This is a genomic window from Selenomonas sp., from assembly GCF_057272215.1.
The window spans coordinates 1-95867 of the sequence record NZ_DBHIUY010000011.1 but is presented as its reverse complement, the minus strand read 5'-3'; the positions used below and the strand labels follow the sequence as shown (position 1 = coordinate 95867).

Here is a 95867-nt window from a genome sequence, read left to right as displayed (position 1 = left end):
ATCTGACGATGACGGCGACGAATAAGCTGACGACGGCAGACGAACTTTCGGCAGGGCAGAATATGACGCTGACGGGCGGCGATGTCACGACGCAGAAGAAGGTCAAGGCTGAAAAAGATCTGACGATGACGGCGACGAATAAGCTGACGACGGCAGACGAACTTTCGGCAGGGCAGAATATGACGCTGACGGGCGGCGATGTCACGACGCAGAAGAAGGCTGCGGCTGGAAGCAATCTGACGATGACGGCGCAGAATAAGCTGACGACGGCAGACGAACTTTCGGCAGGGCAGAATATGACGCTGACGGGCGGCGACGTCACGACGCAGAAGAAGGCTGCGGCTGGAAGCAATCTGACGATGACGGCGCAGAATAAGCTGACGACGGCAGATGAACTCTCGGCAGGGCAGAATATGACGCTGACGGGCGGCGATGTCACGACGCAGAAGAAGGTCACGGCTGGAAATAATTTGACGCTGACGGCAGCAAACAATCTGACGGCGAAGGAAACGCTGAAAGCGGGCGGTTGGCTCAGAGCTTTGCAGACCGGCGGCAGCGGCAACATAACGCTGCGTGACATCAAAGCGGGCAGTTTCCAAGCCTTGCATAGAGGCAAGGGAGATATTCGAGCGGATAACGTGTACGCGCAGCACTACGGGTTTGTGCATCATGCCGGCGTTGGCGACATTCATCTGGATACGATGCAGGTGGGAAATACCGCCCGCGTTCGTCATACAGGCTGGGGAGATATCTTTACCCGTCAGTTGACCGCCGGACAAGCAGCACATTTCCTGAATCGTCATGGCGGCATGGAACTTGGGGTTATAGACGGCGGTCGTCGGCTGACGATCTTGGATCTCTCAAGGCAGGCGAAGGTACGTGCAAACGTACTTAGAGCCAGCGAGCTGATCACCATCTTCTCACTGCATCAGGAAATCGACCATTTTGAGGCTCCGACGATCCTCGACCTTCTGCTCGCAGGAGATCAGACGCGGCGAGCTGTTGGCTGGCTGGGAGCCGCTGAAGTTGGCAGCTTGTTTGAAACGTATTGGCGTCGCTATGATTCTCCGGATGCAGGGTCGTTCATTGATCTGCGTCCGTGGGAGCTAACATTTGCGGAGATTATTCAGGCAAAAGGAGCGGGGAAAAAGGCGGTCGCTATAGACGAAGACGCGTGATTGTTAAAATGGCGGAGCTGTCGCACATGAATCTTGTGCGACAGCTCTTCGATTTATCAGCGCTTCCTATCATGGATTTTTTTCTGTGAATCTTGAATGTCTTGAATAAATGTTTGTATTCTTTGGTACTTTTTGCTACAATATGTTGTAAAGACTGTAAATTGGCAGGTGCGCTCATTTTCTGCATCTGTGCGTCTTGTTGCAAAGAATTGTAAAGGAGTATGGTCATGGCTAAAATAACGATGGAGGATCTGAGAAAAAGATTGCAGGAACGCCAGCATAAGATGACGCCGCAGCGTCAGATCGTTCTGCAGGTTTTCATGGATCGTCCCGGCCAGCATATCAGTGCGGAGGATGTGCATGGAATCCTGCGCGCTAATCATTCGGAGATTGGCTTGGCGACCGTGTATCGCAGTTTGGAACTTCTCGTTGAGCTGGGGCTTCTCCAGAAGATGGAGTTCGGAGACGGCTGCAGCCGCTACGAGATTTCCGACTTGAATCCCGGTGAGCATCAGCATCATCACTTGATTTGCCTGAAGTGCGGCAAGGTCACGGAATTTTCTGAGGATCTGTTGGAAAATCTTGAAGAAAAGGTCGCCGCCCAATGTGATTTTGAGATCGAAGATCACCAAGTCAAGATGTTCGGCTATTGCAAGGAGTGCCGCAAGCATTGATCGTTCGACGTTTCTTGCTCGACCGCAGGGAAGAGGTTATCGTAAAACTCGTACGCGAACTCTTGGAGCTTTTCAAGATCCGGGTGTTGGAAAATGAGGAAGGAACAGGCGGTGAGCGAGCGGATTTCGCCGTGCTTTCCGTGCGGCATGAGATCGTCATGGAGCCTGTACCGACGGTTCATACGGAGCTTTTTGCTGAGGAGGAGACGGGGGAGGAGCGGCGCTTTTCGTTAAGCGGCGTCGCAAGGCAGGACGAGAAGGCGATGGCGGCAGTCCATCGTCTCGTCAAGCTCAACCTCTACCGTCTTTTTCGCGTCCATTTTGCGATGCCTGCGGCAGCATGGGGAATCCTGCATGGCGTTCGTCCGACGAAGATCGTACATCGCTTCATTGAAGCGGGGTTTACGCAAGAGGAGATAGTCGCGCGGCTCTTAGAGGACTACGAAGTTTCGTTGGAAAAGGCTTCGTACATGACGGCGATGGCGTTTCGTCAGCGTCCGTTTCTCAAGACGTCGGACGAGCGGACGATCAGCGTTTACATCGGCATACCTTTCTGTCGTTCACGTTGTCTTTACTGCTCATTTCCTGCCTATATTCTGCCGAATGACGAGCAGCTTGCCGCATTTTTTGCCGCTTGGGATAAGGATCTTGCGGCAGCGAAGCGGGAAATCGAGCGCCATCGACTGAAGGTGCAGAGCATCTATATCGGCGGCGGCACGCCTACGAGTCTCAGCAACGCCGATTTTGCGCGTATGCTTTCGCTCGTGGAGGATGCGTTTTATGGCGAGCATACGGGCGAATTTACCGTGGAGGCGGGACGCCCCGATACGATGACGCCGGATAAGGCGCTCGCAATGAAGAGGCACCGTGTGAGCCGCGTCAGCGTGAACCCGCAGACGATGCAGCAGCGTACGCTTCGGCGCATCGGCAGGGCGCATACGCCCGAAGACATCGTCCGGATGTTTTGCCTGCTGCGCGAAACGGGGGAGTTCTCCATCAATATGGATGTCATCTTGGGCTTGCCGGGGGAAACGCGAGCCGATGTCGCCGATACGATGACGAAGGTTCTCGCACTCCGTCCCGACGATGTGACGCTTCATTCACTCGCTTTAAAACGTGGTTCAAAGCTCAAGATGCACTTGGAGGAATATGAGCTTCCCGACGATGCCGAAGTGCAGGCGATGTTTCAAACGGCGATGGAGCGCGTAGCGGGTGCAGGATTTTTGCCGTATTATCTCTATCGGCAGGGCTATATGAGCGGGCAGCTTGAAAACGTCGGCTGTGCACGTCCGGGTGCTGAGAGCATGTATAATATCCAGATCATGGACGAGAATCAGACGATCTTGGGCATCGGCTGCGCCGCGACGAGCAAGATCATGAATTTCCGCACGAAGAGGCTCAAGGCGTCGTTCAACGCCAAGGATTTTCATACTTATGTACGCGATATAGACGCCTACATAGCGAAGCGGGCGGCTCTTTTACAAGAGGCGTATGGAGATGGGGAGGATGAAGCAACGTGTTGATCAACGGACCGCGCGGCACGAAGGATATTTTGCCCGATACGGTCGCACAATGGACGCATGTGGAGCAGGTGATTCGCGAATTATGCGCACGCTACGGCTATCGCGAGATCAGAACGCCGATCTTCGAGCATACGGAGCTTTTCCTGCGCGGCATCGGAGAAACGACCGATGTCGTGGAAAAGGAGATGTATACGTTCACCGATCGCGGCGACCGAAGTCTTACGCTGCGACCGGAGAATACGGCATCGGTCGTGCGATCCTATCTGCAAAACAAACTCTATGTTGGCGATGCGCTCGCGAAGCTCTTCTACATCGGTTCGATGTTTCGCTATGATCGGCCGCAGGCGGGGCGTTACCGTGAGTTTCATCAATTCGGCGTCGAGGCTTTGGGCGAAGAGAATCCCGCTGTCGATGCTGAGATCGTACTGCTCGCCGTCGAATTTCTGCGTGCGCTCGGCTTGCAGGAACTCAAGCTGCATCTCAACTCCGTGGGCTGCCCAAAGTGCCGCCCCGTCTATCGCGAGAAGCTGCAGGAGTTCTTCCGTCCGCATCTCGGCGAGCTTTGCGGGGATTGTCAGTCGCGCTTCGAGCGCAATCCGCTGCGCCTTTTGGATTGCAAGCATGAGCATTGTCATGCGCTCTCTGAAGGTGCGCCGCGTATCACGGACTGCCTTTGCGACGAGTGCCGCACGCATTTCGCTGAGGTGCAGTCGTATCTTGCGGCGGCGGGCGTTTCCTTCGAGCTGGACGCGAATCTTGTGCGCGGCTTGGACTACTACACCAAGACGGCGTTCGAGGTCAAGTACACGCCGCTCGGAGCGCAGAGCGCCGTTGCGGGCGGCGGGCGCTACGACGGGCTGGTTGAGGAAGTCGGCGGACCGCCGACGCCGGGCATCGGCTTCGCTGTGGGACTTGAGCGCGTATTGCTTGCGCTTGAGAAGCAGGGGCTTTTGCACGAAGCGCCGGAAAGCGTGGATGTATTCGTCGTCGCCTTGGGCGAGGCTGCGAAATTGCCTGCGTTTAAGATCCTGCAGGATCTTCGTGCGGCAAAGCTCACCGCCGGCATGGATTTCGCGGGGCGCAGTATGAAGGCGCAGATGAAGCAGGCGAACAAGAAAAATGCCCGCTTCGTGGCGATCTTGGGTGAAGACGAGGTCAAAGAGGCGTCTGCCCTCTTGAAGGATATGAATACGAGCGAGCAGAAAAAAGTCGCTTTGTGCGATCTGGTTTCTGCAATATGTGTTGAGGTGAAGAATTGATGGAAACATTGGCAGGTATGAAGAGGACGCGCCACTGTGGTGAATTGCGCGAGGGCGACGTCGGTGCGGAGATTGTACTCTCGGGCTGGGTGTCGCGGAGAAGAGATCACGGCGGGCTGATTTTCGTCGATATGCGGGATCGCTCCGGCTTCGTGCAGGTCGTCTATGATGAGGCGGCGATGGGAAAAGATGCGTTCCACAAGGCGGAGACTTTGCGCAGCGAGTTTGTCATCGGTGTGCGCGGCAAGGTGCGTGCGCGCTCTGCGGATACGGTCAATCCGAATATTGAGACGGGTAAGATCGAAGTCGTCTGCGAGGAACTGCGCATTTTGAACACGGCAAAGACGCCGCCTTTCTATATTCAAGACGATATTGACGTCGATGAGATGCTGCGCCTCAAGTATCGCTATCTTGACCTGCGCCGCCCCGAGATGCAGGCGAATCTCATGCTGCGCCATCGCGTGACGAAGATCATGCGCGACTTCCTTGACCGTCACGAATTCATTGAAATCGAAACGCCTATGCTCTGCAAGAGCACGCCCGAGGGCGCACGCGACTTCCTCGTACCAAGCCGCTTGAATCCCGGCAAGTTCTATGCGCTGCCGCAGTCGCCGCAGATCTTCAAGCAGATCCTCATGGTTGCAGGCTTCGAGAAGTATTTCCAGATCGTGCGCTGCTTCCGCGACGAAGATCTGCGTGCGGATCGTCAGCCGGAGTTCACGCAGCTGGATATCGAAACATCCTTCCTCGATGAGGACGATATTTTGGAGTTGATGGAAGGTCTCGTCGCAGAGCTTTTCGATAAGACTTTGGGCGTCAAGCTCAAAACGCCGTTCCTGCGGATGAAGTGGGACGAGGCGATGGAGCGTTTCGGCTCGGATAAGCCTGATCTTCGCTTCGGCATGGAGCTAATGGACATCTCGGAGTACGTCAAGGGTTCGGACTTCAAGGTATTCGCATCCGTTCTTGAAAACGGCGGACAGGTCAAGGTCATCAACGTCGAGGACTATGCGAACATCCCGCGCCGCGAGCTGGACGGTCTCGTGCAGTATGTGCAGGGCTACGGCGCGAAGGGTCTCGCATGGATTCAGTACACGGACGAGGGCGTGAAGTCGCCGTTCAAGAAGTTCTATGCCGACGAGGTTTTCGAGAAGATCAAGGCAGCCTGCCATGCCAAGACGGGTGATCTCCTGCTCGTCATCGCGGACAAGCCGCTCGTCGTCGCGCAGGCGCTCGGCGAACTGCGTCTTGAGATGGCGCGCCGCAGAAATCTCATTGACGCCGATGCGCTGAATTTCCTCTGGGTCACGGACTTCCCGATGTTCGAATACAACGAGGAAGAAAAGCGCTGGAAAGCGATGCACCATCCGTTCACCGCGCCGCGCCGCGAGGATGTTGAATACTTGACATCCGATCCCGGCAGGGTCAAGGCGAATGCCTACGACATGGTTCTGAACGGCGTCGAAATCGGCGGCGGCAGCCTGCGCATCTATCAGGGAGATTTGCAGGAAAAGGTCTTTGAAGCCATCGGCTTGACAGAAGAAGAGGCGCGTCAGAAGTTCGGCTTCATGATGGACGCTTTTGCATACGGCACGCCGCCGCACGGCGGCATCGCCTTCGGTCTTGATCGCCTCGTCATGCTTATGGCAAAGCGCCGCTCGATCCGCGACGTCATCGCGTTCCCCAAGACGCAGAGCGCCTCGGATGTGATGTCGCAGGCGCCGTCCGAAGTCGATGCCAAGCAGCTCCGAGAGCTTTCCGTGCGCTCGACGGCAGTCAAGAAGGAAGAGAAGAAGTAAGCGGTCGATGCGCCGCCGAACATAAAAAATCCCCATGCTTCTGCATGGGGATTTTTTATGTTCGGCTTATTTCTTGAGCGCTTCCTTCAAGATCGCCGTGCAAGCCTGCTGCGCAACGCGCAGAACATCGGTGTAGACCTTGTTGTAGAGCTCGCCGCCATCGACGACGCCGCGGCCGTTCTGCGTGATGAAGAACTTCTTCGGACGATCCTCGAAAGCCTTGTCCGCTTCAGCAAATTTCGCCTCGACCAGCTTCTCCAATTCTTGCTCTGTCAAAATAAGTCACCTCTTTCTAAAGGAAGCGCGGATAAAACGAAGTCGCTCAGCTTGTGTAGATGAGGGGTTGAATTTATCAGCGATTCCATAATTATACCTTATATTATACATCATTTTGATTGATTGTAAAGGAAGCGCGGATAAAATGAAGTCTTTCAAATCGGCGTGGATTTTTCGTCCCGTCAAGGAAAAGAAAAGTCGGATGCGGCTAGGGCGGAAAAGATGCGCCAAGATGGCAGGGCTGAATTTATCAGCGATTCTTAAGGCAGACTATTTCGCGGCAAAATGATAGGTGCGACCGTCCTCCGTCACGATGCGCTGATTCGATTTGGAAAGGAAGCCTGCGAATAATTCATTGCGCAGCGTGTAATAATGCGCAGGATCGCCGCCGACTTCCTTCCAGAAAGCGCGGTGTACGTCAAGGCGCAGCTCCCATGTGAAATGTTCGTCGGAAGAATCCGTCACGACACAGGCGCCGTCGCAGGGCATACCGTCAAGTCGGATTTGATCCATAGCGCTGAATAAGGCGCTGGGGCGCGATTCTGCCACGGCGTTTTCGCTGCCAAAGGCGAACGCAGCCTTCTTCACGTCGTCCATGCGTGCCGCATCCGCCGCCAAGATCTTGGTCACGAGATCGGCGTAGCGGGATTCTGCATCTTCGATTTGTCCGAGAAGCCAAGCGTGGATGTTCGACAAATCAATGATTTCTTCGAGCGGACGGGATTCTTCCTTGACGTGGGCGGCTGCTTCGTCTTTACTCAGCCAGCCTTTTTCAGCGGCGAGTTCGGCAATCGCTTTCGTCAGAGCTTCCTGTGATTGGATCTTCTGATACATGCGGAAATGAATCGGCCCTAAAAATGCGCTCATATCTCATACCTCCGTAAAAAAAGTGAACAGTACCATTATACTACATTCTTCGCAGAAAAAATGTCGTACCATTTCTTACAAAAGGGAAAAATTCTGCACTTGGTTTCTGTAAAGGATTTGCTGTGCGGCAGTGAAAAAGGAGAGCGGTTGTGCTATAATGAAAACATCTTTGTAAAAGAGATTTTGGAGAAAAGGACGATGTAATGATGTTCAAGCAAGTTACAGCTTTTTTTGTCTGTCTTTCGTTGTTTGGCGGGCTGTCCGGCTGGGGGCAGGCGGCAGAGAAGGAACAGGGCTCGCCTTACGGTGCGTGGATCAAGGATGTGTCCGAGAAGAACGCGGCGCAGGCGGAAGGACAGCCGCAGAGTGTTCAGGCAAAGTCCTCTGCGGACGCCGCTTCTAATGCAGCGTCGGTCAAAGCCGAAGATCCGTATAAGATCGTCATCAATATAGCTGCACGCTCCTTGAGTCTTTATAAAAATAACGAAAAGATTCGCCTGTATCCCGTAGCCTTGGGGAAACTTTCCACGCCGACGCCCGTCGGTTATTTTTCCGTTTTAACGAAGGAAGAAAATCCTACATGGGTCGATCCGGGAGATTCTAAAAACACGATCCCTTCAGGAGAATACAATCCTCTGGGGTATCGCTGGATGCAGGTCTGGGGCAATTACGGCATCCACGGGACGAATCATCCTGAATCGATCGGCAGCTTTGTTTCGAACGGCTGCATACGCATGAGAGAAGCTGATGTCGAGGAAGTTTATGACTATGTGAATGTCGGTACGCCGGTGGAGATTATGTATCAGCGCATCGTGATTGACAAGATCAAGGATAATATGATCGTGTACTACATCTATCCGGATGGCTACGGTTATCAGCCGCTTGATGTAGAAACGGTGACGAGGTGGCTTGCCGGCTACGGCGTGGAGAGTTTTGAATCGGACGAGGATATAGAGAAAAAAATTCAGTTGTCCGACGGACAGCCTACGTATGTCGCGAGAGCATATAACTTATCTGTCAACGGGAAATTCATGAAGGATAAGGCTCTCATCAAAGATGATATCGTGTATCTTCCGGCGGGAAAGATTGCAGAGCAGATGAAGGTGCTCGTGACGTGGGATTCTAAATCAGCTACGTTGGGAACGAAGTACGGCAAGGCGATCGGCTATGAAAAGAAAGGGACAATCTTCTTCAATGCGGAGGATGTCGGTGTGCTCTTCCGGCTGCAGGGCGGATTGAGCAGACGCGGCGTCTACGAGTTGACATCGTTGGAAGAAGCGACTGCCGAGCCGCCGAAAGCAGCAGAGACTTCTGCGACAAATCCTGTCGATGCGGATGGCGTGAAATCCGGCAAAGAGGCGGGCGTGAACGACAAGGTGCAGGAGCGGCGTCCCGTCGCAGCAGCCACGACGCGCATCTATCGCGAAGGACAGACGACAGCCTCAAATCCGACGACAAGCGGAAGCGCGGGGGTGAATCCGTAATTTTTGAGGAAACTGCACGCACAGAAGCCCAGCCAATCGGTCTGCGCCCTTCGGGCTTGACGCATGGATGGTCAAAGTAAATTCATATCGCTGGATGATGAGGTGAATCTGGTTGAGCAAACGATTGATTCTTGTTGATGGCAGCAGCCTTTTATACCGTGCGTTTTACGCGCTGCCGCTGCTGCAGGCGGCGGACGGGTCGTATACGAATGCCGTCTACGGTTTTGCGACCATGCTGCAGAAATTGCTGCAGGAGTATGCGCCGGACTATCTTGTCGTGGCGTTTGATAAAGGGAAAAAGACCTTTCGCAACGAAATGTTCGCGGAATACAAAGGCACGCGCAAGCCTACGCCGCCTGAGCTTTCGAGCCAAATTCCCCTGCTGCATGAGTTTCTTGCCGCTTTGGGCGTGCCTTTGATTGAGCAGCAGGGATATGAGGCGGACGATATATTGGGGACGCTTTCGGTAAGGGCGGCTGAGGAAGGCATGGACATCTTCGTTGTGACGGGCGACCGCGACGCTCTGCAGCTCGTGCAGCAGAACGTGCGCGTGCTCTTCACGCGCAAGGGCATGACGGATCTTTTGGTTTACGATGAAAAGTTGTTCGCAGAAGAATACGGTTTTCCGCCGAAGCGGCTCATTGATATGAAGGGGTTGATGGGCGATGTTTCGGACAATATTCCGGGCGTGCCGGGCGTCGGTCCGAAAACGGCAAAGAAGCTCCTCATAGATTACGGTTCCTTAGAGGGCGTCTATGAGCATACAGCGGAGATTACGGGCAAGAAGCTCAGGGAAAACCTCTTGGCGAATCGGGAGAAAGCGTTCCTGTCCAAAACATTGGCGACGATTTGCTGCGATATGCCTTTGCCGTTCGAACCGCAGTCTTACGAGGTGCAGCCAAAGAGAGAGGCTTTGCAGGCATTTTTCCATAAATACAATATGAAGTCGCTGTCCGAGGCGTTTGCTTCCTTCGGTGCGGGGCATACGGCGGAGGCGTCGGCGGCGAAGGATATTGCTCTGCACACGATGGACGATGAAGCGGCGAAGGAGACGTTCATCGAACAGGCGCAGGAGCAAGGCTTTTTTTCTGTTTCTGCCTGTTTTGCGGGAAAGGCGCCGGACATGAAAGCGGCGCATTTCGTTTTGTGCGCCGGCGGGATCACATTGCTTGCAGAGGCGCAGGATCTCTCGGCTTTTTCAGCGCTTTTTAAGAATGAGAAGATCCGAAAGGTCGTTCATGAATCTAAGCCGTTTCTTCATTGCGGCATGAATTTCGGCGCTGCCTGCTTCGATGCGTCGCTTGCATCGTATCTTTTGATGCCCGCCGCTGCATCATACGATATGACGAGTCTTGTCGGCACATATCTTTCCGCTGCCAATGCTTCCGATGCGCAGCGAGAAGGAGCGGAGGGCGCGGCATGGCGCAGTGTGTTTTTGGAAAAGCTCTATCCTGTGTTGAAAAAGCGGTTGGAAGAATATGCGCTTGCCGCTCTCTATGAAACGATGGAACTGCCGCTCGTGGAAGTGCTTGCAGCGATGGAGCAGGCGGGCATCCATGTCAATCGCGCTTCTTTGCATGAAAAATCCGAGGAGATTGCGCAGCATCTTGCCGCTTTGACCGAGGAAATTTACGATTTGGCGAAGGGTGCGTTCAATATCAACTCGCCCAAACAGCTTTCATCTGTGCTTTTCGAACGGCTCTCCTTATCGCCGCCGCCGGGGACGAAAAAGACGAAGACGGGCTACTCCACGAACGCCGAAGTCCTTGAAGCCATGCGTTTTGACCATCCGATTCTTGAAAAGATTCTTTCGTACCGCTTTTGGATGAAGCTGCAGTCGACGTACCTGGAGAGTATGGAGGCGTTGATTTCTCCTAAGACGCAGCGCGTTCATACGAGGTTCAATCAGATGGTCACGGCGACGGGGCGCTTGAGCAGTTCGGAGCCGAACCTGCAAAACATCCCCGTGCGCACGGAAGAGGGACGGCAGATTCGGGCGCTTTTCGAACCGAGCGACGGCTACGACGCGCTGTTATCTGTCGATTATTCGCAGATTGAGCTGCGCATTTTGGCGCATTTGTCACAGGATAGGAATTTTCTTGAGGCATTTTTGCACGACCAGGATATTCATGCAAGGACAGCGTCGGAGGTATTCGGCGTACCGCTCGATGATGTTACGCCCGATCTGCGCCGCAAGGCAAAAGCGGTGAACTTCGGCATCGTCTACGGCATCAGCGACTATGGGCTTGCCAAGGATCTTCATATTTCGCGGCAGGAAGCCGCCGATTATATCACAAGCTATTTTGAAAAATGCAGCGGCGTGAAAAAATTTATTGATGAAACCGTGGAGAAAGCGCACCGCGACGGCTTCGTTACGACGATTTTCGGCAGGCGGCGCGATCTGCCTGCCATCAAAAGCAGCAATTACAACCAACGGACTTTGGCGGAGCGCATGGCGATGAATACGCCGATTCAAGGCTCTGCCGCCGACATCATCAAGCTCGCGATGATCAAGACGTATCACGCGCTCAAGGAGCAAGGGCTAAAGAGCCGCATCTTGCTGCAGGTGCACGATGAGCTGGTGCTGGAAATCATGAAGGACGAAGAGACGCAGGTCGCGGCGCTTGTGCGCGGCGCTATGGAAAACGTCGTGCAGTTATCGGTGCCGCTTCTCGTCGATGTTCATACGGGCAAGAATTGGGCGGCAGCCAAATAGGGGGATGAGAAGAATGCCGGAGCTTCCGGAAGTTGAAACCATACGGCGTTCTCTGGGAAAATATGCGGTGGGGCGAAAAATCGCAGATGTTGAGGTGCTTTTGCCGCGCACGATAAAGCATCTTCTTGTGCCGGAGTTTTGTTCCCGCGTGCGTGGGCAGGAGATTTTGCGCTTAGATCGGCGCGGCAAGTATCTGATGCTGCTCTTGGCGAGCGGCGATACGCTTTTGCTGCACCTTCGCATGACGGGACGCTTCTATTGGCGCAGGTTTCGCACGCCGTACGGCAAACATGTGCGAACCATCTTTCAACTCGACGATGGCGGCTGGCTCTTTTTTGAAGATGTGCGGACATTCGGGGAGATTCATCTGCTGAGTGCAAAGGAGCGGGAGCGTTTTCCAGCCCTTTTGCGCATGGGGCCGGAGCCTTTGACGGAAGGTTTTCGGACGCTCTATTTGCGCACAGCTTTGCAGAAATGCGGACAGCGCATCAAGGGCTTTCTGCTCGATCAGGAGAAAGTGGCGGGTCTTGGCAATATCTATGTCGATGAGGCATTGTTTTTTGCGGGGATCCATCCGCTGCGCGAAGCTCGCAGTTTGAACCGCGATGAGATATTCCGCCTGCATCGGGCGGTCAATCAAGTGATCGCCGAGGGCATTGCAGACGGCGGCACGACATTTCGCGACTATGTGAACGGCGAAGGCAGGGAAGGCTTCCATCAACAGAAGCTGCGCGTCTATCATCGCGAGGGGGAGCCGTGTCTCGTCTGCGGTACGGCGATTGAAAAAATCCGTGTCGTCGGGCGCGGCACGCGCTTTTGTCCGCATTGTCAACCGCTGCATGACGGCAAGGCGATGCTCGTCGGTCTGACCGGCGGCATCGCGAGCGGCAAGAGCACGGTCAGTCGCCGATTGCTCAAACTCGGCGCCAAGGTCATAGATACCGATAAGATCGCACATGCTTTGGCAAAGCCGCATCAGCCTCTTTGGAAAATTTATTTGGAGCATTTCGGCAAAACGATATTGGATGAGAACGGCTGCCTTTGCCGCGAGAAAATTGCAGCCTGCGTGTTTTCCGATCCGGAGGAAAGGCGTTGGATTGATGGTGCGGCGCACCCTCTGATCGCTGAAGCTGTGAAAAAGAAAATCGCCGCCTTTGAAAAAAAAGGAGAGCGCATCCTCTTTCTTGATGTGCCGCTGCTTTTTGAAGCGGAATGGAATCGCATGGTGGATAGGATCTGGCTCGTCTATGTATCCGAGGACGTTCAGATTGCCCGCTTGATGAAGCGCAACGGCTATACAAAAGAGGCGGCAAAGGCGAGGATACGTTCGCAGTTCCCGCTGCGTGAGAAGCGGCGACGCGCTGACTGCATCATTGAAAATGACGGGACGTTAAAAGAAATGGCGGCACAGGTGACGGAGGCTTGGGAAGAGCTGCAGTCGCTTTGACTTGTGCCGCAGAATGTGAGACGGGAGGTGCGATGTTGCACGAGCGGACGGGTGATGATTTTCACAGGCGCGTCAGGCAGAAGCGACAGGAAACGAATCGTCGCTTTGCTGCGTTTTTTCTTGGCGTTGTCATTTTGTGTATGGCATTTTCCTTTTTTTTCGCCATGCAGTTGGAGTCCATGCAGCGGCAGTATCTCTATCCTTATCCGTATCGGTCCGTCGTTGAGCATTACGCTGAGAAGTATCATGTGGACAGCGCTCTTATAGCAGGTATGATCCTTTCGGAAAGCAAGTTTCAGAATGAAGCGAAGTCGCATCGCGGGGCTGTCGGCTTGATGCAGCTGATGCCGGAAACGGCGATGTGGATTTCTGAGCAGATCAACGACAAGGAGTATAACTTAGGAGAGCTTCACGAGCCGCAGAAGAACATCGAGTACGGCACATGGTACATCGCATCGCTGGAAGAAGAGTTCGGCGGCAACGAGGTGCTGGCGTTGGCGGCGTACAACGCCGGACGCGGCAACGTGCACGAGTGGATGGATGAAAAGCATTGGGGCATGGATTTTCACGAGGTTTCTGCCATCCCATACGAAGAAACGCGCGTCTATGTATCGAGCGTTTTGAAGAACCGCCGAAAGTACTTGGAGCTTTACGGCGAGGGAGCAGAGTAAGCGAGGCGTATGATGCAGAAGAAGTTGTGTATTGTTCCGGAAAAACGAAATATCCTGCGCGAACTGACGCAAGGCATCGAGCTTACGCAAGCGGAGCAGAAAATATTTTTTGCCGCCGTCGTCAAGCATGTGGAAGTCTCTCTGGAAGGAAATTCTTGGGAGATCCTGCTCCAAACGCAGGAAGTTATACGAACGAGCCTTTTAGAGCGCGTGGGCGAATATATCAAGAAACAGGCGCATATTGAGCACCTTGTTTTTTATCAAGATATTTTGGATCTCGAAGCCTCGATTGAGCGCGCATGGAAGGAACTTTGCCTCGTTGCTGCGAACGGCAATCCTTCGGTGCTTCATCTGCTCAAAACGGCGAAGCGCATCTTCGATGGCGCCAATCTGCGCATCGAGGTCAAGGGCGAGCTTTCGGGCGAAATCCTGCGTGCGCACGATGTGCCGAATCTCTTGCAGAAAGCCATCGAGAAAATGCTGACGATTCGCTGCGCTGTTTCTTACAAAGCGGTCGATGAAGAGTACATCATCCCCGAAGAGGATCGAGAGCTTGCGCAGGATCGCGCCTATGAGGAAAATCTGCGGCAGAAGAAAGAAGCGCCCGCCGCTTCGCCTGCGGCGCAGCCGAAAAAAACGGCTGCCGCTTCTGCGCATCGCTTAGCGTCTGTGCCGCGGGCGATGGGACATGGCGCAGACTTGATCTTTGGCAAGAAGTTTACGGGAGAAGCGATTGCCATTGACGACACCGACGGTGAAATGAAGAGCGTCATCCTGACAGGTACGATCGGGCGCGTCAGCTCACGGGAGTTCAAGACGAACACGAAGCTCCTGCTCTTCGATCTGGCGGACGCGACGAATGGCATCAGCTGCAAAAAATTCTTCAAGGAGAAGGAGCAGGAAGCGTACGATAAGGCGCTGGCTTCCGTCAAAGAAGGAATGCTCGTGCGCGTCAAGGGCGCGATTCGCTTTGATACGTTCCAGAACGAGTTCATGCTCTTCGTCGATTCGATGCAGAAGGTGGAAAAGCCGAAGCGCGAGGATAAGGCGGAGGTCAAGCGCATCGAGCTTCATGCGCATACGCGCATGAGCAGCATGGATGCGGTCGTTTCGGCAGAAACTTTGATCAAGACGGCGGCATCGTGGGGCTGGCCTGCCATCGCCATCACCGATCATGGCGTCGTACAGGCGTTTCCTGATGCGGCGAAGACCGCCGCAAAGCTCGACATCAAGATCATCTATGGGATGGAAGGGTATCTCGTCCAAGAGGATTTTGAGCAGAAGCACGCGAACCATATTATTTTTCTCGCGAAGAATCTGAACGGCTTGCGCAATCTTTACCAAATGGTATCGCTTTCGCATTTGAAATACTTGCATCGGCAGCCGCGTCTTCCCAAGGAGATCGTCGAAGAATATCGTGAGGATGTCATCGTAGGTTCTGCCTGTGAAGCAGGCGAGCTGATCCGCGCCATCGTCGATCAAAAGCCGGAGGAAGAGCTTTTGGAGATAGCGCGTTTCTATGACTATCTGGAGATTCAGCCGATCGGCAACAATGAATTTCTCGTGTGCAGCGATAAGTTCCCGCATATCAAAGATGATGAGGACTTGCGCCGCATCAACATGAAGGTGGCGGATCTCGCCAAAAAGCTTGGAAAAATGCTCATCGCTACATGCGACGTCCATTTCCTCAATCCCGAGGACTCCATCTATCGCGCCATCTTGATGAAAGGCAAAGGCTTCGAGGATGCAGAGATGCAGCCGCCGCTTTTTTTGCGCACGACGGAGGAGATGCTTGCCGAGTTCGATTATCTGGGCGAAGAAGCGGCATACGAAGCGGTCGTGACAAATCCGCGTAAGATCAGCGATATGATTGAACGGTTCAAGCCGATTCCTGACGACCTCTATTCGCCGATGATCCCGGGCGCGGCGGAGGAAATCCGCGATATGTCGTACCGCAAGGCGCGCGCCCTCTACGGCGAAAATTTGCCTGAAGTCGTCGAGGCGCGCTTGAAGCAGGAGCTTACGCCGATCATCGGGCATGGTTTTTCCGTGCTTTATCTCATTGCGCAGCGCCTTGTCAAGAAGTCGAACGACGACGGCTATCTCGTCGGTTCGCGCGGCTCAGTCGGCTCTTCCTTCGTGGCGACGATGACAGACATCACGGAGGTCAACCCTCTGCCGCCGCACTGGCGCTGCCCGCACTGCAAGTACAGCAAGTTCGTCGAGGACGGCTCAGTCGGTTGCGGCTACGATCTGCCGAGCCGCAAATGCCCCGTCTGCGGCACCGAGCTTCTAAAAGACGGTCACGATATACCGTTTGCCGTCTTTCTCGGTTTCGACGGCGACAAGGTTCCCGATATTGATTTGAACTTTTCCGGTGAATATCAGCCCGTGGCGCATAAGTATACGGAAGAGCTTTTCGGCAAGGACAACGTCTACCGCGCGGGCACGATCGCCACGGTTGCGGACAAGACGGCGTTCGGCTATGTGAAGAAGTTCTTTGAAGAGAAGGGCGTCAAGAAGCACAATGCCTACATCGCGAGTCTCGCCGCCGGCTGCATGGGCGTAAAGCGCACGACAGGACAGCACCCGGCGGGCATCATGGTCGTGCCGCGCAACATGGACGTACATTTTTTCACACCGATCCAGCGTCCCGCCGACGATAAGAATACGACGACGATCACGACCCATTTCGACTATCACTCGATCAGCAGCCGCCTCGTCAAGCTCGACATTCTCGGGCACGACGATCCGACGGTCATCAAGATGCTCGAAGACCTTACGCACCGCGATCCCAAGACGATCCCGTTCGACGATCCGGCGACCTTGAGCATCTTTTCTTCGACGAAGGCTCTGGGGCTTGATCCCAAAGAGCTTGGGGCGAATTCCGGCACCTTCGGCATCCCTGAGTTTCGCACGGGCTTCACGCGCCAGATGATCGACGACACGCATCCGTCGTGCTTCAGCGACCTTGTGCGCATCTCGGGCTTTTCGCATGGTACGGACGTTTGGCTAGGCAACGCGCAGGATCTCATCCGCAGCGGTCAATGCACCCTGCGCGAGGCCATATCGGCGCGTGACGACATCATGATGTACTTGATCCACAGCGGCATCGACCCGCTTCTTTCCTTTCAGACGATGGAATCGGTCAGAAAGGGCAAGGGGATTAAGGAAGACGTCGTGAAAGTTCTGCGCGAGGGCGGCATTCCCGAGTGGTACATCGAAGCGTGTCAGAAGATCAAGTACATGTTCCCGCGCGCTCATGCGACCGCCTACGTCATGATGGCATGGCGCATCGCTTACTGCAAGGTGCATTATCCGCTCGCCTTTTATGCGGCGTATTTCTCGATTCGCGCGGCGGAATTTGATGCCGATGTCGTGGCGCGCGGCAAGGATTATGTGAAGAAGCAGCTCGACGCATTGGAAGCGAAGGAGGCGCCGGACATCAAGGAGAAGGCGACGATCATCGTTTTGCAGCTCGCTTGGGAGATGTACCTTAGAGGCTTCTTTATGGAGCGCGTCGATCTCTACGCTTCCGAAGCGGAGCGCTTCGTCCTGCATGAGAAGTCGCTTCTGCCGCCGCTCGCTTCCTTGAACGGCGTCGGCGCTTCCGCTGCGCGCAGCATCGTCGAGGCGCGAAAGGATGGGCTCTTCACTTCCATCGAGGACATCAAGAAGCGCACGGGCATATCAAAAACGTGCATTGAGATATTGCAGGCGCACGGCTGCCTTGCCGATATGGATGAGAGCGACCAGATGGAACTTTTCATGTAGTTGGGCGATTTCTCAACGTCTAATAATATGACATTTTGAGAAAAATACTATATAATGATACGCAAGTTTTGATGGATGTAAGGAGTACGGCGATTTTTCATGGAGAATGGTATTTTGCAGAAGAGGAAAGCGTTTATCGGCGTCTATGGCTGCCAGATGAATCTTTCCGATGCGGAACGTATGGAAGGGCAGCTTGGGACGCTCGGCTATGAGCGTACGGACGATATGACCGGAGCCGATCTCATCCTGCTGAATACCTGCTGCGTACGCGAGACGGCGGAAGATAAAGTCTATGGGAAGATCGGCGAGATCAAGCACATCAAGCGCAGGAATCCCGCGCTCATTTTTGGCGTCACAGGCTGTATGGCGCAGAAGGAAGGGGAAGCCTTGCTTCGCCGTGCGCCGCATATCGACTTCGTACTCGGCACAAACAAGGTGCATGAGCTGAAAGCGGTGGTTGAGGAACTTGCGTCGAAAAGACGCAGGCGCATTGTCGATGTATTTTTAGGCGATGCGCCTTTGCCGGAAGATGTACCGATTGAGCGCACCGGTCGTTTGTCGGCGTGGGTGCCGATCATGTACGGCTGCAATAATTTCTGTACCTACTGCATCGTACCGTATGTGCGCGGCCGCGAGCACAGCCGCTTGCCCGAAGACGTCGTGCGCGAGGTGGAAGAGGCAGCTGCGCAGGGGTTCAAAGAAATCACGCTCTTGGGGCAAAATGTCAACTCCTACGGCAAGGATCACAGGTGTGCGAGCTTCGCGGAGCTTCTGCGGATGGTCGATGAAGTGAAGGGCATTGAACGCGTGCGCTATATGACGTCGCATCCTAAGGATCTCAGCGATGATGTCATTGCCGCGGTCAAGAACGGCAGGCATATCTGTCCCCATTTCCATTTGCCCGTGCAGCATGGCTCTGACAGGGTTTTGAAAGCGATGAACCGCGTCTATCGAAAGGAGCCCTATCGTGCGCTTATCGAACGCATCCGTGCCGCCGTGCCCGAAGCCAGCCTTACGACCGATCTCATCGTCGGCTTTCCGGGAGAGACGGAGGAAGATTTCTCGGAACTTCTCGATTTTCTGCGAGAGATTCGCTACGACGCCGCTTATACGTTCCTCTACTCGAAGCGCTCGGGCACGCCGGCGGCGACGATGGCGGGGCAGGTGGCGGACGCGGTCAAGAAGGAGCGTTTGCATCGCTTGATGAAAGTGCAGAATGAAATCAGCTTGGCGAAGAATGAAGCGCTTCTGGGTACGGTGCAGGAAGTTCTCGCAGAAGGACCGAGCCGTACCGATGACTCCGTCTGGACGGGCAGGACAGGCACGAACAAGATCGTGCTGTGGCAAAAGCAGGGAAATGAGACCGAGGGTGACGTCGTGCGCGTGCGCATCACGCAGCCGCAGACGTGGGTGCTCAAAGGTGAATTGCAGTAGGGTGGGGGCGGCATAAGCTGCCCTTTTCTCGTTCAAAAGCGCTTTTAGGAGGTTTTATGGAGCTCACACCGATGATGCAGCAGTATTTGGAAACGAAGAATCATCATCCCGATGAGATACTGTTCTTTCGCCTTGGCGATTTTTATGAAATGTTTTTTGATGATGCTAAACTCGTTTCGCGAGAATTGGGGCTGACTTTGACGAGCCGTATCGGCAACAAGGAAAAGATGCCGATGTGCGGTGTGCCATATCATGCGGCAGAGAGCTACATCGCGAAGCTCATCAACAAGGGGTACAAGGTCGCCATTGCCGAGCAGATCGGCGATCCGAAAGCGAAGGGGCTGACGAAGCGTGAAGTCATAAAGATTGTCACGCCCGGTACGGTGCTGTCCGAATCCTCTCTGCACGATGCGCAGAACAACTATATCGCATTGATCTTAGAGGAAGGGGAGGCTATCGCACTTGCCGGCGCCGACGTATCGACGGGCGAGTGTTTCTACGGCGTCTATGAGGGCAAAGCGGCGCGGCAGATGCTCTTTGATGAGCTGTATCGCCTGCTGATGCCCGAGCTGATTCTCGTGGGGACGCTGTCGTTTGGCGAAGCGCTCGATGAGTTTCTTGCGCTTCGTATGCCGCAGTGCGCTTTGACGCGGCGCACGGAGAATGCGGTCGATTGGAAACTGCGCCTGCGGCAGCATTTCGATAAAGATTCGCTGCCCAAGCGTGAGTTTGCACAAAAGGCGGTCGCGGTTCTCTTAGAGTATTTGCATGAAACGGTCAAGACGGATCTTTCGCATATCAATCGCTTGACATATCTCGATGCAAGTGAAAATCTCGTCCTTGACACCTATACGCTTCGCAACTTGGAAATTATCCGCAACCTGCGTGACGGCGGCAAGAAGGATACCTTGCTCGACGTTCTCGATTTTACAAAAACGGCGATGGGCAGCCGTCTTTTGCGCAAATGGCTTGAGTATCCGCTGCTTGCGCCGGAAAAGATCGAACGCCGCTTGGACGGTGTGGCGGAATTTGCCGCCGATTTTTCTTTGCGCGAGGACGTGCAGGCGCATTGCAAGGAGATCTTTGATTTCGAGCGTCTTTTGACGCGCATCGAAGTCGGCACGGCGAATGCGCGGGATCTCGTTGCGCTGAAGCTGTCGCTGCGTGCGCTGCCGCCGCTAAAGGCGCGGCTTTCCTCTGCAGTCGCCCCGCTTTTGCAGGAAGCGGAGAGCGGCGTTGAACTCTTTGAGGAAATCGTGGCTCTTTTGGAGCGTGCGATTGTGGAAGAACCGGGCATTTCTCTGCGCGAAGGCGGCATCATCAAGGAAAGGTACAACGAAGAGCTTGACGAGTATCGCCGCATTTCGCAGGACAGCAAGAAGATGCTGCAGCAGATGGAAGAGCGTGAAAAGGATCGGACGGGCATCAAGACGCTCAAGATCGGTTATAATAAGGTGTTCGGCTACTACATCGAAGTGCGCCATAGCGGCGCCGATCTCGTGCCCGATCGCTATATCCGAAAACAGACGCTGGCGAATGCCGAGCGCTATATCACGGAAGAGCTTAAAGAGTTTGAAACGAAGATTCTCGGTGCGCAGGAGAAGATCGTTCAAATCGAGTACCATTTATTCACAGAAATTCGCGAAATCATCCAGAAAGATCTTGGACGAATCCAACAGACAGCGCAGCATATCGCTCTTCTCGATGTGCTCGCAAGTCTCGCTGAAGCTGCGAGTAATTACAACTATGTGCGTCCTAAGCTCGTCGTCGGCGGCGGGATCGTCATTCAAGACGGCAGGCATCCGCTCGTCGAGCGGATCCTGACGAACGATCTCTTTGTGCCGAATGATACCGAACTGAACCATAAAGACTGTGAAATCATGCTGATCACGGGGCCGAATATGGCGGGCAAGTCGACCTACATGCGCCAAGTCGCTCTGTTGACGCTCATGGCGCAGGTCGGCAGCTTCGTGCCTGCGAAGGAGATGACGCTGTCGCCCGTCGATCGCATCTTCACGCGCATCGGCGCGAGCGATGATCTCGTCAGCGGACAGAGCACCTTCATGGTGGAGATGAACGAAGTCGCGCAGATCTTGAAGTATGCCACGAAGGACAGCCTTGTGATCTTGGATGAAATCGGCAGGGGAACGAGCACCTTTGACGGCATGAGCATCGCGCGCGCCGTCGTCGAGCATATACGCGGCAAGATCCATGCAAAGACGCTGTTTGCTACGCATTATCACGAATTGACGGATATGGAAGATGCGCTGATAAAGAACTGCTGCATCGCGGTCAAGGAGCGCGGTGCGAAGGTCGTTTTTCTGCGCCGCATCATCCGGGGCAGCGCGGATAAGTCGTACGGCATTCATGTGGCGCGTTTGGCAGGGCTGCCGAAGAGCGTCACACAGAGGGCGCAGGAGATCTTGGACGATATGGAGAGGGGCGCGGGCATTCCTTTGTCGCAGAAGCCTGTGAAAGGGCCGGAGTTGGCGGCGGATGCTTCTTTGATGGGATCGCTTTTCTCCTCATCTTTGAGCGATGCGATTTTGTCGCTCGATGTCATGGCGATGACGCCTTTGGAAGCATTGAATGAATTGTACCGTCTGCAGCAGCAGGCGAAGGGAGAGGAGGGGAAGCGATGAGTTTGATTCATGTGCTCGACGACAATACGATCAACAAGATCGCCGCAGGCGAAGTCGTAGAGCGTCCGGCGTCTGTCGTCAAGGAGCTTGTTGAAAACTCGATTGATGCAGGCGCGACGAAGATCGAAGTGGAAATCATGGCAGGCGGCACGAGCCTCATGCGCGTGACGGACAACGGCTGCGGCATGAGCATGGAGGATGCGAAGCTTGCGATTGAACGTCATGCGACGAGCAAGATCCGAGAGGTCGGCGATCTCTATTCGCTGGGGACGCTTGGCTTTCGCGGCGAAGCGCTGCCGACGATCGCCGCCGTTTCCCGCTTTCGTATGCGAACGCGCAAGGAGGGTGCAGAGCTTGGCACAGAGGTGCGTATCGTTGGCGGCGTTCGGCAGGAAATCGGCGAGACGGGATGCAGCTTGGGAACGACGATACAGGTTGAGGATCTTTTCTTCAATACGCCCGCACGCAAAAAGTTCCTCAAGACGACGCATACGGAGGGCGGGCGCATCAGCGACTTCATTACAAAACTGGCGCTTTCTTGCCCCGACATAGCGTTTCGTCTGATCAACAACAATAAAGCTGCAGCGATGACGCCGGGAAATGGTTCGCTTTTTGACGCCATTCGCAGCATTTACGGCTCGCAGGCGGCGGACGCCCTTTTGGCTCTTTCGTTTGAAGATGAGGACATAAAGATCACGGGCTACATCACGAAGCCCTCGATGCTCAAGAGCAGCCGCGCTTGGCAGACATTCATCGTGAATGGCCGCATCATCTCGAACAAGGCGATTGCCAAGGCGATTGACAATGCCTACCACTCACTTTTGCCGAAAGCGGGTTTCCCCCTGGTCGTTTTGAATATCACCGTGCCGCAGCGCTCTGTTGATGTCAACGTCCATCCGCAGAAGAGCGAGATGAAGTTCGAAGATGAAGGCCGTATCTTCAAAGCCGTATACAAGGCGGTCGTCGACGCTATACGTCCTGTGGGGCAGACGCTTGAGCATGTGGCGGGATCTGTGCAGCACGCCGAGCGTCATTGTGTCATGGAGCCGATGCAGTTCGTTGCGCCGAGAGTTTCGGCGGACGGGAACGGTTCTTCGAGGAATGGTTTTGGTTCTCCGTTTGGGATCATGGATGCAGGAGAGCTTTATCATACAGCATCTGAGCCGGCGATGCGTTTTGCCGAAGCGCAGGCTGTGCTCCAAGGGGAGCGTGCGGCGTATGGCGGAGAACTGACGGCTGCTGCCGACACGAGCGTTGTGTGTGAGGCGAGAGATGCGGTCTATGGCGCAGCTGGCGATTCTTTACGGGAAGCGGCGCCCGATGCGGCGAATATCGGTATGTATCAAGACAGCATCATGCCGATCGGACAGGTTGATCGCTGTTACATCATTGCGCAGGACAAAGACGGTCTTTATATCGTTGATCAGCACGCGGCGCACGAACGAATCCTTTACGATAAGTTTTCCGCTATGGCGGAGCGTATTCCTTCGCAGCAGCTTCTTGTCCATCCGATTTTATCGTTCGATGCGCGGGAAGCCGCGCTCGTTTTGGAAAATCAGGAATTGTTCCGCCGCTTGGGCTTCGATATGGAAGCGTGCGGTGCGCACGATTTTCGTTTGAAGGAAGTTCCGGCAGATGTTCCCGTATCGGAAGCGGAAGATATGGTCCGTGAGATCCTAGCCAAACTCTATGATATGCACGAAACGACGGCGCAGGAGATTCGTCATGCGTGCCTTGCAACGATGGCGTGCCGTGCTGCGATCAAGTCGGGCGATGAACTGAACTTTCGGCAAATGCGCATCGTTTTGGAAGAGCTTTCCCGGACGGCGCGTCCCTATACATGCCCGCATGGACGGCCGACGATTTTGAAGTTCAGCAGCGAGGAATTGGCGAAGATGTTCAAGCGAACGTGAGGTGCGCGATGGAAGAAAAGAGCCTTACGATCGCCACGACGGGCTACAAGAGCCGTCCCGCCGATTGTCAGCTTGCCGAACAGACCGCACGGCGGCTGGGCATTCGCTGTGTCAAGCGTGCGCATACATCGTATGCGGACTTGCGCGTACAGTACGGTGCAACGCATCTGCTCGTGGTGAAGAAAGGCGGTCTGCGTCTGGAAACGCCCGAGGGCGAGTTGTTTTTCCACCCCAATATGGCGCATGTGCGCGTCCGCGAGCTGGGGCGCGGGCAAAAGGATCGTATGATAGAAGCGATGGGGCTTGGCGAAGGGGACAGCGTGCTCGACTGTACGCTCGGGCTTGGCGCGGATGCCGTTACCGCGAGCTTTGTCGCGGGTGAGCGCGGCAAGGTGACGGCGCTTGAGAAAAGCCCGCTGATCTATGAGATCGTGCGTCACGGTCTGGCGCATTTTCCGGCGGGAAATTACGATCTGCACGCTGCGATGCGTCGGGTCGAAGCAAGACAAGCGGATTATGAGGATTTTTTGCGGACGCTTCCCGATGATTCTTACGATGTCGTTTACTTCGACCCGATGTTTCGCCACCCGCTGAAGGACAGCGTGCAGCTTGCGCCGCTGCGTCCCTTGGCGGAGTCCGCGCCCGTATCCCTTTTTGCCGTCGCCGAAGCATGCCGCGTGGCGAAGCGGCGCGTCGTCCTGAAGGAAAACAGCCGCAGTCTGGAATTTGCCCGACTGGGATTTTCAAAGATTGCCGGAGGGAAATACAGTCCCGTTCATTATGGTGTGATTGATGTTTGCCGTTCGTAAATCTGCCGTGGCACTTCCGTTTCTTTTCTTCTCGCGATTCTTGTGCTATGATAGGGGGGAGCTTTCAGAAGTATGGAAAGTTCCCGCAGTACGAAGCTCGACTGCTTGCGAGAGCGGATGGTATCAGAAAATAACATTTGGAGGAAATAAGGCATGTCGTTGTTGGAGATAAAGAAAGCGGGAGCGCCGGTTTTGAAGGAAATTTGCGCTCCTGTGGAGCGTGTCGATGCGAAGCTCAGAAAGCTGCTCGACGATATGGCGGAGACGATGTACGAAGCGAACGGCATCGGCATCGCTGCGCCGCAGGTGGGCGAATCGCTGCGCATGGTCGTCATTGATATAGGCGATGGACTCATCGAGCTTGTCAATCCTAAGATTACTTTTCGAGAGGGAATCGAGACGGATTCGGAAGGCTGCTTGAGCGTGCCGGGGATTTTCGGTGAAGTGGAACGTGCGGCGAAAGTCAAGGTCGAGTTCCTTGACCGACGCGGCAAGCGTAAGCATATCACGGCGAAGGGGCTTCTGGCGCGCTGCATTCAGCATGAACTCGATCATTTGGAAGGCGTGCTGTTCATCGACGTAGCGACGAGCCTGCGTAAAGAAGAGGAAGAAAAATCATGAAAAAAGCTCGCGTGATCTTCATGGGAACTCCGGACTTCGCCGTACCCTGCCTCGCGCGTCTCGCGGAGATCGCCGACGTCATCGCTGTCGTGACGCAGCCGGATAAGCCCAAAGGGCGCGGACAAAAGCTATTGTCGCCGCCCGTCAAACAGTTTGCCCAGGCGCATGGCATCGCCGTCTATCAGCCGATGCGCGTCAAAGCGCCGGAGTTTGTTGATGTATTGCGGGAGCTTTCCCCCGAACTCATCGTTGTCGTCGCTTTCGGACAAATTCTGTCGAAAGATATTCTGCAGCTGCCGCCTTTGGGCTGCATCAATGTCCACGCGTCGCTTCTGCCGCGTTATCGCGGCGCAGCGCCGATGCAGTGGGCGATCGTGCGCGGTGAAAAGGAAACGGGCGTCACGACGATGTTCATGGACGAGGGACTTGATACAGGTGATATGCTTTTGACGGCAAGCCTGCCGATCACAGAGACGATGACGGCGGCTGAACTGCATGATGAGATGATGCTGCTCGGCGCCGATGTCTTGGAAAAGACGCTTTGTGCGCTTTTTCAAGGGACGCTCAAGCGCGTACCGCAGGCGGATGCGCTCTCTACCTACGCGCCGCTTCTTGCTAAGGAAATGGGGCGCATCGACTGGCAAAAATCCGCGCGTGAGATCCATGATCTCGTGCGCGGTCTGAATTCATGGCCGGGCGCTTATAGTATGCTGGCTGGACAGAAGTTCAAGATCTGGCGCACGCGCGTAGCGGAGGGCACGGCAAATCCCGGAGAGATCATTTCCGTGACGAAAAAAGGGCTGCTCGTCGGTACGGGCGAAGGACTGTTGGAAATCTTGGAGCTGCAGGCGCCGAGCAAGAAGAAGATGGCGGCAGGCGACTATATGCGCGGTCACGGGCTTCTTTTGCCTGTATGCTTCGAGCTATGATGTCTGGATCGTCTGGGAAAGGAGGGGGTGTTTTGACAAATGCGATACCGGGGCTTGAGCGCCCGCACAAGAGGCTTTTCATGGCGCTTTTGTCCCTGAGTTTCCTTTGCATGACCTTCCTCGCCTATGCGGTTTGGCGCGTGAGCTACCTTGGTCTGCTTGAAATCAATGCTTACCTGCCTCTCGTGTTGGGTGTTTTTTTTGCAAGCGTCGTCTTTCTTACGGGTTTTGGTATATTGAGCATGGTTGGAGCGATTCTCGGTCTGCCGTTTCTTCATATTTTTCAGAAGCAGTCGTACACCTTGATCAATTTGCTTTTTCCTGTCGCCATCATGATCGGCAAAGTGTTTGGCTTCAACCGTCGGCGCATCGAGCGCTCTTTTATCGAGGTCAGCAACCAGATCATCCACCATCGCGGTATCAAGGTACATGCGCATGAACTGCTCGTCGTCACGCCGCATTGTTTGCAGCTGGCGACATGTCCGCACAAGATCACGCGCGACCCGCACAACTGCAAGCGATGCGGCGGCTGTGACGTCGGCGCTCTCGTGAATCTTGCCGATGAGATGGGCTTTCACTTCTTCATCGTGACGGGCGGCACGCTCGCGCGCCAGACGGTCAAGAAGATTCGCCCGAAAGCGGTCATGGCGATCGCCTGTGAGCGCGATCTGACGAGCGGCATTCAAGACGTCTATCCGCTGCCGGCGGTCGGTGTGCTGAATATTCGCCCCAACGGTCCGTGCTTCAATACGCATGTCGATATAGAGAAGGTGCGCGAGGAGATCGAGAAATTCTTGCTTGACGACGATGCAGAGAAGAAGGAGAAGGATGTGCCTGAAGACGAAGGGGATAGGCAAAAATGAGGAGGAGCTATGGACAAGGCGCGGGAGACGGCGCTCAAGGCGCTTCATGAAGTGAATGAAAAGGGCGCTTATGCCAATGTGGCATTGGCGCGGTCTTTGCGTGCCGTGAAACTCTCTGAAGTGGACCGCCGCTTTGCAACGGAATTGGTCTACGGCGCGGTGAAGGCGGGCGGTACGCTCGATTGGATGCTGCGGCGCTACTTGAACCGTCCGCTTTCCAAGATCCCGCCTATGGTGCGGGATATTTTGCGTTTGGGCATATACCAGCTTTTCTTCCTTGCGCGCGTGCCTGCCTCCGCCGCCTGCAATACGGCGGTGGAGATGACGAAGCGCTGCAGCCATGCGGGTACGGTGAAGTTTGTCAACGCCGTTCTGCGCACGGCGGCTCGTGAACCCGAGAAGGCGGCATTCCCGATGGGCAAGGCGCATGAAGCGGAAAATCTCGCCCTGTCCCTGCAGCATCCCGAGTGGCTCGTACGGCGTTGGATCGAGCAGTTCGGCTATGAAGAGGCAAGGGCGCTCTGTGCATTTGATAATGCACAGGCGGTTCTTTCGCTTCGCACGAACACCTTAAAGATTACACGGGATAAGCTCATCGAACGGCTCTCGCAAGAGGGCGTGGAGGCGGAGGCTTCCGCTTGGGCGCCGGAAGGCGTCTTGTGCCGCCGTCACGGTGCGCTCGATGATTTGCCGTCTCTGCAGCAGGGGCTTTTTCAAGTGCAGGATGAAAGTTCCATGCTCGTTGCGCATGTTCTCGCGCCCGAGCCAGGCGAATTTGTCCTCGATGTTTGCAGTGCGCCGGGCGGCAAGACGACGCATATCGCCACCCTCATGGAAGATCAGGGGCGCATCGTCGCGCTCGACGTTCACGCGCATAAGATCGAGCGCATCGCGGAAAACTGTGAGCGGCTCGGCATAACATCGGTGCAGCCGCTGCTCTTAGATGCGCGGGAAGCGGGCGCACGCTTTTCCTGCCAAGCTGACCGCGTGCTTGTTGATGCGCCATGCTCCGGTCTCGGTGTGCTGCGGCGCAGACCCGACGCACGCTGGCGAAAGACGCCCGAAGAGATCGCCGCTCTCGTGCCGCTGCAGCGCGATATTCTCAGGTCTGCCGCTGCGGCTGTAAAGCGCGGCGGCGTGCTTGTCTACAGCACATGTACGATCGAGTGTGAGGAAAATGAAGCCGTCATCGAAGACTTCCTTTCGCAGCATGAGGACTTCATTTTGGAAAACACCGGCGATTTCCTGCCTTTGCAAAAACGCACACAGAAGATGATTCAGCTCTATCCGCAGCGCGACGGTACGGATGGCTTCTTCATCGCGCGTCTTTTAAGAAGGTGAGCGCATGAAGAGTATTTTTGGCATGACGCTTGAGGAGATGCAGGCGGAATTTTCTGCCCAAAATCTCGAAAAATATCGTGCGAAGCAGGTGGCAGAGTGGCTCTATAAGAAGTTTGCGAAGAGCTTTTCGGATATGACGAATCTGCCGAAAGACCTGCGTGCTGCTCTCGGCGCGAAGTATCGAATCGAAATGCCGACGCTGCGCACACGTCTTGACAGTGCAGACGGCAGGACGAGCAAATTCCTGCTGGTCTTTCCCGATGGGGCTTCGGTAGAATCTGTACTCATGCGCCAACCGTACGGCAACAGTATATGTATCTCGACACAAGCGGGCTGCAATATGGGATGCGCTTTCTGCGCCTCTGCGCTGCACGGGCTGGCGCGCAACTTGACGGTGGGGGAAATGCTCGCCGAAGTGCTCTTCATAGAGGAAATGCTGTCAAAAGAAGGCGAAAAGGTCGATACTATGGTCTTGATGGGATCGGGCGAACCTTTGATGAACTATGATAATGTCGTATGCTTTCTTCGGCTTTTGCATGAGAAATACGTACTGAACATGGGCTATCGCAATATCACGCTGTCCACATCGGGCATCGTTCCTGCGATCGACGATCTTGCGGAAGAAGGTATGCCCATCACGCTGTCCATCTCGCTTCATGCGCCGCGCGAAGAGCTTCGCACCGATCTCATGCCGATCAATCGCAAGTATCCGTTGGCGGACGTTGTGGCGGCAGGTCGGCGTTATGCAGAGAAAACGGGACGGCGCGTCACATACGAGTACATTTTGATCCGTGATCTCAATGACGGCGAGCGTGAGGCGAGGGAATTGGCGAAGCTGCTCAAGGGACAGACCGCAAGCGTCAACCTCATTCCTGTCAATCCTGTGCCTGAACGCGGCTTTGAGCGACCGACAGACGAGAGCGTGGCGTCATTTTGCAGCATCCTTGCGCATCATCGCATCACCGCTACGGTTCGCCGCGAAATGGGAAGCGATATACAGGCGGCATGTGGGCAGCTGCGCAGCCGCCACATGTCCGCCGAGGAAAAGCTGCAATAGATTGTGAGGTGTTTCATGGCTTTTACAAAATGGGAAGCGTTTTTGGAGAATCATATCGAAGGATTCTTTAACAAGAAATTCGGCAGCGCCCTCGAACCTGTCGAGGTGGAGAAAAAACTTGAAAAAGAAATGGCAAATGCAAAGAAGCGCGACAAGAAGAGCAGGCAGGAATGGATTTTGCCAAATCAATATACAATTTTGATGAATGAAGAAGATTGTCACCATCTTTCCTCACAGCGCTTTCTCGATGAGCTTCATGTGCTGGCTGAAAAAAAAGTCATTTTGCTTGACTGCTTTATGGATGGCGGACTGACGATTGCCCTTGAGAAAGATACGTCGCTCTCCCTTGGTCTATGCCGTGTGAAATCTGTCTTTTCCGATATGGTGCAGCGCGTGGCGCAGGCGGTGGAAGAGCAGCATACGATCGTACTGCAGCGGCCGTCGTTTCAGCCGCCGCTCAATTTGCCGACGGAGTATCAGATTGCTTCACTCACGGTTTCAGAAGGTGCGGACAAGGATTCCTACCTTGTATTCGGCGAGAAAAAAATCTTTCTCGGCAGACGTGATCGCAGCGATTTTATACTGACGGATCCCAATGCCTCGCGCGTTCATGCGTCCATTCGCTATGAGCGTCATCGTCATTTTTTGCAGGATGAACAGAGCACGAACGGCACGCTTCTCAATGGGCGTCCTGTGATGGAGGCATGGCTGCGGCATGGCGATGAAATCCAAATCGGGAGTTCCGTTTTGCGTTACGAGGTGATATGATTGCCGGGGTCAGATTTTTTGCTGCGCGTTTTGAGCGTAGTTTTTCAATACGGCATTTTGCTGCTGCTTTTTCGTTTCATTGCACATCTTGCACAAGCGATGTTTCGAGATGCCAAGGATTTGCGCGAAGAAATGAAACCGCGTGAGATTCTGCCCGGTGAAGCTGTGCTGCATGTCGTGGAAGCGGGCGATGAAAGTCTTTCGGGCAAGCGATTTGCTTTTACCGAGGGGATAACCATCGGGCGCAGCGCCGAGAGCGATATTTGTATACCCGATTCGTTTGTGTCGCATCGTCATGCCGTCGTACATCTTGTGAACAATCAATATGTCATCGAAGACATGGGCAGCATGAACCATACATATCTGAACGATACTGTCTTGCAGGGAAAGGCATACTTGAAGCCGGGAGATCTCATACGCATCGGCTTCGTTACACTGAGGTTTGAGAGGTGATTTTTTTGAAAGTCTCAAGAGCGACTGACCGAGGCAGGGTGCGAGAGATCAATGAGGACGCGTGCGCTTTCATACCGCCCGATACATACGTCGTAGCCGACGGCATGGGCGGCTATGCGGCAGGCGAGGTGGCGAGCGCGATGCTCATTGATTCTTTTCGAGAGAGTTTTTCCGATGCAGGACGGGAACGCAGTGAAGAATCCCTGCGTCATGTCGTACAGGCGGCGAATCGCAGGATCTTGCGGGAGGCGGCGGCGAATGCGGCGCAAAACGGCATGGGGACGACGGTTGTAGCCCTGCAGTGTGCCGATGGTACGGCATACTGGGCGCATGTGGGAGACAGCCGCCTGTATCTCCTGCGTGCGGGGGAGCTCAAGTGTCTTACGCACGACCATTCCTTCGTGCAGGATCTTCTGGATCAAGGCTCCATTACGAAAGAAGAAGCGGAACGTCATCCGAAAAAAAATCTTTTGACGCGTGCAGTCGGTGTGGAGGAAAATCTTACAGTTGATACGGGAAGGTTTATCATCGAAGCAGGCGATGTGTTTCTCCTCTGCTCGGACGGATTGACGAATATGGTCAAAGAAGCGGCTATATGTGAGACTTTGCAGGGAGAGTCCGCAGACAAGGCGCGCCGACTCGTTGAGCTGGCACTTTCGGCGGGTGGTTTTGACAATATCACGGCGATTGTTGTGGAATGCGATGAAAGAGCATAGCGGGTATTTGCTTCTGGCTCCGCTCGGCATCCTGCTGCTGGGTGTGGGCGTGCTGCTTTTGCAGCGCATCGTGCCGCTGAGTGATTCCCTGCTCTTGTGGGGCGGCGCCGTTATCGTAAGTACGATTTTGGTATACGTCGCTTTGAGCAGACGCCATGCGGGGACGGATCGAACGCTTTTTCCGGCGGCAATGCTGCTTGCGAGTCTTGGCGTCGTCATGATTGGACGCTTGAAGCCTGCGCTCTTTTTGACGCAGATGCGCTGGCTGCTCCTCGGCGTCCTTGTCTATCTTGCCGTCGTATTCTGCGGCAGGAGGATTCTGCGTCTGCTTTCTTATCCCTATATGCTCGGTATTTTCTGTTTGCTGCTCCTTTGCTCGGCGCTCTTTTTCGGCACGGAGATCGGCGGCAGCCGCAATTGGATCGTATTCGGCTCGTTTGCCGTACAGCCATCGGAATTCGGTAAAATCGTCATCATTATGTTTCTTGCCGCCTATCTGACAGAGCATCGAGAAGTCTTGATATTGCCGCGTCATAAGGTGCTTTGGCTGAAGCTGCCTGTACTTCGCTTTATTGCGCCGCTCCTCTGTATATGGGGCGTCGCCGTTTTGATGTTTGTGGTGCAGCGCGACCTCGGTTCCGCCTTGCTCTTTTTTGGCATAGCGGTGCTCATGACATATATGGCTACGGGGAGAAAGTCGTATGTTGTCCTTGCCTTTGCCGTTTTTTTCGGGGCGGCTGTAATCAGTTATTTCATGTTTTCGCATGTGCGCGTGCGGTTCCATATTTGGCTTGATCCGTGGGCGGATCCTTCGGGCAGCGCATATCAAGTCGTGCAGTCGCTCTTTGCGTTTGGCTCGGGCGGCGTTTGGGGCGCGGGCTTTGCGCACGGACATCCGACATTGATCCCCGAGGTGCATACGGATTTTATTTTTGCGGCGATTGCGGAAGAACTGGGGCTTTTGGGGGCCATTGGCGTCATGCTTGTTTTTGCGCTGTTTTTTTACCGCAGCATACGCATCGCTCTCGCCTGCCGCGAGGGACAAAATATGCTGCTTGCCGCTGGTATTGCCGTCGTGTTTTTCCTGCAAGCCTTCATCATCATCGCGGGCGTGACGAAGTTCTTGCCGCTGACGGGCATAACTTTGCCTTTTGTGAGTTACGGAGGCAGTTCCATGATATCGAGCTTTATCTTACTCGGTATTTTGACTGTGCTTTCTAAAAAGGAGAATCGCTATGGTTGAGCGAAATAATACGAAGTATATCCTGCGCTCCGCTGTATTTCTCCTGTTGCTGTTTTCCGGCTTGGCTCTTTACGTCGTTTATTTACAGGTCTGGAAAGCGGATTGGCTTTCGGAGCATCCGCTGAACCGCCGTGCGGCAGTCGCTGAGGATAGCGTGCAGCGCGGCAGTATCCTGGATCGAAAAGGCGAAGCCTTGGCGCTCAGTCCGACAGCGGGGGAACGGCGTTATCCCTACGGGAAAATCATGGCTCCTGTCACGGGCTATCTTGATGATACGATTGGCAGCACAGGCATCGAAGCCTATAAGGGGGCGGAGCTTTCTGGCAGCAGCCGTCTCTTGGGGCGCTTAGGGCCGATTGCGCAGCTTTTTTCTTCTGCGCACGGCGATGACGTCTATCTTACGATTGACGCCGAGCTGCAGGAAACGGCATACGAGGCGCTCGGGGAGCGACGCGGCGCCGTCGTCATGCTCGATGCGAAGAGCGGTGCAGTGCTTGTACTCGTATCGCGTCCTTCCTTCGATCCGACAGATGTGCAGGCGAGATGGAGCAGTCTGCGTCAGGATGAGGCAAGTCCTCTGCTGAATCGCGCCTTGCAGGGACTCTACCCGCCGGGTTCGACGATCAAGCCGTTGATCCTCGATGCGGCGTTGGAAAATGAAGTTACAGACTTGAAGGAAATATTTACCTGCACCGGAGCGCTCGAAGTGGGCGATTCGGTCATTCATGAAAGCCACGGCGCGGTGCATGGCAGACTCGATGTGGAGCACGCTTTGATCGAATCGTGCAATACGACGTTTGGTACGCTCGCTTTGCGCCTTGGCGGCAAGCGCTTGGCAGATGCTTTTCGGCGATTTGGTTTTGAAGAAACCGTACAGGGTGATTTGGAAGAAGCGGCGGCGCATCTTCCAAACTTTGACGCTCTCGGTCAAGGCGATACGGCGCAGGTTGGCATCGGACAGAGCACTCTTCTCGTCACGCCGCTGCACATGGCGCTGCTTGCCGCAGCGTTTGTCAACGACGGCGTCGTCATGAAGCCGTATCTGGTGGAGCGCGTTGTGACACCCGGCGGCATTACGCTGGAAAAGCATACGAGTGAAAAATGGTTCGAGGCTACGACAGCCGCCCGTGCATCCTTGATTCATGGTTTTATGGAAGAGGTTGTTCGAGAGGGCACGGGAAGGGCGGCGGAGACAATAGGCGCTCGTGTGGCGGGGAAAACAGGTACAGCGGAAAATGCGGGCAAAGATCATGCGTGGTTCATTGGCTCGGCAGAAGTAAACGGCCGCAAGGTGGCGTATGCCATCATCGTAGAAAACAGCGGGGGAGGCGGTGCGGAAGCCGCACCGATCGCAGGAAAGCTGATTAAGAGATTGCAGGATGATTAGGAGGAAGCGCCATGAAACAACGCATTTTGGGCAATCGCTATGAGCTTGTGGAACTCGTCGGAAGCGGCGGCATGGCAGATGTATATAAAGCGCATGATAAACTTTTGGACCGCACGGTAGCGGTCAAGGTGCTTCACGCACAGTTTGCGAGCGATGCGGAATTTGTGGCGCGTTTTCAGCGCGAAGCACAGGGCGCGGCGAAAATGTCGCATCCCAATATCGTCAATATCTATGATGTCGGACAAGAAGGAAAGTACCATTACATTGTTATGGAGTATATTTCCGGACAGACATTGAAAGAAGAACTGGATGCGGGCGGACGCTTGCCGGTCGCTACGGCGCTTGCCATCGCGCGGCAAATCGCTGAGGCGCTCTTTCATGCGCATAAAAATGGTCTTGTTCATTGTGATGTCAAGCCGCATAACATCCTTGTGATGGAGGATGGACGCATCAAGGTAGCTGACTTTGGCATTGCGCGCGCTGTGAGTTCTGTTACGGCGACATATACAGGAAATATCGTCGGCTCCGTTCACTATTTTTCGCCGGAGCAGGCGAAGGGGTCTTCGATCACGCCGAAATCCGACGTCTATTCACTCGGCGTCGTGCTCTATGAAATGCTCACCAGCGAGCTTCCTTTCACGGGGGAGACGCCGGTTGGCATCGCCTTGAAACATTTGCAGGAAGCGCCGCCGGCTGTTTCCGACGTCGATGCTTCCATCCCGCCCTTTGTCGAAGCGCTCGTTTCTGAGCTTATGGCAAAAGATCCGAATCGACGTCCCGACAGTGGAACGGTCGTGCGGCAAATCGCGCAGGATGAAGCGATGCTTGGCGGATCTGCGACTTTGATGCTCGATCCCTATGCGACGCAGGTGCTGCCGCGTGTGCGTGAGGCGGAGGTTGACCCGTCGCTCTTGCCGCATCCGAACGATTGGCAGTCAGAACAGAGGTCGATGTCAGAGCCGAAGAAAAGCACAAAAAAAGCATATCGCTCCAAGACCTTTCTCTTCGTACTCTTTCTTGTGCTTTTCTTTGGATTCTTCACGGGGGCATTCCTCTCTTACGGCAAGTTTTGGAGTACGGAAGAAGTCGTTGTCCCTGATGTGACGGGGCAGACGCTCGCCGTTGCCAAACAGAAACTTGAGGACAAGAGACTGCGCGTGGACATCGCGGAGATGTACGATTCCAATGTGCCGGCAGGGCAGGTTGTCAAGCAGGATCCCGAAGGCGGTTCGAAGGTCAAAGAAGAGCGCCTTGTCACCATCTATGTAAGCAAGGGCGGCGAAGAAGTCAGTATGCTTGAGCTGAAGGGGATGCAAAAGTCCACAGCAGAAACAAAACTTTCAAGCGTCGGTTTGAAACTTGGCGTTGTGACAGAGGAATATTCCTCGCAGCCGATTGGGCAGGTGATCGGACAAGACCCGCGCGCCGGGACGAAGATCAGCAAGGGGCAAGTCGTCGACCTCGTCATCAGCAAGGGAGAGCGGCCGCGCAAGGTCGCCGTGCCGAGTCTTGTCGGCGGCGCGGAAGCATCTGCCAAGGAAGCGATCAAGAATCGCGGTCTGACGGTTGGCTCGGTTACGAAAGAAGAAAGTTCGCAGGCGGCGGGTACGGTTGTGCGCCAAAGTCCGGCGGCGGGCAGTGAGGTCGAAGAAGGAACGAGCGTTGATCTTGTACTTGCGGTCGAGAAGGTGAAAAATACCTCGAAGCCGAAGGACAGTACATCGGACAGCGCAGCCGCCAAGACGCCGGGCAAGGACGCGGAAAGCGGCAAGACAAACCGCTAGACGGATGTGAGGAGGATGGATTGTTGCAGGGGAAAGTGCTCAAAGCACAGAACAGCTTTTTCTATGTCGATACTGGAGAAAGGCTTGTGGAAGCAAAGCTGCGCGGGCGTCTGAAAAAGAATCGCATCTCGATTGTACCCGGTGATGAAGTGGAGCTTGAACTTATCGAAGGCGGCACGGGCGTCATCGAGCGGCGTCGTGAGCGAAGGAGCCTTTTGCGCCGCCCTTTGGTCGCCAATATCGATCAGGTCGTCCTCGTATTCGCCGCGCGTGAGCCGGATATCAATCCCGTGCTTATCGACCGTTTTCTCGTGCTTGCCGAGTGGTCGAAGATCGAACGCATCATCCTCTGCATCAACAAGATGGATTTGTTGGAGGACGATGAGGCGGAAATTCCTGCGCTCGCCGCGCTCTATCGCGAAATCGGCTATCCCGTCTGCCTGCTGTCCGCCGTTACGGGGAGAGGCGTGGCAGACATGCAGTCTCTTGTCGAGGGGAAGACGAGCGTGTTTGCCGGTTCATCGGGGGTGGGAAAGTCCTCTCTTCTGAACTGCATCGCGCCGGGCATCGCCCTTTCTACGGGCGCTGTCAGCGAGAAGATCAAGCGCGGCAGGCATACGACGCGAACGGCACAGCTTCTGCCGTTCGCGGGAGGATTTCTCGTCGATACGCCGGGATTCAGCGCTACGGAGCTTGCCGAGATAGAGCCTTGTGCGCTCCCGGGGCTTTTCCCCGAATTTCGTTCCTTTTTCGGCGCTTGCCGATTTCAGCCCTGCACGCACAGCCACGAGCCGGACTGCGCCGTCAAAGAAGCCGTGCAGACGGGAAGCATTGAAGACTCGCGCTACGCTTCCTATTTGGAAATGCTGCAGCAGAGTGTACAGAGAAAGAAGGTATATCGATGATCCGAGTGGCGCCGTCGATTCTCTCGGCGGATTTCGCGCATCTTGCCGATGAGGTGCAGCGCATTGAAACTGCCGGGGCGGAGTACGTCCATATCGATGTCATGGACGGCGCTTTTGTGCCGAACATCACGTTGGGTTCGCCCGTTGTAAAATCGCTGCGACAGTGCTCTCGTGCTGTTTTTGATGTGCATTTGATGGTCGAGCACCCCGAGGCGCAGATCGCCGCTTTTGCCGAAGCCGGCGCGGATGTCATCACCTTCCATATCGAGGCGGTGCGTCATGCGCATCGCCTCGTGCAGGAGATCAAGGCGCTCGGCTGCAGGGCGGGCGTCGCGCTCAATCCTGCGACGCCGCTCGTCATGATCGAAGAGCTTATGGCAGATATCGACATGGCGCTCATCATGACGGTCAATCCGGGGTTCGGCGGACAGAAGTTCATCCCGTCTATGCTCGAAAAGATTGCGCTTCTGCGCCGTACGGTGGAAGAAAATGATTTCGATCTCGACATCGAGGTAGATGGCGGCGTCAATGCTGAGACTGCGCCGCTCGTAAGAGAAGCGGGAGCGAATATCCTCGTTGCAGGATCTGCCGTCTATGGTGCGAGCGATATAGAAAAAGCGATTCGGGCAATTCGCGGCTGAGGAAGGAGAAGATGCGAATGGAAAAGGCGGTAGTGCTGCTTTCGGGCGGACTCGATTCGACGACTTGCATGGCGGTGGCGAAGGAAGCGGGCAGGGAGCTTTATCCTATCAGCTTCAATTATCATCAGCGGCACAGCATTGAGCTTGAAGGGGCGAAAGAGGTCGCAGCTTTTTATCGGGTGAAGAAGCATCTGATCATTGAAACGAATATGGAACTGATCGGCGGCTCGGCGTTGACGGATCGTGCTATTGCCGTGCCGGAGGGCGATGTTTCCCGCACATCTGTCCCTGTGACGTATGTACCGGCGCGGAATCTGATTTTTTTGAGTTATGCAGTAGGTTACGCTGAGACGATAGGTGCGCGCTATGTCTATATCGGTGTCAACAGCGTCGATTATTCGGGATATCCGGATTGCCGACCGGAGTTCATTCAGCGTTTTCAAGCCGCGGCGGATTATGCGACGGAAGCTGCATCTGCGGGGAAGCGCATCGAGATCGTTGCGCCCTTGCAGAACTTGTCGAAGGCGGAAATCGTGCGCTTGGCGGCGCGTCTTGCCGTACCCTTGGAGCTTACGCACAGCTGCTACAACGGCGGCGAAAAGGCATGCGGCGTTTGCGACAGCTGCAAGCTGCGCCGGCAGGGCTTCGCTCTGGCAGGCATAGAGGATCCCATTGAGTATGAGAAACGATGAAGAGTGATGAAAAAATCATGCTGAAGGATATACAAAAAAGTGCAGATGAGCGCGGCATCGACATTCAGCACGTTGGCATCAAGGATGCGTGTCTGCCGTTTCGCATCAAGACAAAGGCGGGGGACTTCCAGCAAGTTGTGGCGCATGTCCTGTTTACCGTTTCTTTGCCCAAGGAGTATAAGGGCACGCACATGAGCCGCTTCCTGGAAATCTTACAGCGATGGTGCGATAAGCCTGTCGCGGAAGAAGAGATGGAAGCCATGCTGCAGGATGCGCTTAGCCGCTTGGAGGCGGAGACTGCGAAGCTGCGCCTCTCTTTCAAATATTTCGTGGAAAAAGAAGCGCCGAAGAGCAAGCGGACGTCTGTGCTCGATCTCGACTGCTTCTTTGAAGGGGAAAAGCGCATCGGAACCCCGATGGCATTTCGCCTTGGCGTCACGGTTCCGGCAACCTCTCTTTGTCCATGCAGCAAGGCGATCGCAAATTATGGCGCACACAATCAGCGGAGCCTTTTGCAGACTGTCGTCGAGTTCCGACCGTCCGCTCCCTGTATTTTTATCGAGGATCTTGCCGCTCTCATGGAAGCGCAGGCATCATGCCCGATCTATCCGCTCTTGAAGCGTGAAGATGAAAAGTATGTAACGGAAAAAGCATACGAGCAGCCGAAATTTGTTGAGGACATCCTACGCGATGTCGTGCTTGCATTGCGGTCGCTGCCCGAGATTTTTTGGTTCTCCATCGCCTGTGAAAATTTTGAATCCATTCATAACCACAGCGCCTACGCCAGTCATGAGGAATATGTGGGGGATGCGATGCAGATCTCCTGCAAAACACAAAAGATCTGAAGCTGCTGCGGCGAGATTCCTGAGAGGAGGTGTCCGGTGAAAGTGTTCTTCAAGCGTTTTGTCATACCGCTGCTGCTTGTTTTTATCATCTCGGGCGCCGTCATCTACTCGACGGTCGATATTCATACGCTGACAAATCTTACCGCGTTTCAGCCGTGGTCCATCGTCCTTGCGCTTTTTTGTGTGAGTTTGGGACTCACGCTTGACGGCACGCGCCTCATGCACCTCGTGAAAATTTCGGGTGAACATATCACTCTGGGGCAGGCGGTGCAGGTGGTGTTCGGCAACTATTTCCTTGCGCTTTTGACGCCGGGGGCGACGGGCGGCGCCGTGGCGCAGCTCATGTTTCTGCGCCATGCAGGCGTGCCGGCGGGAAAGGCGACAGTTCTCGTCATCGTGCGAACCTTGGTGTCGATCCTCTTTCTCATCTGTTGTATGCCGCTGATCTTTCTGCATGATGCGGGAATCTTGCCCGGCGTGGACAATCATACGCTCATGCTGATCTCCGTCACTGCCTTCGTCGTCATCGTGCTCATCGTGCTTGCTTTCCGCGCAAATGCGCTCGACTACATCGTTTTGCGTCTGACAAAGCGTATGCGCGCAAAGCGGGGCAAGAAGCTCTTGGCATTTTACCGCGATCTCAAGACAGGCGTGCATCTCCTCGCTTCATCACCAAAAAGTATGGTGCGCATCTTCTTTGAGTCGGGGCTGAGTCTTATGTTCATCTATGCCATCGTTCCGTGTCTGCTCTTGGGTCTTGGCGTGACAGAGGCGGATTGGTACACGGTCATGGGGCGTATGATCTTCCTCAACATGCTGCTTTATTTCACGCCGACGCCGGGCGGTTCCGGCGTAGCAGAGGGCGGCTTCGTCTTGCTTTTCGCCGATTCTGTGCCCGCAGGCACCGTCGGCGTCCTCGCTGTTTGCTGGCGGCTGATCGCCGAATATATTCCGTTTTTCATCGGTTTTTATTATACGATCAAGGTCTTTGGCAAGAATTTCCTGCACCGCCAGATAGATGATTCAGTCGAGGGGTAGGGGGATTGGTCTATATTTACACATGAGGAAATATTTCCCTTATATAAGACCGTCCCTTTATGCTTGCTATATTAGGGGTTTTGTTATATAATCATTAGTAGAAGTTGTCTGTTAAAATTTCATACATACGTCATAAGTGTCGCCGATTTATATTGGCGAGCGATGAGAGGAAAATGGGTGAGATGCCCATGCTGTCCCGCAGCTGTAATCGGGGAATTTGTTTCCAAGGGAAACGTTGAAATCGCTGTTTCTTATGAAAGTGCTGAATGATCAGCGCTTCCTGAAATGTCACTGGGAGAAATCCTGGGAAGACGGAAACAAACGATGATCCGAGAGCCAGAAAGCCTGCTTATGATAAGATTCATTGTTTGACTTACGAGAGATAGGGAGATGAATGCCGAGGTGTGTTTCCTATGTGGAGATATGCCGCTGGTATTCTACGCTTTGCAAGAAGTACCGCACGTCTTGTCGTCAGTTGACAGACGTGCGGTTTTCTTATGGAAACGCCGCAAGATCTGCGTTTCTGAATAAAAATCCTTCGCTGAGATTTCGGGAGGATTTTGCAGGAGTAATTTTTGATTTTGTAAGGAGATGAGGTATTGCATTGAAAGGAAAAGAATTGATACGCCGCCTGTGTCAGATGCTCATCACGCTCTTCGGCGTGAGCTTTCTGACATTCAGCCTGACGTATCTCTCGCCGGGCGATCCTGCGGAAATGCTCTTGGAGGTCGGCGATTCCGTCGTGTCACAGGAAACGATTGACGCGACGCGAAAGGAACTCGGCTTGGATCAGCCGTTTCTCGTGCAGTATGGGAGATGGCTGGGCGGCGTGCTGCACGGCGACATGGGACGCTCATATTCGGCGAAGATCCCCGTGTTCGACAAGCTCATGCAGTGCCTGCCGGGCACGCTGGCGCTCGCCGTAGCTGCGACTGCCATGACGGTCTTGATCTCCCTGCCGTTGGGCATCGTCGCAGCCCTTTACCGCAACCGCTGGATTGACTATGTGATCCGCGTGCTGTCGTTCTTCGGCGTCTCGATGCCGGGCTTTTGGATTGGGCTTGTGCTGCTTTACATCTTTGGACTGAAGCTGCACATCTTTCCGATTGCGGGCGGCGATGTTACGCTGCGCGGCATCGTGCTTCCTGCCTTCACACTTGCCATCGTGATGTCGGCGAAGTATACGCGGCAGGTGCGCACGGCTGTCCTCGAAGAGCTGGGACAGGACTATGTGATCGGCGCGAAGGCGCGCGGTCTTTCCATGCAGCGCATCCTTTGGCGTCATGTGCTGCCGAACGCCTGCCTGCCGCTCGTGACGCTCTTGGGGCTTGCTGTCGGCTGGCTCTTGGGCGGCGTAGCCGTCATCGAGATGGTATTCTCGTGGCCGGGACTCGGCAAGATGGCCGTCCATGCGATCGAGATGCGCGACTATCCGCTGGTGCAGGGGTTCGTGCTGTGGATCGCCATACTCTACATGCTCATCAACCTTCTCGTCGATATTTCTTACGCGCAGCTTGATCCGCGCTTGAAGAGAGGGGGACGCTGATGGCAAAGGACAGGAAACTTTTCTATCTTTATTCAGTCTTGGTCGTTCTGCTCATTTTGGCAGCGGTCGTCGCGCCGTATCTGGCGCCGTATGACCCGTATACGTCCTCGATGCAGATGTCGCTTCTGCCGCCGTCCGCAGAGCATCTCTTTGGCACGGACAAGCTCGGCAGGGATTCTTTCACGCGCATCCTTTACGGCATGAGGATTTCCATCGCTATGGCGCTCGGCATCGTCTTCATCATGTCCGTCGTCGGCACGCTCGTCGGCATCATTGCCGGCTTTGTCGGCGGCAAGGTCGACACCTTGCTCATGCGCTTCACGGACATGGTGCTGGCTTTCCCGGGCATTGTGCTCGCCATCGCCATCGCCGGTATGCTCGGCGGCAGCATCGCGAACACAATCTTGGCGCTTTCCGCCGTCGGCTGGACGAGGTACGCGCGACTGGCGCGCAGCTTGACGCTCAAGCTGGCACAGCAGGACTTCCTCGCGGCAGCCGTCACGAACGGCACGCGCACGTCGATGATCATTTGGCGTCACATCGCGCCGAATCTTCTGCCGACGATCATCTTGACGGCGGCGACGGATATCGGCTCTATGATGATGGAGATCGCCGGTCTGTCATTCCTCGGTTTCGGCGCACAGCCGCCGACGCCCGAGTGGGGACTTATGCTCAACGAGGGGCGGCAGTTCATCCAGACAGCGCCCTGGCTCATGGTCTATCCGGGCGTCGCGATCCTCATCGTCGTCGCCATCTTCAATCTCTGGGGCGACAGTCTGCGCGATGTCATGGATCCCAAAAAGGCAAATTAAGAAAGGGGTATTTTTGTGAACAAAATGAAACGATGGCTTTTCCTGGTATTCACCTTGATCTTCTCCGCCGCAATCTTTGCAGGCTGCGGCTCAGACAAGGCGGACACTTCGACGCTCAAGGTCGGCGTGACGAACTTCGCCGACAGCCTGGAGCCGACGGAGAACTATTTCGGCTGGACCGTCATGCGCTACGGCATGGGCGAGGCCTTGGCAAAGTTCGACGAGAAGATGAACGTGCAGCCGTGGCTGGCGGAGAGCTGGAAGATCAGCGACGACCACCTGACGTGGACGTTCAAGATCCGCGACGGCGTGAAGTTCTCGAACGGCAAGGATCTGACGGCGGAAGCGGTCAAGGCGTCCATCGAGCGCGCTTTCGCGAAGAACAAGCGTGCCGAGACGTTTTTCAAGTACAAGGAAATGAAAGCGGAAGGGCAGAACCTCATCATCACGACGGAGAAGCCTGAGCCGAATATGCCGGGCTTCCTCGCTGACCCGCTCTTCCTCATCGTTGATACGACGGCGGAAGGCGAGCGCGACTTTGCGAAGCAGGGTCCGATCTGCACGGGTCCTTATGTCTGCGAATCCTTCACCAAGGAAAAGGCGGTCATGAAGAAGAATCCGCATTACTGGGATGGCGAAGTGCCGTATGAGACGGTCGAGATTCCCTCGATTGACGACCCGAATACGCGCGCCATGGCTCTCCAGTCGGGCGAAGTCGATATGGCTGTGAACATCGGCGCGGGCGACATCGGTCTTTTCAATGACTCCTCGAAGTTCCACATCGACCGCATCGCGTCTCTGCGCGTGGTGCTCGCACGCATCAATCAGAAGGGCGTCTTGGGCGATCCGAAGGTTCGCGCGGCGTTCATCAGCATGTGCGACCGCAAGTCTTACAATGAGGTTATCCTGAAGGGCACCTTCATCGAAGGCAAGGCGCCGATTCCGCCGTCTATGGACTACGGCTTCGACAAGCTCACCGACCCGAACCACTACGATGTAGAGCGCGCCAAGAAGCTGCTTGATGAAGCCGGCTGGAAGGATACGAATGGCGACGGCATCCGCGACAAGGACGGCAAGCCGCTGAGCGTCGATTTCGTCATTTACAACAGCCGCGCCGAGCTGCCCATCTATGCGGAAGCCGTGCAGGCGGATGCCAAGAAGGTCGGCATTGACGTCAAGATCAAGAGCGTTGACTACAACCTCATCGACAAGATGGGCATCAACGGTGAATATGATCTCCTGATTTCCAATATCACGACGGCAAACACGGGCGATCCTGAGATCTTCCTCAACTGGTACTGGCGCACGAACAAGGACGGCGACAACCCGCAGAACGGCTCGGGCTACAGCAATCCTGCGCTCGACGCGAAGTTCGCCGAGCTTTCCACGGAGTTTGACAAGGCGAAGCGCCGCCAGCTCATGATCGACATCCAGCAGATCATCATGAACGATGGCGCGGGGCTCTTCCTCGGCTATCCTGAGACGAACATCATCAGCTCGACGAAGATCACGGGTGCGAAGATGTATCCGTCCGACTACTATTGGGTGACGAACAAGATCCGCCCGGCGAAGTGAGGAGAAAGGAAGAACGATATGCTTCTTGAGGTTAAGAACCTCCATATCCAGTATGCCGGAACCGAGATGGTGCATGGCATAAGTTTTTCCCTCGATTCCGGCGAAGTATTGTCACTCGTGGGCGAGAGCGGCAGCGGCAAGACCAGCGTCATACGCGCGGTCTTGGGCTGCCTCCCCCACGAGGGGCGCGTGAATGAAGGCGAGATCATTTTTTCCGGCGTGAACATGCTGGAAAATACGCCGAAGATGTGGCGCGACATCAGCGGGCGCAACATCTCGATGATTTTTCAGGACAGCGGCAGCATGATGAATCCCATCCGCACGATCGGCAGTCAGTTTGTCGAATACATCCTTGAGCACAGCTCGATGGAGCCGAAGAAGGCGGAAAAAGAGGCGAAAGAAATGCTGGAAAAGATGCAGCTTCCGAATCCGGATACCATCATGGACAGTTTTCCTTTTGAGCTTTCGGGCGGTATGCGTCAGCGCGTCGGCGTCGCTATGGCGATGTTCTTTCGGCCGCAGCTTCTCTTGGCGGATGAGCCGACCTCGGCGCTTGACGTCACGACGCAGGCGCAGGTGGTCAAAGAACTCATGAAGATCTGCCGCGAGGACGGTACAGCCATCATCCTCGTCACGCATAACCTTGGCGTTGCGACGTATATGTCGGACAAGATCATGGTCATGCAGAACGGGCATGTGGTGGAAGAGGGGACGTCTGAGGCGATCATTGAAAATCCGCAGGCGGATTATACGAAGGAACTCCTGCATTCCGTACCGCAGATCGGAGGTATGTCGTATGCCAGTTAAAAACGAAGAAGTTTTACGCATCGAACATATCACGAAGCGTTTCCCTACAGCTGACGGCCGCGCACTCACGGCATGTGACGATGTGAGCTTCTCCCTCCGCAAGGGGGAGACGCTCGGCATCGTGGGCGAGAGCGGCTGCGGCAAGAGTACGCTGGTCAAGACGCTTATGCAGCTGCATAAGCCGACGGAAGGAAAGATTTTTCTTCGGGATAAGGAGATTACTTCTCTTACGGGAGAGGACGCCCGGCAAAATCGCCGCAGCATCCAGATGGTCTTTCAAGATCCCGGCACGGCGTTCAATCCCAAGATGAAGATCAAGGATATTCTTGCCGAGCCTTTGCGTAATTTCGATCTTTTGAAAACGAGTGCGGCGGAGAAGGCGAAGGAGTTGCTGCACCTTGTCGAGCTGCCCTCAGAATTTGCCGAGCGTTATCCCGGCAATATGAGCGGCGGACAGAGGCAGCGCGTCGGCATCGCGCGCGCACTGGCGCTGGAGCCGGAGATCCTTGTTTGCGACGAGGCGACGAGTGCGCTGGATGTTTCGGTGCAGGAAAAGGTCGTCGAGCTTTTGGCAAGATTGCAGAAGGAGAAGGGCATATCCATCCTCTTCATCTGTCACGATTTGGCGCTTGTATCGCTTTTGACGCACCGCGTCGTCGTCATGTATCTCGGCAATGTCGTCGAGATCCTGCAGGCGAAGGATTTGCCCGAGGCGAAGCATCCCTATACGCAGGCATTGATGAAGTCGGTTTTCCCGCTGCAGCCCAAGGGTGAAGCGGATGTCCGTCTGCTTCGCGGAGAGATACCCAGTCCGCTCGATGTGCCGCAGGGATGCCCCTTCCAAAACCGCTGCGACCAATGTATGCCTGTTTGCAAAGAGACGAAGCCTAAGCGCAGAGAATTTGCATCGGGACATGTCGTAGCATGTCATCTGTTTTCTGAAGGTGAAGCGGAAGCAAAGGGAGCTTGAGACGATTTATGACATGGACTGCCCACGACCGCAAGTATCTTGCGATCGCTATGCCTGCCGCCCTGGAAGGCGTCTTTATGAATCTCCTGAGTATGGCGGATCTCATCATGGTCGGCGCCTTGGGAACGCTTTCCATCGCTGCTATCGGCATATTTGAGCAGCCGCGCATGGTACTCTTGACCGTCGCTCGATCCTTCGCCTCTGTGCTCGTGCTCTTGACAGCGCGGCGCGTGGGTGCGGGAAACCGTAAGGGGGCGGGAGAGGTGCTCGTGCATTCCGTATTTGTTACAGCGCCGATTCTCGCCGCCATGCATCTGGGCGCGTTTTTCTTCTTGGAGGATGTGCTTTTCGTCGCGGGCGTCAAGGAAGAATATCTTGCTCTTGCCGTATCGTATGCGACGATTGCGGTTGCTGCGGTATTTTTCCTTTCCCTAGCGACGCTTCTGCAGGCCGTGCTCATCGGGTTCGGCAATACGGCGCTCGTTCTTGCTATCAATGTGGCGAGCAATGTTCTCAATGTCATAGGCAATGCGTTTTTGATCTTTGGTCTGGGTCCCTTTCCTGCGCTTGGCGTCGAGGGGGCAGCGATTGCTACGCTCTTAGGCGCTTTCTTTGCTTTTGCTGCAACATTGATCGCGCTTTTTGGCATGGGTGTTTTCTCCGAGGTGCAGCAGATTTTTCCCGATCTGCCGTTTCTGCGGGAGTTTGGCAGGCTTTTTACCGGCATTTTCGGTGAAATGGGCTGTGAGCGCGTCGGCATGGTGCTTTATTCGCGCATGGCGGCGGAGCTTGGTACGATTCCTTTTGCTGTCCACAGTATATGTATGAATTTCTGTGACCTCTACTACGGCTTCGCGCAAGGCATGGGAAAGGCGAGCATGGTGCTCGCAGGCCAGGCCTGCGGCGCACGGCGCGTGCAGGGATGGCGCGCCTACCTGCGTGCAGGCGTCAAGTGGGGATTGGGGTTTTCTCTGCTCGCTGCTCTTTTGACGGCGATTTTTTCCAGCTCCATCATCGGCCTGTATGACAGCGATCCTGCGGTCATCGGCATGGGGACGCCGATCATGCTCTTTGTAGCGGCAGTCAGCTTCCCCGAGGCTTTGGCGCTGATCTTTGCCGGCGTTTTGCGCGGCAGCGGCAAAACGGGGCAGGTGGCGATGTGCTATTTCGTCAGTGTGACATTCCTGCGCCCGATATTCACGGCGTTCCTGCTCTATGGGCTGGGGCTTGGAATCTTGGGCGCATGGATTGCGCTGCTCTTTGACCAATGTTTGCGGGCCGTTTCGTCGGGGTTTCTCGTGCGGCGGGTGCGTGTTGCAGCGTTGATGGGCAAAGGGTAGCCGAACCTATTGCATAGAAAAAGTCGAGATGTGATTTTTCATCGCTTCTCGACTTTTTTTGTGGAATTTTTGATAAAAGGAGGACAATCTCTTGACGGAATGGCATTTTCGGTTTATTCTCTGTTCAAAGCGATTGCATAGAAACATCCTAGTAGAAGTGGAAAAGAGGCTGTAAGGAATGGAAAGACAGAAAAGGGTTTTGGCGATACATGATATTTCGGGCGTGGGGAAGTGTTCGCTGACGGTGGCTTTGCCGATCATTTCGGCGGCAGGCGTCGAGTGTTCGGTGCTGCCGACGGCGGTCTTATCGACGCATACGGGCGGCTTTACAGGCTTCACCTATCGGGATCTGACCGAGGATATTTCGCCGATGGTCGCGCATTGGCAGGCGCTCCATTTGAAATTTGACGGCATTTACACAGGCTTTCTCGGCTCTTTTGAGCAGATCAAGCTCGTCGGCGATGCCTTTTCCGCCTTGGCGGACAAGGATACGCTGCTCGTCGTCGATCCTGTCATGGCGGACGGCGGCAAACTCTATACGAGCTTCGATATGACATTCCCACCGGCGATGAAGGGGCTTTGCTCTAAGGCGGACGTCATTCTGCCCAATATGACAGAGGCGGCGTTCATGCTTGGGGAGCCTTACGAGGATGGGCCGTATACGCAGGCGTATGTGGACGGCTTGCTGCATCGGCTGGCAGAGGAGATTTCTGTCAAATACATCGTGCTGACGGGCGTATATTTTGATGATAAAGAACTCGGTGCAGCGGTTTATGATGCGGTGTCTGATGAGGTTCAATACGTCCTTGGCGAAAACATTCCGGGCAGTTACCACGGTACGGGGGATGTGTTCGGCAGTGCATTCATCGGCGCGGCAGTCAGCGGCAGGTCGATGGTGGAAGCTGCACGCATCGCCGTCGATTATACGGTAGACTGCATCGCTTGGACGAAGGAAGCGGGTACGGACATTCGCTACGGCGTCAATTTTGAGCGCTATCTTGGCAGTTACAGCAGAAAATTAGGGTTATAAGGGAAAAACAAGGGGATTGTGCCGGATCTGGCGCAATCCCCTTTTATGTGTTCCAGAGATAAGCGCGGCACCAAAAGGCATTGAAAAGAAGGAGTGCGGCAGACAGGAAGAAAAGGCTCGGGATGCTCAGCGCCGCAGCGATATGGCCGCCGAGAATGGAGCCGAGGAACATGCCGATGAATTGAAACGTCTGTGTGACGCCGTAGACGCGACCGAAGGCTTCTTCCGGCGTATAGCGGCGAATCAAGGCGTTGATGACGGGCAGAAGTCCAGCCGTTGCAATCCCCATGCAAAAGCGCAGGCAGCCAAGTTCTCCTGGCGTGCGGGCGACTCCCTGCAGGACGAGTGTAAGAGCGGCAAGAAGAAGCGATGCGAAGAGAATACGCGCTTCGCCTTTGTGGTCGGCAAGATCGCCGATGCGCGAGGCGCTGATCATGCCGGCAAAGCCGGATGCGGAGAAGATGCAGCCGGCGACCAGTGCGATAGGGACGCCGCCGTCGGAAAGCTCGGATACATAGAGCGTAAGCACGGGAAGAATCGAGATGATGGCAAATTGTACGAGAAGTGTCGTGAGAAAAAGACCGAGAATCAAATGGGGAGAACGAAGACTTTTTGCGGCGGCAGTCCATGTGATTTGTTTTCTTGCTGAGGTTGGCTGAAACGTTTCCCGCACGAAGAGAATGGCGAGGAATCCGAGAATGCAAAGGCCGCCCATGACGAAAAAGCTGCCGCGATAGCCGACAAAGCCTGAGAGCCAGCCGCCGAAAAGAGGACCGATGAGTGCGCCTGGGACTTGTCCTGTGAAGTAGATGCTCAAAGCCCAAGCAGAATGTTCCTGCGGCGTTTCCTGTGCGATGAGCGGTATGCACGCGCCTTGGAAACCGCTGAGCGCCCCTTGTAAAAGGCGCAGAAGCGTGAGATGCCCGACGTTTTGCGCCAAGCCCATGCCAGCGAATACGAAAGCGAGCCAAAAACTCGCGCGCAGAGCCATGCGCTTTCTCCCATAGCGGTCGGAAAGCCGTCCCCAAATCGGCGAAAAGATCGCCAGCATCAAAAAGTTTCCGCTGAATATGATGCCCGCCCAACGTGCCACCTCATCCGTATCCGTGATGCCGAGGTCGCTGATGTAAAGCGGCAGGATGGGGGCAAGCTGACTCGTACCGACGGAGACGATGAATGTAGCACAGGAGCAAATATAGAGATTGCGCTTCCAGATTTCCATGCGATCACCTTTTTATATCCCCCTGTGGGGGTTATTTCGTGTTTAGTATAGCACGTTTTTTCCGAAAAGAAAATATTTCCCGTTTGCTTTGTAAAAGCGCGTTGCTGCAAAGGTTTACAAGAACGCGGCAATTATGCTATAATGCTTTAGGTATTTCAAGTGTTTCCGCGGCTACGACACCGATTTTCTCCGACGATACCGTGGCTGTAGGAGGAAAAGATTTTAGTAGGAGGGCTATTTATGCTGACACAGGAAGCAAAGCAGAGGATTATCGAGGAAAATGCTGTTCATGAGGGCGATACGGGTTCGCCTGAGGTGCAGATCGCGCTCTTGACGGCACGCATCGTCTATTTGACGGAACACCTCAAGGAGCATAAGAAGGATCATCATTCGAGACGCGGTCTTTTGAAGATGGTCGGTCATCGCCGGAGACTTTTGAGCTATCTTTACAACAGCGATATCGAGCGCTATCGTGCAATCATCGCGAAGCTGAACTTGAGAAAGTAAGAAAAGGGCGGGGATTTATCCCCGCTTTTTTGTATATGGCAAGGATAATTCATTTTTTTGTCGAATAGGAATATGAATCAAAGACAAAGGTAGAAAATAGGAGGAACTCAGATGCAGAGTTTTGAAATGCAGCTTGGCGGTCGTTCGCTGATCATCGAGCAGGGAAAGATGGCGAAGCAGGCGAACGGATCCGTGCTTGTGCGCTATGGTGATACGGTGGTGCTTGTTGCAGCGACGGCGTCGTCGGAGCCGCGCGAGGGCGTGGACTTTTTTCCGCTGACCGTGGATTTCGAGGAGAAGATGTACGCCGCCGGCAAGATTCCGGGCGGTTTCATCAAGCGCGAGGGTCGTCCGAGTGAGTCGGCGATTCTTTGCAGCCGCTTGATTGATCGTCCGATTCGTCCGCTCTTTCCCGAAGGCTTTCGGAACGATGTGCAGATCATCGCGACGGTCCTTTGCGTTGAGCAGGACAATGCGCCGGAGATCGCCGGCATGATCGGCGCTTCGTGCGCTCTGTGCATCTCCGATATTCCGTTTGGCGGTCCGATCGCGGGCGTCAAGGTCGGTCGTGTAGACGGCGCGTTCGTCGTCAATCCGACGGAGGCGCAGCGTGCGGTTTCCGACTTGAATCTGACGGTGGCAGGTTCGCATGACGCCGTCATGATGGTGGAGGCGGGCGCGAACGAGCTTCCCGAAGAGGTCATCTTGGAGGCGATTCTCTTCGGACATAAAGAGATCCGGCGTATCGTTGAATTTCAGCAGGAGATCGTCGCCGCTTGCGGTAAGGAGAAGCGGCAGGTGAAGCTCTTCCTTGCGCCGGCAGAGCTCGATCAGGCGATTCGCGATTATGCCGCCGCACGTCTTGACGAAGCCGTACGCAATCCCGACAAGCTGGCGCGTGACGAGAATATCGCCGCCATCGGTGCGGAGGTGCTTGAGCATTTTCTCGCGGATTATCCGGAAAATGTCAAGGAGATCGCCGCTGTCACGCACAAGATTGTCAAAGAGAGCGTGCGCCGCATGATTACGCATGAGAAGATTCGTCCCGATGGGCGCGCGCTCGATGAGGTGCGCCCGGTGAGCTGTGAAGTTGGTCTTTTGCCTCGTACGCATGGCTCCGGGCTTTTCACGCGCGGACAGACGCAGGTCCTCACGATCACGACGCTCGGCTCCATTGGTGACGAGCAGATCATCGACGGCTTGGGACCCGAGCAGTCGAAGCACTACATCCATCAGTACAATTTCCCCGGTTACAGTGTCGGCGAGGCACGTCCGGCGCGAGGACCCGGCAGACGTGAGATCGGACACGGAGCCTTGGCGGAGCGCGCTCTTTTGCCCATGCTTCCGTCGTTGGAGGAGTTCCCCTATACCGTGCGTCTTGTATCGGAGGTTTTGGAGTCGAACGGCTCAAGCTCTATGGGCAGCGTCTGCGGCAGCACGCTCTCTCTGATGCATGCAGGCGTTCCGATCAAGCGCCCTGTTTCAGGCGTCGCTATGGGTCTTGTCAAGGACGGCGATCAATATACGATATTGACGGATATTCAAGGCATGGAAGACGCTTTGGGCGATATGGATTTCAAGGTCGCGGGCACGGAAAAGGGCGTGACGGCGATCCAGATGGATATCAAGATCGCCGGCATCACACGCGACATCTTGCTCGCGGCGCTTTCGCAGGCGAAGCGCGGTCGTGCTTTTATCTTGGATAAGATGCTCGCGGTCATCGACAAGCCGGCGGCGGAGCTTTCGCCGTATGCGCCGCGCGTCACGGTCATGAAGATTCATGTGGACAAGATTCGCGAGGTCATTGGCTCGGGCGGCAAGACGATCAAGAAGATCATCGACGAGACGGGCGTGCAGATTGATATTCAAGAGGACGGCACGATCTTCATTTCAGCTGTCGATGGTGATAGCGCCAAGAAGGCGCAGCAGATCATCGAGGATATCGTGCGCGATGTAGAAGTGGGCGCCGTCTATAAAGGCAAGGTCACACGCATCATGAATTTCGGCGCTTTCGTCGAGATCCTGCCGGGCAAGGAAGGTCTCTGCCATATCTCGCAGCTTGCTCGCCATCGTGTCGCACAGGTCGAGGACGTCGTGCATGAAGGCGATGAGCTTGAGGTTAAAGTCGTAGAGATTGATAAACAGGGGCGCGTAAATCTCTCGCACAAGGTTCTGCTCTAATTACAGCGGATGGTCTAAAAGGCTCGCATGGTTTTTTACCATGCGGGCTTTTTTAAAATATGAGAATCATTTCCTATTCTTTTCTGCTATACATGTTTTTATGGCTTATTGTCTTTTTTTCACTATAAATGTATAATGAGATAAGAAGTTTTTGGAGAGCTTCGGAAAGGATGAATTTCGATGATAGGCGATCTTTTGCGTGCAGAACGCGAGAAGCAGAATTTATCGGTCAAGGATATCGAAAAAGCTACGAGTATACGCGCTTTATATATAGATGCAATCGAAAAGGGCGATTACAAGACTTTGCCCGGCGAGGTGTATGCCAAGGGGTTTGTCCGCAATTATGCAAATTATCTCAAGCTCGATGCCAATGCTGTCGTCAATAGTTTCAATGAGGAACTGCATCCGCAGGAAGATCTAAGCGTGGAGGCTTCGGCTTCTTTGGCAGATGAAGCAACTCGTATGCAATCCGCAGAAAGAACTGCAGAAGAATATCGTGGACCGAAAATCACATCCCTTGAGAGCTACCCTATGGAGAAATCTTCTCATGGCGTTCGCAATGCGCTGCTCGTGGCGGCAGCGGTCTTTGTCGTTGCTTTCGCGGCTCTCGTCGCTTTCGGCGGGGAAGATGAAATGACTGCGCCGACGAGAAGTGCAGGCACGGAGACGGTTCAGCATGGGCAGCGGCAGACGGAAGCGGCGCCTAAACCGACGGTGGACGGCGTGGAAATGACGCTGAACTTTACGGATCGCTGCTGGACGGAGGTCGTCGTCGACGGCAAGACGGAGTTTGAAGGAACTGCCGAAAAGGGCAAGACTCTGACGGTGAAGGGGAAGGATAAGGTTCGTATCACGGCGGGAAATGCCGGAGCGCTCAAGCTTTCTTTGAACGGTAAAGATATGGGAACCATTGGGCAAAGGGGCGAAGTGGTGGAAAAGACCTTTTCCAAGGATGCTGCCACGACTGTGCGCTAAATGGACGAAAGAATGCAGGGCTTTTTGCCGATGAGCCGCACGGAAATGGCAAAAAGAGGCTGGGATGCGCTTGATTTCATCTTTGTTTCCGGCGATGCTTATGTCGATCATCCGGGGTTTGGTGCGGCGATCATCTGCCGTGTGCTGGAAGCGCACGGTTATCGTGTCGGCATCATAGCCCAGCCCGATTGGCACAGTACGAAAGATTTTCGACGTTTAGGCAAGCCTCGGCTTGCCTTTCTTGTATCGAGCGGCAATCTCGATTCTCAGCTCAGCCGCTTCACGGCGGCAAAGAAGCTGCGCCGCCAAGATGCTTATTCGCCCGGCGGACGCATGAACTGCCGTCCGGAGCGTGCCGTTGCTGTTTATACGAAAAGGCTGCGCGAGACTTGGGGAAGCGTTCCCATCATCATCGGCGGCATTGAAGCGAGTTTGCGCCGCATGACGCATTACGACTATTGGCGTGATGAGGTGCGCCCATCCATTCTCTTGGAAAGCGGCGCCGATCTCCTTATCTACGGCATGGGGGAGAAGCAGATCATCGAGATCGCCGCAGAGCTTCATGCGGGCGTCGCGATTGCGCATGTGCAGGATGTGCGCGGCACTTGTTACGCTGTGCCGAATCGTGACTATGTATGGGACTATCTGGAGCTGCCGTCGTATGAAAAGGCGGTGAAGGATAAGCGGCAGTTTGCCGAAGCTTTTCGCCTGGAATATTTGGAGCAGGATCCTCTGCGTGGACGACGGCTTATTCAGCAGAATGCAGAAATCTGTGTCGTGCAGAATCCCCCTGCGCTGCCTTTGACGACGGCGGAGATGGATGAGATCTATGAACTGCCGTATCGCTATACATGGCATCCTGCCTACGATAAGGCGGGCGGCGTACCCGCCGTCGCTGAGGTCAAGTTCGGTCTTGTCAGTCAAAGGGGCTGCTTCGGCGGCTGTCATTTTTGTGCCATCGTATCGCATCAAGGGCGCATCATTCAGCATCGGAGCAAGGAATCGCTGCTCGCAGAAGCGAAGCGCTTGATCGCGCTGCCGGATTTCAAAGGATATATTCACGATGTCGGCGGCCCGACGGCAAACTTCTACGAGCCGTCATGCAGTCATCAGCTTGTGCGCGGCACATGCCGCGGCAAGGCGTGCCTTTCGCCGCCGTGTGAGAACTTGTGCGCCGATCATAAGGAATACCTCTCCGTATTGCAAAGTTTGCGCGCCTTGCCCGGCGTGAAGAAGGTGTTCATTCGTTCGGGCATACGCTTTGATTACTTGCAAAAAGCAGAGGATGATTTCTTGGAGGTCTTGTGCCGCCATCATATCAGCGGACAGCTGCGCATAGCTCCCGAGCATGTGTCGAACCGCGTCACGCGCCTGATGGGAAAGTCGAACAAGTCGGTGTATCTGCGCTTTGTCCAAGCGTTTGAAGCGATGAACAAGAGGCTCGGCAAGAAGCAGTATCTCGTGCCGTATTTCATGTCGAGCCACCCGGGATCACAGATCGAGGACGCTGTTGAGTTGGCAGAGTTCATTCATGAGCGCGGATATCATCCGGAACAGGTGCAGGACTTCATCCCGACCCCCGGCACGCTTTCAACCTGTATGTACTACACAGGAATCCATCCTTTGACGGGAGAGAAAGTTTATTCGGCGAAGACAGCGGAAGAAAAGAAGATGCAGCGTGCGCTTTTGCAGTATTGGCTGCCGCACAATGACGCCATTGTGCGCAGGGCTTTATATGCGGCGGGCAGAAGCGACCTCATCGGTTATGGGAAGAAGTGTCTGCTGCGTCCAAAGAAACGGGAACAGATCAAAAAACGGAGAAAAGAGAAGGGGATATAGATGCGTTGCCCATTTTGCAAAAAGGCTGACAGCCGTGTCATTGATTCGCGTGCTGCCGATGACGGCAATACCATTCGCCGCCGTCGGGAGTGTACAGCCTGCAGCAGGCGGTTTACAACATACGAAACGGTGGAGAAGATTCCGCTGATGGTCATAAAAAATGACGGCAGGCGCGTCGTCTTTGACCGCAACAAGCTCTTGAACGGCTTGATTCGCTCGTGCGACAAGCGTGATATTCCAACCGAGCGCATCGTCGCCTTGGCGGATGACATCGAAAAGGAGCTTCGCAATACGATGGATCGCGAAGTTTATACGCGCGACATCGGTGAGCTTGTCATGGAAAAGCTCAAAAACTTTGACGAGGTCGCATACATCCGCTTTGCTTCTGTCTACCGCAAGTTTGCTGACATCAGCGGTTTCCGTGAGGAGTTGGAAGCGCTGATTCGGGAGAAGAATCCGTCTTGAGTTGGAAGATAAAACGACGTCTGCGTGCGCAGCTTGAACGTGAGAGGGGATATTTCTCCTTCCCTGCCGGAACGAGGCGAAATTTTGCTTTGGTATATCCCAACTCCTATTTCGTCGGCATGTCGAACTTGGGGTTTCACATCATCTACGAACTCTTGAACCGTCGCAGCGATACCGCCTGCGAACGGTTTTTTCTGCCGTCTGAAGAGGAGCAGCGAGAGTATGAGCATACGGGGACGCCGCTTCTGAGCATGGAAAATCAGCTGCCGCTTCATCGGTTTCCCTTGATTGGCTTTGCCGTCTCCTTCGAGATGGATTACTTCCATCTGCTGCGCATTTTGCAGCTCGGCAAGGTGAAGTTGCTGGCGTCGGAGCGCGGTGAGCAAGATCCCATCGTTCTTGCAGGCGGTCCTTGTTCCACGTTCAATCCGGAACCTCTGAGCCTTTTCGTCGATGCGTTCATCATCGGTGAGGGAGAGGTCGTCATGCCTCCTCTGATGGATGCTTATGATGCCGCCGTGCAGGCAGGGCTTTCGCGTGAGGCGATCTTGAAGGCTATGTCGAAGGTCGCCGGCGTCTATGTGCCATCCCTTTATGCGCATGACTACGATGCAGCGGGGCGATTGAGCGGCATCCGCGCTAAAGACGGCGCACCGCAGCGCGTCGAACGTCAATGGGTGCGCAATCTCGATGATTTTCCGGCGCACACCGTGATCGTCACCGAAGATACGGAATTCAACCTCTACTTGATTGAAACGGCGCGCGGCTGCGGCAGGCATTGCCGATTCTGCATGGCAGGCTATTGCTTCCGGCAGCCGCGCAATCGCTCTTTGGCGGTTTTGGAGAGAGAGGTGCAGGCGGCGAAGAAGTATCAGAAACGGATCGGGCTCATGGGGGCGGCGATCTCGGATTATCCAGAAATTGATGCTCTTTGCCGTGATATTTTGAAGGAGAACTTAGGCATGTCCGTCGCGTCTTTCCGCGCGGATTCCGTCACGGCAGAGCTTGTTGCATCTCTCGCGAGGAGCGGGCTTCGCACGATCACGCTTGCTCCGGAGGCAGGCAGTGTGCGCATGAGAAAGGTCATCAACAAGGGCATCGAAGAGGAGCATCTGCTCCGTACGGTCGATCTCGCACTGCAGGCAGGCATTCATCAGTTTCGTCTCTATCTCATGATCGGTCTGCCTCATGAGGAAGAAGAGGATATTGAGGCGATCGTCGCCATGACTTTGCGTCTGCAGGAACACATACGACAGAAAAAGGAGCGGGCGCAGATCACCTTGAGCATCAATCCGTTTATCCCTAAGCCTTTCACGCCGTTTCAATGGCTGCCGATGGCATCGGAGAAGCGGGTTAAGGATGCGCTCAAGACGGTTCGCAAAGGTTTGGCGGCGCATAAGAACATCCGTATCATCGCTGAATCGCCGAAGAGCGCCTATGTGCAGGGGGTACTGGCGCGCGGGGATCGACGCACAGCACATGCGCTCTACCACGCGTTTTTGTCCGGCGGCGCCAAGGCTTTCAAGCGTGCGATGAAGGAAGACGGACTTTCTTTTGAAGATTTTTTGTGTGCGGAACATACGGAAGCGGCTCTTTTCCCTTGGGATACGCTTGATATGGGATTTTCTAAGCAGTATCTTTACCGGGAACTGCAAAAAGCGGCGGAACTGCAATATACGAAACCGTGCTTTTCCGGCTGTAAACGCTGCGGCGTTTGTGATACAATGGAGGAAGGATAATGTTTCAGTTGAAACAGAGCGGCGGCATGTGGCTCGGCGCGTTTTCGCTGTTTCCCGAAGAAGGGCTTGTGCATGGCATTTCCACGCGGTTCGGCGGCGTTTCCAAAGCGCCGTTTGCATCTTTGAACATGGCGCTCCATACGGGGGATTCTCCGTCGGATGTTTGGGAGAATCGTCGGCTTTTTGCAGAGGTTTTGCAGGTGGACGCCGAGCGTATCGTCACACCGCGCCAAGTGCATGGCGATGCAATTCATATCGTTCAAGCAGCCGATGCGGGCATAGGGGCAAAGCGCTTCGATGAATCCGTTTTCGCGTGCGACGCTTTGCTCACACAGGAGCCGGATATACCTTTGATGCTCTGCTTCGCCGACTGCGTGCCGCTCCTTTTTTTTGATCCCGTGCAGCGTGTCGCCGCTGTCGCTCATGCCGGCTGGAAAGGAACGGCGGCAAGGATCGGGCAAAAGACCGTGCTTCGTATGCAGGAGGTATTTCATTCACGTCCGCAGGATGTGTTGGCAGGGATAGGGCCTGCGATCGGCGCGTGCTGTTTTGCAGTCGGTGAAGAAGTGACGCAAATTTTTCGAGCAGCATTCCCCGAAAATCCGCAGATCCTTTCCCGTTCATCCGAAGGAAACGCCACGGTGGATTTGTGGGCTGCCAATCGTCTGCAATTAGAAGAAGCGGGACTTCTTCCGGAACATATCGACAGTGCAGATGTATGTACGATGTGCAGCGCCGAGAGATTTTATTCCTATCGCCAGGCGCAGGGGAATACCGGCAGGTTTGCCGCATGGATTGCGTTAAGGAGGGACGTAAATTGATCGAAGAGAATTTGCGTGTCGTTTTGCGCTCCATTGAAGAGAGCAGGGCGAAGAGAAAACTTGCCGATCCGAAAGAGCCTGTTCGGCTTGTGGCGGTGACGAAAAATCATGAGGTTCATGAGATGCGCGAGGCGATCGCGTGCGGCGTGACGGACATCGGTGAAAATCGTATTCAAGAAGCGCGGGAAAAGTTTGCGGCACTTGAGAGAGATGTTGTCAGGCACCTCATCGGTCATTTGCAGAAAAACAAGGCGAAGTATGCCGTGAGCCTTTTTGACTTGATTCATTCCGTAGATACCACGGAGCTTGCGCAGGTCTTGGACAAGGAAGCGGGAAAAATCGGCAAAGTGCAGGACGTTCTGGTGCAGGTCAATCTCGCCAGGGAAGCGACGAAGTCCGGCGTCTATGAAGAAGAATTGCAGCCCATGCTTGAAGCTGTCGATAATCTTTTGCATTTGCGTTTATGCGGTCTGATGTGCATAGCGCCCAATTACGAAAATGTCGAGGATGTTCGGCCTCTTTTTCGCCGCATGTATGAAATTTTTCAAAGAACAAAGGAGTTTCCTTGGAAAACGGCGAATATAATATACTTGTCAATGGGTATGACACATGATTATCGGATTGCTGTGGAGGAAGGCGCCAATATCGTTCGTGTCGGCACGGCCATTTTCGGGCCACGTCAGTATTGAGGAGGGAACAAGGATGAGCTTCATTGATAAGGTCTGCGGAAAAATCGGCCTGATCGATCCGGAAGACATCAACGATAAAAGGGATTCGCGCGACGAAGACGATGATTTTGCAGAATCTGATGAGCTGGATCGGATGGAGAATCCGGCGTCGAACGTCGTGAATTTCCAAGCCGCTGCATCGAATGTCTCGATGAATAATGTCACCGCCTACAAGATGAAGGTCGTCGTCATCGAGCCAAAGTCCTTTGACGACGCACAGCAAGTGGCGAACTGTCTGCGTGAAAAACGGCCCGTCGTCATCAATTTCGAAAACACTATCGAAGAGGATGCAAAGCGTATCACAGATTTCATCAGCGGTACGATCTACGCCTTGAATGGTGAAATCAAAAAGGTCAGTCACAATGTCTTTTTCTGTGCGCCGAGCAATGTCAATATTTCGTATTCAGAAGATAAAAAATCGGTGTCGGCTGAAATGCCGTGGCTGAAGAAATAAGGCGGCCGCAATGAAACTTGCTTTGATCGGCGGCGGCATGATGGCGGAAGCTGTCATTGCCGGAGTTTTGCGCGAGAATGTGCTTTTGGCGTCGGATGTTTTTGTATCGGAGCATAAGGCGGCGCGTGCAGAGGAGCTGCGCAGGAAATATGGCGTACAGGCTTTTTGCAGTGCGGCGGCTTTTTTAGAAGATATGGACGTGGTATTCCTCGCTGTCAAGCCGAATGCAGCGGAAAAGGCGATGGAAGAGCTTCGCGGGCATTTGCGTCCCGACACTGTTCTTGTCTCCATCGTGGCAGGACTGACGCTTTCTAGGATCGAGAAGATGTTTCCGCAGCAGCCGGTCATCCGCGTCATGCCCAATACGCCGCTTGCCGTAGGCGCAGGGATGTCTGCCTATGCGCTCGGTTCGTGTGCAGAAGAAGCGCATGAAGAAAAGGTGCATGAGATTCTTGCGGCGGCGGGCAAGGTCGTCTGTCTCAAAGAATCTTTGATGGATGCTGTTACGGGACTGTCGGGCAGCGGTCCGGCGTTCGCCTTCCTTGTTATCGGTGCGCTCGCAGACGGCGGCGTGGCGGCTGGTCTGCCTCGCAAAGAAGCTCTGCTCATGGCGGCGCAGACGATGCTTGGAGCCGCTAAGATGGTTCTCGATACGAAACAGCATCCCGCAGAACTTCGCGATCAGGTTACATCGCCGGCGGGGACGACGATCGCCGGCGTGCGCGTGCTTGAGCAGCGTGCCGTGTGCGGCGCTTTTCTGGACGCCGTGCTTTGTGCGGCGGAAAAATCCAAGTCTTTAGGGGAATGATATGTCGAATAGAGAAAAAATCCTGCGCTTTTATCGCGGTTCTGAAGGTGAGGAAACGGCAGTAAAATTGGTGGATGCTGCGGAAAAGGCGATGAAGAATCAAAAGTTTCGCCTTACGGCGTTTCTTGATCCCTTTGGACAGGAGATCGCTGAGATCGTGGCTGCAAACTTCGATGGATTGAAGGTTTCTTTCAACGGCGGCTATTTGGGGGCGGAACGCCAGCGCGCCGTTTTTCAGCATGAAGATTTTCGTGGCGCGCCTGCATGGGAAATCGCTGTTGTAAAGGCGCAGTGGAAGGACGCGTTCACGCATATTTCTCATCGCGATGTGCTGGGCGCTCTTATGGGACTGGGCGTTGAGCGCGAGATCATCGGCGATATTCAGCTGCAGCAGGGAACGGCAAAAATCGTTGCCGTTGAAAATATGACAGATTTTCTTCTGCAGAACTGTGTGCAGTTTGGCGCGGCGCATGTTTGCTGTTCTTTGGGAGAGTTGTCATCGTTGGCGCCGCGTGAGGAACGCTGCAAGGAGATCCGTGCGACCGTGGCTTCCCTGCGCGTCGATTCCATCGCCGCTGCAGGCTTTGGCATGTCTCGCAGCCGTGCGGCAGCGGATATTGCGGCGGAAAAGCTCAAGCTGAATTGGCAGTCCGTCAAAAACGCTTCACAGTCTGTGAAAGAGGGCGATGCGCTCTCCATGCGCGGCAGGGGGCGGCTGGAAGTATCGGAGATTCGAGGACAGACGAAGAAGGGCCGCATCAGTGTTCTGCTCCATCGCTATTTATAACCGCGGTAAGCAAAGGTTTCGCCATATAGAAAGGGATGAGGCGTTCTCGTGCCTATTTTTCTGAGTATCGGTATCGTCGTTTTGGATCAACTCATAAAATTCATTGTTGCTCATGAAATGTTTCCGGGGATGTCCTTTCCCGTCATACAAGATATTTTTCATATCACGTTCGTTTTGAATCCCGGCGCCGCTTTTGGCATCCTTGCCCATCAGCGCTCTTTTTTTATCGTCATGGGGATCGCCATTGTCCTTCTTGGCATCGGTCTCCTTCCGTATATTCGCCGCCAATGTCCGATGTTTCGCTACGGTACGGCGCTTCTTATCGGCGGCGCCTTTGGCAATTTGATCGACCGCATACGTTTTGGTCATGTCATAGATTTCTTCGATTTTCGTATATGGCCTGTATTTAATATCGCGGATATTGCCATCGTACTCGGCGTTGGCGCCATCATCTATGCGATACTCTTCAAAATGCACGCGGCGGAGAATTCATGATGATGGAAGAGTTGCTGATCGTCGATGAAGCATCTTGCGGGAAACGCCTCGATGTGTTTCTTGCCGATAAAAAAACGCAGTTTTCCCGCTCACATATACAAAAAATGATCGCCGACGGCGCCGTTCTGCGCAACGGCAGGGAAGCAAAGGCGAATGACAGGCTGCGCTCGGGCGACAGCCTTCAAGTGCGTGTGCTTGAAGCACAGGAATTAAAGATTTTGCCGGAGCCGATTCCGTTGGATGTATTGTATGAGGATCAAGATATGATCGTCATCAATAAGACGCGCGGCATGGTCGTTCATCCGGCGCCGGGCGTTTCGAGCGGTACGCTGGTCAATGCGCTGCTGTATCACTGTGGGGATCTTTCGGGCATCAACGGCGTCATTCGTCCGGGTATCGTTCATCGTCTGGATAAGGATACGTCGGGCGTCATGGTGGCGGCGAAAAATGATGCGGCGCACGTCGATCTTGCCGAGCAGATTCGTTTGAAATCGGCGCATCGAACATATCAGGCTTTTGTCTCCGGCAATATTGCGGAAGAAAACGGTGTGATTCGTGCGCCCATCGGACGTCATCCGACAGAGCGCAAGAAGATGGCTGTCGTGCCGAACGGCAAGGATGCGACGACGCTCTTTCGTGTCATGGAGCGTTTCTCTGCATATACCTTCGTCGAGTGTCGCCTGCAAACGGGACGCACGCATCAGATTCGCGTCCACATGGCGTACATCGGGCATCCCGTGCTCGGCGATCCGAGATATGGCAGGAAATCGCCTTTTGCCATAGAGGGTCAGGCGCTTCATTCGTGTGCGCTTCTTCTTACGCATCCGCGTACGAAAGAACGTATGCGCTTTGCTGCGGATATGCCGCAGGATATGAAGAAGATCCTGCATGATTTACGGCGGGGCTGATGAGGCTGCCGGAGATATGGTGAAGGCAACGCGCATCTTTGGATATGGGAAAGGAGAGGGATGACATGGCATCATGGGTGGACAAGACCGTTCTGATGGATGAGGATGCGATTCGCCGTGCATTGACGCGCATTTCGCATGAAATTGTAGAGAGGAACAAGGGAACGCAGAACATCGTTCTCGTTGGCATACGGAGTCGGGGTATTCCGCTCTCGGAGCGAATCGCGGCGATGATTGAGCGAATTGAAGGAATCCGACCGGCACTGGGCATCCTCGACATCACGCTGTATCGCGATGATCTCTCGACGTTGTCGTATCAGCCTGTCGTGCGTGAGACGGAGATTCCTGTCGATATTACGGACAAGACCATCGTGCTCGTCGACGACGTACTCTACACGGGCAGGACGATTCGTGCGGCTCTCGACGCTTTGATTGATATGGGACGACCGAAGAGCATACAGCTTGCCGTCTTGATTGATCGCGGTCATAGGGAATTGCCGATTCGTGCAGATTTTGTTGGGAAAAATGTCCCAACCTCGTCGAAGGAAGAGATTCGCGTCATGCTGCAGGAACACGATGCGGATGAAAGAGTCATGCTTTCCGAGCGGAAAGATGGATGAAAACCACAGGGCGGGGGGATGGATCGAAAATAATCTTGCTGCAAAAAGCAGGATATATCGAGTATTCAGAGAATAAAGAAAACATAATATAACGAGGAGTTGATCAAATGAAAGAGTACGCAAGCACGAATATCCGCAACATTGCCTTGGTCGGGCACGGCAAATCGGGCAAGACGAGCATCGCGGAGGACTGCCTCTTCAATACGGGAGCGATCAAGAGACGCGGCAGCGTTGCCGACGGAACGATGGCGTCAGACTATGAGCCGGAAGAGACGCGGCGCGAGCTTAGTATCCAGACTTCGCTGCTCGCCTGCGAATGGCTCGATCATAAGCTCAACATCCTTGACACTCCGGGCTATCCCGACTTTGTCGGCGAAGTCAAGAGCGCATTGCAGGCGGCGGACAGTGCGCTTATCGTTATATCCGCTGTTTCGGGTATCGAGGTCGAGACGGAGAAGGTCTGGCGCTATGCGGAAGCGATGGATTTGCCGCGAGCGTTTTTCGTGAATAAGATCGACCGTGAACATGCAGATTTTCAAAATGTCGTTCAGGAGCTGCGGTTGCGTTTCGGTACGGGCGTCGTTCCTATCCAGCTGCCCGTCGGCAGGGAGGCGGCTTTCCAAGGCGTCGTTGATCTCCTTGCCATGACGGTTCGCATTAAGGAACGCGATAGGAATAACTGTGTGGCTTTAGATGAGATTCCCGAATATATGAAAGATGAAGTGGAAGAAGCGCGTCAGGCGCTCATTGAAGGCGTTGCCGAAATCAACAACACGCTTCTCGAAAAGTATATTGAGGGCGAGGAGCTTGACGAACGCGAAGTGGCAGAAGCCTTGATTGAAGGCATCGAAACGGGCAAGATATTCCCCGTACTCTGCGGCTCGGCTTCTCTGAACGTCGGTATGCACGCGCTCTTGAACGATATGGTCGAATACCTGCCGGCGCCGACAGACCGTACTGTCGTGGGCACTTTGCCCGATGGAGAGGAATTGGCGGAGCGCGCGCCGCAGGACGCTTTTTCTGCACAGGTGTTTAAGACAATCGTCGATCCGTTTGTCGGACGATTGAGCTTCATCCGCATCTTTTCGGGTGAGATGAAGGGCGACGCTTCGTATTGGAATATTACGCAGGGACAGACCGAGCGAGTGAGTACGCTCTATACGATGCAGGGGAAGAAGCAGATTGCCGTCGCTAAGGCGCACGGCGGCGATATCATCGTTGCTGCGAAGCTGCAAAATACGCGCACGTCGGATACGCTTGTTGCAAAAGAGGCGCCGCTTTTCTATGATGCGATTGAGTTTCCGCCGCCCATGCTGGCGCAGGCGGTCTATGTGAAGAAAAAGGGTGAGGAGGACAAGGTTTTTGCCGCGCTCGCCAAAGAATGTGAAGAAGATCCAAGCCTTCGACTGGACAAGGATGCGGAAACGAAAGAAACCTTGATTCGCGGCATCGGCGAGGTTCACATCGAGGTTTTGCAGGAGAAGATGAAGCGCAAGTTCGGCATCGAAGCGATCTTCAGCGAGCCGCGCATCGCTTACCGCGAAACGATCCGCAAGAGCGTCAAGGCAGAAGGCAAGCATAAGAAGCAAAGCGGCGGTCATGGTCAGTACGGGCATGTCATGCTCGAAATTTCGCCGCGTGAAGCTGGTACAGGCAATGAATTTACGGAGAACATCTTCGGCGGCAGTGTACCGCGCCAATACGTTCCGGCTGTGGAGAAGGGGACGGTGGAGACGCTTGCCGCAGGCATCCTCGCGGGCTATCCCGTCGTCGATGTGAAGGTCAATCTCTACGATGGCTCTTACCACACCGTCGATTCTTCCGAAGTCGCCTTTAAGACGGCGACGGCGACGGCTCTTCGAAGGGGCGTTATGGAAGCGAATCCCGTGCTTCTTGAGCCGATTTATGAGATGACGGTTCAGGCGCCGGAATATTATATGGGCGACGTCATGGGACAGCTCAATGCGAAGCGTGCGCGTATTCTCGGCATGGAGATGATCAACAAGGATACGAGTGAAGTGCGTGCGCAAGTGCCGCTCGCATCGCTGCATAAGTATGCGACGGAGCTGCGTTCCTTGACGCAGGGGCGCGGCGCTTATACGCTGCGGTTCTCCCACTACGAGGAAGTGCCGGAAAAGACGGCGAATCAGTTGATTGAAGCGGCGAAGGCGCGCAGATGATTCTGCCGCTTTGGCATAGACGGTTTTTGCTCCCGATTGGAATGATCTGATCGGGAGCTTTTCTTGTCAATGGTTGATTTTTCGCGGCAAACTCATTAGAATAGGAAAGGATGCGTTCTTGGCATACGGGAAGGGGGATGGGAAAAGATGAGAAAGGAACAGCCCATCGGTGTTTTTGATTCGGGTCTCGGCGGCGTCAGTGTGCTGCGAGAGATCGTGTCTCTTTTGCCGGCCGAGGATTTCATTTATTTTGGCGACGCTGCGAATGCGCCTTATGGGGAGAAAACGGAGCGGGAGATTCGCGCTTTGACTACGGCGCAGATCGACCGTATGGCAGCGGCTGGGGTGAAAGCTGTCGTTCTTGCCTGCAATACAGCGACGAGCGCCGCCTGTGCGCCGCTGCGCCGCCGATACAGGCAGATCCCGATCATCGGCATGGAGCCGGCGCTCAAACCTGCAATCTTGAGCCGTGAAAAGCCGCGCGTCATCGTCATGGCGACACATGCGACGCTCAAGCAAAAGAAGTTTGCACGTCTCATGGAGCGATTCAAGGACGCAGGAGAGATAGTCAAACTGCCGTGCCCTGAGATCGTGGAGTTTGTCGAGCGCGGCGAGACGCACTCCGATGCACTCTTGCGGTATTTGAGGAAGCGGTTTGCCGATGTTTTGCAGACGCCGGCAGATTGTGTCGTGCTCGGCTGTACGCATTTTCCGTTTGTGCGTGATGCAATACAAGAGGTCGTGGGACAAGCGGTGCAGATCTTTGACGGGGCGGCGGGTACGGCGCATGAACTCAAGCGTCGTCTGCAAGAAGTGGATGCTCTGCGTGCAGATGGGGGCAGAGGTGCGATTGAGTGGCTGAGCAGCAGCTCGGATCCGCGCTACATTGAACGTGCGAAGATGCTTTACGCGCTGTAGGGTTCCTGTGAAATCTTGGTATGATCTTGTGAAGGGTTTATGTAGGGGGAATTTTATCATGACAGAAATGAAAATTACCGCTGGAATGAAGCGCGAGGTGACGACGAAGGTGACGGATGAGAATACTGCCATCGCGATGAAGAGCGGTTCCCTGCCGGTCTTTGCTACGCCTGCTATGACTGCCTTGATGGAACAGGCGGCGGCAGAACTCGTCGATGAACTTGTGCCGGACGATTGGACTTCGGTGGGCGTTTCGCTTGACATTCAGCATAAGGCGGCGACGGCGCTGGGGCGCAATGTGCGTGCTGAAGCGGAGGTTGAGCGTGTAGATGGACGCCAACTGACCTTTGTTGTCAAAGCGTTTGATGATGCGGGGGAGATCGGTGAGGGACTGCATCAGCGTGTTCTCGTGAATCGTGAGAAGTTCATGGGCAAAGTGACGGCGAAATGACGAATTTGCCCTTCGGCGAAAAGACCACGAGGCAGCTTTTCCGTGAAGGTATGCGCGATGGCACCCCGATCGCGCTCGCTTATCTCGTCGTGAGTTTCACGCTTGGCATCACGGCGCATAACGCAGGGCTTGATGCTGTGCAGGGGTTTGCCGTCAGCTTCTTCAACCTCGCCTCTGCCGGAGAGTATGCGGCATTTACCGTCATTGCCGCAGATGCGCCCTATTGGGAAATGGCGGCGATCACGCTCGTGGCAAATGCGCGTTATATGCTCATGAGCTGTGTGCTCAGTCAGAAGTTTTCTCCTGCGACGCCCTTTTATCATCGCCTTGGTATAGGCTTCGGCGTTACGGATGAGATCTTTGGCATTTCGATTTCGCGCCAAGGCTTTTTGCAGCCTGCCTATAATTACGGTGCGATGACTCTTGCCGTGCCCGTCTGGGCGTTGGGAACTTCGCTCGGTATCTTGGCGGGCGACATTTTGCATCCGTCTCTTCTGAGTGCCTTGAGTGTGGCGCTTTATGGCATGTTTATCGCCATCGTCATTCCGCCGGGAAAAGAGAATAGGGTTGTTCTTGCCCTTGTGTTCATCAGCTTTGCCTTGAGTTTTCTGGCGTCAAACATGCCGCTCGTTTCGGAGCTTTCCGGCTCTTCGCGAACAATTATTCTGACGGTACTCATATCGGGGGCGGCTGCGTGTTTCTTTCCATTGGCGGAAACGATTGAGGGGGAGCATGACCATGAAGCATGATATTTTCCTCTATATTCTCGTCATGACCGCTGTGACGCTTGCGATTCGCCTGTTGCCTTTGACGCTTCTGCGTCGTCCGATCAAGCATAGGTTCCTGCGCTCCTTTCTTTACTATGTACCTTATGTAACTTTGGCAGTTATGACATTTCCGGCGATCATCGAAGCTACGCAGACGCCGGCGGCAGGCGCTGCGGCGCTTGCCGTCGGCATCGCTCTCGCTTGGTATGGTGCGAGCCTTTTTCAGGTTTCCGCCGCCTGCTGCTTCGTCGTCTTTCTGGTTGAGTTCATTTTCGTATCGTAAGGAAAGACGGATCATTTCAGTTATCTATATGTGCAAATTTAGGCGATCTCGTTTCATCCGTCGTTTTTAAAACAAAAATCCGCACGCTGCCTCTGTGTTCGGCAATGTGCGGATTTTTTGTTTTGGGTTTACTTTTTCAAACTGCTGACGAAATTTTGCAGTTCTGTGATGATGTCGCGCACGCGAGAGAGGTTGGCTGTAATTTCTTCTGTAGAAGCAGCCTGTTCTTCGCTGATAGCGCCCGTCGATTCGATGGACTTGGAAATTTCCGTGACCGATTTATTCATCTCGGAGAGAGTTTCTTGAATCTTCTCTGTGGCTGTGCGGGATTGCTCGGCGAGCTTGCGTACCTCTTCGGCGACAACGGCGAATCCTCTTCCCTGTTCACCGGCGCGCGCCGCTTCGATGGCGGCATTGAGTCCAAGAAGATTCGTCTGTTGGGCGATCTCGTTGATGAAGTCGATGACCTTGATGGTTTCTGCATTGCGCTCTTGGAGCGTACCCGCCTGAGCGACGGAGTCTTGTCCGATGCGTGCAAGCTCACTGGCGCTGTTGGCGACTTGCTCAATGGATTGGTAGACAGTCTCCACCGAATTGGCGATGTGGTCGATGCTTTCGGCGATCTTGTTCAGCGTGTCACTGATCTCGTAGCTCGAAGAAAGAACGATAGGAACGTCGCCGTTCGGTCCCGTAACAGGGACTGCTGTGATATAGACCGGTACGCCATAAACATTCGCGTCGAGTGCGGAAGATGTTTTGCGGCGTTCGTTAAATGCCGTCTGCACCATAGGAATGCCGCGCACGGAATCGCCGGGGGCGCTTTTGATTTGCAGGTTCTTCGCCGGAGCGACATCGAGAATCATCTCAGGCGACGATATGACGAGCCGCGTGTCATCGGGCAAAATGGGGTTCAGATAGGGCAGTACGAGTTTGAAAGCGTCGATGAGCTGTTCGTTTGTCTGGATATTTTCCGGCAATGCCATAGGGGAGACATCCTCTAAATCGTCTTTATACTTACATGCAATAAGAGTGTGCAGTTTATTTGAGTTCTTTCACGAAGCATTTCAAATCTTCGATGATATCACGCGAGCTTGAGAGACTTGTCGTGATTTCCTGCGTGGATGCAGCCTGTTCTTCACTGATGGCGCCGGTCGATTCGATGGATTGGGAGATCTTCATGACGGCTTTGTTCATTTCGGAAAGGGTCGCTTGGATTTTCTCCGTAGCGGTGCGCGACTGTTCCGCCATCTTGCGGACTTCCTCCGCGACGACGGCAAAGCCCCTGCCTTGCTCACCGGCGCGTGCAGCCTCGATGGCGGCATTGAGACCGAGGAGGTTTGTTTGCTGGGCGATGCCGTTGATGAAGTCGATGACCTTGATGGTTTCTGCGTTACGTTCCTGCAAAATGGCAGCTTGAGCAACGGATTCCTGTCCCGATCTGGCAAGTTCGTCAGCGCTTTCTGCGACTTGCTGAACGGAAGCGTAGACGGTCTGTGTCGCTTCCGAGATGCGCTCGATGTTTTCGAGTACGGTTTCCGTAGCGCTGGGACGGAAACCGCAGGCGACGACGCCGATGACTTCACCGTTTATACCGAAGATCGGCGTGGCGGCAGTCCGCAATGCAACGCCAGCGACTGAGGCGTCCATATCGACGAACGCGGTGTTCCGGGTGCGAACCGCTTCTTGGAGTACCGGATGATCGACCATGGAATCTCCCACGTTCAGCGGGATGGAAAAACTCTTGGCGGGTACGAAAGCAAGGCAATTCGTTCCATCGGAAAGAACGGATGCGATGTCAGCTTCCACGACTTCGTTCAGATAGGGGAGTGCGGCCTTGAACGCATTGATGATGTCTTCATTTGTCTTGATGGTTTCCGGCAGAGCCATGAAATATTACCTCCTCAAAAATCGGGGAGTAGCGGTTTCGCGCTCTGTCCGTCGCGATTGCATTACTCCTTAGGCCGAAAGACGAAAAGTCTTCCTCGTGTAAACTTTCGTTTCTACTTTGTAATGTTTCTATGTAAAGCGTGAAATCCCTGCTCTCTAAAAGAAGGAAGTCATAGGAATTTAAGAAAAAATCTCATATATTTAATAAAATAAGAAAAATATCCTATGCTTTTAATTTTACGGCAAGGTGCGGAAACAGTGTCAGGCTGCGATGGAGGATACCGTGCAGATGCGCGATGAGTATGCCGTAGTTCGTCATGGGGACGTCCTGGTCTTTGGCGCATTTCATGCGGTAAAGCATTTCGCGCGGATTCAGCATACAGCCGCCGCAATGGACGATCAGGTGATATTTTTGCAAGTTTTCGGGGAATGTTTGACCGCTCGACGTTTCGAAACGGAGTTTTTTCTGCGTGTATTCGGTGAGCCAATGCGGGATTTTCACTGTGCCGATGTCGTTGCATTGACGGTGGTGTGTACAGCCTTCAGAAATAAGCACCGTGTCGCCGTCCGCGAGGCGCGTGAGTGAAGCGACGCCGTCCACGGCAGCGGCAAGAAAACCTTTGTAACGCGCCATAAGGATGGAAAACGAGGTCAATGGTACGGTTTCGGGTATGGCAGCCGCAGCCTTTTGGAAGATTTGGCTGTCGCATATAACGAGGTCTGGCGCTTTTTTTAAACGATTGAGCGCAGCGGTGATTTCCGTTTCCTGACAGACGAGGGCGAGTGCATTTGCCTCAAGGATGTCGCGAATTGCCTGTTGCTGCGGCAGGATGAGGCGACCTTTTGGCGCGGCTTTGTCCATAGGGGTGATGAGCAGCACGAGATCCTGTGGGAGAAGCAGGTCGCGCACGAAGGAGCGCGGCTTTTCCTGCGGAATGCGCTGACCGAGCTTTTCTTTGAGCGCTTCGATGCCGCGCCGGTTCACGGCGCTGACGCAGAGGTCGGTTTCTGGACAGGATGCGGCGGAACTCGTTCCATCATCGCATTTATTTCTTACGATTAGATAGGGGATATTTTTCTCTCGGAAGATTTTCAAAAGTTCTTGATCGGCAGACGTGATTCCAAGGATGTCGTCGAGGACGAGGACGGCGATGTCCGTCTTATTCAATATGCGGCGCGTTCTCTTGACGCGCAGATCGCCTAAGGCGCCTGTATCGTCGAAACCGGGCGTGTCGATGAGCAGGACGGGGCCAAGCGGCAGAAGTTCCATCGCCTTGGTCACGGGATCGGTCGTCGTGCCTTTTTCGGGAGATACGACGGCGACGTCTTGGGCGGCTATCGCGTTGATGAGACTGGATTTTCCTGCGTTGCGGCAGCCGAAAAAGCCGATGTGCAGGCGCTCGCCTGCAGGTGTGTCGTTGAGGTTCATCGTTGGTTCCTTTCTCGTTTCTATTTGTTTTGCAGGTTTTGCATGGCAAAGAGCGCCTGCCCGACGGCGATCCCGCCGTCATTCGGTGGAATGAAGCTGTGCCTGAGGACGCGGAAGCCGTCGGCTTCCAATGCCTCTTGTGTCAGACGCAGCAGAAGGGTGTTTTGAAATACGCCGCCGGTCAGAGCAGCTGTCGTGCAGCCGGTCGTCGCACGCGCTTTTTGGCAGGCGGCGGTGATGGCGGCGGCAAGCCCGCGATGAAAGGCAAGTGCGAGAATATCGCTTCTTTGCCTTTTGCGTCGTCCCTGCAATAGACGGCGGAAAAGTTCGTCCGTCTTGAGCAGGAAGCGGTTGTCCGTGATGGTGAGCGAGCTTTCTGATGCCGCCGCTTTTAATATGCCGTCTGCTTTCCATGCGGTAAGAAGCGCATCCGCCTGTGCTGTCTCTTCATTCTTTTCGGCAGTTTCAGCGGCGAATTGCAGGTACATGGCGGCTTCTCCCTCGTAAGTGGAGAGGCTGCGGATGCCGAGCAGGGCGCTCACGGCGTCGAAGAGCCGTCCTGCGCTCGTTGATACCGTTGTGTTTAAGCCGTGTTCTCGTTGGAAAATAACGGAAGATGTTTCCTTTTCCGTCGCGAGATCGAGTTTTTGACTGAGGGAGAGCGCGTCTTTCGCGCCGTAGAAAGAATGGAGCAGGGAGACGGCGATGCGCCAACCTTCTCGCGCAGCAAGATCGCCGCCCGTATGGAAGAAGGGGGCGATGGAGCCGAGCCGCCGGAAGCTGTACGTCGTCGCGAGCATGATTTCGCCGCCCCAAATCGTATCGTCCGTACCGTATCCGGTGCCGTCGAAGCTCACGCCGATGACGGGCTGCAGATGATTGTTTTCTGCCATGACGGAAAGCACATGGGCGTAATGATGCTGCACTTTGACGATGGGGATGCCAAGGGTTTCGGCAAAGCGGCTCGTCTCGTAGCGCGGATGCAGGTCGGCGGCGACGAGGTCGGGCGTTATGCCGAGGAGCCGTTCCATGCGCGCCAGCGATTGACGCAGCGCCTGCATCGTGCGCAGATCGCCCATGTCGCCGATGTAGGGGGAAGGGTAGAAGAGTGCATTTTTGGCAAGACAGAAGGTGTTCTTGCGTTCGCTGCCGATGCCGAGGACAGAACCTTGAAAAGCGGCGGAAATCATCAAGGGAAGCGGCGCATAGCCGCGGCTCCGCCGAATCATGTACGGCGCGTCTTCATAGAAATCCATGACGCTGTCGTCGGCACGCAGGCGGATTTCTCGGTCGTGCGACAAGATGAGGTCGGCGATGGATGAGAGAGCTTCGAGCGCGTCGTCATCCGTGCGGCAGATCGGTGCGCCCGAGGGATTGCCGCTCGTCATGACGAGGCTGTCTGTGAAGCCGTCCAGTTCATCGGGCAGGGAAAAGAGCAGAAGGTGCAGCGGCGTGTAGGGCAGCATGACGCCGAGTGAAGGCATCGCGGGCGCGACGTTTGCGGCGATCGTGCCGCCGCTTTTTTTCGCAAGCAGTACGATGGGCTTTTGATGGTTGTCGAGATGCTTTTCCTGTGCGCTAAGGATGCGGCACTCGCGATGCACGGCAGCGAGATCGCGCAGCATGACGGCAAAGGGTTTTTGCGGTCGGTGTTTGCGCTCGCGCAGCTTTTGTACGGCGGCTTCGTTTTTTGCATCGCAGGCGAGATGGAAGCCGCCGATGCCCTTGACGGCGATGATGCCGCCCGCTTGCAGTACACTTCTTGCGCGTGTGATCGCGGCATGATCTTTTTCCGCACAGCCTAGGATGTAGACGCGCGGACCGCAGGCATTGCAGCAGACAGGCTGCGCATCGTAGCGGCGCGTTTCGGCGTGGGTGTATTCGAAGCGGCAGGCGCCGCACATGGGAAACGCCCCCATGCTTGTGCGCTCGCGGTCATACGGCATGGCGTCGAGAATCGTGAGCCTTGGACCGCATGAGGTGCAGTTGATGAAGGGGTGGAGGTAACGACGGTCGTTTTGGTCGAAAAGTTCCGACTGGCACTCGGGGCAAATGGCGATGTCCGGCGAAACGAAGACGTCACCGCTTTCGCCGCTGCTTTCGATGATTTGAAATTCGGAGAATGTCGGGGCGTTGGTAATGCGCTCTTGCAGGAGCTTGAGGATGACCGCTCGTGCGGGCGGCGCAGTTTCTATTTTTTTGCGAAATTCTTGCAGAGCTGCGTCCGTGCCCTGGGCGCGAACCTCGACATAGGAGCCTTTGTTGCAGACATCGCCTGTGATGCCGAGCGCCTCTGCCGTGCGGCTGACAAACGGTCGGAAGCCGACACCCTGCACGATGCCGAAGATTTTTATTCGATACGTTTGCCATAGGTTTTTTCCTGTCATGCAGACGCCGCCTTTCTATAAAGCAGTTCTTTTAGCGATTATACCACGGCGGCGGGAAAAGTTCCTGCTTTTGCGTGTGCGTAGAGAATTTGACGGGAATTTTGCTGGACAAGAAAGGAAGAATATGCTATGCTATCAGCATAAAAGAATACTTTGGCAGCGTCGCCGTATAGCTTTGTTTTCCGTCTGTGTACGGAAGTATTGCTGTACGGTTTTTTACGTTTGATTTGCAGCGTAAGCAAACTGCCTGTGTGAGAAAAGGATGGTTGAAATGGAAGATTTGTTGTATGTGATTCCGGCGAACTCCCCGCGAGAAGAGATCGTTCGTCTTTTGAAAGCGCATCCTGAGATCAAATTTGTTTCTCTCGTTGGCATTGATCTCGCGGGCAACGATACCGATGAGAAGATACCGATGCGCATTTTTCTTAAGGATATGGATGATTTCTACAATGGTACGGCGGTGCAGACCGACGGCTCTTCTGTTGTTTTGACGGGGATCGCCATCTTGAACAACGCGAAGGTCGATATGCCGATTGACCCGGAGGCAAACTGGTTCGTTGACTACAATCTTGAGCATTTCGACGAGGAAACGGGCAAACCCGTCGGCACGCTGCGCATTCCGTCCTTTCTGATTCACGACGGCAAGCGCGTCGATTCGCGCGCCATCTTGAAGGATACGCTGGTTTATCTGAAAAAAGAACTCTTGCAGATGTTTAAGGAACACCCGCATGTCTCGGGACTTGAGCATATCGACGGCTCAAAGATCGTCGATTTTCAATTCACTTCGGCAACCGAATTGGAGTTTTGGGTCAAGACGCCGCTCGAAGAGACGAACGTCGAGGAACTTTCGGCATCGCAGGTCATGCAGGAGCAGTATTGGCAGCGCACGCACGGCGCTGTGCGCACGGCGTTGGAGCAGGCGGTCATGCTGCTTGACCGCTATGGTTTGCAGGTCGAGATGGGGCACAAGGAGGTCGGCGGTCTCAAGGCGCAGATCGACGAGTCGGGCAAGATGACGCATGTCTGCGAGCAGATTGAGATCGATTGGCGGTTCTCTGATGCTTTGCAGGCGGCGGACAATGAGCTGATTGTGCGAACGATGGTACGCGAGGTGTTCCGTGAAAACGGTCTTGAGGTGAACTTCAAGGCGAAGCCGATGATCGGCCTTGCGGGCAACGGCGAGCATACGCACTTTTGCATCGCTGCCGTCATGGACGACGGCAAGGTGCACAACCTCTTCACGCCGCAGGATATGAAGAAGGACTACTTGAGCGCCGTTGGCTACGGTGCGATCATGGGTCTCTTGAAGAACTACGAGGTCATCAATCCCTTCGTGTCGGCGACGAACGATTCGCTCAATCGCTTGAAGCCCGGGTTTGAAGCGCCCGTCTGCATCGTCACGTCGCTCGGCTATACGCCGGAGATTCCATCGCGCAACCGCACGATTCTCGCGGGACTCATTCGCGATATGGGAAATCCTTACGCGACGCGTTTTGAGCTGCGCGCCTGCAACCCGTATTCGAATATATATCTCGTCTTGGCTGCCGTATATTCCGCCGTGCTCGACGGCGTAAAGACGGCGGTCCATCATACGACGCAGGAGCTGTTGGCAGAGCTTTCGAAAGAAGCGGGAGCAGAGGGCTTCTATCTTGAGAAGGATCGCGCTTATCGAAGCGAGGTGGATGTTTTCGAGGATTATACCGACAATGAACGCAGCCGCCTTTTCGGCGCACCGCCGGCAACGGTTTGGGAGAATATGCAGGGGTTCGATAACTATGCGGAGAAGGTCGCTGCCATCACGGTCGGCGGCGCTCTGCGTCCGCAGATCATCGAAGCGTTCAAGGCGGGCGCCCTCCTGCGCTGGAAAACAGAGCTTATCAGCCGCATCATTCCGGAGAACCGTGACATTGTGCGCAAGGCGAAGGAAGTGCAGGCGACTTTCGTGACCGATCAGGATTCTTACAACTGGAACAAGATCAACGGCATCCGCTCCTATCTGGCGAAGGACAGCATCGACGAGAAGTCGCTCTTCACGCTTCTCATCAAGGCGCTGAACGAGGGGGACTATGCTGCGGCGTCGAGCCTGCAGGTGGAGATGTACGATAAGATCGAAGAGCTCAAGTCGCTCTACGACGCTTATGTAAAGAATATGATTTGACGGCTCACTGCCAACAGAAAAAGCGCCTTCACGGGCGCTCTTTCTTTATCAATAAATGTGGTACGTTTTCCAGGGTATCTGCTCGATTTTCACTGTTTTCAAGAAATCGACGATGTCCTTTCTGCCGTAATAGCGCGGTTTGCCGGTCCGATCCTGTGACATCAAGACGATGGGCATGTTGCGGAAAAAGGGTGCGATCTCGCTGCGCAGCGATACGGCGCGCGCCGTATACTGCGTGACGTGGGGTTTGACGACGATGATGGCGAAGGTTACGCCTTGTTCGATGATGACGGCGCCTTGAACTTTGATCATGCTGTATCTCCTTGTGCAATTTTGAAAAATCGTAGAAAACGATGCGGAATCAAACCATATTTTCATTGTAAAAGACTTCGGGAGTATTGACAATCCCCAATAAACGGAGTTAATATAAAGATGAAAACAACATATTGTTGGAGACAGGCGTCGCAAGACTTAATAGGGAATTCGGTAGAAGCCGGAGCGGTCCCGCCACTGTAAGAGGAGTCCTTCATACAGAAGCCACTGGAGAAATCTCTGGGAAGGCATGATTGGACGATGAATCTGAGCCAGGAGAACTGCCTGTTTTGACAATCACCGTTGGCGCGTTCCGCGCTGATACCTGCGAGCGATGGGTAGGGGATTTTGCCGTGTTACGGCGGGCTCTCCGGCGCAGATTTGCACCGGATTTTTTATGGAAAGAAGATGTTCTGCGGAAATGACAGGCAGAAACATTTTTAAAAAGCCCGTTCATCAGGATGCAGAAACCGCCTTTTCCGCAGGGCGGTTTTTTTGTTGTGTTCCGTATTATTTTTAAGGGAGGCTGTGGAAGTATGAGCAATGAAACAAAGGGACAAGACGAGAATCTTGACCTGCAGGCCATCTTGAAGAAGGCCGAACAGCAAACGAGTTTCCCCGATGTGCCGCTCGACGAATTCGAGCCGCCGACGTATGAGGAGTGGAAAGAGGCCTGCGTCGAGCTGTTGAAGGGGGCGCCCTTCGAGAAGAAGATGTTCACGAAGACGTACGAGGGCATTACGTTTGAGCCGATGTACACGCACAAGATGGCGGATGATATCCTGCCGAGAACGGATTTTCCGGGCATGGACAATTTCCTGCGAGGTGCGCGTCCAAACGGCTATATTGAGCAGCCTTGGGGCATCGCGCAGTCGTGCGATGAGACGCTGCCGGAGGAGAACAACGAGCTGCTGCGTCATGAGGCGGACACAGGCTCGACCATTTACAACATCCGACTGGATTCGGCGACGCTTCTCAACAAGGATGCGAAGGATGCCGATAAGATCGGCGATGAGGGATGCAGCATCACGACGGTTGAGGATATGCATACGGTGCTCAACGGCTTGAAGCTTGATCGGCGTCCGCTTTACATCTATGCAGGCGCTTCCTCTTTGCCGATGCTTTCTCTCGTCGCGGCGTCCGTCAAGTCCGACGGCGGCGATCTTGCAAAGCTCAGTGGATTCGTGGGAGCGGATCCTTTGGGCGAGATGATTCAGCGCGGCGAGAACTATGCCGCACTTCCGCAGCTTTACGATGAGATGGCTGAGGCGGCTCTTTGGGCGAAGCAGTACGCGCCGAAACTCAGGACGGTCATGGTGCGAAGCGATGCTGTTTCGCGCGGCGGCGCCAATGACGTGCAGGAAGTCGCTTCGACGCTCGCCGTCGGCGTTGCTTACCTGCGTGCGCTCATAGAGCGCGGTCTCACGGTGGATGAGGCGGCAGGGCAGATGATGTTCGGCTTCTCGATGGGAGCGAACTTCTTCCTGCAGATCGCCAAGCTGCGCGCGGTTCGTCCGATCTGGGCGCAGATCGTCAAGGCGTTTGGCGGCGGCGAGGAAGCGCAGCGCATTCATGTTCATGCGCGCCCCGCTTTGTTCTTTAAGACAATTTATGATCCTTACGTTAATATGCTGCGCAATACGACGGAGATTTTCTCAGGCGTCGTCGGCGGACTTGATTCTTTCGAGAACGCCCCGTTTGATGAGCCGATCCGCAAAGGCGACGAGTTCTCACGCCGCATTGCACGCAACGTGCAGATCATGCTGCAGGAAGAATTCGGCTTGATGCAGCCGATCGATCCAGCGGGCGGCTCTTGGGCGGTCGAGACGCTGACGAAGGAGATTCAGGAAAAGATCTGGGCAGAGTTCCAGACGATCGAGGGCAAGGGCGGCATCGTCAAAGCGCTCGAAGAGGGCTATGTGCAGGAAGAGGTTGCCAAGACGCTCGAAGCGCGTTTCAAGAGCCTTGAACTGCGCAAGGATCGCATCGTCGGCAATAATATGTACCCGAACATGACGGAGCAGCTCCTTGACCCGCGCACGGAAGATACGGCAGAGCTTCTTGCAAAGCGCACGAAGGATGTCGAAGCCTATCTTGCCGATGTGGATGAGGCGTTCAAGAAGGATTGCCTCGCAGCCTTGAAGAGCGCGGGCAAAGGTGAGAAGGCGGAAGCGGCTGTCAAGGCGGCGAGAGCCGGCGCGACGATTGCGGAGCTTCGCGAGGCGCTGCAGACGGATGCGGCGGCGGAGAAGATCACCGCCATTGAAGCGCACCGTTGGAGCGAACGCTACGAGGCGCTGCGCCGCATCACAGAGGAGTACCGTGAGAGCCACGACGGCGACAACGTGAAGGTATTCCTTGCGAATATGGGGCCCATTCCGCAGCATAAGGCACGCGCCGATTTCTCGACGAGCTTTTTGCAGGTCGGCGCTTTCGAAGTGCTCTTGAACGACGGCTTCAAGACGACGGACGAGGCGGCAGCCGCTGCGAAGGAGTCGGGCGCCGACGCCGTTGTCATTTGCTCGACGGATCCGACGTATCCCGAAATCGTGCCGGAGCTTGCACCGAAACTGCGTGCGGCGCTGCCTGATGCGACGATTTTCCTCGCGGGCGCTGCGCCGAAAGATTTGGAGCCTGTCTACCGCGAAGCGGGCGTGGATGACTTCATTTCCGTGCGTGCCAACTGCTACAAGACGCTGCAGATGCTGCAGAAGAAGAAAGGAATGATTCAGTGATGGCACAAAACCCTGATTTCACGAAAATCAATCTTGAGGGTGCGTCTGCCCATCAGGATGCGGATTGGCGCAAACGCCTTGAGGCTTCGACGGGCATGAGCTACGATTCGCTGATGGAGGGCACGATGGAGAAAATCCCCATCAAGCCTTTTTACAACCACGATGAATACGACCACATGAACCACTTGGAGTTTGCGAGCGGCATACCGCCGTGCCTCAGAGGTCCGTACTCGACGATGTATGTGTTCCGTCCTTGGACGGTGCGCCAGTACGCGGGCTTCTCGACGGCGGAAGAGTCGAACGCATTCTATCGCAGAAACCTCGCCGCAGGACAGAAGGGTCTTTCCATCGCGTTTGATTTGCCGACGCACCGCGGCTATGACGCCGACAACCCGCGCGTCATCGGCGACGTCGGCAAGGCGGGCGTTTCGGTTTGCTCGATGCTGGATATGAATATTCTTTTCTCGGGCATTCCGCTCGATCAGATGTCGGTTTCCATGACGATGAATGGAGCCGTTCTGCCGATCCTTGCGTTCTTCATTCAGTCGGGCGTCGAGCAGGGCGTCGATAAGAAGATCATGGCGGGTACGATTCAGAACGACATCTTGAAGGAATTCATGGTGCGCAACACCTACATCTATCCGCCGGATATGTCGATGCGCATCATCGGCGATATCTTCGAATACACGACGAAGTACATGCCGAAGTTCAACAGCATCTCCATCTCGGGCTATCACATGCAGGAAGCGGGCGCGACGGCGGATATCGAGCTTGGCTATACGCTGGCGGACGGTCTTGAGTACATCCGCACGGGCATCAAGGCGGGGCTTCCGATCGACGCCTTCGCAAAGCGTCTGTCGTTCTTCTGGGCGATCGGCAAGAACTACTTCATGGAAATTGCCAAGATGCGTGCGGCGCGTGTCCTCTGGGCAAAGATCGTCAAATCGTTCGGCGCGGAAAATCCCAAGTCTATGGCGCTTCGTACGCACTCGCAGACTTCGGGCTGGTCGCTTACGGCGCAGGATCCGTTCAACAACGTCGCGCGCACGGCGATGGAAGCGATGGGCGCGGCTCTCGGGCATACGCAGTCGCTGCACACGAACGCGCTCGACGAGGCGATCGCTCTGCCGACGGACTTCTCGGCGCGTATCGCACGCAATACGCAGCTCTATATCCAGGACGAGACGAGCGTATGCAAGATCATCGATCCGTGGGGCGGCTCCTACTACGTCGAAGCTCTCACGAACGAGATCATTCGCCGCTCGTGGGCGCATATTCAGGAAGTCGAATCCCTCGGCGGCATGGCAAAGGCGATTCCGACGGGTCTGCCGAAGATGCGTATCGAGGAAGCCGCGGCGCGTCGTCAAGCGAGAATCGACTCGGGCAACGAAACGATCGTCGGCTTGAACAAGTATCGCTTGGAGAAGGAAGATCCGCTGGAAATCCTCGCGATCGACAATACGGCTGTGCGTCAGGCGCAGGTCGAACGTCTCGAAAAACTGCGTGCGAACCGCAACGAGGACGATGTACGCGCTGCTTTGGAAGCTATCACGAAGGCGGCAGAGTCGCGCGACAACGGCAACCTCTTGGAGTGCGCGGTCGAAGCGGCGCGTGTGCGCTGCTCGCTCGGCGAGATTTCGGACGCTGTCGAGAAGATCTCGGGTCGTTATCAAGCGGTTATTCGTACGATTTCGGGGGTCTACTCCTCAGAGTTCACGGATAAGACGGAGCTTGACAAAGCGCGTGCGCTCGCCGATGATTTTGAAAAGCTCACAGGTCGCCGTCCGCGTATCTTCGTCGCTAAGATGGGACAGGACGGGCATGATCGCGGACAGAAGGTCATCGCCTCTTCCTTCGCTGATATGGGCTGGGACGTCGACGTCGGACCTCTGTTCCAGACGCCGGATGAAACGGCGCAGGATGCCGTCGACAACGACGTCCACATGGTCGGATTCAGCTCGCTGGCTGCCGGGCATAACACGCTTTTGCCGGCGCTCGTGGAAGAGCTCAAGAAGCTCGGGCGCGAGGATATCATGGTCTGCATCGGCGGCGTTATCCCCGTGCAGGATTATGACCACCTCTATGAGAACGGCGCGGTCGCCATCTTCGCACCGGGAACGAACATCCCTGAAGCGGGCATCAAACTCTTGAAACTCTTGATCGGACGTGCAAAGGAAGAAATGGCTGCGGGGTAACGACCATGGCAAAATACACGAACACGAGGCCGGACTGGGTGCCGGAAAACGCGGACAAGAATTTTGCTACAAGCGTCATGAGCGGCATTGACGGCATCAAGGATCTGACGGTCGGCAATATCAATCCGGATTTGGATAAAGCCGGCTTTCGAAAAAACCGTATGATCCTTGGCGTGGATGACTATGTGAAGGGGGTTGCGGCAGGGGATCGGATGATCCTCTCCCGCGCCATCACGCTGATCGAAAGCAACAGCCCGCGCCACTTTCCAAAGGCGCAGCGGGTGCTGCAGGAGCTGCTTTCCCGCACGGGGAAGGCTCTGCGCATCGGCATCACGGGCGTTCCGGGAGCGGGCAAGAGTACGATGATCGAGGCGTTCGGCAACATGCTTTGCGATATGGGGCATCGCGTCGCGGTCTTGACGGTCGATCCGACGAGCTCGGTGACAAAAGGTTCCATCCTAGGCGATAAGACGCGCATGGGCACGCTTTCGCGCAGAGAAGAGGCGTTCATTCGCCCGTCTCCTGCCGGCGGCACTTTGGGCGGCGTCGCGAGGAAGAGCCGCGAGACGATGCTTCTTTGCGAGGCTGCCGGCTATGATGTCATTCTCATCGAAACGGTTGGTGTCGGACAGTCGGAAACGACGGTGCGCTCGATGGTTGACTTCTTCCTGCTCGTCGTTTTGACGGGCGCGGGAGACGAGCTGCAGGGCATCAAGAAAGGCATCATGGAGCTTGCTGACGCCATCGTCATCAACAAGGCTGACGGCGACAACCGCACGAAAGCGCAGGTCGCACGCGGCGAATACGAGCGCATGATCGAGTACATCCGCCCGGCGACGCGCGGCTGGCAGACACATGCGTATCTTGTTTCCGCTTTGGAAAAGACAGGTCTCAAGGAGCTATGGGATGTCATTCGCATCTTTGAGAATACGACGAAGGAAAACGGCGCTTTCCAAACGCGCCGCGAGGGGCAGCTGCTCGATTGGATGAACAGCATGATCGACGAGCATCTGCATAACCTATTCTTTGATGATCCAGTGATCTTAGGGCGTATGCCCGAGGTGCGCGAAGCCGTCCTCAAGGGAACGGTGTCGCCGTCGCAGGGGGTGGCAGAGCTCATCCATGTCTTTGACATCCATCGTGCTTCGGATCGCCATGTCGATCTTCTGCATCCGAGTGAGGAGGGATGATCCTTGTATACGAAACGGCTTTATGTCTCTGGCGGCAGCTTTTATGAGCTGCAGGAAGTTTTTGATCATGTACCCGGCGTCGTTGCGACGCGCACCGGCTATATCGATGCCCAGAGTGCGGAGCTGTCGTATGATGCAGTGAAAAGCGGCTGGGTAAAGGCGATCATGGGCTTGGAGATCGCTTATAATCCGAAAAAAACGGATATATCTCAGATCTTGGATATTCTCTTTGCCGTTGTGAATCCTTACGAAAAGGATGGACAGGGAGCGGCGAAAGGTCCGATGTACCAAAGCGGCGTTTACTATGTCGATGCAGAAGATGCACCGCTCATAGAGTATCACATGAATTTCATCATGAACCGCGGCAGACCGCCTGCTGCGACGGAAGCGAACGTGACGGTCAACGACCCGAATCATAACAAGAAGTTGACTCGCCGCTGCTATGCGAAGGCTGCGCCTTTGGTGAGCTTTCATCCGGCGGAGCCGGAACGGCAGCAGTACCTCGCTCGCCATCCGCATCGCAAGACGACGATTGATTTCAAGCGTCTGCGCGAACTTGGGATATTGCAATAGGGAGAAGTATGATCTAGGCTCCGACTGCACGTTTTGTGCGTCGGGGCTTAGATTTTATGAGGGTGTCTGCGCCTTTTGGGCTTGACTTCTCGAAGTTTCCTTGTACAATAAAAAGCATTGTAGTATGGAGGAGTGAATACGGTGGCGAAGGAGATGCGAAGCGGCTATACGACGGGAGCTTGTGCGGCGGCGGGGACGAAAGCGGCGCTCTTGTTTCTCGACGGAGAATACTGTGAAAAGGTGACGATTTTGGCACTGGACGGCACGCCGCTTCACATACCGATCAAAGAGGTCATTCGCACGCCGTCAGGTGCGCGCGCCGAGGTCGTGAAGTTCTCGGGCGATGATCCCGATATCACAAATGGCGTTTCCGTATTTACGGAAGTCGTCGTTCGCTCCGAGGGGAGCGGCGTTCATTTCCATGCGGGGCGCGGCATCGGCACGGTCACGAAACCCGGGCTTTCTGTCCCCCCGGGAGAGCCGTCGATCAATCCGGGACCGCGCCAACTGATTCGAAATGTCGTCGAGGAGATTCTCGGAAAGGACGGCGGTGTGGACGTCACAATCTCCATTCCGGCGGGCGAAGAGCTTGCAAAGCGCACGCTGAATCCTATTCTTGGCATCGTTGGCGGCATCTCTGTCATTGGTACGACGGGCGTCTTGCGCCCCATGTCGGAAGAAGGGTTCAAAAACTCTCTCGTGCCGCAGATGGATGTGGCTCTTGCGGCAGGCTTCGACACGCAGATCTTCGTGCCGGGCAAAATGGGGGAAAATGCAGCGGTACGCTTTGGCCTGCCGCGCGAAGCCGTCGTGCAGACGAGCAACTTCATCGGCTTCATGCTGGAGCGTGCGGCGGAAAGAAAGCTCAAACGGGTCTTGCTCTTCGGTCATATCGGCAAGCTCTCGAAGGTCGCGGCGGGCGTGTTTTACACGCACAACCGCATCGCCGACGGACGTTTGGAGGCGCTTGCTGCATACGCCGCGGCGGAGGGGCTGCCGCAAGAGGCGGTGCGTCGTATCCTTGCAGCGACGACGACGGAAGAAGCGCTGCCGCTTCTGACTGAATATGGTTTGGAGCGGGTTTATGAGATTCTTTGTACACGCGCATCGGCGCGTGCCGAGCGGTATGTATTTCAAGACATCCGCGTGGGCACGGCGATGACGACGCTCAAGGGAGAGCTTTTGGGCATGGATGAAACGGCAAGAGAGATAGGCAGGGATTTTCATTGGAACATCAAATCATAGTGGCGGGCATCGGTCCGGGACATCCCGACTTCGTGCTGCCGGCGGCACGCGCTGCGATCGAGAGTGCACAAGTGCTTGTCGGCGGCAGCCGTGCGCTGGAGGATTTCGCGCATTCGGGGCAGGAAACGATGACGATTCGCGGCGATATAGATGCGGTTCTTTCGTTCATCAAAGAGAAGATTCAAAAGACGCAGGTCGTCGTCATGGTTTCCGGTGATCCCGGCTATTATTCTCTGCTCGACGCCTTGCGGCGAGAGTTTTCTTTGCATACGCTCGTCGTCATCCCCGGCGTCAGTTCTTTGCAGATGGCATTTTCGCGGCTTGCTCTGCCTTGGCACGGGGCGCGTCTTGCCTCTTTCCACGGGCGCGTGCCGCAGGCGGCGGAGCTTGCCTATCAAGAGGGGGCGCTGCTCGGACTGTTGACCGATCGAGAGAATAACTCCCGCACGATTTCTGCGCAACTCATTGCGCTTGGCTGGCCGCCGGATGCAGAACTTCATATCTGCTCGCGTCTTTCTTATGAAGATGAGGCGATCGTTCATACGACCTTGGGAGAAGCTTCTTCTGCGCCGGAAATTTCTCATGGCGTTTTGGTGGTGAAAGCATGAATCATTTTTTAGGTATTGAAGATGGAGAATTTATTCGCGGCAAGGCTCCTATGACGAAGAAGGAGATCCGTATATTGACTTTGGCAGGAGCGAAGATTGGAAAAGCGGACATCGTCTGCGACATCGGCGCGGGGACGGGATCGCTTTCCGTTGAAGCGGCGCTTCTGGCGAAGGAGGGACATGTATACGCTGTGGAACGCAAGGAAGAAGCGGCGGCGCTCATTCGTCAAAATGCAGCAAAGTTCGGCGTCGAAAATCTCACGGTCATCGAGAGTGAAGCTCCGGCAGGCATGGAGCAGCTGCCGGCAAGGCTTGACACGGCGATTGTCGGCGGCACGGGCAGCCGCTTGGAAGAGATCCTTGATGTTCTTGACGCACGCTTGAAGCCCGGCGGCTCTATCGTCATCAACTGCATCACGGTGCAGACGCTTGCAGCTGCGCTCGCTTACATGCGCAAGAAGAGCGGCTATCTTTACGATACTGTCCAAGTGCAGGTCAATCGGCTGAAAAAGGTCGGTCCTTACGATATGGCGGAGGCGATTAACCCCGTCTACATCATTTCCTGCCATAAGGCAAATGTTTAACAGGAGGAAAATATGCAGGTATATATTGTCGGCGCGGGCGCAGGCGATCCCGAGCTTATCACGGTCAAAGGTCACAGGTTGCTGCAAACAGCCGATGTCATCATCTATGCGGGGTCGCTTGTCAATCCGGCGCTTTTGGACTTTGCCAAAGAGGGAGCGGAGATTCACGATTCCGCTTCCATGACGCTGCCCGAGGTCATTGAAACGATAGAAAAGGCTGTGGCGAAAGGACGCATGGTCGTGCGTCTCCATACGGGAGATCCGAGCATCTACGGCGCGATTCAAGAGCAGATGGATGCGCTTAAGAAGAAGGGGATTGATTTCGAGGTCGTGCCGGGCGTCAGCTCTTTCCTCGCGACGGCGGCTGCCTTGAAGCAGGAGTATACGCTTCCGGGCATCTCGCAGACGGTCATCATCACGCGCAACGAGGGGCGTACGCCCGTACCCGAACGGGAGAAACTGCGCTCGCTCGCCGCGCATCAGGCGACGATGTGCATTTTCCTCAGTATCACGATGCTCTCGGATGTTGTAGCGGAACTCATCGCCGGCGGTTACGCGCCCGCGACGCCGATCGCTATCGTGCAGCGCGCTTCGTGGCCGGAGCAGAAGATTGTACGCGCTACTTTGGAAACCATCGTGGCAGAAATCGCCGACAAGGGCATCGACCGCACGGCGATGATCGTCGTCAGCCGTTGCCTCGGTGCGGACTATGAGCTTTCGCGTCTCTACGCGCCGGAGTTCAGCCACATGTTTCGCGAAGCAAGCAAATGAGGTGCGCGGTTTTCACGGCGACGCCGCGCGGTACAAAGACGGCGCTTCGCGTTCGCGCATCGCTTGATGCAAGCGTCGATATTTTCGTCAAGGCGGGGCAGGATATGCCTGTTGATGCGCGTGTTTACGAGCGTCTTGCACCGCAGGTTGAGACGGCGTTTCATCAGTACGATGCGCTTGTTTTCATCATGGCGACGGGAATCGCCGTGCGTATGATTGCAGGCTCTTTGAAGAGCAAGCTCGAAGATCCGGCTGTCCTCGTGCTCGATGAAAAAGCACAGCACGTCGTCAGTCTGCTCTCGGGTCATATCGGCGGCGCGAATGAACTGACGCGCGAACTTGCGGCTTCGCTTGGCGCCGATCCCGTCATCACGACGGCGACGGATGTGCAGAAGAAGATCGCCGTCGATGTCGTCGCGGCGCGGCTTGCGCTGCGCCCCTCGCCGAAGGTGCAGATCAAGCGCTTCAACAGCGCCGCGCTTGCAGATGAGCCGATTCGCTATGTGATCGATGCGAATCTTGCGCGGGCGAGCTTTTATAAGAAGCGGCTTGACGATATGGGGTTGACGGCTGTATTCGCAGAAGATCTTTCGGACGGGCAAGAGACGTTGACCGCATTCCTTACATCTGAAGAGGGTGCGGCGCAGGAAAATATCATTTACCTCGTGCCGCGTCGCCTCGTCGCCGGTATCGGCTGTCGGCGCGGCACGGCAGCAGCGGAGATTCGCGCCGCGCTCGAAGCGGCGTTGACGAAGATCGGGCGCAGTCTGGCGGATGTATCGCTTCTTGCGAGTACAAAAGCAAAGGCGGATGAGGCAGGGCTTCTGGCTTTAGCCAAGGAGCTTCGCCGAGAAATCCGCTTCTATCCCCACGAGAAAATGCAGGAGACGATTGATGCCTACGGTTTGGATGAGTCTCCTTTTGTCAAAGAAAACATCGGCATCGGCAACGTTGCGGAGGCTGCGGCGCTTGGGAGCGTCCCAGCGGGACGGCTTGCCCTTGCCAAAACGAGATTTGAGAAAGTGACGGTGGCGCTTGTATGGCAAAAATAACAGTGGTGGGCATCGGTCCCGGCAGTTTGGAGGATATGACGCCGCGTGCGCGGCGGGCGATTGAGGAAGCGACGGTCGTCGCAGGCTATACGACGTATATCAAGCTCATCCAAGACCTCATCGGCGAGCGCGAGGTCATCGGCACGGGCATGATGCAGGAGATTGACCGCTGCCGCATGGCGGTGGAAACGGCGGCGAAGGGGAAAGATACCGTCGTCGTTTCGAGCGGCGATTCGGGTGTTTACGGCATGGCGGGGCTTGTCTTGGAGCTTCTCCTGCAGCGTGCGGCGGATGATCGCCCGACGTTCGGCGGCGTCGTTGCGGGCATCTCGGCGGTCAATGCGGCGGCTTCGATCTTGGGTGCGCCGCTCATGCACGATTTTGCCGTGATCAGTCTCAGCGATCTTCTGACGCCGTGGGAGCTGATCAAGAAGCGTGCCGAATCGGCTGCAGCAGCCGATTTCGTCGTCGCGCTCTACAATCCCAAGAGCAAGAAGCGCGTGCAGAACATCGAGGAGATTCGCGAGATTTTCCTGCGGCATCGCGCTGCCGATACGCCTGTCGGTATCGTCCATCATGCGGCGCGTGAGGAAGAAGGCAAGATCGTTTCGACCTTGCAGGACTTCACGAAAGAAAAGATTGATATGTTCTCCCTCGTCATCATCGGCAACAGCCGCAGCTATGTGAAGGAAGGCTACATGATCACGCCGCGGGGTTACGAAGTATGATCTTCGTGGCGGCGGGAACGCAGGACGGCAGGGAGCTTGCGGGCTTTTTGCTCGAAAAAGGGCAGCGTGTCACGGCGTCGGTCGTGAGCCGCTACGGTGAGGAGCTTTTGTCGCGCTATCCGGGCATCTGCATCAATGATCGTCCGTTGGATGAGGCGGCGCTGGCGGACTATTGCCGTGCGCATGGCATCGCCGTGTTCGTCGATGCGAGCCACCCGTATGCGGCGAACATCTCTGCAAATGCGATGAACGCCTGTCGTGCGTGCGGGATTCCGTATATTCGCTACGAAAGGCAGAGTGCGCCGCTCGCTTATACGAAAGCGCATTACGTCGCGGACTACGAGGAAGCGGCGAAGGTCGCAGCGTCTTTAGGCAAGCATGTTTTTCTCACGACGGGCAGCCATAACCTCAAAGCCTTTACAGAAGCGCCCGCCTTGCAGGACTGCGTGCTGACGGCGCGGGTTCTGCCCGATCCCAAGGTCGTCGAGGAGTGTACGGCGCTCGGATTGCGTCCGAGCCAGATCGTTGCGCTGCAGGGACCGTTTTCTGAAGTGTTGAACGAAGAACTTTACAAGAAGTACGAAGCCGATGTCGTCGTCACGAAGAACGGCGGCATGGTCGGCGGAGCCGATACGAAGTTCGCGGCGGCGATGAAGCTCGGTCTGCCGCTCGTCATCATCGAGCGGCCGCGCATCGCCTACGACAATATGGCGCAGACCTTTGCCGAGGTGCTGGAATTTATTGTGCAAAAGAGAAAAGATAAGTGAGGGTGCAGCATGGATTTTATCAAACAGCCGATGGAGATTGAAAACCGCAGCATGGAGATCATCGCGCCGTATCTGGCGGAATACAGCCTTTCCGAAGAGGAAGTCAAGGTGTATTCACGCATGATTCATGCGTCGGGCGATGTGGAATATGCGAAGGTCATTCGCATTCATCCGCAGGCGATTGAAGCGATGCGGCAGGCGTTCAAGCAGGGAGCGCATATCTATACCGATGTCGAGATGGTGCGCACGGGCATCAATAAGAAGAAGCTCGCTTCTTTCGGCGGCGAGGTGCATTGTCTTGTCGCGGACGAGAAGATCGCCGCTGAGGCGAAAGCGCAGGGAATCACGCGCTCGATGGCGGCGATGCGCTCGTTCGGCAAGGCGCTCGACGGTGCGGTCATCGCGATCGGCAACGCGCCGACGGCGCTTTTTGAGGTGCTTCGCATGGTGGAAGAAGAGGGCATTCGTCCGGCGGCTGTCGTCGGCATTCCCGTCGGCTTCGTCGGCGCGGCGGATTCTAAGGAGCTTTTGGCGAAAAACGACAAGGTGCCGTATGTCACGGTGGAAGGCACGAAGGGCGGCAGTCCGATCGCCGCATCCGTCGTCAATGCCGTCATGTATCTCATAGACAACACGCGCTGAGGAGAAATCGCTATGCAAGAGAGGATTCCGCGCCTTGTCATCGCCGCGACGCAGAGCGGCTCGGGCAAGACGACGCTCGTGACGGGCATTCTTGCCGCGCTTCGGGCAGAGGGGGTGCGCGTGCAGTCGTACAAGGTCGGTCCCGACTATATCGATCCCGGCTATCATGCGCTAGCGAGCGGTCTGCCCGCGCACAATCTCGATACATGGCTGATGTCGCCCGAACGGCTTAAGGCGATTTTTGCACGCACGGCGAAGGGCGCCGATCTCGCTTTGATCGAGGGTGTCATGGGGCTGTACGACGGCGGCAGAAAAGGCGTGAGCTCCACGGCGGAAATCGCCAAGCTGCTGGATGCGCCCGTGCTGCTCGTCGTCGATGCCAAGTCGATGGGGGCGTCGGCGGCGGCGATTGCGCTCGGTTTTCAACGCTACGATCCCGAGGTCAAGCTCGCAGGCGTGCTCTTGAATCGCTTGGGGTCGGATACGCATGAGGCGATGATCCGCGAGGCGATGGCGAAGATCGACATGCCCGTATTCGGGGCGATGCGCCGCGACGATTCACTGAAGATGCCGGAGCGTCATTTGGGTCTTTTGCCGGCGGAGGAGAATGAGGAGCGCGATGTCGTAACAAAAATGGGCGAGATGGCGGCGCGGTCGGTCGATCTTGCCGCCATCCGAAGGCTTGCGTCTGATGCGTCGCCGCTTTTCTTGCCGGAGGATCTGCTGCTGGCAAGGAGAGCGGACGCTGCGCCGCAGCAGACCAAGGTGCGCCTTGCCGTTGCCCGCGATGAAGCCTTTTCTTTTTACTATCCCGAGAGCCTTGAAGTATTGGAAGCCTTCGGCGCGGAGCTTGTTTTTTTCAGTCCGCTGCACGATACGGCTCTCCCGGAAACGGACGGTGTCATTTTGGGCGGCGGCTTTCCCGAGATGTTCGCTGAAAAATTAACGGCGAATGTGTCGATGCGCCGTTCGCTTTCTGCGGCGGCAGCGGCAGGTCTTCCCATCTATGCGGAATGCGGCGGTTATATGTATCTGATGGAAAAGCTCGTGGATTTTGCGGGCAAAGAACATGCGATGGCGGGCATCGTTCCTGCCGCCGTGCAGATGAGCCGCAAGCTGCAAATGGTCGGCTACGTCGAGGCGGAGCTTTGCCGTGATACGATTCTCGGATCGCGCGGCAGGAAGCTGCACGGGCATGAGTTCCATTTTTCGGCGGAACTGCCGCAGGAAGGCGCGGAAGCGTCGCGAGCCTTTTTGTTCACGCGCATGAGAAACGGTGCGCGTTATACGGCAGGCTATGCGAAAGGCGCAGTTCTCGGCTCGTATCTGCACCTGCACTTCGCCGGCTGCCCCGAGGCGGCGAAGGCGTTCGTCGAGGCTTGCCGAACGAGCAGGGAGAGGAGGAAGCCGCATGGGTAAGATCGTTCTCGTCACGGGCGGCGCGAGAAGCGGCAAGAGCCGTTTCGCCGAACAGTATGCGGCGCGCTTTGGAAAGCATGTCGCCTACATCGCGACGGCGGGCGTTTACGATGAGGAGATGGCATTTCGCGTGAAGCTGCACCGCAAGCGCCGCCCTGCGGACTGGCATACATGGGAGGCGCCCGAGGACGCGCACCTTGCCATTGAAGCGGCGGGCGAGGCGCACGATATGATCCTGTTTGATTGTTTGACGCTCTATATCAGCAATCTGCTATGCGCCTTGGAGAGCGTTCGTGATTCTGCGGCGAACTATGAACTCATCCGCGAGAAAATCGGATCTTTGCTGGAAGCGGCGAAGAAGCAGGCGGGAACGACGATCTTCGTGACGAACGAGGTCGGCGCGGGCATCGTGCCAGAGAACCATCTTGCGCGTGAATATCGCGACATCACAGGGATCGCCAATCAGCTGACGGCGCGTGCCGCCGATGAGGTGTACGTCGTTTCCTGCGGCATCGCCGTCGATTTCAAAAAGCTCGCCGTACCGTGGCAAAACAGCGACTTGGCGTAGCGGAATATGGACAGGAGGAATGGCTTTTGGCGAACTACATCATGATGATGGGGACGAGCTCGCATGTCGGAAAGAGTATCCTGACGACGGCGCTCTGCCGCATCTTTCGGCAGGAGGGGCGGCGCGTCGTTCCCTTCAAGGCGCAGAATATGGCGCTCAACTCCTATGTCACGAAAGACGGCTTGGAGATGGGGCGTGCGCAGGTCGCGCAGGCGGAAGCCGCAGGACTGGAGCCGTTCGTTGACATGAATCCTGTCTTGCTGAAACCGACGGGCAATTCCTGCTCACAGGTCGTCCTCATGGGCAAGCCCATCGGCAATATGACGGCGAAGGAATATCACCAAGGCTATTCGCTCCAAGCGTTCGGCGCGGTCAAAGATGCGTTGGCGCGTCTTGATGCGGCGTATGAAACCGTCGTCATCGAGGGCGCGGGCAGCCCTGCCGAAGTCAATCTCAAGGCGAACGACATCGTCAACATGCGCGTGGCGAAGTATCTGAATGCGCCCGTTCTCCTCATCGCCGATGTCGATCGCGGCGGTGCGCTCGCTTCGCTCGTCGGCACGTTGGAGCTTTTGGAAGAGGATGAGCGGGCGCTTGTCAAGGGGCTTGTCGTCAACAAGTTTCGTGGGGACATTTCTCTTTTTACGCCTGCCGTTGAATTCTTGGAGAAAAAGACGGGCAAGCCTGTACTCGGCGTCATTCCGCATATCGAGGAAATGGGGATCGACGATGAGGATTCCGTATCCTTGGAAGATAAAGCGGAAAAGGCGGCGGATCGGGAGCTTCATCTCGCCGTCATTCGCACGCCGAAGATTTCCAACTTCACGGACTTCGACAGCTTGGAGAGCGAGCCTGATGTTGCGCTCTGCTATGTCCATGATGCCGACGCTCTGGACGCGCCCGATCTGATTCTTTTACCGGGCAGCAAAAACACGTCGGAAGATATGCGCTGGCTGGAAACATCGGGGCTTGCCGCCAAGATTCGCACGGCGCACGAGAAGGGCGCGGCTGTCATCGGGATATGCGGCGGCTACCAGATGCTCGGGGAAAAGATCCTCGACCCGCAGCATACGGAATCCTCGTTTGACAGCACAGAGGGGCTGGGGCTTCTCGGCTTGCAGACGACGTTTCATGAAGATAAGCTGACCGCGCAGGTTACAGCTTCCGTGCAAGATCTGTCGTTTCTCGGTCAGACGATTTCCGCCGAGGGGATCAAGGGCTATGAAATCCACATGGGAACGACGGAATTTCTGCGCGACAGAGAAACGCACCCTTTCCGCATACAAGAGCGGCGCGGCGAATCCTGTGATGCTGTGGAAGGCACGGTGAATGAAGCCGGAAGCGTATTCGGCACCTATATTCATGGTGTTTTTGATCATGACGGGCTGCGCCGCGCTCTGCTCAATGCTCTGCGCGAGAGGAAGGGGCTTGCGCCGCTGGCTGTCACGCGCAATCGCTATCGTGAGAAGGAGGAGAGCTACGACCGTCTTGCCGCCGTCGTGCGCGAGCATCTCGATCTGGAGAAGCTCCGAGAGATCATGGGGGAGAAAGCAAGATGCTGACGGCTGTTCTTGCTTTTTTCTTCGACTGTATCGTTGGCGATCCGCGTTCGCGCTTCCATCCCGTCGTGTTGATCGGCAATCTCATCGCTTGGTTGGAGCATTGTTTTTATCATCCCGAGGATACGAACGAGAAAAAGCTGCTTCTCGGCGGCTTGCTCACGCTCATTGTACTCGTCGTCTGCTACGAAGTCGCCTGGTGTATGCTGCGGCTGTTTGCGCTGATTCCCCTGCCGCATGTGGGCATGGCGCTCGAAGCCTTGCTGCTCGCTTTGATGATTTCGCCCAAGAGCCTTGCAGCGGCAGGCATGGAGATCCGTGCGCTCTTAAAGGACGGCGATCTTCCGGAAGCGCGCAGGAAGGTCGGCTGGATCGTCGGGCGCGACACGGACAGGCTCAGTGCGCCGGAGGTGTCACGCGCCGCGATTGAAACCGTGGCGGAAAATACGGTTGACGGCATTCTTGCGCCGCTGTTTTTCTATCTGCTCGGCGGATTGCCGTTTGCCGTGCTCTATCGCGCGGCGAATACGATGGATTCGATGCTCGGCTACAAGAACGCGAAGTATCTGTACTTCGGCAGAGTGGCGGCGCGTCTTGACGATGTGCTCAACTATGTGCCTGCAAGGCTTGCAGGCATCTTGTTCGTGCTCGCCGCCTTTTTGCTGCGCTTCGACGGGCGCAGGGCGTGGCGTATGCTGCGCCGCGATGCGGCAAAGCACCCGAGTCCGAACGGCGGACACGCCGAAGCGCCCACCGCAGGTGCGCTCGGCATCCGTTTGGGCGGCAACAACTACTACCTCGGCGAAGCGCATTTTCGTGCGTACATGGGGGAAGCGACGCGCGATATTGAAGCTGACGACATACAGAAAACCGTGCGGCTCATGTATACGGTCACGATTCTCTTTCTGCTCTTCGCCTATGGGGGATTCCTGCTTTGGCAGCAGCGGGCGATGTTTTTTTAGGGAAACGCTGATAAAATGAAGTTGCCCAGATTTGCACAGATGCGCTGTGCCTATAGCGGTCAACGTCAGCCAATCATGCGGCGCGCTTCGCGCTTGCATTCTTGGGACGTTTTCGCATACGAGCCGTTGCCCAATCGCCTGCGTCCTTCGGACTTGCCTCTTGGACGCCTCAGTAAGGAGACAAACCGCAGGCGTAGCAGAGCTACGTCGAGGATTTGTCGACGACGAGAGGACAGCGTAGATGTGTGAAGATGGGCGGCTGAATTTATCAGTGGTTCCTTAGGTAAGAATCGAAGCGGACGGGGGCGGTTTTTTGCGTGCATTTTTTATTGGATTGCAGTTTCTCACACGCATTTCCATCGTGGAGCAAAAGGACTGGTGCGAGAAAGATTTTGCCGACAGCGTGCGTTATTTTCCGCTGATCGGCTTGGTGCTTGGCGTCATCTATGCCGCAGCCGCCGCGCTTCTTCTGCGCGTTTTGCCGCAGACAGGTTTTTTGCTGCTGCCGCCGCATGTCATAGCGGCGGTTTTGCTGATGCTGCCGATCTTACTGACGGGCGGACTTCATTGCGACGGCTTTATGGACACGATGGACGGGCTTTTTTCGGGGCGTTCGCGTGAGCGCATGTTGGAGATCATGAAGGACAGCCGCGTGGGAGCGAACGGCGTCGTCGCGTTCGTTCTCCTGATGATTCTCAACTGGTCGATTCTGCTCGATCTCCTGCAAAGTTCTTGGATTTTTCCAGCTTTGTTCGTCATGCCTGTGATGGCGCGATTGATGATGGTCGTGGCTATCGTCTCGTTTCCTTACGCACGTCCGGAAGGCATGGGCAGGGCGTTCAAGGACGGCGGCACGAAGCCTGTGCTATGTGCTGCTCTTTTTTATACGCTCCTGCTTTTGCTCTTGACCGGAATGTTTTTTGAGTTCCTTGGCGAGCCTTTTGCTGTGGGGGCAGGATTCTTTTCTGCATGGCTTCCTGCCATAGCGGCGGTTTTTTGCATGGCGTTCTTTTTCACTATCTCGTTTGCAAGCTATGCGACGCGCTGTCTCGGCGGTTTGACAGGAGATGTCTACGGTGCGATTACGACGCTGACGGAAGCGATCGTGCTTTTTTCTTTTTTGTTGATTTCCCCATTTTTTTGTTGATGATGCTTTCTTTTTGGTGTGATTGCAGGAAGAAGGAAGAGCGCTGTAGAATGGGAAATGACGAAGAAGTGTTTGCTTAAAGGAGCGCTTCTCTTTGAAAAGGGGGGGGAGATTCTGCGAAAGTATGATCATGGCGGCAATATTTACGAAGATTGTCCGACAGGAAAAGCATGGCTTGATTTTAGTGCAAATATCAATCCGTTAGGGCTTTCGCCTCGCGTGCGTGATGTCATTCTCGCTCATGTCGATGCCGTCGTCAACTATCCTGACCCCGAGGCGCGAGGATTGCGCGAGGCGATTGCTTCAGCTTATGGCGTGCATGAAGAGAAAATCGTGCTCGGCAACGGTGCGGCGGAGCTTTTTTATTGCTTTTTTTATACGATGCGCCCCAAGCAGGTTCTTTTGCCTGTGCCGTCCTTCAGCGAGTATGAGAGGGCGGCGCGAGCCGCAGGCGCAGAAATTCGATATATTCCGCTGGCGAAAGAACAGGGATTTGCTTTTGATCTGAAATCAGCGGCGGAGCGGCTGGATGATGCGGATGCTATTGTGCTTTGCAGTCCGAACAATCCAACCGGCCGCTTGTTGAAACGTCAGGAACTCTGTGCGTTTCTTGAAGAGACGGAGAGTCGTGGCGTCTGGGTCGTCATGGACGAATCCTTCTTAGACTTTCGCGAAGATCGCGAGGAATATACCGTGCGTCGTCTTGTGAAGAGATACCCGCATCTTTTTGTCGTACAGTCCATGACGAAATTCTTTGCTTTGCCCGGACTGCGCTTGGGGTTTGGAATCATTGAGCCGAAAATGTGCCGACGCTTGGAAGCTGGCAAGGATGTATGGAATGTAAACTTTCTTGCCCAAATGGCAGGAATTGCTGCGCTTTCTGATCAAGAATATCAAGAAGAGACGCGCGCTTTCATTCGAGAAGAAAAGGGGTTCCTTGCCTCAGAACTCGCTAAATTTTCGGGTGTGGAGGTTTTTGCGCCTTCGGTGAATTTCATTTTTTTTCGCTTGCAGCAGGGAACCTCTTTTTTGCAGCGAATTCTTTCAGCATTGCGTAAGCGGGGAATTTTGCTGCGTGATTGCAGTAACTATTCCGGCTTGGATGGGGCGTACTTGCGTACAGCAGTACGTTCTCGTGCCGAGAATGAACAACTGCTCGGAGAAATGCAGAAGGTGTGGAAGGAGTGCGGAGCAGTATGACAAAGATTTATCTCGTTCGTCATGGCTTGACCGAATGGAATGTCGGCGGCCGCTTTCAAGGTCATTCCGACGTCGGACTTGCTGAGATGGGCATGAAACAAGCGAAATGTCTTGCCGAGCACTTCCCGGCGAAAAAGATTGATGCGATCTATTCGAGTGATTTGCAGCGTGCCGTTTCGACGGCAGGATTTATTGCCGAGCGTTTTGGCTGCGAAGTGACAAAAACGGAAAATCTACGAGAAATGAATTTCGGTGCATGGGAAGGGTTGACTTTTGAGCAAATTACCGCTCGCTGGCCCGAAGCTGAAAAACAAATCTTTTTTGCACCGGATGATCTTACCCCACCGGGAGGAGAAACCTTTCAAGATGTGGAGCAACGGGCTTCGCGTGAATTGGAGAAAATTGCTGCCGCGCATGAAGGACAGCATGTCGTCCTCGTGGCGCACGGCGCTTTCCTGCGTACGGTTCTTACCTACGCGCTGCATATACCACTGCGCTACGTCTGGCGCATCCGACAGGGAAATACGGCGGTCAGCCGCCTCACGCATGGCGGGCATCATTTCACTGTCGATTATGTGAACAATGTTGCACACTTGGAACATCTTGAAAAGATATGACATTCGTTATAAACTTTCAAAAAAGCGCTTGACAATCCCTCGGTCGTGAGGTAAGATAATCAAGTCGCTTGTGAAAAACGAGCGGCAAGCAGCCGAAATGATTCGGCGGTGTTCCTTGAAAACTAAACAATGCAGAAATGAATCATCTATATGAT

The 95867-nt window shown here is 55.1% G+C and carries 84 protein-coding genes and 2 riboswitches; of the genes, 76 read left to right on the top strand and 8 right to left on the bottom strand.

Features of this window, described 5'->3' with window-relative positions:
* The 5 genes from ACO5Z0_RS10255 to aspS form a co-directional block, all read left to right on the top strand.
* Positions 1 to 1178: hypothetical protein (locus ACO5Z0_RS10255; protein WP_485650226.1), on the top strand; the 1178-nt coding region annotated here is incomplete at its 5' end.
* A 227-nt stretch (positions 1179 to 1405) separates the two neighbouring features.
* Positions 1406 to 1852: a Fur family transcriptional regulator gene (locus ACO5Z0_RS10250; protein ID WP_442676290.1), complete on the top strand. Its 447-nt coding sequence runs from the start codon at positions 1406 to 1408 to the stop codon at positions 1850 to 1852.
* Entirely contained in the window at positions 1849 to 3375 is a 1527-nt protein-coding gene (hemZ, locus tag ACO5Z0_RS10245) for a coproporphyrinogen dehydrogenase HemZ (protein WP_485650225.1), read from the top strand. The genes ACO5Z0_RS10250 and hemZ overlap by 4 nt, the downstream gene beginning before the upstream one ends.
* Positions 3369 to 4634: a histidine--tRNA ligase gene (hisS, locus tag ACO5Z0_RS10240; RefSeq protein WP_485650224.1), complete on the top strand. Its 1266-nt coding sequence runs from the start codon at positions 3369 to 3371 to the stop codon at positions 4632 to 4634. Before hemZ ends, hisS begins: the two co-directional genes overlap by 7 nt.
* Complete coding sequence (gene aspS, locus ACO5Z0_RS10235) at positions 4634 to 6433, top strand: aspartate--tRNA ligase (protein ID WP_485650223.1); 1800 nt, start codon at positions 4634 to 4636, stop codon at positions 6431 to 6433. The genes hisS and aspS overlap by 1 nt, the downstream gene beginning before the upstream one ends.
* Before the next feature lie 66 nt (positions 6434 to 6499).
* Here aspS and ACO5Z0_RS10230 read toward each other — a convergent pair whose 3' ends face one another.
* Entirely contained in the window at positions 6500 to 6709 is a 210-nt protein-coding gene (locus ACO5Z0_RS10230; RefSeq protein ID WP_006192860.1) for a hypothetical protein, read from the bottom strand.
* A gap of 270 nt (positions 6710 to 6979) precedes the next feature.
* The gene (locus tag ACO5Z0_RS10225; protein ID WP_442673851.1) at positions 6980 to 7576 is read right to left on the bottom strand and encodes a hypothetical protein; all 597 of its coding nucleotides are present in this window, start codon (positions 7574 to 7576) and stop codon (positions 6980 to 6982) included.
* A 206-nt stretch (positions 7577 to 7782) separates the two neighbouring features.
* On the opposite strand from ACO5Z0_RS10225, the gene ACO5Z0_RS10220 reads away from it, so the two are divergent.
* From ACO5Z0_RS10220 to ACO5Z0_RS10065, 32 genes are all read left to right on the top strand, one after another.
* Complete coding sequence (locus tag ACO5Z0_RS10220; protein WP_485650222.1) at positions 7783 to 9060, top strand: L,D-transpeptidase; 1278 nt, start codon at positions 7783 to 7785, stop codon at positions 9058 to 9060.
* Between the two features lie 112 nt (positions 9061 to 9172).
* Complete coding sequence (polA, locus tag ACO5Z0_RS10215; protein WP_485650221.1) at positions 9173 to 11776, top strand: DNA polymerase I; 2604 nt, start codon at positions 9173 to 9175, stop codon at positions 11774 to 11776.
* Positions 11777 to 11789: 13 nt separating this feature from the next.
* Positions 11790 to 13223 (top strand): DNA-formamidopyrimidine glycosylase, encoded by a 1434-nt coding sequence (mutM, locus tag ACO5Z0_RS10210; RefSeq protein ID WP_485650220.1) that lies wholly within the window; start codon positions 11790 to 11792, stop codon positions 13221 to 13223.
* A 32-nt stretch (positions 13224 to 13255) separates the two neighbouring features.
* A complete protein-coding gene (locus ACO5Z0_RS10205; protein ID WP_442673012.1) occupies positions 13256 to 13894 on the top strand; it encodes a lytic transglycosylase domain-containing protein in 639 nt (212 codons plus the stop codon).
* A 9-nt stretch (positions 13895 to 13903) separates the two neighbouring features.
* Entirely contained in the window at positions 13904 to 17668 is a 3765-nt protein-coding gene (locus ACO5Z0_RS10200; protein WP_485650219.1) for a PolC-type DNA polymerase III, read from the top strand.
* 99 nt (positions 17669 to 17767) lie between these two features.
* Entirely contained in the window at positions 17768 to 19102 is a 1335-nt protein-coding gene (gene miaB, locus ACO5Z0_RS10195; protein WP_485650218.1) for a tRNA (N6-isopentenyl adenosine(37)-C2)-methylthiotransferase MiaB, read from the top strand.
* A gap of 56 nt (positions 19103 to 19158) precedes the next feature.
* Positions 19159 to 21744: a DNA mismatch repair protein MutS gene (mutS, locus tag ACO5Z0_RS10190; protein WP_485650217.1), complete on the top strand. Its 2586-nt coding sequence runs from the start codon at positions 19159 to 19161 to the stop codon at positions 21742 to 21744.
* Positions 21741 to 23657, top strand: a complete 1917-nt coding sequence (gene mutL, locus ACO5Z0_RS10185; RefSeq protein WP_485650216.1) for a DNA mismatch repair endonuclease MutL — start codon at positions 21741 to 21743, stop codon at positions 23655 to 23657. The genes mutS and mutL overlap by 4 nt, the downstream gene beginning before the upstream one ends.
* Before the next feature lie 8 nt (positions 23658 to 23665).
* Complete coding sequence (locus tag ACO5Z0_RS10180; protein WP_485650215.1) at positions 23666 to 24466, top strand: class I SAM-dependent methyltransferase; 801 nt, start codon at positions 23666 to 23668, stop codon at positions 24464 to 24466.
* A 153-nt stretch (positions 24467 to 24619) separates the two neighbouring features.
* Positions 24620 to 25087, top strand: coding sequence for a peptide deformylase (gene def, locus ACO5Z0_RS10175; protein ID WP_442673487.1), 468 nt, complete (start codon positions 24620 to 24622; stop codon positions 25085 to 25087).
* On the top strand, positions 25084 to 26016 hold the full coding sequence (fmt, locus tag ACO5Z0_RS10170) for a methionyl-tRNA formyltransferase (protein ID WP_485650214.1): 933 nt from the start codon (positions 25084 to 25086) through the stop codon (positions 26014 to 26016). Before def ends, fmt begins: the two co-directional genes overlap by 4 nt.
* Before the next feature lie 32 nt (positions 26017 to 26048).
* On the top strand, positions 26049 to 26879 hold the full coding sequence (locus tag ACO5Z0_RS10165) for a DUF116 domain-containing protein (RefSeq protein WP_485650213.1): 831 nt from the start codon (positions 26049 to 26051) through the stop codon (positions 26877 to 26879).
* A 9-nt stretch (positions 26880 to 26888) separates the two neighbouring features.
* Positions 26889 to 28220 (top strand): 16S rRNA (cytosine(967)-C(5))-methyltransferase RsmB, encoded by a 1332-nt coding sequence (gene rsmB / locus ACO5Z0_RS10160; RefSeq protein WP_485650212.1) that lies wholly within the window; start codon positions 26889 to 26891, stop codon positions 28218 to 28220.
* A 4-nt stretch (positions 28221 to 28224) separates the two neighbouring features.
* Positions 28225 to 29277, top strand: coding sequence for a dual-specificity RNA methyltransferase RlmN (rlmN, locus tag ACO5Z0_RS10155; protein WP_485650211.1), 1053 nt, complete (start codon positions 28225 to 28227; stop codon positions 29275 to 29277).
* 15 nt (positions 29278 to 29292) lie between these two features.
* Positions 29293 to 30045 (top strand): FHA domain-containing protein, encoded by a 753-nt coding sequence (locus tag ACO5Z0_RS10150; protein WP_485650210.1) that lies wholly within the window; start codon positions 29293 to 29295, stop codon positions 30043 to 30045.
* A 30-nt stretch (positions 30046 to 30075) separates the two neighbouring features.
* Positions 30076 to 30498 (top strand): FHA domain-containing protein, encoded by a 423-nt coding sequence (locus ACO5Z0_RS10145; RefSeq protein WP_485650209.1) that lies wholly within the window; start codon positions 30076 to 30078, stop codon positions 30496 to 30498.
* Positions 30495 to 31214 carry a Stp1/IreP family PP2C-type Ser/Thr phosphatase gene (locus ACO5Z0_RS10140; protein ID WP_442673494.1) on the top strand — a complete coding sequence of 240 codons (720 nt, stop codon included), beginning with the start codon at positions 30495 to 30497 and terminating at the stop codon, positions 31212 to 31214. The genes ACO5Z0_RS10145 and ACO5Z0_RS10140 overlap by 4 nt, the downstream gene beginning before the upstream one ends.
* Positions 31201 to 32457, top strand: coding sequence for an FtsW/RodA/SpoVE family cell cycle protein (locus tag ACO5Z0_RS10135; protein WP_485650208.1), 1257 nt, complete (start codon positions 31201 to 31203; stop codon positions 32455 to 32457). Before ACO5Z0_RS10140 ends, ACO5Z0_RS10135 begins: the two co-directional genes overlap by 14 nt.
* Positions 32450 to 33844, top strand: a complete 1395-nt coding sequence (locus ACO5Z0_RS10130; protein ID WP_485650207.1) for a peptidoglycan D,D-transpeptidase FtsI family protein — start codon at positions 32450 to 32452, stop codon at positions 33842 to 33844. Before ACO5Z0_RS10135 ends, ACO5Z0_RS10130 begins: the two co-directional genes overlap by 8 nt.
* Before the next feature lie 11 nt (positions 33845 to 33855).
* The gene (pknB, locus tag ACO5Z0_RS10125) at positions 33856 to 35628 is read left to right on the top strand and encodes a Stk1 family PASTA domain-containing Ser/Thr kinase (protein ID WP_485650206.1); all 1773 of its coding nucleotides are present in this window, start codon (positions 33856 to 33858) and stop codon (positions 35626 to 35628) included.
* A gap of 20 nt (positions 35629 to 35648) precedes the next feature.
* Positions 35649 to 36533, top strand: coding sequence for a ribosome small subunit-dependent GTPase A (rsgA, locus tag ACO5Z0_RS10120; protein ID WP_485650205.1), 885 nt, complete (start codon positions 35649 to 35651; stop codon positions 36531 to 36533).
* On the top strand, positions 36530 to 37174 hold the full coding sequence (gene rpe / locus ACO5Z0_RS10115) for a ribulose-phosphate 3-epimerase (protein ID WP_485650204.1): 645 nt from the start codon (positions 36530 to 36532) through the stop codon (positions 37172 to 37174). Before rsgA ends, rpe begins: the two co-directional genes overlap by 4 nt.
* A gap of 17 nt (positions 37175 to 37191) precedes the next feature.
* Complete coding sequence (gene queC, locus ACO5Z0_RS10110; RefSeq protein WP_485650203.1) at positions 37192 to 37866, top strand: 7-cyano-7-deazaguanine synthase QueC; 675 nt, start codon at positions 37192 to 37194, stop codon at positions 37864 to 37866.
* A gap of 17 nt (positions 37867 to 37883) precedes the next feature.
* Positions 37884 to 38711, top strand: a complete 828-nt coding sequence (folE2, locus tag ACO5Z0_RS10105) for a GTP cyclohydrolase FolE2 (protein WP_485650202.1) — start codon at positions 37884 to 37886, stop codon at positions 38709 to 38711.
* Between the two features lie 36 nt (positions 38712 to 38747).
* Positions 38748 to 39749, top strand: a complete 1002-nt coding sequence (locus ACO5Z0_RS10100) for a lysylphosphatidylglycerol synthase transmembrane domain-containing protein (RefSeq protein WP_442673301.1) — start codon at positions 38748 to 38750, stop codon at positions 39747 to 39749.
* Between the two features lie 117 nt (positions 39750 to 39866).
* Positions 39867 to 40116, top strand: a riboswitch (cobalamin riboswitch).
* Positions 40117 to 40353: 237 nt separating this feature from the next.
* Positions 40354 to 41295 carry a nickel ABC transporter permease gene (gene nikB, locus ACO5Z0_RS10095; RefSeq protein WP_485650201.1) on the top strand — a complete coding sequence of 314 codons (942 nt, stop codon included), beginning with the start codon at positions 40354 to 40356 and terminating at the stop codon, positions 41293 to 41295.
* Complete coding sequence (gene nikC, locus ACO5Z0_RS10090; protein WP_485650200.1) at positions 41295 to 42107, top strand: nickel transporter permease; 813 nt, start codon at positions 41295 to 41297, stop codon at positions 42105 to 42107. Before nikB ends, nikC begins: the two co-directional genes overlap by 1 nt.
* A 24-nt stretch (positions 42108 to 42131) precedes the next feature.
* Positions 42132 to 43682: an ABC transporter substrate-binding protein gene (locus ACO5Z0_RS10085; RefSeq protein ID WP_485650199.1), complete on the top strand. Its 1551-nt coding sequence runs from the start codon at positions 42132 to 42134 to the stop codon at positions 43680 to 43682.
* 18 nt (positions 43683 to 43700) lie between these two features.
* Entirely contained in the window at positions 43701 to 44489 is a 789-nt protein-coding gene (locus ACO5Z0_RS10080; RefSeq protein WP_485650198.1) for an ABC transporter ATP-binding protein, read from the top strand.
* On the top strand, positions 44479 to 45459 hold the full coding sequence (locus tag ACO5Z0_RS10075) for an ABC transporter ATP-binding protein (protein WP_485650197.1): 981 nt from the start codon (positions 44479 to 44481) through the stop codon (positions 45457 to 45459). Before ACO5Z0_RS10080 ends, ACO5Z0_RS10075 begins: the two co-directional genes overlap by 11 nt.
* Complete coding sequence (locus ACO5Z0_RS10070; RefSeq protein ID WP_485650196.1) at positions 45456 to 46799, top strand: MATE family efflux transporter; 1344 nt, start codon at positions 45456 to 45458, stop codon at positions 46797 to 46799. Before ACO5Z0_RS10075 ends, ACO5Z0_RS10070 begins: the two co-directional genes overlap by 4 nt.
* A 178-nt stretch (positions 46800 to 46977) precedes the next feature.
* Positions 46978 to 47829 carry a pyridoxamine kinase gene (locus ACO5Z0_RS10065; RefSeq protein ID WP_485650195.1) on the top strand — a complete coding sequence of 284 codons (852 nt, stop codon included), beginning with the start codon at positions 46978 to 46980 and terminating at the stop codon, positions 47827 to 47829.
* Between the two features lie 43 nt (positions 47830 to 47872).
* On the opposite strand, the gene ACO5Z0_RS10060 is transcribed toward ACO5Z0_RS10065, so the two are convergent.
* Positions 47873 to 49051 carry an MFS transporter gene (locus tag ACO5Z0_RS10060; protein WP_485650194.1) on the bottom strand — a complete coding sequence of 393 codons (1179 nt, stop codon included), beginning with the start codon at positions 49049 to 49051 and terminating at the stop codon, positions 47873 to 47875.
* A 240-nt stretch (positions 49052 to 49291) separates the two neighbouring features.
* On the opposite strand from ACO5Z0_RS10060, the gene rpsO reads away from it, so the two are divergent.
* The 19 genes from rpsO to ACO5Z0_RS09965 all read left to right on the top strand — a co-directional run bounded on the left by rpsO (position 49292) and on the right by ACO5Z0_RS09965 (position 66977).
* Positions 49292 to 49558, top strand: coding sequence for a 30S ribosomal protein S15 (gene rpsO / locus ACO5Z0_RS10055; RefSeq protein ID WP_442673181.1), 267 nt, complete (start codon positions 49292 to 49294; stop codon positions 49556 to 49558).
* Between the two features lie 111 nt (positions 49559 to 49669).
* The gene (locus ACO5Z0_RS10050; RefSeq protein WP_485650193.1) at positions 49670 to 51739 is read left to right on the top strand and encodes a polyribonucleotide nucleotidyltransferase; all 2070 of its coding nucleotides are present in this window, start codon (positions 49670 to 49672) and stop codon (positions 51737 to 51739) included.
* Between the two features lie 180 nt (positions 51740 to 51919).
* On the top strand, positions 51920 to 52714 hold the full coding sequence (locus ACO5Z0_RS10045; RefSeq protein ID WP_485650192.1) for a helix-turn-helix domain-containing protein: 795 nt from the start codon (positions 51920 to 51922) through the stop codon (positions 52712 to 52714).
* Complete coding sequence (locus ACO5Z0_RS10040; RefSeq protein ID WP_485650191.1) at positions 52715 to 54553, top strand: YgiQ family radical SAM protein; 1839 nt, start codon at positions 52715 to 52717, stop codon at positions 54551 to 54553.
* Positions 54554 to 55018, top strand: a complete 465-nt coding sequence (gene nrdR / locus ACO5Z0_RS10035) for a transcriptional regulator NrdR (RefSeq protein WP_442673178.1) — start codon at positions 54554 to 54556, stop codon at positions 55016 to 55018.
* Positions 55015 to 56757: a radical SAM protein gene (locus ACO5Z0_RS10030; protein WP_485650190.1), complete on the top strand. Its 1743-nt coding sequence runs from the start codon at positions 55015 to 55017 to the stop codon at positions 56755 to 56757. Before nrdR ends, ACO5Z0_RS10030 begins: the two co-directional genes overlap by 4 nt.
* The gene (gene pgeF / locus ACO5Z0_RS10025) at positions 56757 to 57578 is read left to right on the top strand and encodes a peptidoglycan editing factor PgeF (RefSeq protein WP_485650189.1); all 822 of its coding nucleotides are present in this window, start codon (positions 56757 to 56759) and stop codon (positions 57576 to 57578) included. The genes ACO5Z0_RS10030 and pgeF overlap by 1 nt, the downstream gene beginning before the upstream one ends.
* Entirely contained in the window at positions 57575 to 58267 is a 693-nt protein-coding gene (locus tag ACO5Z0_RS10020; protein WP_485650188.1) for a YggS family pyridoxal phosphate-dependent enzyme, read from the top strand. The genes pgeF and ACO5Z0_RS10020 overlap by 4 nt, the downstream gene beginning before the upstream one ends.
* 13 nt (positions 58268 to 58280) lie before the next feature.
* Positions 58281 to 58760, top strand: coding sequence for a cell division protein SepF (locus ACO5Z0_RS10015; RefSeq protein WP_442675790.1), 480 nt, complete (start codon positions 58281 to 58283; stop codon positions 58758 to 58760).
* 10 nt (positions 58761 to 58770) lie between these two features.
* The gene (gene proC, locus ACO5Z0_RS10010) at positions 58771 to 59568 is read left to right on the top strand and encodes a pyrroline-5-carboxylate reductase (RefSeq protein WP_485650187.1); all 798 of its coding nucleotides are present in this window, start codon (positions 58771 to 58773) and stop codon (positions 59566 to 59568) included.
* Position 59569: 1 nt separating this feature from the next.
* Positions 59570 to 60355, top strand: a complete 786-nt coding sequence (locus ACO5Z0_RS10005; protein WP_485650186.1) for a YlmH family RNA-binding protein — start codon at positions 59570 to 59572, stop codon at positions 60353 to 60355.
* Positions 60356 to 60403: 48 nt separating this feature from the next.
* Entirely contained in the window at positions 60404 to 60850 is a 447-nt protein-coding gene (lspA, locus tag ACO5Z0_RS10000; protein WP_442675793.1) for a signal peptidase II, read from the top strand.
* 2 nt (positions 60851 to 60852) lie between these two features.
* Positions 60853 to 61758, top strand: coding sequence for an RluA family pseudouridine synthase (locus tag ACO5Z0_RS09995; RefSeq protein WP_485650228.1), 906 nt, complete (start codon positions 60853 to 60855; stop codon positions 61756 to 61758).
* A 65-nt stretch (positions 61759 to 61823) separates the two neighbouring features.
* Positions 61824 to 62378 (top strand): bifunctional pyr operon transcriptional regulator/uracil phosphoribosyltransferase PyrR, encoded by a 555-nt coding sequence (gene pyrR / locus ACO5Z0_RS09990; protein WP_485650185.1) that lies wholly within the window; start codon positions 61824 to 61826, stop codon positions 62376 to 62378.
* 107 nt (positions 62379 to 62485) lie between these two features.
* Positions 62486 to 64558, top strand: a complete 2073-nt coding sequence (gene fusA, locus ACO5Z0_RS09985; RefSeq protein WP_485650184.1) for an elongation factor G — start codon at positions 62486 to 62488, stop codon at positions 64556 to 64558.
* 147 nt (positions 64559 to 64705) lie between these two features.
* A complete protein-coding gene (murI, locus tag ACO5Z0_RS09980) occupies positions 64706 to 65476 on the top strand; it encodes a glutamate racemase (protein ID WP_442673289.1) in 771 nt (256 codons plus the stop codon).
* Positions 65477 to 65534: 58 nt separating this feature from the next.
* A complete protein-coding gene (locus ACO5Z0_RS09975) occupies positions 65535 to 65927 on the top strand; it encodes a thioesterase family protein (RefSeq protein ID WP_442673290.1) in 393 nt (130 codons plus the stop codon).
* The gene (locus ACO5Z0_RS09970) at positions 65924 to 66676 is read left to right on the top strand and encodes an AzlC family ABC transporter permease (protein WP_485650183.1); all 753 of its coding nucleotides are present in this window, start codon (positions 65924 to 65926) and stop codon (positions 66674 to 66676) included. The genes ACO5Z0_RS09975 and ACO5Z0_RS09970 overlap by 4 nt, the downstream gene beginning before the upstream one ends.
* Positions 66666 to 66977, top strand: a complete 312-nt coding sequence (locus tag ACO5Z0_RS09965; RefSeq protein ID WP_442673292.1) for an AzlD domain-containing protein — start codon at positions 66666 to 66668, stop codon at positions 66975 to 66977. Before ACO5Z0_RS09970 ends, ACO5Z0_RS09965 begins: the two co-directional genes overlap by 11 nt.
* A gap of 128 nt (positions 66978 to 67105) precedes the next feature.
* On the opposite strand, the gene ACO5Z0_RS09960 is transcribed toward ACO5Z0_RS09965, so the two are convergent.
* The 4 genes from ACO5Z0_RS09960 to hypF all read right to left on the bottom strand — a co-directional run bounded on the left by ACO5Z0_RS09960 (position 67106) and on the right by hypF (position 72680).
* On the bottom strand, positions 67106 to 67960 hold the full coding sequence (locus ACO5Z0_RS09960; RefSeq protein ID WP_485650182.1) for a methyl-accepting chemotaxis protein: 855 nt from the start codon (positions 67958 to 67960) through the stop codon (positions 67106 to 67108).
* A gap of 55 nt (positions 67961 to 68015) precedes the next feature.
* Positions 68016 to 68864 carry a methyl-accepting chemotaxis protein gene (locus ACO5Z0_RS09955; protein ID WP_485650181.1) on the bottom strand — a complete coding sequence of 283 codons (849 nt, stop codon included), beginning with the start codon at positions 68862 to 68864 and terminating at the stop codon, positions 68016 to 68018.
* A 223-nt stretch (positions 68865 to 69087) separates the two neighbouring features.
* Complete coding sequence (gene hydF / locus ACO5Z0_RS09950) at positions 69088 to 70293, bottom strand: [FeFe] hydrogenase H-cluster maturation GTPase HydF (RefSeq protein WP_485650180.1); 1206 nt, start codon at positions 70291 to 70293, stop codon at positions 69088 to 69090.
* A 20-nt stretch (positions 70294 to 70313) separates the two neighbouring features.
* Complete coding sequence (gene hypF / locus ACO5Z0_RS09945) at positions 70314 to 72680, bottom strand: carbamoyltransferase HypF (RefSeq protein WP_485650179.1); 2367 nt, start codon at positions 72678 to 72680, stop codon at positions 70314 to 70316.
* A gap of 271 nt (positions 72681 to 72951) precedes the next feature.
* On the opposite strand from hypF, the gene ACO5Z0_RS09940 reads away from it, so the two are divergent.
* Positions 72952 to 74838 (top strand): glutamine synthetase, encoded by a 1887-nt coding sequence (locus ACO5Z0_RS09940; protein ID WP_485650178.1) that lies wholly within the window; start codon positions 72952 to 72954, stop codon positions 74836 to 74838.
* Positions 74839 to 74886: 48 nt separating this feature from the next.
* On the opposite strand, the gene ACO5Z0_RS09935 is transcribed toward ACO5Z0_RS09940, so the two are convergent.
* Positions 74887 to 75150 carry a hypothetical protein gene (locus ACO5Z0_RS09935; RefSeq protein WP_485650177.1) on the bottom strand — a complete coding sequence of 88 codons (264 nt, stop codon included), beginning with the start codon at positions 75148 to 75150 and terminating at the stop codon, positions 74887 to 74889.
* Positions 75151 to 75278: 128 nt separating this feature from the next.
* Positions 75279 to 75453: riboswitch (cobalamin riboswitch) on the top strand.
* Positions 75454 to 75686: 233 nt separating this feature from the next.
* On the opposite strand from ACO5Z0_RS09935, the gene ACO5Z0_RS09930 reads away from it, so the two are divergent.
* The 19 genes from ACO5Z0_RS09930 (at position 75687) to ACO5Z0_RS09840 (ending at position 95712) form a co-directional block, all read left to right on the top strand.
* Positions 75687 to 77885, top strand: a complete 2199-nt coding sequence (locus ACO5Z0_RS09930) for a methylmalonyl-CoA mutase family protein (protein WP_485650176.1) — start codon at positions 75687 to 75689, stop codon at positions 77883 to 77885.
* Entirely contained in the window at positions 77885 to 80080 is a 2196-nt protein-coding gene (scpA, locus tag ACO5Z0_RS09925; protein ID WP_442673245.1) for a methylmalonyl-CoA mutase, read from the top strand. Before ACO5Z0_RS09930 ends, scpA begins: the two co-directional genes overlap by 1 nt.
* Positions 80081 to 80085: 5 nt before the next feature.
* A complete protein-coding gene (gene meaB / locus ACO5Z0_RS09920; protein WP_442673244.1) occupies positions 80086 to 81270 on the top strand; it encodes a methylmalonyl Co-A mutase-associated GTPase MeaB in 1185 nt (394 codons plus the stop codon).
* Between the two features lie 3 nt (positions 81271 to 81273).
* Positions 81274 to 81843, top strand: a complete 570-nt coding sequence (locus tag ACO5Z0_RS09915; protein WP_485650175.1) for a peptide-methionine (S)-S-oxide reductase — start codon at positions 81274 to 81276, stop codon at positions 81841 to 81843.
* A 141-nt stretch (positions 81844 to 81984) separates the two neighbouring features.
* Positions 81985 to 83088, top strand: coding sequence for a cobalt-precorrin-5B (C(1))-methyltransferase CbiD (gene cbiD / locus ACO5Z0_RS09910; protein ID WP_485650174.1), 1104 nt, complete (start codon positions 81985 to 81987; stop codon positions 83086 to 83088).
* Complete coding sequence (gene cbiE / locus ACO5Z0_RS09905) at positions 83070 to 83696, top strand: precorrin-6y C5,15-methyltransferase (decarboxylating) subunit CbiE (protein ID WP_442673241.1); 627 nt, start codon at positions 83070 to 83072, stop codon at positions 83694 to 83696. The genes cbiD and cbiE overlap by 19 nt, the downstream gene beginning before the upstream one ends.
* Complete coding sequence (cbiT, locus tag ACO5Z0_RS09900; RefSeq protein ID WP_485650173.1) at positions 83693 to 84280, top strand: precorrin-6Y C5,15-methyltransferase (decarboxylating) subunit CbiT; 588 nt, start codon at positions 83693 to 83695, stop codon at positions 84278 to 84280. Before cbiE ends, cbiT begins: the two co-directional genes overlap by 4 nt.
* Positions 84281 to 84292: 12 nt before the next feature.
* Complete coding sequence (cobM, locus tag ACO5Z0_RS09895; RefSeq protein ID WP_485650172.1) at positions 84293 to 85051, top strand: precorrin-4 C(11)-methyltransferase; 759 nt, start codon at positions 84293 to 84295, stop codon at positions 85049 to 85051.
* The gene (locus ACO5Z0_RS09890; RefSeq protein ID WP_485650171.1) at positions 85048 to 86103 is read left to right on the top strand and encodes a cobalt-precorrin 5A hydrolase; all 1056 of its coding nucleotides are present in this window, start codon (positions 85048 to 85050) and stop codon (positions 86101 to 86103) included. The genes cobM and ACO5Z0_RS09890 overlap by 4 nt, the downstream gene beginning before the upstream one ends.
* Complete coding sequence (cobJ, locus tag ACO5Z0_RS09885) at positions 86091 to 86831, top strand: precorrin-3B C(17)-methyltransferase (RefSeq protein WP_485650170.1); 741 nt, start codon at positions 86091 to 86093, stop codon at positions 86829 to 86831. Before ACO5Z0_RS09890 ends, cobJ begins: the two co-directional genes overlap by 13 nt.
* Positions 86828 to 87598: a precorrin-6A reductase gene (gene cobK / locus ACO5Z0_RS09880; protein WP_485650169.1), complete on the top strand. Its 771-nt coding sequence runs from the start codon at positions 86828 to 86830 to the stop codon at positions 87596 to 87598. Before cobJ ends, cobK begins: the two co-directional genes overlap by 4 nt.
* A 9-nt stretch (positions 87599 to 87607) precedes the next feature.
* A complete protein-coding gene (locus ACO5Z0_RS09875) occupies positions 87608 to 88240 on the top strand; it encodes a precorrin-8X methylmutase (RefSeq protein WP_442673235.1) in 633 nt (210 codons plus the stop codon).
* Positions 88241 to 88252: 12 nt separating this feature from the next.
* A complete protein-coding gene (locus ACO5Z0_RS09870; protein ID WP_485650168.1) occupies positions 88253 to 89659 on the top strand; it encodes a cobyrinic acid a,c-diamide synthase CobB in 1407 nt (468 codons plus the stop codon).
* Positions 89652 to 90227: a bifunctional adenosylcobinamide kinase/adenosylcobinamide-phosphate guanylyltransferase gene (gene cobU / locus ACO5Z0_RS09865; RefSeq protein ID WP_442673233.1), complete on the top strand. Its 576-nt coding sequence runs from the start codon at positions 89652 to 89654 to the stop codon at positions 90225 to 90227. Before ACO5Z0_RS09870 ends, cobU begins: the two co-directional genes overlap by 8 nt.
* 26 nt (positions 90228 to 90253) lie before the next feature.
* Complete coding sequence (locus ACO5Z0_RS09860) at positions 90254 to 91789, top strand: cobyric acid synthase (RefSeq protein ID WP_485650227.1); 1536 nt, start codon at positions 90254 to 90256, stop codon at positions 91787 to 91789.
* Positions 91783 to 92748, top strand: coding sequence for an adenosylcobinamide-phosphate synthase CbiB (gene cbiB / locus ACO5Z0_RS09855; RefSeq protein ID WP_485650167.1), 966 nt, complete (start codon positions 91783 to 91785; stop codon positions 92746 to 92748). Before ACO5Z0_RS09860 ends, cbiB begins: the two co-directional genes overlap by 7 nt.
* A gap of 313 nt (positions 92749 to 93061) precedes the next feature.
* Positions 93062 to 93895 carry an adenosylcobinamide-GDP ribazoletransferase gene (cobS, locus tag ACO5Z0_RS09850; RefSeq protein ID WP_485650166.1) on the top strand — a complete coding sequence of 278 codons (834 nt, stop codon included), beginning with the start codon at positions 93062 to 93064 and terminating at the stop codon, positions 93893 to 93895.
* A gap of 57 nt (positions 93896 to 93952) precedes the next feature.
* The gene (gene cobD, locus ACO5Z0_RS09845; RefSeq protein WP_485650165.1) at positions 93953 to 95095 is read left to right on the top strand and encodes a threonine-phosphate decarboxylase CobD; all 1143 of its coding nucleotides are present in this window, start codon (positions 93953 to 93955) and stop codon (positions 95093 to 95095) included.
* The gene (locus ACO5Z0_RS09840) at positions 95092 to 95712 is read left to right on the top strand and encodes a histidine phosphatase family protein (RefSeq protein ID WP_485650164.1); all 621 of its coding nucleotides are present in this window, start codon (positions 95092 to 95094) and stop codon (positions 95710 to 95712) included. The genes cobD and ACO5Z0_RS09840 overlap by 4 nt, the downstream gene beginning before the upstream one ends.
* The last annotated feature ends 155 nt before the right edge of the window (positions 95713 to 95867 follow it).

Bases quoted from the DNA above. Each gene is read 5' to 3' on its own strand.
- ACO5Z0_RS10250 (WP_442676290.1), top strand. From the start codon at position 1,406: ATGGCTAAAATAACGATGGAGGATCTGAGAAAAAGATTGCAGGAACGC.
- aspS (WP_485650223.1), top strand. From the start codon at position 4,634: ATGGAAACATTGGCAGGTATGAAGAGGACGCGCCACTGTGGTGAATTG.
- ACO5Z0_RS10225 (WP_442673851.1), bottom strand. From the start codon at position 7,576: ATGAGCGCATTTTTAGGGCCGATTCATTTCCGCATGTATCAGAAGATC.
- ACO5Z0_RS10220 (WP_485650222.1), top strand. From the start codon at position 7,783: ATGTTCAAGCAAGTTACAGCTTTTTTTGTCTGTCTTTCGTTGTTTGGC.
- mutM (WP_485650220.1), top strand. From the start codon at position 11,790: ATGCCGGAGCTTCCGGAAGTTGAAACCATACGGCGTTCTCTGGGAAAA.
- ACO5Z0_RS10205 (WP_442673012.1), top strand. From the start codon at position 13,256: ATGTTGCACGAGCGGACGGGTGATGATTTTCACAGGCGCGTCAGGCAG.
- ACO5Z0_RS10200 (WP_485650219.1), top strand. From the start codon at position 13,904: ATGATGCAGAAGAAGTTGTGTATTGTTCCGGAAAAACGAAATATCCTG.
- miaB (WP_485650218.1), top strand. From the start codon at position 17,768: ATGGAGAATGGTATTTTGCAGAAGAGGAAAGCGTTTATCGGCGTCTAT.
- mutS (WP_485650217.1), top strand. From the start codon at position 19,159: ATGGAGCTCACACCGATGATGCAGCAGTATTTGGAAACGAAGAATCAT.
- mutL (WP_485650216.1), top strand. From the start codon at position 21,741: ATGAGTTTGATTCATGTGCTCGACGACAATACGATCAACAAGATCGCC.
- ACO5Z0_RS10180 (WP_485650215.1), top strand. From the start codon at position 23,666: ATGGAAGAAAAGAGCCTTACGATCGCCACGACGGGCTACAAGAGCCGT.
- def (WP_442673487.1), top strand. From the start codon at position 24,620: ATGTCGTTGTTGGAGATAAAGAAAGCGGGAGCGCCGGTTTTGAAGGAA.
- fmt (WP_485650214.1), top strand. From the start codon at position 25,084: ATGAAAAAAGCTCGCGTGATCTTCATGGGAACTCCGGACTTCGCCGTA.
- rsmB (WP_485650212.1), top strand. From the start codon at position 26,889: ATGGACAAGGCGCGGGAGACGGCGCTCAAGGCGCTTCATGAAGTGAAT.
- rlmN (WP_485650211.1), top strand. From the start codon at position 28,225: ATGAAGAGTATTTTTGGCATGACGCTTGAGGAGATGCAGGCGGAATTT.
- ACO5Z0_RS10150 (WP_485650210.1), top strand. From the start codon at position 29,293: ATGGCTTTTACAAAATGGGAAGCGTTTTTGGAGAATCATATCGAAGGA.
- ACO5Z0_RS10135 (WP_485650208.1), top strand. From the start codon at position 31,201: ATGAAAGAGCATAGCGGGTATTTGCTTCTGGCTCCGCTCGGCATCCTG.
- ACO5Z0_RS10130 (WP_485650207.1), top strand. From the start codon at position 32,450: ATGGTTGAGCGAAATAATACGAAGTATATCCTGCGCTCCGCTGTATTT.
- pknB (WP_485650206.1), top strand. From the start codon at position 33,856: ATGAAACAACGCATTTTGGGCAATCGCTATGAGCTTGTGGAACTCGTC.
- rpe (WP_485650204.1), top strand. From the start codon at position 36,530: ATGATCCGAGTGGCGCCGTCGATTCTCTCGGCGGATTTCGCGCATCTT.
- queC (WP_485650203.1), top strand. From the start codon at position 37,192: ATGGAAAAGGCGGTAGTGCTGCTTTCGGGCGGACTCGATTCGACGACT.
- folE2 (WP_485650202.1), top strand. From the start codon at position 37,884: ATGCTGAAGGATATACAAAAAAGTGCAGATGAGCGCGGCATCGACATT.
- nikC (WP_485650200.1), top strand. From the start codon at position 41,295: ATGGCAAAGGACAGGAAACTTTTCTATCTTTATTCAGTCTTGGTCGTT.
- ACO5Z0_RS10085 (WP_485650199.1), top strand. From the start codon at position 42,132: ATGAAACGATGGCTTTTCCTGGTATTCACCTTGATCTTCTCCGCCGCA.
- ACO5Z0_RS10080 (WP_485650198.1), top strand. From the start codon at position 43,701: ATGCTTCTTGAGGTTAAGAACCTCCATATCCAGTATGCCGGAACCGAG.
- ACO5Z0_RS10075 (WP_485650197.1), top strand. From the start codon at position 44,479: ATGCCAGTTAAAAACGAAGAAGTTTTACGCATCGAACATATCACGAAG.
- ACO5Z0_RS10065 (WP_485650195.1), top strand. From the start codon at position 46,978: ATGGAAAGACAGAAAAGGGTTTTGGCGATACATGATATTTCGGGCGTG.
- ACO5Z0_RS10060 (WP_485650194.1), bottom strand. From the start codon at position 49,051: ATGGAAATCTGGAAGCGCAATCTCTATATTTGCTCCTGTGCTACATTC.
- rpsO (WP_442673181.1), top strand. From the start codon at position 49,292: ATGCTGACACAGGAAGCAAAGCAGAGGATTATCGAGGAAAATGCTGTT.
- ACO5Z0_RS10050 (WP_485650193.1), top strand. From the start codon at position 49,670: ATGCAGAGTTTTGAAATGCAGCTTGGCGGTCGTTCGCTGATCATCGAG.
- ACO5Z0_RS10045 (WP_485650192.1), top strand. From the start codon at position 51,920: ATGATAGGCGATCTTTTGCGTGCAGAACGCGAGAAGCAGAATTTATCG.
- ACO5Z0_RS10040 (WP_485650191.1), top strand. From the start codon at position 52,715: ATGGACGAAAGAATGCAGGGCTTTTTGCCGATGAGCCGCACGGAAATG.
- nrdR (WP_442673178.1), top strand. From the start codon at position 54,554: ATGCGTTGCCCATTTTGCAAAAAGGCTGACAGCCGTGTCATTGATTCG.
- pgeF (WP_485650189.1), top strand. From the start codon at position 56,757: ATGTTTCAGTTGAAACAGAGCGGCGGCATGTGGCTCGGCGCGTTTTCG.
- ACO5Z0_RS10015 (WP_442675790.1), top strand. From the start codon at position 58,281: ATGAGCTTCATTGATAAGGTCTGCGGAAAAATCGGCCTGATCGATCCG.
- proC (WP_485650187.1), top strand. From the start codon at position 58,771: ATGAAACTTGCTTTGATCGGCGGCGGCATGATGGCGGAAGCTGTCATT.
- ACO5Z0_RS10005 (WP_485650186.1), top strand. From the start codon at position 59,570: ATGTCGAATAGAGAAAAAATCCTGCGCTTTTATCGCGGTTCTGAAGGT.
- ACO5Z0_RS09995 (WP_485650228.1), top strand. From the start codon at position 60,853: ATGGAAGAGTTGCTGATCGTCGATGAAGCATCTTGCGGGAAACGCCTC.
- pyrR (WP_485650185.1), top strand. From the start codon at position 61,824: ATGGCATCATGGGTGGACAAGACCGTTCTGATGGATGAGGATGCGATT.
- fusA (WP_485650184.1), top strand. From the start codon at position 62,486: ATGAAAGAGTACGCAAGCACGAATATCCGCAACATTGCCTTGGTCGGG.
- murI (WP_442673289.1), top strand. From the start codon at position 64,706: ATGAGAAAGGAACAGCCCATCGGTGTTTTTGATTCGGGTCTCGGCGGC.
- ACO5Z0_RS09975 (WP_442673290.1), top strand. From the start codon at position 65,535: ATGACAGAAATGAAAATTACCGCTGGAATGAAGCGCGAGGTGACGACG.
- ACO5Z0_RS09970 (WP_485650183.1), top strand. From the start codon at position 65,924: ATGACGAATTTGCCCTTCGGCGAAAAGACCACGAGGCAGCTTTTCCGT.
- ACO5Z0_RS09965 (WP_442673292.1), top strand. From the start codon at position 66,666: ATGAAGCATGATATTTTCCTCTATATTCTCGTCATGACCGCTGTGACG.
- ACO5Z0_RS09960 (WP_485650182.1), bottom strand. From the start codon at position 67,960: ATGGCATTGCCGGAAAATATCCAGACAAACGAACAGCTCATCGACGCT.
- ACO5Z0_RS09955 (WP_485650181.1), bottom strand. From the start codon at position 68,864: ATGGCTCTGCCGGAAACCATCAAGACAAATGAAGACATCATCAATGCG.
- hydF (WP_485650180.1), bottom strand. From the start codon at position 70,293: ATGAACCTCAACGACACACCTGCAGGCGAGCGCCTGCACATCGGCTTT.
- hypF (WP_485650179.1), bottom strand. From the start codon at position 72,680: ATGACAGGAAAAAACCTATGGCAAACGTATCGAATAAAAATCTTCGGC.
- ACO5Z0_RS09940 (WP_485650178.1), top strand. From the start codon at position 72,952: ATGGAAGATTTGTTGTATGTGATTCCGGCGAACTCCCCGCGAGAAGAG.
- ACO5Z0_RS09935 (WP_485650177.1), bottom strand. From the start codon at position 75,150: ATGATCAAAGTTCAAGGCGCCGTCATCATCGAACAAGGCGTAACCTTC.
- ACO5Z0_RS09930 (WP_485650176.1), top strand. From the start codon at position 75,687: ATGAGCAATGAAACAAAGGGACAAGACGAGAATCTTGACCTGCAGGCC.
- scpA (WP_442673245.1), top strand. From the start codon at position 77,885: ATGGCACAAAACCCTGATTTCACGAAAATCAATCTTGAGGGTGCGTCT.
- meaB (WP_442673244.1), top strand. From the start codon at position 80,086: ATGGCAAAATACACGAACACGAGGCCGGACTGGGTGCCGGAAAACGCG.
- cbiT (WP_485650173.1), top strand. From the start codon at position 83,693: ATGAATCATTTTTTAGGTATTGAAGATGGAGAATTTATTCGCGGCAAG.
- cobM (WP_485650172.1), top strand. From the start codon at position 84,293: ATGCAGGTATATATTGTCGGCGCGGGCGCAGGCGATCCCGAGCTTATC.
- ACO5Z0_RS09890 (WP_485650171.1), top strand. From the start codon at position 85,048: ATGAGGTGCGCGGTTTTCACGGCGACGCCGCGCGGTACAAAGACGGCG.
- cobJ (WP_485650170.1), top strand. From the start codon at position 86,091: ATGGCAAAAATAACAGTGGTGGGCATCGGTCCCGGCAGTTTGGAGGAT.
- cobK (WP_485650169.1), top strand. From the start codon at position 86,828: ATGATCTTCGTGGCGGCGGGAACGCAGGACGGCAGGGAGCTTGCGGGC.
- ACO5Z0_RS09875 (WP_442673235.1), top strand. From the start codon at position 87,608: ATGGATTTTATCAAACAGCCGATGGAGATTGAAAACCGCAGCATGGAG.
- ACO5Z0_RS09870 (WP_485650168.1), top strand. From the start codon at position 88,253: ATGCAAGAGAGGATTCCGCGCCTTGTCATCGCCGCGACGCAGAGCGGC.
- cobU (WP_442673233.1), top strand. From the start codon at position 89,652: ATGGGTAAGATCGTTCTCGTCACGGGCGGCGCGAGAAGCGGCAAGAGC.
- cbiB (WP_485650167.1), top strand. From the start codon at position 91,783: ATGCTGACGGCTGTTCTTGCTTTTTTCTTCGACTGTATCGTTGGCGAT.
- cobD (WP_485650165.1), top strand. From the start codon at position 93,953: ATGACGAAGAAGTGTTTGCTTAAAGGAGCGCTTCTCTTTGAAAAGGGG.
- ACO5Z0_RS09840 (WP_485650164.1), top strand. From the start codon at position 95,092: ATGACAAAGATTTATCTCGTTCGTCATGGCTTGACCGAATGGAATGTC.